The sequence below is a fragment of the Brevibacillus sp. AG genome (assembly GCF_028369215.1).
GTDB lineage: Bacteria > Bacillota > Bacilli > Brevibacillales > Brevibacillaceae > Brevibacillus > Brevibacillus porteri.
Genome location: NZ_JAQMYO010000011.1, coordinates 1 through 115,343 on the forward strand (window position 1 = coordinate 1; position 115,343 = coordinate 115,343).

Annotated in this window: 115 protein-coding genes, 1 pseudogene and 1 riboswitch (1 of these 117 running past the window's edge); of the genes and pseudogenes, 91 read left to right on the plus strand and 25 right to left on the minus strand. The window is 47.2% G+C overall.

The genetic code is table 11. The features are described from left to right. A pseudogene (locus tag POF51_RS24910) lies at positions 1 to 318 on the minus strand (collagen-like protein); the annotation flags it as partial. A gap of 196 nt (positions 319 to 514) precedes the next feature. On the opposite strand from POF51_RS24910, the gene POF51_RS24915 reads away from it, so the two are divergent. Then, complete coding sequence (locus POF51_RS24915) at positions 515 to 1,600, plus strand: DUF5050 domain-containing protein (protein ID WP_069851638.1); 1,086 nt, start codon at positions 515 to 517, stop codon at positions 1,598 to 1,600. Positions 1,601 to 1,642: 42 nt separating this feature from the next. Here POF51_RS24915 and POF51_RS24920 read toward each other — a convergent pair whose 3' ends face one another. Continuing rightward, on the minus strand, positions 1,643 to 2,566 hold the full coding sequence (locus POF51_RS24920) for a hypothetical protein (protein WP_069851640.1): 924 nt from the start codon (positions 2,564 to 2,566) through the stop codon (positions 1,643 to 1,645). 504 nt (positions 2,567 to 3,070) lie between these two features. On the opposite strand from POF51_RS24920, the gene POF51_RS24925 reads away from it, so the two are divergent. Both POF51_RS24925 and POF51_RS24930 read left to right on the plus strand, forming a co-directional pair. Continuing rightward, positions 3,071 to 3,901: a hypothetical protein gene (locus POF51_RS24925; RefSeq protein WP_017251723.1), complete on the plus strand. Its 831-nt coding sequence runs from the start codon at positions 3,071 to 3,073 to the stop codon at positions 3,899 to 3,901. 12 nt (positions 3,902 to 3,913) lie between these two features. Further along, the gene (locus POF51_RS24930) at positions 3,914 to 4,096 is read left to right on the plus strand and encodes a hypothetical protein (protein ID WP_007723975.1); all 183 of its coding nucleotides are present in this window, start codon (positions 3,914 to 3,916) and stop codon (positions 4,094 to 4,096) included. 75 nt (positions 4,097 to 4,171) lie between these two features. Here the strand turns inward: POF51_RS24930 and POF51_RS24935 are convergent, their stop codons facing one another. Together POF51_RS24935 and hisC are read right to left on the minus strand one after the other, a co-directional pair. Beyond that, entirely contained in the window at positions 4,172 to 5,467 is a 1,296-nt protein-coding gene (locus POF51_RS24935) for an MFS transporter (RefSeq protein WP_069851642.1), read from the minus strand. Between the two features lie 189 nt (positions 5,468 to 5,656). Further along, positions 5,657 to 6,772, minus strand: a complete 1,116-nt coding sequence (gene hisC, locus POF51_RS24940) for a histidinol-phosphate transaminase (RefSeq protein WP_069851644.1) — start codon at positions 6,770 to 6,772, stop codon at positions 5,657 to 5,659. 229 nt (positions 6,773 to 7,001) lie between these two features. Here hisC and POF51_RS24945 point away from each other — a divergent pair, with 229 nt between their 5' ends. Then, positions 7,002 to 8,459 carry an aminotransferase class I/II-fold pyridoxal phosphate-dependent enzyme gene (locus POF51_RS24945; protein WP_069851884.1) on the plus strand — a complete coding sequence of 486 codons (1,458 nt, stop codon included), beginning with the start codon at positions 7,002 to 7,004 and terminating at the stop codon, positions 8,457 to 8,459. Positions 8,460 to 8,489: 30 nt separating this feature from the next. Next, positions 8,490 to 9,407 carry a pseudouridine-5'-phosphate glycosidase gene (locus tag POF51_RS24950; protein ID WP_069851647.1) on the plus strand — a complete coding sequence of 306 codons (918 nt, stop codon included), beginning with the start codon at positions 8,490 to 8,492 and terminating at the stop codon, positions 9,405 to 9,407. A 40-nt stretch (positions 9,408 to 9,447) separates the two neighbouring features. Here the strand turns inward: POF51_RS24950 and POF51_RS24955 are convergent, their stop codons facing one another. From POF51_RS24955 to POF51_RS24965, 3 genes are read right to left on the minus strand one after another with little or no spacing between them, the layout of a single operon-like run. Next, positions 9,448 to 10,533 carry a GerAB/ArcD/ProY family transporter gene (locus POF51_RS24955; RefSeq protein WP_069851649.1) on the minus strand — a complete coding sequence of 362 codons (1,086 nt, stop codon included), beginning with the start codon at positions 10,531 to 10,533 and terminating at the stop codon, positions 9,448 to 9,450. 12 nt (positions 10,534 to 10,545) lie between these two features. Further along, positions 10,546 to 11,670, minus strand: coding sequence for a Ger(x)C family spore germination protein (locus POF51_RS24960; RefSeq protein ID WP_069851651.1), 1,125 nt, complete (start codon positions 11,668 to 11,670; stop codon positions 10,546 to 10,548). Positions 11,671 to 11,672: 2 nt separating this feature from the next. Then, a complete protein-coding gene (locus POF51_RS24965; RefSeq protein WP_069851653.1) occupies positions 11,673 to 13,193 on the minus strand; it encodes a spore germination protein in 1,521 nt (506 codons plus the stop codon). Between the two features lie 261 nt (positions 13,194 to 13,454). On the opposite strand from POF51_RS24965, the gene cyoA reads away from it, so the two are divergent. From cyoA to POF51_RS25005, 8 genes are all read left to right on the plus strand, one after another. Then, on the plus strand, positions 13,455 to 14,360 hold the full coding sequence (cyoA, locus tag POF51_RS24970) for a ubiquinol oxidase subunit II (protein ID WP_069851655.1): 906 nt from the start codon (positions 13,455 to 13,457) through the stop codon (positions 14,358 to 14,360). A 36-nt stretch (positions 14,361 to 14,396) separates the two neighbouring features. Continuing rightward, positions 14,397 to 16,370, plus strand: a complete 1,974-nt coding sequence (locus POF51_RS24975) for a cbb3-type cytochrome c oxidase subunit I (RefSeq protein ID WP_069851658.1) — start codon at positions 14,397 to 14,399, stop codon at positions 16,368 to 16,370. Continuing rightward, the gene (cyoC, locus tag POF51_RS24980; RefSeq protein WP_069851660.1) at positions 16,370 to 16,966 is read left to right on the plus strand and encodes a cytochrome o ubiquinol oxidase subunit III; all 597 of its coding nucleotides are present in this window, start codon (positions 16,370 to 16,372) and stop codon (positions 16,964 to 16,966) included. The genes POF51_RS24975 and cyoC overlap by 1 nt, the downstream gene beginning before the upstream one ends. Continuing rightward, entirely contained in the window at positions 16,967 to 17,299 is a 333-nt protein-coding gene (gene cyoD / locus POF51_RS24985; RefSeq protein ID WP_007723955.1) for a cytochrome o ubiquinol oxidase subunit IV, read from the plus strand. 28 nt (positions 17,300 to 17,327) lie between these two features. Beyond that, the gene (gene cyoE / locus POF51_RS24990; RefSeq protein ID WP_069851662.1) at positions 17,328 to 18,194 is read left to right on the plus strand and encodes a heme o synthase; all 867 of its coding nucleotides are present in this window, start codon (positions 17,328 to 17,330) and stop codon (positions 18,192 to 18,194) included. 36 nt (positions 18,195 to 18,230) lie between these two features. Beyond that, positions 18,231 to 18,557: a c-type cytochrome gene (locus POF51_RS24995; protein ID WP_069851665.1), complete on the plus strand. Its 327-nt coding sequence runs from the start codon at positions 18,231 to 18,233 to the stop codon at positions 18,555 to 18,557. Between the two features lie 15 nt (positions 18,558 to 18,572). After that, positions 18,573 to 19,145 carry an SCO family protein gene (locus POF51_RS25000; RefSeq protein WP_069851667.1) on the plus strand — a complete coding sequence of 191 codons (573 nt, stop codon included), beginning with the start codon at positions 18,573 to 18,575 and terminating at the stop codon, positions 19,143 to 19,145. 68 nt (positions 19,146 to 19,213) lie between these two features. Continuing rightward, entirely contained in the window at positions 19,214 to 20,170 is a 957-nt protein-coding gene (locus POF51_RS25005) for a carbon-nitrogen hydrolase family protein (protein ID WP_069851669.1), read from the plus strand. A 180-nt stretch (positions 20,171 to 20,350) separates the two neighbouring features. Here the strand turns inward: POF51_RS25005 and POF51_RS25010 are convergent, their stop codons facing one another. Both POF51_RS25010 and pdxR read right to left on the minus strand, forming a co-directional pair. Further along, entirely contained in the window at positions 20,351 to 20,512 is a 162-nt protein-coding gene (locus POF51_RS25010) for a hypothetical protein (RefSeq protein WP_271756275.1), read from the minus strand. A 165-nt stretch (positions 20,513 to 20,677) separates the two neighbouring features. Continuing rightward, a complete protein-coding gene (gene pdxR / locus POF51_RS25015) occupies positions 20,678 to 22,141 on the minus strand; it encodes a MocR-like pyridoxine biosynthesis transcription factor PdxR (protein ID WP_069851672.1) in 1,464 nt (487 codons plus the stop codon). Positions 22,142 to 22,411: 270 nt separating this feature from the next. On the opposite strand from pdxR, the gene POF51_RS25020 reads away from it, so the two are divergent. Beyond that, entirely contained in the window at positions 22,412 to 22,918 is a 507-nt protein-coding gene (locus POF51_RS25020; RefSeq protein ID WP_069851674.1) for a DUF2165 family protein, read from the plus strand. 74 nt (positions 22,919 to 22,992) lie between these two features. On the opposite strand, the gene POF51_RS25025 is transcribed toward POF51_RS25020, so the two are convergent. Further along, positions 22,993 to 23,850, minus strand: coding sequence for an SDR family NAD(P)-dependent oxidoreductase (locus tag POF51_RS25025; RefSeq protein ID WP_069851677.1), 858 nt, complete (start codon positions 23,848 to 23,850; stop codon positions 22,993 to 22,995). Between the two features lie 161 nt (positions 23,851 to 24,011). On the opposite strand from POF51_RS25025, the gene POF51_RS25030 reads away from it, so the two are divergent. Beyond that, the gene (locus POF51_RS25030; protein WP_069851679.1) at positions 24,012 to 24,794 is read left to right on the plus strand and encodes a hypothetical protein; all 783 of its coding nucleotides are present in this window, start codon (positions 24,012 to 24,014) and stop codon (positions 24,792 to 24,794) included. Between the two features lie 54 nt (positions 24,795 to 24,848). Here the strand turns inward: POF51_RS25030 and POF51_RS25035 are convergent, their stop codons facing one another. Both POF51_RS25035 and POF51_RS25040 read right to left on the minus strand, forming a co-directional pair. Further along, complete coding sequence (locus POF51_RS25035) at positions 24,849 to 25,493, minus strand: hypothetical protein (RefSeq protein WP_069851681.1); 645 nt, start codon at positions 25,491 to 25,493, stop codon at positions 24,849 to 24,851. Positions 25,494 to 25,694: 201 nt separating this feature from the next. Next, entirely contained in the window at positions 25,695 to 27,011 is a 1,317-nt protein-coding gene (locus POF51_RS25040; protein ID WP_069851686.1) for an MBL fold metallo-hydrolase, read from the minus strand. Positions 27,012 to 27,186: 175 nt separating this feature from the next. Between POF51_RS25040 and POF51_RS25045 the strand changes: the two genes are divergently transcribed. Beyond that, positions 27,187 to 28,383: a hypothetical protein gene (locus POF51_RS25045; RefSeq protein WP_271756276.1), complete on the plus strand. Its 1,197-nt coding sequence runs from the start codon at positions 27,187 to 27,189 to the stop codon at positions 28,381 to 28,383. A 98-nt stretch (positions 28,384 to 28,481) separates the two neighbouring features. Here POF51_RS25045 and POF51_RS25050 read toward each other — a convergent pair whose 3' ends face one another. Next, positions 28,482 to 28,919, minus strand: a complete 438-nt coding sequence (locus POF51_RS25050; protein WP_069851689.1) for a hypothetical protein — start codon at positions 28,917 to 28,919, stop codon at positions 28,482 to 28,484. A gap of 192 nt (positions 28,920 to 29,111) precedes the next feature. Next, entirely contained in the window at positions 29,112 to 29,774 is a 663-nt protein-coding gene (locus POF51_RS25055; protein ID WP_069851691.1) for an NAD(P)H-dependent oxidoreductase, read from the minus strand. 294 nt (positions 29,775 to 30,068) lie between these two features. On the opposite strand from POF51_RS25055, the gene POF51_RS25060 reads away from it, so the two are divergent. The 7 genes from POF51_RS25060 (at position 30,069) to POF51_RS25090 (ending at position 37,441) form a co-directional block, all read left to right on the plus strand. After that, entirely contained in the window at positions 30,069 to 30,431 is a 363-nt protein-coding gene (locus POF51_RS25060) for a winged helix-turn-helix transcriptional regulator (protein ID WP_069851693.1), read from the plus strand. Positions 30,432 to 30,540: 109 nt separating this feature from the next. Then, positions 30,541 to 32,067, plus strand: a complete 1,527-nt coding sequence (locus tag POF51_RS25065; protein ID WP_069851695.1) for a YcdB/YcdC domain-containing protein — start codon at positions 30,541 to 30,543, stop codon at positions 32,065 to 32,067. Positions 32,068 to 32,143: 76 nt separating this feature from the next. Continuing rightward, on the plus strand, positions 32,144 to 32,692 hold the full coding sequence (locus POF51_RS25070; RefSeq protein ID WP_083261720.1) for an RNA polymerase sigma factor: 549 nt from the start codon (positions 32,144 to 32,146) through the stop codon (positions 32,690 to 32,692). Further along, positions 32,679 to 34,367 (plus strand): YcdB/YcdC domain-containing protein, encoded by a 1,689-nt coding sequence (locus POF51_RS25075; protein WP_271756277.1) that lies wholly within the window; start codon positions 32,679 to 32,681, stop codon positions 34,365 to 34,367. Before POF51_RS25070 ends, POF51_RS25075 begins: the two co-directional genes overlap by 14 nt. A gap of 330 nt (positions 34,368 to 34,697) precedes the next feature. Next, positions 34,698 to 36,668 carry a M6 family metalloprotease domain-containing protein gene (locus POF51_RS25080; protein WP_271756278.1) on the plus strand — a complete coding sequence of 657 codons (1,971 nt, stop codon included), beginning with the start codon at positions 34,698 to 34,700 and terminating at the stop codon, positions 36,666 to 36,668. Positions 36,669 to 36,851: 183 nt separating this feature from the next. Continuing rightward, positions 36,852 to 37,154 carry a DUF2089 family protein gene (locus POF51_RS25085; protein WP_017251752.1) on the plus strand — a complete coding sequence of 101 codons (303 nt, stop codon included), beginning with the start codon at positions 36,852 to 36,854 and terminating at the stop codon, positions 37,152 to 37,154. Then, on the plus strand, positions 37,151 to 37,441 hold the full coding sequence (locus tag POF51_RS25090) for a hypothetical protein (protein ID WP_017251753.1): 291 nt from the start codon (positions 37,151 to 37,153) through the stop codon (positions 37,439 to 37,441). The genes POF51_RS25085 and POF51_RS25090 overlap by 4 nt, the downstream gene beginning before the upstream one ends. 56 nt (positions 37,442 to 37,497) lie before the next feature. Here POF51_RS25090 and POF51_RS25095 read toward each other — a convergent pair whose 3' ends face one another. Together POF51_RS25095 and POF51_RS25100 are read right to left on the minus strand one after the other, a co-directional pair. After that, positions 37,498 to 38,034 carry a hypothetical protein gene (locus POF51_RS25095; protein ID WP_069851702.1) on the minus strand — a complete coding sequence of 179 codons (537 nt, stop codon included), beginning with the start codon at positions 38,032 to 38,034 and terminating at the stop codon, positions 37,498 to 37,500. Positions 38,035 to 38,131: 97 nt separating this feature from the next. Further along, positions 38,132 to 39,220 (minus strand): suppressor of fused domain protein, encoded by a 1,089-nt coding sequence (locus POF51_RS25100; protein ID WP_069851704.1) that lies wholly within the window; start codon positions 39,218 to 39,220, stop codon positions 38,132 to 38,134. 145 nt (positions 39,221 to 39,365) lie between these two features. Here POF51_RS25100 and POF51_RS25105 point away from each other — a divergent pair, with 145 nt between their 5' ends. The 21 genes from POF51_RS25105 to POF51_RS25205 all read left to right on the plus strand — a co-directional run bounded on the left by POF51_RS25105 (position 39,366) and on the right by POF51_RS25205 (position 62,976). Next, the gene (locus POF51_RS25105) at positions 39,366 to 40,544 is read left to right on the plus strand and encodes a DUF4272 domain-containing protein (protein WP_271756279.1); all 1,179 of its coding nucleotides are present in this window, start codon (positions 39,366 to 39,368) and stop codon (positions 40,542 to 40,544) included. Continuing rightward, positions 40,525 to 41,253 (plus strand): alpha/beta fold hydrolase, encoded by a 729-nt coding sequence (locus POF51_RS25110; RefSeq protein ID WP_083261721.1) that lies wholly within the window; start codon positions 40,525 to 40,527, stop codon positions 41,251 to 41,253. The genes POF51_RS25105 and POF51_RS25110 overlap by 20 nt, the downstream gene beginning before the upstream one ends. Continuing rightward, on the plus strand, positions 41,250 to 42,095 hold the full coding sequence (locus POF51_RS25115) for a DUF2785 domain-containing protein (protein WP_069851709.1): 846 nt from the start codon (positions 41,250 to 41,252) through the stop codon (positions 42,093 to 42,095). Before POF51_RS25110 ends, POF51_RS25115 begins: the two co-directional genes overlap by 4 nt. A 333-nt stretch (positions 42,096 to 42,428) precedes the next feature. Then, positions 42,429 to 43,001 (plus strand): TetR/AcrR family transcriptional regulator, encoded by a 573-nt coding sequence (locus tag POF51_RS25120; RefSeq protein ID WP_069851712.1) that lies wholly within the window; start codon positions 42,429 to 42,431, stop codon positions 42,999 to 43,001. 59 nt (positions 43,002 to 43,060) lie between these two features. Next, positions 43,061 to 44,947 (plus strand): alpha/beta fold hydrolase, encoded by a 1,887-nt coding sequence (locus POF51_RS25125; RefSeq protein ID WP_069851714.1) that lies wholly within the window; start codon positions 43,061 to 43,063, stop codon positions 44,945 to 44,947. Positions 44,948 to 45,179: 232 nt separating this feature from the next. Next, positions 45,180 to 46,115: a nickel ABC transporter permease gene (nikB, locus tag POF51_RS25130; protein ID WP_069851717.1), complete on the plus strand. Its 936-nt coding sequence runs from the start codon at positions 45,180 to 45,182 to the stop codon at positions 46,113 to 46,115. A 1-nt stretch (position 46,116) separates the two neighbouring features. Continuing rightward, positions 46,117 to 46,971, plus strand: a complete 855-nt coding sequence (locus POF51_RS25135) for an ABC transporter permease (RefSeq protein ID WP_017251761.1) — start codon at positions 46,117 to 46,119, stop codon at positions 46,969 to 46,971. 37 nt (positions 46,972 to 47,008) lie between these two features. Continuing rightward, positions 47,009 to 47,998: an ABC transporter ATP-binding protein gene (locus POF51_RS25140; RefSeq protein WP_017251762.1), complete on the plus strand. Its 990-nt coding sequence runs from the start codon at positions 47,009 to 47,011 to the stop codon at positions 47,996 to 47,998. Next, positions 47,995 to 48,957 (plus strand): ABC transporter ATP-binding protein, encoded by a 963-nt coding sequence (locus POF51_RS25145; protein ID WP_069851891.1) that lies wholly within the window; start codon positions 47,995 to 47,997, stop codon positions 48,955 to 48,957. The genes POF51_RS25140 and POF51_RS25145 overlap by 4 nt, the downstream gene beginning before the upstream one ends. A gap of 21 nt (positions 48,958 to 48,978) precedes the next feature. Next, a complete protein-coding gene (locus POF51_RS25150; protein WP_271756280.1) occupies positions 48,979 to 50,088 on the plus strand; it encodes an aminopeptidase in 1,110 nt (369 codons plus the stop codon). A gap of 14 nt (positions 50,089 to 50,102) precedes the next feature. Further along, a complete protein-coding gene (locus POF51_RS25155) occupies positions 50,103 to 51,107 on the plus strand; it encodes a dipeptidase (RefSeq protein WP_069851721.1) in 1,005 nt (334 codons plus the stop codon). A 20-nt stretch (positions 51,108 to 51,127) separates the two neighbouring features. Then, the gene (locus POF51_RS25160; protein WP_271756281.1) at positions 51,128 to 52,441 is read left to right on the plus strand and encodes a transcriptional regulator; all 1,314 of its coding nucleotides are present in this window, start codon (positions 51,128 to 51,130) and stop codon (positions 52,439 to 52,441) included. Between the two features lie 326 nt (positions 52,442 to 52,767). Continuing rightward, positions 52,768 to 54,243, plus strand: coding sequence for an ABC transporter substrate-binding protein (locus POF51_RS25165; protein ID WP_271756282.1), 1,476 nt, complete (start codon positions 52,768 to 52,770; stop codon positions 54,241 to 54,243). Between the two features lie 36 nt (positions 54,244 to 54,279). Then, the gene (locus POF51_RS25170) at positions 54,280 to 55,746 is read left to right on the plus strand and encodes a serine hydrolase (protein ID WP_069851727.1); all 1,467 of its coding nucleotides are present in this window, start codon (positions 54,280 to 54,282) and stop codon (positions 55,744 to 55,746) included. Next, complete coding sequence (locus POF51_RS25175; RefSeq protein ID WP_069851729.1) at positions 55,743 to 56,873, plus strand: mandelate racemase/muconate lactonizing enzyme family protein; 1,131 nt, start codon at positions 55,743 to 55,745, stop codon at positions 56,871 to 56,873. Before POF51_RS25170 ends, POF51_RS25175 begins: the two co-directional genes overlap by 4 nt. Positions 56,874 to 56,885: 12 nt before the next feature. Next, complete coding sequence (locus tag POF51_RS25180) at positions 56,886 to 57,350, plus strand: GNAT family N-acetyltransferase (protein ID WP_069851732.1); 465 nt, start codon at positions 56,886 to 56,888, stop codon at positions 57,348 to 57,350. 16 nt (positions 57,351 to 57,366) lie between these two features. Further along, the gene (locus POF51_RS25185) at positions 57,367 to 58,455 is read left to right on the plus strand and encodes a C45 family autoproteolytic acyltransferase/hydolase (RefSeq protein WP_069851735.1); all 1,089 of its coding nucleotides are present in this window, start codon (positions 57,367 to 57,369) and stop codon (positions 58,453 to 58,455) included. Between the two features lie 215 nt (positions 58,456 to 58,670). Beyond that, on the plus strand, positions 58,671 to 59,030 hold the full coding sequence (locus tag POF51_RS25190; RefSeq protein ID WP_069851737.1) for a GIY-YIG nuclease family protein: 360 nt from the start codon (positions 58,671 to 58,673) through the stop codon (positions 59,028 to 59,030). A gap of 23 nt (positions 59,031 to 59,053) precedes the next feature. After that, a complete protein-coding gene (locus POF51_RS25195) occupies positions 59,054 to 59,533 on the plus strand; it encodes a DUF6530 family protein (protein ID WP_271756283.1) in 480 nt (159 codons plus the stop codon). Between the two features lies 1 nt (position 59,534). Beyond that, positions 59,535 to 60,743 (plus strand): MFS transporter, encoded by a 1,209-nt coding sequence (locus POF51_RS25200; RefSeq protein ID WP_069851743.1) that lies wholly within the window; start codon positions 59,535 to 59,537, stop codon positions 60,741 to 60,743. A gap of 16 nt (positions 60,744 to 60,759) precedes the next feature. Then, on the plus strand, positions 60,760 to 62,976 hold the full coding sequence (locus POF51_RS25205; RefSeq protein ID WP_271756284.1) for an AAA family ATPase: 2,217 nt from the start codon (positions 60,760 to 60,762) through the stop codon (positions 62,974 to 62,976). 57 nt (positions 62,977 to 63,033) lie between these two features. Here POF51_RS25205 and POF51_RS25210 read toward each other — a convergent pair whose 3' ends face one another. Continuing rightward, complete coding sequence (locus POF51_RS25210; RefSeq protein WP_069851756.1) at positions 63,034 to 64,665, minus strand: peptide ABC transporter substrate-binding protein; 1,632 nt, start codon at positions 64,663 to 64,665, stop codon at positions 63,034 to 63,036. Between the two features lie 234 nt (positions 64,666 to 64,899). Beyond that, positions 64,900 to 65,469 (minus strand): DoxX family protein, encoded by a 570-nt coding sequence (locus tag POF51_RS25215; RefSeq protein WP_017251778.1) that lies wholly within the window; start codon positions 65,467 to 65,469, stop codon positions 64,900 to 64,902. A 248-nt stretch (positions 65,470 to 65,717) separates the two neighbouring features. Here POF51_RS25215 and POF51_RS25220 point away from each other — a divergent pair, with 248 nt between their 5' ends. The 3 genes from POF51_RS25220 (at position 65,718) to POF51_RS25230 (ending at position 70,922) form a co-directional block, all read left to right on the plus strand. Then, the gene (locus POF51_RS25220) at positions 65,718 to 67,784 is read left to right on the plus strand and encodes a methyl-accepting chemotaxis protein (protein ID WP_069851758.1); all 2,067 of its coding nucleotides are present in this window, start codon (positions 65,718 to 65,720) and stop codon (positions 67,782 to 67,784) included. 109 nt (positions 67,785 to 67,893) lie between these two features. Beyond that, positions 67,894 to 68,466, plus strand: a complete 573-nt coding sequence (locus tag POF51_RS25225) for a histidine phosphatase family protein (protein ID WP_069851760.1) — start codon at positions 67,894 to 67,896, stop codon at positions 68,464 to 68,466. A 119-nt stretch (positions 68,467 to 68,585) separates the two neighbouring features. Next, positions 68,586 to 70,922 (plus strand): Ig-like domain-containing protein, encoded by a 2,337-nt coding sequence (locus tag POF51_RS25230; protein WP_271756285.1) that lies wholly within the window; start codon positions 68,586 to 68,588, stop codon positions 70,920 to 70,922. 60 nt (positions 70,923 to 70,982) lie between these two features. On the opposite strand, the gene POF51_RS25235 is transcribed toward POF51_RS25230, so the two are convergent. Together POF51_RS25235 and POF51_RS25240 are read right to left on the minus strand one after the other, a co-directional pair. Then, a complete protein-coding gene (locus POF51_RS25235) occupies positions 70,983 to 71,849 on the minus strand; it encodes an RNA polymerase sigma-70 factor (RefSeq protein WP_069851763.1) in 867 nt (288 codons plus the stop codon). Positions 71,850 to 71,894: 45 nt separating this feature from the next. Then, positions 71,895 to 73,067, minus strand: a complete 1,173-nt coding sequence (locus POF51_RS25240; RefSeq protein ID WP_271756286.1) for an NAD(P)/FAD-dependent oxidoreductase — start codon at positions 73,065 to 73,067, stop codon at positions 71,895 to 71,897. Positions 73,068 to 73,210: 143 nt separating this feature from the next. Between POF51_RS25240 and POF51_RS25245 the strand changes: the two genes are divergently transcribed. The 3 genes from POF51_RS25245 (at position 73,211) to POF51_RS25255 (ending at position 76,039) form a co-directional block, all read left to right on the plus strand. Beyond that, positions 73,211 to 73,951 carry a GNAT family N-acetyltransferase gene (locus POF51_RS25245; protein WP_069851766.1) on the plus strand — a complete coding sequence of 247 codons (741 nt, stop codon included), beginning with the start codon at positions 73,211 to 73,213 and terminating at the stop codon, positions 73,949 to 73,951. 154 nt (positions 73,952 to 74,105) lie between these two features. Beyond that, entirely contained in the window at positions 74,106 to 74,663 is a 558-nt protein-coding gene (locus POF51_RS25250; RefSeq protein ID WP_083261723.1) for a sigma-70 family RNA polymerase sigma factor, read from the plus strand. Further along, the gene (locus POF51_RS25255) at positions 74,660 to 76,039 is read left to right on the plus strand and encodes a hypothetical protein (protein ID WP_069851776.1); all 1,380 of its coding nucleotides are present in this window, start codon (positions 74,660 to 74,662) and stop codon (positions 76,037 to 76,039) included. The genes POF51_RS25250 and POF51_RS25255 overlap by 4 nt, the downstream gene beginning before the upstream one ends. 85 nt (positions 76,040 to 76,124) lie before the next feature. Here POF51_RS25255 and POF51_RS25260 read toward each other — a convergent pair whose 3' ends face one another. The 4 genes from POF51_RS25260 to POF51_RS25275 all read right to left on the minus strand — a co-directional run bounded on the left by POF51_RS25260 (position 76,125) and on the right by POF51_RS25275 (position 79,609). Then, the gene (locus POF51_RS25260) at positions 76,125 to 77,531 is read right to left on the minus strand and encodes a nucleoside recognition domain-containing protein (RefSeq protein ID WP_069851779.1); all 1,407 of its coding nucleotides are present in this window, start codon (positions 77,529 to 77,531) and stop codon (positions 76,125 to 76,127) included. Then, positions 77,509 to 78,240 (minus strand): FeoB small GTPase domain-containing protein, encoded by a 732-nt coding sequence (locus tag POF51_RS25265; protein WP_069851782.1) that lies wholly within the window; start codon positions 78,238 to 78,240, stop codon positions 77,509 to 77,511. Before POF51_RS25265 ends, POF51_RS25260 begins: the two co-directional genes overlap by 23 nt. Beyond that, entirely contained in the window at positions 78,237 to 78,491 is a 255-nt protein-coding gene (locus POF51_RS25270; RefSeq protein WP_017251790.1) for a FeoA family protein, read from the minus strand. The genes POF51_RS25265 and POF51_RS25270 overlap by 4 nt, the downstream gene beginning before the upstream one ends. A 242-nt stretch (positions 78,492 to 78,733) precedes the next feature. Further along, positions 78,734 to 79,609: a dimethylarginine dimethylaminohydrolase family protein gene (locus tag POF51_RS25275; protein ID WP_069851784.1), complete on the minus strand. Its 876-nt coding sequence runs from the start codon at positions 79,607 to 79,609 to the stop codon at positions 78,734 to 78,736. Between the two features lie 191 nt (positions 79,610 to 79,800). On the opposite strand from POF51_RS25275, the gene POF51_RS25280 reads away from it, so the two are divergent. From POF51_RS25280 to POF51_RS25310, 7 genes are all read left to right on the plus strand, one after another. Beyond that, positions 79,801 to 80,544 (plus strand): IclR family transcriptional regulator, encoded by a 744-nt coding sequence (locus POF51_RS25280; protein ID WP_334312680.1) that lies wholly within the window; start codon positions 79,801 to 79,803, stop codon positions 80,542 to 80,544. Positions 80,545 to 80,699: 155 nt separating this feature from the next. Further along, complete coding sequence (locus POF51_RS25285) at positions 80,700 to 81,056, plus strand: hypothetical protein (protein ID WP_271756288.1); 357 nt, start codon at positions 80,700 to 80,702, stop codon at positions 81,054 to 81,056. A gap of 35 nt (positions 81,057 to 81,091) precedes the next feature. After that, entirely contained in the window at positions 81,092 to 81,529 is a 438-nt protein-coding gene (locus tag POF51_RS25290; protein WP_069851789.1) for a hypothetical protein, read from the plus strand. Between the two features lie 4 nt (positions 81,530 to 81,533). Beyond that, complete coding sequence (locus POF51_RS25295; RefSeq protein WP_069851791.1) at positions 81,534 to 81,725, plus strand: hypothetical protein; 192 nt, start codon at positions 81,534 to 81,536, stop codon at positions 81,723 to 81,725. A gap of 219 nt (positions 81,726 to 81,944) precedes the next feature. Beyond that, positions 81,945 to 83,474 (plus strand): hypothetical protein, encoded by a 1,530-nt coding sequence (locus POF51_RS25300; protein ID WP_271756289.1) that lies wholly within the window; start codon positions 81,945 to 81,947, stop codon positions 83,472 to 83,474. A gap of 21 nt (positions 83,475 to 83,495) precedes the next feature. Next, the gene (locus POF51_RS25305; protein WP_069851796.1) at positions 83,496 to 84,041 is read left to right on the plus strand and encodes an RNA polymerase sigma factor; all 546 of its coding nucleotides are present in this window, start codon (positions 83,496 to 83,498) and stop codon (positions 84,039 to 84,041) included. Then, entirely contained in the window at positions 84,025 to 85,734 is a 1,710-nt protein-coding gene (locus tag POF51_RS25310) for a hypothetical protein (protein ID WP_271756290.1), read from the plus strand. Before POF51_RS25305 ends, POF51_RS25310 begins: the two co-directional genes overlap by 17 nt. 158 nt (positions 85,735 to 85,892) lie before the next feature. On the opposite strand, the gene POF51_RS25315 is transcribed toward POF51_RS25310, so the two are convergent. Further along, positions 85,893 to 87,146 carry an ATP-binding protein gene (locus tag POF51_RS25315; RefSeq protein WP_069851801.1) on the minus strand — a complete coding sequence of 418 codons (1,254 nt, stop codon included), beginning with the start codon at positions 87,144 to 87,146 and terminating at the stop codon, positions 85,893 to 85,895. A 202-nt stretch (positions 87,147 to 87,348) separates the two neighbouring features. After that, positions 87,349 to 87,468: riboswitch (SAM riboswitch) on the plus strand. 96 nt (positions 87,469 to 87,564) lie between these two features. On the opposite strand from POF51_RS25315, the gene POF51_RS25320 reads away from it, so the two are divergent. The 34 genes from POF51_RS25320 to POF51_RS25485 all read left to right on the plus strand — a co-directional run. Beyond that, the gene (locus POF51_RS25320; protein ID WP_069851895.1) at positions 87,565 to 88,584 is read left to right on the plus strand and encodes a sugar ABC transporter substrate-binding protein; all 1,020 of its coding nucleotides are present in this window, start codon (positions 87,565 to 87,567) and stop codon (positions 88,582 to 88,584) included. A 93-nt stretch (positions 88,585 to 88,677) separates the two neighbouring features. Next, a complete protein-coding gene (locus POF51_RS25325; RefSeq protein WP_069851804.1) occupies positions 88,678 to 90,168 on the plus strand; it encodes a sugar ABC transporter ATP-binding protein in 1,491 nt (496 codons plus the stop codon). Position 90,169: 1 nt separating this feature from the next. Next, complete coding sequence (locus POF51_RS25330; RefSeq protein ID WP_069851806.1) at positions 90,170 to 91,168, plus strand: ABC transporter permease; 999 nt, start codon at positions 90,170 to 90,172, stop codon at positions 91,166 to 91,168. A gap of 145 nt (positions 91,169 to 91,313) precedes the next feature. Then, a complete protein-coding gene (locus POF51_RS25335; RefSeq protein ID WP_069851809.1) occupies positions 91,314 to 92,498 on the plus strand; it encodes a glycerate kinase family protein in 1,185 nt (394 codons plus the stop codon). A gap of 56 nt (positions 92,499 to 92,554) precedes the next feature. Then, a complete protein-coding gene (locus POF51_RS25340) occupies positions 92,555 to 93,895 on the plus strand; it encodes an SLC13 family permease (RefSeq protein WP_318533235.1) in 1,341 nt (446 codons plus the stop codon). Between the two features lie 97 nt (positions 93,896 to 93,992). Beyond that, positions 93,993 to 94,679, plus strand: a complete 687-nt coding sequence (locus POF51_RS25345) for a response regulator transcription factor (RefSeq protein ID WP_069851814.1) — start codon at positions 93,993 to 93,995, stop codon at positions 94,677 to 94,679. Positions 94,680 to 94,682: 3 nt separating this feature from the next. Next, positions 94,683 to 96,047: a HAMP domain-containing sensor histidine kinase gene (locus POF51_RS25350; protein WP_069851816.1), complete on the plus strand. Its 1,365-nt coding sequence runs from the start codon at positions 94,683 to 94,685 to the stop codon at positions 96,045 to 96,047. A 12-nt stretch (positions 96,048 to 96,059) separates the two neighbouring features. Continuing rightward, positions 96,060 to 96,932, plus strand: coding sequence for a PepSY domain-containing protein (locus tag POF51_RS25355; RefSeq protein WP_069851819.1), 873 nt, complete (start codon positions 96,060 to 96,062; stop codon positions 96,930 to 96,932). A gap of 70 nt (positions 96,933 to 97,002) precedes the next feature. Then, a complete protein-coding gene (locus POF51_RS25360; RefSeq protein ID WP_069851821.1) occupies positions 97,003 to 98,541 on the plus strand; it encodes a YcdB/YcdC domain-containing protein in 1,539 nt (512 codons plus the stop codon). A 316-nt stretch (positions 98,542 to 98,857) separates the two neighbouring features. Continuing rightward, the gene (locus tag POF51_RS25365) at positions 98,858 to 99,187 is read left to right on the plus strand and encodes a DUF2085 domain-containing protein (RefSeq protein ID WP_069851824.1); all 330 of its coding nucleotides are present in this window, start codon (positions 98,858 to 98,860) and stop codon (positions 99,185 to 99,187) included. 72 nt (positions 99,188 to 99,259) lie between these two features. Next, entirely contained in the window at positions 99,260 to 100,075 is an 816-nt protein-coding gene (locus tag POF51_RS25370) for an alpha/beta fold hydrolase (RefSeq protein ID WP_017251808.1), read from the plus strand. A gap of 135 nt (positions 100,076 to 100,210) precedes the next feature. Then, positions 100,211 to 100,954 (plus strand): type I methionyl aminopeptidase, encoded by a 744-nt coding sequence (map, locus tag POF51_RS25375; RefSeq protein ID WP_069851830.1) that lies wholly within the window; start codon positions 100,211 to 100,213, stop codon positions 100,952 to 100,954. A 123-nt stretch (positions 100,955 to 101,077) separates the two neighbouring features. Then, positions 101,078 to 101,635 carry a DNA-3-methyladenine glycosylase I gene (locus POF51_RS25380; protein ID WP_069851832.1) on the plus strand — a complete coding sequence of 186 codons (558 nt, stop codon included), beginning with the start codon at positions 101,078 to 101,080 and terminating at the stop codon, positions 101,633 to 101,635. 28 nt (positions 101,636 to 101,663) lie between these two features. Beyond that, on the plus strand, positions 101,664 to 102,140 hold the full coding sequence (locus POF51_RS25385) for a DinB family protein (protein ID WP_069851834.1): 477 nt from the start codon (positions 101,664 to 101,666) through the stop codon (positions 102,138 to 102,140). A 390-nt stretch (positions 102,141 to 102,530) separates the two neighbouring features. Continuing rightward, entirely contained in the window at positions 102,531 to 102,869 is a 339-nt protein-coding gene (locus POF51_RS25390) for a sigma factor-like helix-turn-helix DNA-binding protein (protein WP_017251812.1), read from the plus strand. Continuing rightward, a complete protein-coding gene (locus tag POF51_RS25395) occupies positions 102,815 to 103,042 on the plus strand; it encodes a hypothetical protein (protein WP_017251813.1) in 228 nt (75 codons plus the stop codon). Before POF51_RS25390 ends, POF51_RS25395 begins: the two co-directional genes overlap by 55 nt. Continuing rightward, a complete protein-coding gene (locus POF51_RS25400) occupies positions 103,039 to 103,236 on the plus strand; it encodes a hypothetical protein (RefSeq protein WP_017251814.1) in 198 nt (65 codons plus the stop codon). Before POF51_RS25395 ends, POF51_RS25400 begins: the two co-directional genes overlap by 4 nt. Positions 103,237 to 103,486: 250 nt before the next feature. Then, positions 103,487 to 104,140, plus strand: coding sequence for a hypothetical protein (locus POF51_RS25405; RefSeq protein WP_069851837.1), 654 nt, complete (start codon positions 103,487 to 103,489; stop codon positions 104,138 to 104,140). 188 nt (positions 104,141 to 104,328) lie between these two features. Continuing rightward, complete coding sequence (locus tag POF51_RS25410) at positions 104,329 to 104,493, plus strand: hypothetical protein (protein ID WP_020477556.1); 165 nt, start codon at positions 104,329 to 104,331, stop codon at positions 104,491 to 104,493. 63 nt (positions 104,494 to 104,556) lie between these two features. Then, positions 104,557 to 105,006, plus strand: a complete 450-nt coding sequence (locus POF51_RS25415; RefSeq protein ID WP_069851839.1) for a hypothetical protein — start codon at positions 104,557 to 104,559, stop codon at positions 105,004 to 105,006. After that, positions 105,006 to 105,197, plus strand: coding sequence for a hypothetical protein (locus POF51_RS25420; RefSeq protein ID WP_016741308.1), 192 nt, complete (start codon positions 105,006 to 105,008; stop codon positions 105,195 to 105,197). The genes POF51_RS25415 and POF51_RS25420 overlap by 1 nt, the downstream gene beginning before the upstream one ends. A 2-nt stretch (positions 105,198 to 105,199) precedes the next feature. Beyond that, positions 105,200 to 106,537 carry a phage tail sheath subtilisin-like domain-containing protein gene (locus POF51_RS25425; protein WP_069851842.1) on the plus strand — a complete coding sequence of 446 codons (1,338 nt, stop codon included), beginning with the start codon at positions 105,200 to 105,202 and terminating at the stop codon, positions 106,535 to 106,537. Then, positions 106,538 to 106,990: a hypothetical protein gene (locus tag POF51_RS25430; protein WP_007723453.1), complete on the plus strand. Its 453-nt coding sequence runs from the start codon at positions 106,538 to 106,540 to the stop codon at positions 106,988 to 106,990. A gap of 14 nt (positions 106,991 to 107,004) precedes the next feature. Then, positions 107,005 to 107,391, plus strand: coding sequence for a phage tail assembly chaperone (locus POF51_RS25435; RefSeq protein ID WP_069851845.1), 387 nt, complete (start codon positions 107,005 to 107,007; stop codon positions 107,389 to 107,391). A 227-nt stretch (positions 107,392 to 107,618) separates the two neighbouring features. After that, positions 107,619 to 109,748 carry a hypothetical protein gene (locus POF51_RS25440; protein WP_069851847.1) on the plus strand — a complete coding sequence of 710 codons (2,130 nt, stop codon included), beginning with the start codon at positions 107,619 to 107,621 and terminating at the stop codon, positions 109,746 to 109,748. Then, a complete protein-coding gene (locus POF51_RS25445; protein ID WP_069851850.1) occupies positions 109,745 to 110,335 on the plus strand; it encodes a hypothetical protein in 591 nt (196 codons plus the stop codon). Before POF51_RS25440 ends, POF51_RS25445 begins: the two co-directional genes overlap by 4 nt. A gap of 13 nt (positions 110,336 to 110,348) precedes the next feature. After that, entirely contained in the window at positions 110,349 to 111,302 is a 954-nt protein-coding gene (locus POF51_RS25450; protein WP_069851852.1) for an XkdQ/YqbQ family protein, read from the plus strand. Positions 111,303 to 111,305: 3 nt separating this feature from the next. Further along, positions 111,306 to 111,554, plus strand: a complete 249-nt coding sequence (locus tag POF51_RS25455) for a hypothetical protein (RefSeq protein ID WP_069851855.1) — start codon at positions 111,306 to 111,308, stop codon at positions 111,552 to 111,554. Then, entirely contained in the window at positions 111,554 to 111,988 is a 435-nt protein-coding gene (locus POF51_RS25460; RefSeq protein WP_069851857.1) for a DUF2634 domain-containing protein, read from the plus strand. Before POF51_RS25455 ends, POF51_RS25460 begins: the two co-directional genes overlap by 1 nt. Beyond that, positions 111,976 to 112,791 (plus strand): baseplate J/gp47 family protein, encoded by an 816-nt coding sequence (locus POF51_RS25465; protein WP_069851860.1) that lies wholly within the window; start codon positions 111,976 to 111,978, stop codon positions 112,789 to 112,791. Before POF51_RS25460 ends, POF51_RS25465 begins: the two co-directional genes overlap by 13 nt. Next, a complete protein-coding gene (locus POF51_RS25470; protein WP_069851863.1) occupies positions 112,788 to 113,432 on the plus strand; it encodes a putative phage tail protein in 645 nt (214 codons plus the stop codon). The genes POF51_RS25465 and POF51_RS25470 overlap by 4 nt, the downstream gene beginning before the upstream one ends. 3 nt (positions 113,433 to 113,435) lie before the next feature. Next, positions 113,436 to 113,741 carry a hypothetical protein gene (locus POF51_RS25475; RefSeq protein WP_017251829.1) on the plus strand — a complete coding sequence of 102 codons (306 nt, stop codon included), beginning with the start codon at positions 113,436 to 113,438 and terminating at the stop codon, positions 113,739 to 113,741. Continuing rightward, positions 113,742 to 114,989, plus strand: coding sequence for a hypothetical protein (locus POF51_RS25480; protein WP_069851866.1), 1,248 nt, complete (start codon positions 113,742 to 113,744; stop codon positions 114,987 to 114,989). A 16-nt stretch (positions 114,990 to 115,005) separates the two neighbouring features. Beyond that, positions 115,006 to 115,343 carry the start of a hypothetical protein gene (locus POF51_RS25485; protein WP_069851868.1) on the plus strand. 697 nt of this gene lie beyond the right edge of the window, so only the first 338 of its 1,035 coding nucleotides appear in the window; it begins with the start codon at positions 115,006 to 115,008; its stop codon lies beyond the right edge, outside the window.

Sequence of the window (115,343 nt, forward strand, 5' to 3'; positions counted from 1 at the left end):
AGTGGCCCCTGTAGCGCCAGTGGCCCCTGTAGCGCCAGTGGCCCCTGTAGCGCCAGTGGCTCCAATTGTCCCAGTAGCTCCGGTAGTCCCAGTGGCTCCGGTTGCCCCAGTAGCTCCGGTTTCCCCAGTAGGTCCACCTGCTAGACCAGTAACCCCTGGAATCGTACGAAGAATAGATGGAAGCTTTTCCCCTTCCGCGTTAATGACATGTCCTAACGCCAGCTCTTCTATAGCAATAGAGGACAATAGCATATTAATCGCGTCATCACGTGTGAGTGTTATGGTTGGAGTAATATTCGGCAAATTTGCTTGTGACACGGTTCTCCCTCCTGGAAATCATAAATAAAACTCGTCCCAGTGTTCATATATGTTTGATATATAATTTTCCAAAAATTACTTATATATCTAGAAAAAGTGGGTTTGTTTTGGTATATATAAATCAGTGTTGTCGGATTGTATCGGAATGGGGGATATCTCCGCTGTGGTTATATTAGGCTATGAACGGGAGGCATGCATGGTGCAACATAAAGGAAAATGGATAATCACCATTGCGATGGCAGTGTGTCTGATTGTGGTCTTTGGTTTTGGCACTCAACAAACAATGGCGACTGCGCCAACCAAAAAATCAGTGATAAACGTTTTTGGCAGCGATCCTGTCAATATCAATTCACACCGAAGCTTTGTCGCCGTTCAAGGAGAGTGGATTTTTTATAACAACGATGGCTTATACAAAATCAAAAAGGATGGAAGCTCCCTTCAAAAGTTGAGCAGTGATTGGGCCGATAATCTGAATGTGGTAGGTGACTGGATTTACTATACGCGCAATAAGCCTTTTAAAGAAATCTATCAGATTGAGATGCCCGCTTACGATATCAATGGTACGTATGAAGATGTGATGGAGCTCATGAAAATTAAGACAGATGGCAGTTCGAAAACAGTTATCAAGAGCAGTAGTCTTACGGAAGGGGACCCCAATAACGTACAGAAATTGTATGTAGTGGGAGATATCATTTATTACGCGGATGATTCCGGTCGTTTGTACAGGATGGACATGAACGGCAAAAATCAAAAGAAGCTGCTTGATGAGTTTGAGGAAGTTTATTTCTATCAGGATTGGATTTTTTACACCAATAAGAGTGGTCAACTATACAAAATGAAGCGGAATGGAACGCAGAAAAAGGTAGTAAGCAAAGACAAAGAGCTGACCCTTATCGGTCTGTCTGGTGATTTCATTTACTACACAAAATGGGTAAACGATAAAGGCGTCGTCGATGTTTATAAAATCGGACTAAAGGATGGGAAAACCGCTCTCGTCAAGAAAGGGTTGCCTCCAGCAGAAAATCCGATCATTGTCGCTGGGAAGCATCTATACTACATCTCTGAAATAAAGGACGCACATACGGTAGGCAGAATGAATATGACGGACGGCAAGACAACCCCGCTGTATCCATTAGGTAGCATTTCCAGTCAAGCAATAAACATCGGGGGAGATTTCATCTTTTTTTACGACTATCAAGCTTCCGATCGTGATAAAAAAGAACTATTCAAAGTGAAGATGGGCGAAAACAAAGTGGAAAAGGTAACCCCAAAGGCGAAGTAAGGATAAGAGCCACCCCAAGACGGGTGGCTCTATTGTTATGGGCTAATTCCTCGGGGCATGAAGCTGACTTCTTTTTCTCTCCCAGTTCTTGTACAAAAGCACGGAGCCAAACAAGAATATGGAAGCAACGAGCGCACTGACGGGCAGCATGACTACAATTTCATCAGGGAAGACAAAAGGAAGCAGTGGAAAAGCGTATGCTGCCGGGACATGCATACCTAGGATACGTAACAAAATAAGCATCAAAATCATATCAAGCAAAGTGACTAACACCCACGAATCAATCGCGAAGGATAGCAGCGTTCCAACTGTAGCCGATATGGTTAAAACCAGGCCCAGCTTAAAGGCCATCTTGCCATTGAACATCGGCTTGTGAAGCGATTCATAGACAACGACGAGAATGGGCGGAATAACGGCCAGTTGTGGGTAACCAGCTATCCAACATAAACCGATCCACACGAATATCAAAATCAAGAACACGAGCATATACTGATACGGTATCTTCACTTTCTTCTCCAGTCCGTCATTCCATTTGAAGGCGAGAACGCCGAGCATGATGAGAAAGGAAAAAATGACGACGGAGATCATAAAAGACCATTCAACGGCATTCGTGACCAGAGGTAATAAGCCAGTGGCAAGGGATGGTCCAAAATTCGATTGGATGATTCGTAAAAAGAGCATCATGAGTACGAGTGTGATACTGACTTTTCCAAGGTATGGAAAATCTACTTGATTTATCGCAAATCCGATTGCAGCCGTAATCGACGGAGCCACAAAAATTCTAGAGGGCTGTCTGATCCATCCTGGTTCTCGGTATACCCATATGCCAATTGCCATCGCTGCTATTTCTGGTAGAATCACTTCGGGATCATCGAGTATGACGGAAGCGGCTACCATGAGCAAGATAAGCGCTATGGCAATGATATAGGAAAGAATGGTTTCATTCTTCGCTATCACTGAATTCATTCTGACTAACTCCTTTTCGTTCGGATTATCCTTTATTATGGCAAGGATTGAGGAAGTCAATTGTGCCAATGGGAGCAACATTGTCTGTAACAAAACCGTCACTAACAGTGGAAAAGCAGCACCCAGAAGAGGGTCTAAACAAAATCAGAACGGCATAAGGTATGGGGTATTAGCAAGATGGTTGGAAGGTCATGATGAGCATTTCGTGTTTGATAGCGGTGAAAAATGGGCAGACCAATAAGGGAGCATTACGTTACGAATTACACCCAGTATACCGATAGGGGGAACGTGCAATTGTTGAGTTCATTTAAACCACTGAAGAGAATTGAAGAGAACAGCAAGATTGTACAGCAGACGATACAGTACATAGGTAATCAAAAAGTAAGTACGATTACGATAGAAACGCCTAAAAAACTACCTAAATGTAGGTAGTTTTTTCCTATTTGTAGAATCTAAATAAAATGTTAAAATAATGTAAAACTTTACCAGAAGGAGAGGTTAGAGGTGCTAAAGAATCTCATGCAGAGCAATGTAAAAATTGTTTTTTCTGTTCTTGGCATCTTGTTCGTTCTGGTCTCATGGCTCGTATTTGAATTGTTAAAAGGTTTGCTGCCAGATTTGATAGCAGTCATACATAAGTGGATGTTTCAACCGATAGAATGGCTGTTTATCCTAGCACCGCCACATGAGGAAAACAAGCTAGCTTCATTAGGCTCTGTTCTAGGCCTGTCTATCTTGTATTCCGCCATTTTGGCAGGAATGGTATTCATCGTTTTGTTCATCTGCGATAAGCTTAGAGGGAACGAGATCGAGTTCCAGATGGAAGTGAAATATTGTGAGAAAGAATTGGCCAATGCGATTTACAGTTTGGATGGCAGCGGTCAATCAACAGCTATTATTAATGCGAATGCGATCACGTTCATGAAGGCATTTGAAATGGAAGTAAAGACGATTTATGGATTGAAACCGGACGAGCTATGCTGTTATTGGATCGTACCTACGAATAATGACAAGCAGTTTGAAGTGTTTTACTTAACCGAGTTGAAAGATTTTGACACAGTACGTACTCTATTACTGTCTTCGATGCTTCAAGAGGATTGCCGAATTGCCGATAAACAAGTAAAGGGACGTATTCAAAACACGGACATTGAACAATTTGCAATTGTAAAAAACTTCGGAAAATTCAGGCTTGGATTCGCGGTCGCTGTTTACAAGAATGACACATTTACTCCCGAAAATATGCAGGAGTTCGAGCGGTTGACTACGTATATGTTATTATTAGGATTTGTTACCAAGTTTGTGAATAAGGTCAAAACCTTAAAGAGAGCTAGTTAGGAGTGGGATACGATGAAATTAGCTGAGTTCTTCGCGAAAAGAGGCAACGAAACTGCTGTTTACTCGAAAAATCTCTCTTCCAAGAAGAAGATTCCCAACAGCAAATTTACTCCTGGCTTCGCTAGCTTAAAACAGATTGTAGATGAACATAGTCCGAATGAGCGACATGATAATAAAGTGGTTGGAGGAAAATGACACTGCCTGTGAGCAGTGTTATTTTTTGTTTAGGGGTACTTGGGATAGAGGAAAAGCCACCTGATGAAGGTGGCTTTAGTTTTGGGAGATCTCTACACTGTGCTTGCTTTTTCTGTGTGACCATACCAGGACAGGAACCAGTAACAGTGATATAGCGCCTCCGGCAAGTGAAAGTGTTGCGTAGCTGGCATTGGCGACGACCATACCAGACAGAGCTCCACCGGATGCACCAGCCAAGGCAATCAAGACATCGACCGTTCCCTGCGTTTTCGCACGAGTGGCGGGCTGCGTTGCATCCACAATGAGTGCTGTGCCACTAATTAATCCAAAATTCCAGCCCAGTCCGAGCAGCACAAGAGCCGTGATGAGTAGCGGCATCGAATCGGCTGGCGCAAAAGCAGCAGTCATGCTGGCTGTAAGCAGTATGACACCGGAAGCATAAGCCATTGTGGAGCGACCGATCTTGTCAACGAGTACCCCCGTCAAGAGCGAGGGGAGGTACATCGCACCGATATGAAAACCGATGACGATCCCTACTTCAGAGAGACCATGTCCGTGGTGCTTCATATGTACAGGTGTCATCGTCATAATGGCGACCATGACGATCTGCGTCAAAATCATGACGGTGGCTCCCACGATGATTCCCCGGTTGTTGCTTGCAAGCTGATTCTCATTCAGACAGGACGGGGAGCTCTGATTCATCTGTTGTGCTTCGGCGATTGCTTTCGAAACGATGAACGGGTCCGGGCGAAGCAATACCCAAAATACGAGACCAGCGAGGATAAAGGCTGCGGCACCTAAGATGAAAGGACCAGCCAGTGCGGGGACACCGATGGATGTAGCGAATCGTCCCATGACTTCCACCAGGTTTGGTCCTGCGACGGCCCCGAATGTAGTGGAGACCATTGCGATACTTACGGCAGTCGCTCGCTGTTTAGGCTTTGCCAAGTCTGTGCCTGCATAGCGGGCTTGCAAGTTAGTAGCGGTGCCAGCCCCATACAGAATTAAGGAAGCAAACAGAAGGACAATACTGTTTGCGACGGCTGCGATAACCACTCCAATTGCGCCGATACCTCCAGCTAAGAATCCGCTAGCGAGACCGAAACGGCGTCCAAAGCGTTGAGAGAGTCGACCCACCAGCAATGCAGCGACAGCAGAACCAAGCGTGAGCAATGCGGCAGGGATGCCCGCGAGACTTTCCGAACCGAGCATATCCTGAGCGAGGAGAGCACCTACGGTGACACCTGCCGCAAGTCCTGCACCGCCGAAAATTTGTGAGATGACTACAATCCAGAGCGTTCGTTTGTATAATCTTTGCTGTTTATCTGGGGAGTCGATGTAGCTTTGTAAATCTTCAGGTTTGAGTGACATCTGATCCACCTTTCTATGGAAGAAAGCTTTCGTGAAGTTATGAAATTTCAGTCATCCCTTCGGATGGAAATGACTGGGGAATTTTCATTCAGTATAGTATTGGTGACGGGTAAACACAAGAATAATCCAGCTTCATAAACACTTTGCAAAAGCAAAAACACCGGACATTTTCTATCCGGTGTTTTTTGTTTATTTTCCTACGATAAGCAATAGCTCACGGAGGTTTTGTATGAGAATTTGATTTTCTTCCAGCGTACCTACACTGATTCGAATATGCTCCGGTAACCCCCAAGTGTCTCCGTAACGCAAAATGATTCCTCTTTCCAGCAGCTCTTGATAAATCCTACCCGCATTTGGCCCCCATTTTACCAAGATAAAATTAGACATACTCACGGTATAGGGGATATTCATTTCATCGAATGCATCATACAGCTGCTTGCGGCCTTTGGTGTTTTCCGTAAGGGATTTTTCAAAATGCTCCACGTCCCCAAGGGCGGTAATTGCGGCTGTTTGTGCCAAAGAATTGACGTTAAACGGCTCTTTTACTTTCAGGATTTTTTGGATCACGGATGGGTGAGCGACACCAAATCCGACGCGAATACCGGCAAGCGCGTAAATTTTCGAGAAGGTTTGCAAGACGAGAACAGGATATCCTTGGCGGACAAATTCAATACCCGATGTGTAATCGTCAGTCGTCGCATAGTGACTGTAAGCAGCGTCGAGTACCACAAGCACCCCATCTGGCAATTGGTCTAGCAATGCCGTCAAGTCCTGACGAGACAAATAGGTGCCTGTCGGGTTGTTAGGGGAACAAAGGTAGATTAGCTTTGTTCGAGCCGTAATGGCTGCCAAAATAGCGGAAACATTGAAGGCATAATCGGCCTCAAGTGGAACCGTTTTGATGACAGCGCCCATGAGATGTGCGCCGAATTCATATTCACTAAAGGTCGGCGAAGGCACGACGATTTCGTCCTCGTGCTCCAAATAGGTTTCGGACATGAGCTTGATCAGTTCGTCACCGCCATTTGTGACGATTAAATGCTCCGGACTTAACTCAAGATGATCAGCCAAGTGCTCTTTCAGCGTCGTTGTATGGGCATCCGGGTAACGATGCAGCTCTGGGAGCGCACCGAGAATGGCGCGGATGATTTTAGGGGATGGGCCGAGTGGATTTTCATTTGAGGCTAATTTAATGATAGAAGAGAGTCCGTACATTTTTTTAATCTCCCAAATCGGCATTCCAGGTTGATAGGATTGTATCTTTTCTAGTGCTTTTCGCGATTGTGTCGTGGGCAGTTGTTTCATCTATATGGCCTCCAAAACTTCATGGTAGCAACACTGTAAGTGAAATATCCAACAGTGTAACCAGCCAATTCGTGAAAGATGAAACAGACCAATTACGAGGATGGACACAAATTGGATGGTTCATAAAAGTCAAGATTGGATCATGAAGGAAGGAGCCGCTTATTTTATAATCAGCCCAGAAACATCACTCATTCAAACAACACGGAAGGATAGTGAGGTGGGAAAAATGTTGATTCAAGGGCAAACGCCGCTCTTTAACGGGCTGAGAAAGCATGCCCAGAAGAATCCAATCCAATTCCATATACCAGGTCATAAGAAAGGGAAAGGGATGGATCCTGAATTTCGATGGTTCATGGGAAAAAATGCACTTTCCATCGATTTGATTAACATTGAACCATTAGACGATTTGCATCAACCAAAAGGAATTATCAAGCAAGCGCAGGAATTGGCTGCTGAAGCCTTTGGCGCTGATCACACCATATTTTCTGTTCAAGGCACGAGCGGAGTCATTATGACCATGATTATGGCGGTATGTAATCCCGGTGATAAGATCATCGTGCCACGGAATGTACACAAATCAATCATGAGCGGAATTGTTTTATCCGGTGCGACTCCTATCTTTTTACATCCAGAAATAGACCCTGTCTTCGGGATCTCGCATGGAATCACACCGCAAGCTGTGGAAAAAGCATTGGAACAGCATCCTGATGCAAAGGCAGTTCTAGTCATCAATCCAACCTATTTCGGAATTGCTGGTGACTTGAAGAGTATCGTTCAAATTGCGCATGCCAGAGGAGTGCCCGTACTCGTAGATGAAGCACATGGCTCACATGTTCACTTCCATCCCAAGCTTCCACTATCAGCGATGCAAGCTGGTGCAGATATGGCAGCAAGCAGTATGCATAAATTAGGAGGCTCTCTGACGCAGAGTTCGTTGTTGAACATTCAGGGAAATCTTGTTTCGATTCAGCGTGTACAAGCTATCTATAGCATGCTCACTACGACTTCGACCTCCTATTTACTGCTCGCTTCGCTCGATGTGGCGAGAAAGCGGTTGGTGACATCCGGGAAAGCGCTATTGGATCAAACGATTCAGCTGGCAAACGAAGCACGAGCACAAATCAATAAAATTAATTATTTGTACTGCATCGGAAGAGAAATTATCGGGACAAATGGAGCGTTTGCTCATGATCCGACCAAGCTGGTCATCTCGGTAAAAGACCTCGGCATTACGGGGTATGAAGCTGAAAAATGGCTTCGTGATCGCTATAACATTGAAGTAGAGCTATCTGACCTGTACAACATCGTTTGTATTATCACACCAAGTGATACGAAAGAAGATTTGCAAATCCTTGTCTATGCCTTGGAGGAGCTGGCTGCTGGGGCCGGGGATCAAGGAAACAGAAAAAGCCGCCCGAAAATGCAGCTTCCCAAAATACCGGTACTGGCTGTCACCCCGCGCGATGCATTTTACGCACCGACGGAGATGATTCCCGTCGAACAATCCGTGGGAAGAATCATCGCGGAGTTTGTTATGGTATATCCACCAGGTATTCCGATTTTTATCCCGGGTGAGATCATTTCGGAAGAGAACCTCATCTATACGAAGAAAAACATGGATGCAGGTTTACCTGTACAAGGCTTTGAAGACCCCACGCTACAAACCATACGTGTCATCAAGGAATAACCAAACAACCAGGCATTGGAGGAGAATTCTATGAAACAATATCTCAGCTTTTCGGAAGAGGTCAGACATGCACTTGATCATCAATTACCGATTGTTGCACTAGAAACGACGATTATCTCCCATGGAATGCCTTATCCGCAAAATGTAGAAATGGCGAATGACGTAGAGCAAATCATTCGCAATCATGGTGCTGTTCCGGCAACGATTGGTTTTATGGACGGGCAAATTAAGATTGGTTTGAGTGCGAGTGAGCTGGAAGAGTTCGCGACAAATAAAAATGTGGCCAAGGTTAGCCGCCGGGACATCCCGTATATTTTAGCCTCGAAAAAAATAGGAGCGGCAACCGTATCGGGGACGATGATCGGTGCTGAGTTGGCAGGCATTCGCATGTTTGCAACAGGTGGGATTGGCGGTGTTCACCGTGAAGGGGAAGTGACGTGGGATGTGTCTGCTGATTTGACGGAGCTGGCAGAGACAAATGTGGCAGTCGTATGTGCAGGTTGCAAATCCATTTTGGATATCGGAAGAACACTGGAGTACTTGGAAACGCTCGGAGTGCCCGTTGTTGGCTATCAAACAACCGAGTTCCCGGCTTTTTACTCCCGCCAAAGTGGATTCGATGTGTCTGTAAGCATGGATACGCCAGAAGAGGCAGCTGCGATGTTGGATGCTAAATGGAAACTCGGCTTGAAGGGCGGAGCGGTGATTGCCAATCCAATCCTCGAAGCGGATGCAATCCCTTACGATGAAATCGAAGCGATTATTCTCCAAGCGATGCATGATGCGAAAAGCCAAGGAATCACTGGCAAGCAAGTAACGCCATTCATGTTAGCGAATGTAAAAGAACGAACAGGCGGAAAAAGCCTAGAGGCGAACATTGCACTGGTGAAAAATAATGCAAAGCTCGCTGCACAAATTGCCGTTGCGTTAAACCGAAGCGAATCATAGGAGGAAGGCCGCCTTGGGGTGGCCTTTTTCTTTTGCTTACTCAAGGGTTCTCTATCGCCTTTCTCCCTTTGATCCGGAAGAGGATCAGCAAAAAAATCGGCAGCAGCAGGAGTACGTATCCATACTTAAAATAGACGTGATTAGTCTGCAAGAGTTGTTGATGATTGGAAAAGACGAGTAAAGACAGCAAAAGCGTAACCAAACAGACGGGCAAGCTCAGCTTTTTGTAAGTGGTGGAAAGGAGAAAGGCAAGACATTCACAGATGGCATATAAAAATACCGCTACCCGGATGAAACAGCCTGCTGTCATCGTATATAAACCATAAATGTCTCCCCGGCTTATAAAACCCATTTTTATTTGTCTGACTGTATTTTGTACCGGCCAGTCCAATTTTTCCGAGAGAGGCAGCCCAAATACAGCAATGGCACCCATTAGCATCGATGCGCCCAAAAAGACGTTAAATAACACAAGAAAGGAGAAGCCATTGAAGTCATGACGCACTCCGACCCATTTTGTCTGAAGCAGGAGGACTAAGATCAGTTCCCCCCACAAGGCAACATAGAAAAGCGAGCCCTCCAGAGCAGGTCCCCACCCATTGTCGAGGATCGGCAAAATGCGGGCATAATCTTTTTCTTGCATGAGTGTCAGTCCAACAAGCGGTCCCGTTATCATCGTCATCAAAAAAAAGATAACGGCCATTCTAGCGATGGATTCGATGTTTCTTTGCAGACTGAACCAAATGAGAAGGATGAAGCTCGTTCCGATTGCCCAGAGAGGCGTCTCTGGTAAAAAGGTTATTTTGACGAACTCCTCCAGACCACGCATCGTCGTAGCAGAAGCATACAGAAAATAGGCGAGTAAGATCACACACAAAATGACAGCTGGTGCTCTACCGGCTTTTTCTTCTGTTCCCGTCAGCAACGAGGTGTTTTGAAGTTTACTTCGCAGTATGCTCAACAGCAGGACGAATAGAATGCCACAAGGAATGCTGATCAAAGCAGATATCCAGCCGTCTTTGCCAGCGGTATGAATCAGTGGTTCGATTAGGAAGACGTGTCCCATTATGGGGAGACTTAATGCATGGATTGAGACCCACTGAAATCTTGAAATCGTGCGGACGTCCAACCATCCCACTCCTTACTTTTCACCAAGTTGCTCTGCCAAAAGTCCATTTAAGAGGAGCTTGCTCTGAACATTCACTTTTACGTCTAGCTCTGAAAAGTGAGCGGGCCATTGTTCTTCCCGGGTTTTCCACACTTGTGGATACGCGCGATGCACATATTCATGAAATCCAAAAATATCGGCCTTGTTTTTCTTTGCTACTGCTACAGCCTCATGGATTTCATCTCGAATGACATGATTGACTTTTGTCTGCAACCATTTATACGTCTCTGTGTCCATTGGAATGGGATGATTGAGACTTCCGATATATCCGTGTGGATGGACAGTCACCTGGATATGTAACTGATTATTTTCGAGAATGGGACGGATTTTTGTTTTGGAGCCTATAATCTCGATCGATGCGTATTGTCCCAGTTTCTTTAGTGGAACGATGACAATCGTGCTTTTTATTTTCCCCGTTGTCCACAGTAATCCGCGCACCTGTGTCTCATTGATCGAAGCGATAGCTTTTCCGCCTTTGATTATGACAGCTCCAGCTTCACGGCTTTCTTTCTTCGACTCGATTGGATGACTGATCGGCAGATAGCCTACTTTCTCTTTACTCGCCATCATGCGCATAAGGTCGAGAGAACGTACGGGTGGATATTTGCCATTGGCTCGACTGGCTATCATTTTTTCGTTGATTTGCAACGGCTGGATGTCGTTCGTATTTCCTTTTGTATGCAGGAGTGCTTCCGCTTTCCCTTCGACATAAATGACCCAGTGACGCCCAGATAATTCCTGATCGCGAAAAAATAAATCAAGGGGCCCGATGATATCCTTTTTGGCTGCGTCCGTGCCAATCGCTACGTATTGCATTTGATGATAGCTAAGCTTGTACCCCGAGTACTCGATCATATTTCGGGCCGCGTCAAACATGGTATAGCCTGTCGATTGGATAATCGCGCTTTTTTCCGCCGAGCCTCCATCCGTTTTTCCGCTGCTGGGCTTCATGACGTTCACAGTAAGGACATAACGACCTTCCTCGTTCAAGTCGATTCCAACTGCCGTGACAAATCTTGTCTCAGTGAGCTCGATGTTATTCCAGCAACCCCCTAAAATGACAGTCAGCAAGCTTATCACAGCGGTTAGCGTCTTCATGATCATTCTCCCTTTTGCTTCTTCAGTGGGAAAGGGGTAGCACCAGAGCTCTGTTTGATGAACCAAAGAGGAAAGCGAATAAAGAAGTCCTTCCAATCTTGTAGTTTCAAAGGAGCTAAAGGAGCAAGATAAGGTACCCCAAACGAACGGAGATCGCACAAGTAAATAGCAACCAAATAAAGGACGAGAAAATTGCCGTACAATCCAAGTGCCGAGGCGACAAATATCGAAACAAATCGCAGAATGACTACCACATCAGAAATGGCAGGGAAAATAAACGAAGTGATGGCCGATGCGGCAATGACAATAACCGTCGGTGCCCCAACTAATCCTGCACTAACGGCTGCCTCACCAATGACTAAAGCTCCTACGATGCTGACAGCTTGTCCGATGGGGCGAGGCATGCGAACCCCGGCCTCACGCAGCCATTCATACACGATCGCCATAAGAAGCAGCTCGATGGGCAAAGGGAACGGAACCCCTTCTCTGGCATTGATAAAGCTGAACAACAACGTAGGGGGGACTAAGTCCTTGTGGAAATTTTCGAAAGATATATAAATAGATGGGAGAAATGCTGAGACAAAAAATGCTGCATAGCGAAGCAAGCGCAAAAAGCTGGCATAGAAAGGGCGGGAATAGTAATCCTCCGGGTTTTGAAAAAACTCTTGAAACGTGGCTGGTACCATAAGGGCAACTGGACTGCCGTCCACTAAAATAGCGACACGTCCCTCCAAAATCTTGGCTACCAGGATGTCCGGCTTCTCACTGTTAAAGATGGTTGGGAAAATAGAAAATGGTTCGTCCTCGATCCATTGCTCGATATAGCCGGAGTCCAAGATGGCATCCATTTTTATGACAGATAGGCGCTTTCTCACCTCGTCGACCAATTCTTCCTTCACAATTCCTCGTATGTAGGCTATACAAACCCTTGTATTCGATTGGGTACCGATCCAATAGGTTTCAATTTGGAGATTCGGATTGTGATATCTTTTGCGAATGAGTGAGAGATTTGTGTCAATCGTTTCAATAAAGCCTTCGCGTGGCCCACGAATGACTGCTTCTTTGGAAGGCTCTTCCACACTTCTTTGTCCAAGCGATTTGGCTCCGATAATAATGCATTGTGCTTGGTTATGAATAAAAAGCACGATATATCCGCGGGCAAGCTGCTCGAGTGCTTTTTCAAGCGTGCTTTCCTTCCACGCCATCGAGACATGCAGAACAGCATTCATAATATGATCAACCATGTCCTCGTGGAGATCGCCAATGGTATTCATCAGCGGTCTAATGACATCCCGATCCATTACGTCTTGATTCGTCATACCTTTCAGGAACAGCAAAGATGCTTGTTGTGATTGATTTGTCCCAAGCGAAAAGGTTCGGACCGCCAGATCACTCGTGAACCCAAAATGACTGCGAACGGTGGTCACATTTGCTTGAAGATCCTCCTGTAGGGGAGTTTCTTGTGGTTCCTGGTTCTGTTTGATTTGATGGATGGATAGCTTTCTCCGAAACTTTTTGATCACGTAGCTTCACCTAATCAGTAATGAGATGGAAGTGATCTTAGGGTACCCATCGATTTCCAATTCCATTCGACTAGATAAGGACCTTCTTTTCGTGAGAAGGGTTTTTTTATGTCTAAAAAGTGTCGGAAATGTAGCGGAAGATTGAACATGGCTGGTTGATCCACTTTGTTATTGGCTGGTGACACTCCATTGGTCCGGCTTTAGAGTAAGACTTGTTTCAATAGTACCCCGTGCATGGTGATAGGAGATGAGGACAAGGACATGAAGACGTCCAAGACAGTACGCTGTATGTCATTTTTGTTCATGTTCATCCTGCTGTTCTTGACGACCGGTTGCGCTGATAACTATATCGTGCTCGATCCGAAAGGACCCATTGGTGAACAGCAAAAGGACTTAATGATTTTATCCACGCTTTTAACGTTAATTGTGATTGTTCCTGTACTAATTCTTACTTTTGTCATTGTATGGCGATACCGTGACAGAGAAGGAAGAAAGGCGAAGTACACGCCGAATTGGGAACACAGTACGAAACTGGAAATCATTTGGTGGGGCATTCCCATCATCATTATTACGTTAATTGGGATCGTGACAGTTCAGTACACGTATTCTTTGGAGCCATCTAAACCGTTGGAATCCGAGAAGAAACCGATCACGATTCAAGTGACGAATTTGGATTGGAAGTGGCTGTTCCAATATCCTGAACAAGGCATTGCCACTGTGAACTACGTACAATTCCCAGAGGATACGCCAGTACGCTTTGAAGTGACATCTGACGCCCCGATGAATTCATTCTGGATTCCACAGCTTGGCGGTCAGATTTATGCCATGTCCGGCATGTCTATGACTCTCTACCTGCAAGCAGATGAGCAGGGTGAGTACATGGGATCTGGTGCGAACTTTACCGGAAAAGAATTTGCGAGGATGTTCTTTACAGCGAATGCGACTTCCCAAGAAGACTTTGATCAATGGGTGAATCAGGTGAAAAATACTTCCCCTGGGCTGACGTTGGATGGCTACAAAGAGCTGACCAAACAAGGAACATCGGACGTACGCTATTTCTCCGCTTTCCCTGAAGGATTGTACGAGATGACTGTGACCAAGTATGCTGCTTCACACAATCACGGCTTATCTACGAGAGTGCAACCGCCAGCGCGGGTGAAAGAATAGTCGGTTGAAATTGAAAGAGGGAGGAGAGAGACAACGATGTGGGAGAGTGTGAAAGAATTCGCCTCTGAATTTTTCGTAACAGGCGATCCACTTATTTACGGTGCGGACGTCAGCATTGTGCTTAGTATCATCGCAATCGTATCGGTGCTGACTTACTTTAAAAAATGGGGATGGCTCTGGCGCGAATGGCTGACAACTGTCGATCACAAGAAGATCGGTATCATGTACATTCTCGCTTCCGTTCTCATGCTGTTTCGAGGAGGGGTAGATGCTCTCCTGATGCGGGCTCAGCTCGCTATGCCTGATATGCAGTTTTTGAGTGGGGATCACTACAACCAGATTTTTACGACGCATGGCGTCATTATGATTCTGTTTATGGCGATGCCCCTCATGTTTGGCTTGTTCAATGTCATCGTGCCGCTGCAACTCGGTGCACGTGACGTAGCCTTTCCGTTTTTGAATGCGCTCAGCTTCTGGCTGTTTTTCTCAGGGGCGATGCTGTTTAACTTGTCCTTCGTCATTGGGGGTTCCCCGGATGCAGGATGGCTGGCTTATCCGCCGTATTCGGAGTTAGCCTTTAACCCGGGACCAGGTCAGGATTTCTACATTTGGGGAATTCAGATCTCGGGTATAGGTAGTTTGATGACCGGGATTAACTTTATTGTGACGATTTTGAAAGTGCGTGCTCCTGGTATGACGTTGATGAAAATGCCGATGTTTTCCTGGTCAGTTTTGTCGAGTTGTATCGCAATCGTTTTCGCATTCCCAATCTTGACTGTTACATTGGCACTGCTGTTTATCGACCGCTATTTGGGTGGGCATTTCTTTACTTTGGATGGCGGCGGTAACCCGATGATGTACATCAACTTGATTTGGATGTGGGGTCACCCGGAAGTTTACATTATCGTTCTGCCAGCGTTCGGGATTTTCTCCGAGATCGTGGCGACGTTCTCTCGGAAAAAGCTGTTTGGTTACAAATCCATGGTGTTTGCCATGATCATCATTAGCGTTCTGTCGTTCCTCGTATGGGCGCACCATTTCTTCACAATGGGCTCCGGTGCGGACGTCAATGCGTTCTTCGCGGTCACGACGATGCTGATTGCGATTCCGACGGGTGTGAAAGTGTTTAACTGGTTGTTTACGATGTTCCGAGGAAAAATTACGTTTGAAACGCCGATGCTGTGGACGGTCGGGATTATCCCGAACTTTGTCATCGGTGGGATGACGGGTGTACTTCTATCCGTGGCACCTGCTGACTTCCAGTATCACAATAGCTACTTCCTCGTTGCCCACTTCCACCAGGTAATTATTGCGGGTGTCGTGTTTGGATTCTTCGCGGGCTTGTATTACTGGTGGCCGAAGATTTTCGGCTTCAAGCTGAATGAGCGTATTGGCCGTTGGGCTTTCTGGCTGTGGAACATCGGGTTCTATCTGTGTTTCATGCCGCAATACGCGCTGGGCTTGATGGGAATGACGCGTCGTCTTTATTCGTACGGCTGGGACAAAGGCTGGTTCGAAATGAACCTGGTATCGACGATCGGTGCCGTAATCATGGGTGCTGCCTTCCTTGTCCAAATTTGGGACATTGCACACAGCCTCAAGAACATGAAGAGAGATACAACAGGAGATCCATGGAATGCTCGCACATTGGAGTGGTCGATTCCTTCTCCAGCTCCGTTCTATAACTTTGCCGTAATGCCACAGGTAACGTCTCAAGATGATTGGCATGAAAGAAAGCTGCGCATCGAGCAAGGCTTGGAAAAGCCGGCGAAAGTAGAGCTGGAACCGATTCATATGCCGAAAAACTCCGGTATTCCAATCGTGATGTCCATGTTCTGGTTCTTTGTCGGATTCGGTTTGATTTTTGACTGGTTATGGATGGCTGTACCAGGGTTTATCGGGGTACTTGCGTGTATGGTTGTTCACTCGTTTAACTACGACACGGACTATTACGTTACGGTGGAAGAGATTAAACGTACAGAGGCTGAAGCAGGGAGGGTGATTACGTAATGGCTAATGTGAATGCTGGACATCATGATCATCATCCAGACCAAGAGGAGTTGCGCACGTTTGCCTTTTGGATCTACCTCATGACGGATGTTATCTTATTCGCTACCTTGTTTGCGACGTATATCGTACTGCAAGGAAATACGGATGGTGGACCAGGTCCAAAAGATTTGTTTCAAATGAATGGTATTTACGCGAGTACGTTTATTTTGCTGACCAGTAGCTTTACGAGCGGTCTTGCCATTCTCGCGATGAATAAAGGCAATCGTCTTGCATTGATGAACTGGCTGGGAGTTACCGTATTTTTGGGAGCATCCTTCTTGTTCCTGGAAATCAACGAGTTCATGCACCTCGTAAGCGAAGGGGCAACGATTAGCACGAGTGCTTTCTGGACCGCCTTTTACACATTGGTAGGAACGCATGGATTGCACGTGGCTCTCGGATTAGGATGGATGATCATCCTGATTATGCAAATCGCGAAGCGCGGTATTACACCAGTGACCAAGCGAAAAGTAAACATCATCAGCTTGTTCTGGCATTTCCTTGATGTTGTTTGGATTTTCGTCTTCACCATCGTGTATGTGATGGGGGTGAATTAATTGAGCAAGCAATCTGTGCATGGCACGACAGAACAACACGGCGGTCATGGTTCCCTGAAATCGTATGTGATCGGTTTCGTCTTGTCGCTTGTACTCACCATCATTCCCATTCTAGCCCTAGAGAACGGTTGGTTGGATAGTGATAAGAGACTCATCATCTATTTAGTAGCGGCTCTGTTCCAGTTTATTGTCCAGTTATTCTTCTTCATGCATCTGAAAGAAGAGGATAAACCACGCTACAACTTGATGTCGCTCTTACTCGGGCTGTTTATCGTATTCCTCATCGTGATCGGTTCGATTTGGATCATGATGTACAACATGGTCGCTCTATAATGACCAACATTTTGTCGGGGGGTAGGAGATGCTAGCAGATTGGATACAGCTCACCAAGCCCCGAATTCTTCAACTCAATCTGGTAGCGGCATTCGGTGGGTATTGGGTAGCGAGTAAGTGGGAGCCGGATTGGATGCTTTTGTTATGGCTGATGATTGGGACCACACTCACAATGGCTTCGTCCTGCGTGTTAAATAACATTTGGGACTGGCAGCTTGACCAAAAAATGACCCGTACGAAAGACCGGCCACTTGCTACTGGACGACTGAAACCTGGGGGCGTACTGCTGTACGCCCTGGTTCTCGGTCTTGTGGGAGAGCTGGTGCTATTTTATAAAGTCAATGCGCTAGTAGGTTGGCTCGGATTATTCGGGATGATCGTATACGTAGTCGTTTACACGATGTGGCTCAAAAGAACGTCCACTTGGAGCACGTCCATTGGTGGAGTGTCCGGGGCAATGCCGCCTGTGATGGGGTATTGTGCCTATACGAATGAGATTGACGCAGGAGCGTGGCTTTTGTTCGCTTTGCTCTTCTTGTGGCAGCCTGCTCATTTCTGGTCGCTTGCCATTAGACGTGTAGATGAGTATACAGCAGCTGGATTTCCTCTCCTCCCGGTAATGAAGGGGATCAAGCGGACCAAGCTGCAAATGATTCCGTACGTGGTTTTGCTATTGCCAACGGTAACGATTATGTATGTGTTGGGTTACGTAGGGATTATCTTTTTCGCTGTTTCCTTCCTATTCGGAATGGTATGGATGGGGCATACGATTATTGGGATTGTGTCGGAGAATACGGAAAAATGGGCGAAGACGAATTTTTTCATCTCGATTCATTATTTGATGATTGTGTTTGTGTGCATGGTAGTGGATACGACAGGCCGTCCCTTTTTGTAAGGGATAGTCATTCCCGTAGGAAGGGTAGGGAGTTCCATGAAAGCTATCAAGTATCTAATGATCGGTTCTATGTTCTTGCTGATAACTGCATGCGGCAGTGGTGCAACAGAAGAACAAGCAGAAGTTGCAGATGCAGATAAAAGTGCGATGAAGCTATACAAAAATAATTGCATGAGCTGCCACGGTAACGATTTATCCGGTAGGGTGGGTCCAGGCTTGCAGCAAGTTGGCTCGAAAATGACGGAGGAAAAACTCGTTGAAATAATTACGGTCGGCGCAAATGGCATGCCTGGTTATGAAAATGTACTCAGCGCCGAAGAAGTCGGCCAGTTAGCGAAGTGGCTCTCTGAGAAAAAGGAATAGGAGAGGAGCGGTATAATGAAAAAAACAGCTTGGTTGATCATGCTCAGTATCCTGATGGTTTTGGTAACTGCGTGTGGTCCAGCAAGATATGATTACAACTATCCGGTTAATGAATTTGCTTATACGGACCAGGAAGGGAAGCCTTTTTCATCGAAAGACCTGGAAAATAAGGTATGGGTTGCTAACTTTGTCTTTACGTATTGTGGAACCGTTTGTCCTACGATGACAGCAAACATGGCTGAATTGCAGAAAAAAGCAAAAGAAGCTGGCGTTGATGTGGAGTTTGTTTCCTTCTCGGTTGATCCAGAAAGAGATACGCCAGAGGCATTGAAGTCATATCTGGGTAAATTCAATGCTGACTTCTCCAATTGGCATGCATTGACTGGCTATGGATTTGATGAGATCAAAACGTTTATTCTCAAGTCATTTAAGACTCCAATAGAAAAGGACCCTAATTCCGATCAAATCATCCACGACACGTTTTTATACTTGGTCGATCAAAAGGGAACAGTGGTTAACCGTTATGAAGGAATGACGGACGTGCCTTACAATCAAATTATCGAGGATATGAAAGCGTTGCAGGAGTAGGGGAGCCAGTCGGGTACGCCGAATAATAGGAAAGTAAGACAGATTCTCTATTTGGGAGGGGATGTAACATGTCAATTCAGCAACATAACGTACGAGTAGCAGTTGTTCAAGCTGCTTCGGTCATAATGGATTGTGATGGAAGTACGGAAAAGGCGGTTTCACTGACATTGGAAGCAGGCGAAAAAGGAGCGAAAATCGTTGTTTTTCCCGAAGCTTTTATCCCTGCGTATCCGAGAGGCCTTACTTTTGGGACAAAAGTAGGCAGTCGTTCCCCTGAGGGGCGTAAAGACTGGTTTCGTTATTGGGACAATTCGATTGTCGTCCCGAGTGAAGAGACGGACAAGCTCGGGGAGGCAGCACGCAAAGCTGGCGTGTATCTCGTCATTGGTGTGATCGAAAGAGACAATGAAAATAGCGGCGGCACCTTATATTGTTCCGTCTTATTTTTTGGTCCTGATGGTGAGTTGCTCGGCGTGCATCGCAAGCTGAAGCCGACTGCATCCGAACGGTTGATTTGGGGCGAAGGGGACGGAAGTACTTTGCCGGTATTCGATACTCCTTACGGTAAGATCGGGGCCCTGATTTGTTGGGAGAATTATATGCCGTTAGCACGAGCGGCGATGTATGCAAAAGGCGTTCAAATCTATATCGCACCTACAGCTGATGCGAGGGATGCATGGCAAGCTACCATCCGCCATATCGCATTGGAAGGCAGATGCTTCGTCTTATCGAGCAATCAGTACGTAACAAAAGATATGTATCCAACTGATTTGGCCTGCTACGACGATCTTGCCTCTTCGCCAGACGAGATGAGCAGAGGTGGAAGTGCGATTGTGGGGCCCTTGGGTGACTATATCGTCGAGCCTGTTTTTGGGCGGGAGGAGATTCTCTACGCTGATCTGGACATTCGCGATATCGCTTATAGCCAATTCGATTTTGATGTCGTTGGACATTACTCGCGACCGGATGTTTTTACGTTGTTGGTGAATGAAGAGAAAAAAGAGAATGTGAAGTGGATGAAATAAGTCCGTTTTTAAAATGCAGAAGACCTCCAGTGCTTGATACAAGCGGTGGAGGTCTATTTTGTAGTTGCTGTAGTGGGGGGAAGAAGCGCATTTCCAGTCTACGCTTCGGCCTACGCCCCGCAAGGGGTCAAGACTGTCCGCTTCAGAATAAATGGCGGGAGCGCTTCAAACGTAGACGTTTCAAGGAAGCATTCCATAAGTGAAGCTGAAATTCCCCGCCATTTGTTCCGAAGCTGGGATGGGCTCCAGAGGCGCTTTACTGGAAATGCGCTTCTTCCTACGCAGCTTTAGCAATACTTGCAGATCAATGCAAGTAGTAAAATCGTGAACCGAAGCTTCCATGCTCTAACCTGCAAATTTGTTTTAAAGTTTGAAATAAACAAATACTGTACGAAAGTCCTGTCACATGTTTGGAAGGAGACCGCCCGAACGTAGAGAGGATACAGGCGACTGGAAAACATGTGGCAGGGCTTCCCCCGACCACAATCGTTGGCGGACCACCATCTTTTAGGTCAAAATAGCCTTCAAAGCAGCCGCAAATTTAGTGACACCAAGCGTAATTTCCTCTTCTTTTGGTCGTGCAAAGGTAAAGCGAATGTAGCCGGAGTCTGAACCATACACACTGCCTGGCACAAAAACGACGCCTCTGCGAAGGGCTTCTTCAAATAATTGGTTGTCGTTCACATCCGGGTTAATTTTACACCACAAATGTAATCCGCCTTGGGGAACGGTGAAAGACAGCTCATTGGGCAGCTCTTTTTGCAGTGCCTCCACAAGCAAATCTCTTCTGTACTGTAGATGCATACGTAATCGCTCTAAATGTGGCAGGAAGTTATCGGAATGCAAAAACTGGGCCGCGATTTTTTGTGGCACCACGCTCAGGCCAAAATCCATCTGTTGGCGGGCATCTGCCAAACGTTCGACAACGGAATGAGGTGCTACCATCCAACCGACTCGTAAACCGGATGCAGCAATTTTGGAAAAGGAACCAATGTAGACAACGGAGCCAAGCTGATCCAATGATTTGAGTGGCAGTGGAGGCTTGCCGTCATAGGAAGTCAAACTGAAAGGATCGTCCTCGACAATCGGAAGACCGAGTTCGCTTGCTACATCCAACAGCTGCGTGCGCCGAGTGGGATCAAGACAAACCCCTGTCGGGTTTTGAAAAGTAGGATTGATAAAGATCATCTTGATCCGATGTTTTTTATACAAGGCTCGAATATCTTCTGGATCGATACCGTTATTGCTGACAGGAAGGCGGAACAGACGAAGGCCAGCAGATTGAAACATAGGCAACGAGTAACAATAAGAGGGATCTTCGATGGCAACTGCATCGCCGGGTGCAAGCAGACATTGTGTGATCAAATACAGAGATTGTTGAGAACCCGACGTGATGAGAATGGAAGAGTCGGTTGTCTGCACATTCCGATATCGTGACAAATACGAGACCAGCTCTTCACGCAATGGCGTAAAGCCTTGTGGATTGTCGTATCCCAAATATTCGGTGAAGGGGTTTTCCTTCATTAGGGTACTGATTTCCGTGCCTGGTGAGAGCTGGGAAGACAATTCTCCACTCGCAAAATCGATGAGGCTGCTGTCTTTTTGCAAGGCCTCTCTGATCCGCCGCAGATAAGACAAATTCGGGAGGAATTGACCACCTTCTACATATCGATGCCAGTTCGGTGTATGCTTCGGAGTTGCCTCCCATTTATTTTTACTCACACGAGTACCGCTTCCTGTTCTGCTCTCGATGATGCCTAATGCCCGAAGTTCCTCGTACGCTAAAATAACAGTGCTTCGGTTTACCCCTAATTGCTCAGCCAATTTTCTCTCAGAAGGGAGCAGGCTCCCAGGGGGGAACTCTCCATATGAAATTCTGCGTTCAATCTCATCGGCTATTTGGTGGTATAGTGTTTGACTGCTCGACCGATCAGGCTTCCAAATGATAATCACAACCTTGCACATATTCATTGTTTGTTATATGGGGGGAATCCATTTCATCATAACATTGTTAAGAAAAATACATGTGACAAAACCGTTCCAAACTGTTGAACATGGATGGGTAAAAAAATGATGAATTGGATGGTTTCATTTCCGAATGAGTATGATTAGGTTTCCATCTGGTGGTGATGAATACTCGTGATGAAAATAGATAGATTTTTCTTGCAAAGAGAAAGGGTGTGTCTATCCAATCGAGAATGAGTAAAGACACAAAGCGAGGGAAAAGAGGCGTGATTAGCATTGAGTAATTTGACGTTACGGTATTTAAAGGCTTTAGTTGTAGCACTATCCGCAGCATTTGGGACGTCCATTTTCTTAGGGAATCTTATGGACTACCATTCCAATTATCAATTTGTTCAACATGTTCTGTCCATGGATACCACGTTTGAGGGTAACGCACTTATGTGGCGAGCGATTACTGATCCTACTGCTCACACCCTAGCTTATATCGGAATCATCATTGCGGAAGGATTGTTCTCAGTTTTTGGTTGGATCGCTACAGGAAATATGCTGCGGAATGTAAAGAAGGATGCAAAAACGTTCAATAACTCTAAAACATTCGCATACATCGCTTACATGGTTGCTTTTTGTATCTGGTTTTTCGGATTTGCAATTGTAGGCGCAGAGTGGTTCGCCATGTGGCAATCACAAGTATGGAATGGTCAGCAGGTAGCGTTTAACATTACAGAGGTGATGATTGGATTCTTGATTTTGGTTTCTTTACGAGATCGAGAATTAACAGAATAGGTAATAGGTAAAACAAAAGCCACGTTCCTTTGAGAGCGTGGCTTTTTGGTTTGAATCGCATTTTTCGTTGGGAGTTAAATATGCGAGGGAATCACGAATGTCGGGTTATGCTGGTTCAAAATATCTTCCATTCGCTGACGCACAGTCTCTTTATACGAGGGATCTGGCAAAATGTAAAAGCGATTGCTCTTGATCGCCAGGAAGGTGTGATCAGCTACTTCTTTCGGAGAAATTCCTTGCTCGACACCTGAACGAATGAACTGGTCGATGGCGGTGGTCATTGGTGAGGGCTCCACGATATCTCCTGGTTTGCTGTACTCGGCTGGACGATTGCGATGGGCGTCACATATTTGCGTCTGAACAAAGCCGGGGCATAAAACGGAAACACCGATTTTGGCTTGGATCATTTTCAATTCGTGGTAGAGGGTTTCCGACAGACTGACTAGCGCATGCTTACTTACACGATAAATGCTATTCCCTGGTCCGGACTCAAGGCCAGCGAGAGAGGCGGTGTTCACGATGTGGCATTCAGTCCCTTGTTTTAACATCATGGGTACGAAAATTTGTGTAGCGTGAATGGCTCCCCACAAGTTCACATTCATGACCCATTGCCAATCAGCGAGGGTGCTTTGCCAGATTGTCGAGCCTGCCCCAACCCCTGCATTGTTGAACAATAGATGGACAGCACCGAACGAGTCTAGCGTTTTCTGTGCAAGCTTCTGGATATCTTTTTCTTTGCTAACGTCCGTTACAACCGCGAGGACAGTTGCTCCTGTTGCCTTTAACTCCTGCTCGACTCGTTGGAGCGCCGCTACTTCTACATCGGCAAGAACTACCTTCATCTGCTCCTCAGCACAGCGCATTGCCAATGCGCGACCAATACCGCTGGCGGCTCCAGTAATAACGGCTACTTTGTTTTCAAACTGGTTCATGATAGGCCTCCTTTAAAATAAATACAAACATACGTAATTATTGTTTTGATTATAATAGACAATTAAATGAAATGTCTATTTTTATTTGTGAGCGAGTGCAATCGTGGATACTGAGAGCATGTGGTGAAAAAAGTAGCATATATTTTGATGAGACTGGAAAGATGGGTGAGACCAATATGAAGCGAATCGGAACGCAGCATTGGAGCATCATAAAGAGCTTGTTACCTCCTACGGCAGAACTAGTAGTCATGCCAAAGCCGCACGATCAACCAGCCGTTATCATCGCTGATCTCGATGGAGATAATCATCAGGAAATAGCCTGTGTTTATCGCAATCAAGGAGAAATGTACGTCATGATTGCCAAGCAGGATGAGAATCGCTGGCATCCAATCGGCAATTTCAAAGGACAAGGTTATACGGTTTCCGATTTATTGGCTGCTCCTATTGTCGATGCTCAAATGAATAGCTTATTGATTGGGTGGCAAATAGGCGGGGTATGGTCGAATATAGATATTTTGCAGTGGACGGCGAATGGATTTATGCACATGCTCCATCAGGAGACACGAGCAAGCAGGGTTGAGGTGGAAGACATGCCGGGGGTTAATGGAATGGATGGCAACGCTGAGCTTGCGCTGTGGCTACATGATAGCGGAAAAGCGTTTCAAGTAGAGGTGTATAGGTGGGACGCAGGAAATCTGGTAATCGCAGACGATGTCTATCCCTATTATTTTCAGAAGATGGTTACCTACTATGAGTGTGTTCTTGAAGAGAGCGATTCGGCGAGGTATTGGTACTACCTGGGTGACGCGCAAAGAAAAGCAGAGATGCATGCTCAAGCTTTTCAATCCATCGAGCGAGCATTGCAGTTTCCCAATCCGTATCCTTCCCGGGAGGCTTTGCTTCGTCGGAAGAAAGAGTTGGATGCAGCAAAAAGAAAAAGCTAAAAAAGCACCCATGGGAGGGTGCTTTTACTCTACGAGGGGGGAATCGTTGTTTCCTTATTGCACTTTATAAGACATCAAAATTTCTTGCGCAAGCGGCTTCCACTCTTCCATTTGTGCTTCGGTGCAATTGAAAGTGGTCATCAGCATTTTGCCATCGAGCTCTGTAAAGAAAATGAGGTTGTAAATTTTCGTATCAGCAGCAGGAGTCAGCATCTCGAACACACCGACGTTTTTCCCGTTGATTTGGATGACTTCATCGCGATACCAGGTCGCATCTTGGTACATGTTGGAGAACGCTTCTTTCATTGGGTCCTTCATGTCTTTGAGAAGGCTGTCCTGAATAGGTGTTTCTGTATGACTAAACGCAATGTTAATGGAACCTTTTTCATCGGTATAAATCAAGGAAGGACGATTTTCCGTTGGGTATTTTGCTTTTGCCATCTCTTCGGACATGACAGTAAAGCCTTTTGGAATCAAGATTTCCACTTTGTCGTTCAGAACCTTTTTCGCTTCCAGCTTGTCGTTTGTTGCAGCTGGCGCTGGTGTAGCCGAATCTGTTTTTGGAGCTTCAGTTGTTTTAGCGGCTTCTGTGGTTTGTGCTGCATTTTGCTCAGCTGGTTTTGTATCAGCTGGCTTGTTCGAACAAGCAGAGACAGCCAAAATGGAGAGCAACAAAGCTACGGATACTAGTTTTTTCATCTGAATAGATCCACCTTTTTATACATAATTGGAAAACTACGGAATTTCCTTTCCGATTCTATCATGGGGTGTATAATACTGGAAATAGGATAGGTTAATTGTGAATATTCCAACAAAAATTCCCCTCTCTTACATAATCAAGGGTACTAGGACTAAATACACCTATTCAAACGAAAATAAAATGGGTGTATTTTCCTATTTTCATATATTGTCTGTCGTAATATAGCGGTTGCGAATCTTCTCTCCCAAATATTGAACCGCAAAACGGACAAATGCCCAGTTCCATCCCATATAAATACCGAAATTGTTCAGTTGTGCAACATGCCCGAGCAAGACAAAGCGCTTAAAACGGGCATTCCGACCTTTCGGCGCTTGTAGTCTGCCATTGATGCGCAGCGTACTCCACCCCCATAAATGGGTGAAGCAATAATGCAGGGCCTCAGATGACAGTTCCACATCACAATCGACTGGATCGTATGGGGATTCGATCAACCCATCTGCTAGGGAAAAGCGAAAGGTCTTTTGATAGTCTGACAAATAAAAGGTAACGGGCCTAACGATAGAGAGAAACAGCGAATGATTATTTTTCCGAATCTGTTGCATGAAGTCCAAGCCAGCACGCGTGAGCTTGTCCCATTCGATTTTGACAGAAGGAAGAAGAGTAGGAGAGGAAGCCATCTTCTCATAGTCGCGTGCGTAGAGGGCGAGCGCCTTCGCAGGATCATGAGCTTCATGTGGCGTCCACGTATCGCCGGGATACAAAATAATGGGTTCGGCATCCGTTTCTTCTTGCAGGAGGCGGTACACAGTGTCTACTTTATTGATTGCATCATTCATGTAATAGTTTTCCTCGTGACAAAACCAGGCGAAGCTGGCGAAGGGAATCACGTAGAGAGGTTGAAGGACTTCCACCTGTTTTCTCACCCGGGCGAGCTTTTCCATGGCTCGTTTTTTGCGGAGTAGGAAGTCTTCCTTGTTCCCCGCCCAGCCTGCATACGAGAATTGCGTCCATAATAGATCGATGTCACCGACATGGTTTAGGATATCCTTGGCTTCTTGTGTGGTGCTGACCTCGCAATCGTTCAGGTTCAAGATCGTCATGTCAGCCGTCTTGATGCACAGCCACGAATCGCCGACAGGAAACGGCCGACACAAGACAGAGACATCGTCGGACAAAGAGTACCATTCGTCCGGGGAGAGCTCAATGACTTGCTGAAAGCCAAAAGCACGGCACCATTCGATTACTTTTTTATCGGCTGACTGCTGGTAGAGGATTGTGATTCGCTTGCGATACTCCTCGGGTATGGTTCGCAGGCTCTGTGGATGAAAATGATCCGGATGCTCATGAGAAAACCATATATGCGTAATCTCGGCAAAATCCTCAGAGGTGAAGCGGGTCTTGGCTAACAAGCCCCAGCCGTTATCAAAGGCAGTTCCCGTAAGCCAAGGATCGGTCAATAATTTGATGGAATCGTGTTCCCATAGAAATGAAGCGTGGTTGACCATTTGAAATTTCATGTGAATTGTTCTCCCTATGTATACTAGCGATTTGCTAAAAGGGATGATCCTGCCGGGGAGAAAAACGTGACAGAAATTTGAAAAACATATTTTTTAGGGGTTTGTGTCACAAGCTGTGCATGACGAGGATCGTAACAAGTGAACAGCAATCAACGAGTCGAAAGGATGAACCGACATGAAAAAGCAAGCACTTGTTACCGTTAGCATGGCAGCACTCCTTCTCTCAGCGGTATCCCCATTGGGGAGCGCACAAGCGCAAACGAACATGGTAGTCGCTGCGAATAAAGTGCAAGCGATCACTTTTGATCAGCTCGTCAAAGAAATGGACAAAAAACAGCCTATCTCCATGTTCATCGAATCCACGCACACATCGAAAGGGAAGCAGGGCACCGAGACCCAAAAGGCAAAAATATGGGATAACACGATCAAAGGAGAATGGAGAGAGGAAATCTCAGACGGGAAAAGGGTTCAGCATGCCGTAGGGAAGGCAGGGCAGGTGGCGGCGTATCAAGAAGGCGGCAGCGGGTTTGTCCACTCCGCAACGATAGGCACATACGATAATGAAATCAACAAGACGAAGCGAGAGCTACAGCGTTTGAAAGTGGCGTTGCCAGATTCGAAGGTGGCGATCACCGTGAAGGAAGCACAACTGTTGAATCGAGCCGTGTATCACGTCGCCAAAAAAGAAGAGGCGAAAATCGATGGCAAGCTTCATCATTACCAGGATGACCTGTGGATCGATAAAGAAACAGGGCTGCTGCTCAAACGCAGCTTCTCCCACAATCAAGCGCTAGCGTTTTCGTACACCGTAGACAAGGTGGATTTCCAACCCGTTTTCGATGAGAAAACATTCGAAGTAAGCATTCCAGCGGGTGTGGAGCAGCGCAAGTTTTCCCCTGAGGTGGAAAAGGTAGTAGCCGAGGTGACGAAGCTTTTCCCATATACTGCACAGTTTTCCGATTATGATGATTACGGCATCGAAGGTAACTGGCAACTCATGAAAATGTTTGAAGCGCAAAAACGGGTGTACAGTCCGACCCCTCGTGCAGAAGCTTTTGTTATCATGGATACCCGTACAAACGAATTGAGTAAAGTAATGATCCAAAAACCAGATTGGGTGTCGAAAAAGCTCCCTGCCGAGAAGATGGCAAAAGAGAAAGCAGCCGTTTTCCTGAAACAGCTGGTGGGTGATCAAGCGAGCCAGTATAAAGTAGAGGCAAAGGTCGAGCAGGGCGGTGGCGGTGCCAATTTTGAAGACTACGATTATGGCTTTGTGACAGCAGATGTGACGTTCCGTCCAGCCGATGGCAAGGGGATCACCATTTCTGTGGATGAAGCCGGTCGTATCGTAGGCTTTCAGTACGGGGATTAAGGTTTAGTATCAACCTGACAGCTGTCGTTTTGTGCGATGGCTGTTTTCATGTTTTCTATGCAACAAAGTCGCCATTGCTGGCGACTTTGTCATGTTTTTTAGTTTGGCAACACGTAGGTATATACGGAATAGTTGAAGTTGTTGTTGTCCAAATCATAAGATACGCCTTCAACTCTTATGTTGTATTCTCTTCCAGCTACCAAATCAACATCGAAATAGTCCTTTGTTCGAGTTGTTGCGTACTTGTAGTTACTGTTTAACACTAGCGTGAATTCTTGCGAATTAGCTTTGGAGTAAGCGATTTGAAAACGCACTTTTTGATTTACTGTAGGAGTAAACTTGAAATAATCTTGCCCGTCCCCGTTATTTCTATCCAGTTTTCCGTTGATTTGATTTCCATCAGCTACATGAAAAATATTTGCGTCGTCTCTTCTGTTGTTAGGTTCATTATCAGGGTATACGGCAGCAAATGCGGATGCAGATACACTTAGTACGAGTGTTAGGGCAAGTAGACCAGTAGTAGCAAACTTTTTCATGTAAATTCCTCCTGAGTATGTAAAATTTGGGACAAATACAACATATCAATTATTTGGATAATTGTAAATATATGCTAGTTTTGTTCACTAATCTTTCACATTTAGTGATAAGGAAGACTCACTGAAATGTATATAAAACGACAAAAAGCATTCGCAATACGAATGCTTTTTACGTGAAGCTAATCATTGGTTTTACCCGATAAAACGAATAATCTCTTCCTTCGCTTGTCTGTTTTTCGCACGGGGTTCATTTTTCCGGTAGCCAAAAGCCACCATACAAGCGACGCCGAAGCGTTCTCTGTCGAGGAGTCCCTCCGCTGCTAGGATATCCTCGACCTTTTCTTTTGCAAAGCCTTCAATGGGGCAAGAATCAATGCCGATCATGGCAGCAGACGTCATCATATTGCCAAGTGCGATGTAGGTCTGTCTGGATGCCCATTGGAACATGACTCGCTCGTCGTCAAACAGGGCGAAATCGGTTTTTAGGAAGTGATCGTAGGCGGCACCTTTTTGTTGTACGACGTTTTCCGGCAACTCCTGCGTGTCTTTCATCATATGTTGGATATATTCGGAATCAGCGGTCATTTCTTGTTTAGTCCGCGCCAGTACGATGACGAAATGGCTTGCAGTCGGCAGTTGTTTTTGCGCACCCCATGTGACGGGTAACAGCTTTTCTCTAAGAACCGGATCTTGCAGCACGAGGAAGTTCCATGGTTCAAAGCCAAAGGAGCTAGGCGACAGGCGAGCAGTCTCCATAATAAAATCAAAGTCTTCATTCGCAATTTTTTTAGCTGCATCAAACTCCTTGCAGGCATGTCTGAATTGATAGGCTTCTATGATTTGATCTTTACGCATGATGTCATCCTACTTTCGAATAAATTTATGAAACCGTTGATAGAAAATGGGAGATTTCCTCGATGAGGGTCTTTCCTTGTTCCCACGGACTGTGAATCAATAACAGAGCGGGACCGTTTCCCTTCGCTGCGTAAGCTACGTCCACTGACCTACCCGAACTTGCTTTTCCATGAGCTCCTCCTTTAAAAGTGTTTTACAAAACTGAGCATACCGAATACACTAAAGAAAAGTAAGTACGCACTTTTTCGGTTAATACTTACGAAAAGGGAAGTGAGTGGGATGAAGAGGCCATCGATGATGTATCTATTAAATGGCAAGGAATATCCTTGCCCGATCGAGCTTGCCGTCTCGGTTTTTGCGGGAAGGTGGAAGATATCGATCATTTGTCAGTTGCTCCGAGGGAAAAAAAGGTACGGTGAGTTAAAGAAAAATATAATCGGTGTGAATCATAAAATGCTGGCAGAACAATTGCGGGAGTTGGAGGAAGCAGGAATCGTCAAGCGTGAAGTGTATCCTGTCGTTCCACCAAAAGTAGAGTACGAACTGACCGAGCTAGGGAAAGGCTTGGGACCTGTCATTGATTATTTGCGAGAGTGGGGAGCTTATTTTCAAACAGATGCTACAGAAGAGTCTCTATCTACTGCACACGGGTCATGAAAACCGCCACCTGAAAGGGTGGTTTTTTTATTTTGTAACCTCCCTGTGGTTTTTCCGACTATTACATAGGACAAAAAACAAACACAAAATTCCTTGGGAGGGAACAACTGTGAAACATACAAAGAAATTGGCAAGTACGTTACTCATGGCAAGTCTGTTGGCGACAACTCCGCTATGGCTGCAACATCCAATAATGACCGTACAAGCTGCGACCAATCAAGGGCAGGGAGTGAAGCTCTCACCAGCAGCAGAAAAAACACTCCAGACGCTCTATGCCATCCAGCCTGAATTAAAAAGCATGGACAAAAAGATTAACGGACCGAAAAACGATGTGTACGAGCTGCGCTTTGACAAAGGAATTGCCCCAGGCAAGATGGAGCTGTATGCCATGGTCGGCCTGGATGCAACGACAGGTGCTTTGCATAGCTACGAAAACGAACAGGAAATGCAGAAGCAAAACAATCAGCCATCGGAAGCGGTTGCCAAACAAAAATCTGCGGCATTTTTGCAAAAGCTCTTGGGCGATGATTTCAAAAAGTACAAAGCCACCCAAACAACCAAGGGCGAATGGGATGCTGTCACCTACACGCGCCACGAGCATGGTGTACCTGTTTTCACCGATCGTTATGTCGTTGGCGTCAACAGTTCGAGTGTCATGTACGTGAACACGTTTGAAGGTGCCCCGCTCCGAGCAGCCTCCTCCTTGTTTGCCAAGCCAGGAAAGGTATTGTCCAAAGAAGAAGTGACGGGGAAAGTCGCTGCGCTCATGGAGCTCACTTATTCCGCTCATAAAAAGGAGACAGGAAAGCCGACTTTGAAATACTCGATGGAGTCGACCGGATACTTGGATGCTGTGACAGGAGAAGAAATCGAGAGTGCCTCTTCCCTTAAAAGCCGTTACTCGGATGTCATAGGGGTCAAGCCAGGCGGTAAGAAGTTCACAGTCAGCAATGCCGATGAAGCTACGAAGGTGCTGACAGAAGAATTTCAAATGAAAATGGATGGAATCACGTTAGAGACGGATACACATACCCCAGAGGAAATGAAAGGGGAAGGGGAAACGATTTACAAGTCCAAGGGAAGAGACGGCAGTATCACGGTCTATACGAACAACAACGAAGTGACCGGCTTCCAGGTCCGTGGAAAAGTCGAGATGGCCCATACCATACAGCATGGCAACAATCCGGCGAATGCCCAGCTTTCATACGAGCAAGCCAAGGAAAAAGCGGTTCAGTTTTTGCAACCGTACCTCGACGCTAGTGTGAAAGAGCTGAAGATCGATCAGACCAAGATCATGATGCCTTCTGCAACGGCATACAGTTTCAGCTTCTACGCCTTGCATGACGGTGTGGTCGTGACAGACCAGCAATACCTCGTCAACGTAGACGGACAGACCGGGGAAATCGTGAATTTCATGGACTACTTTACGAAGCCTGCTGCTCCTTTCCCGGACAAAAAGACCGCCATTTCCAAAGAGGCAGCCGCCAAACAGTTTTTGAAAGACCGACCTGCTGTGCTCGGGTACATGTTCCCTGTTCAGAACGTGAAGGTGCAAGCAAAGCCAAGTCTGGTTTATTCTATCGACACGGTCTCTTACTTCTTGCTTGACGCGGTAACAGGAAAATCATTCAAATAATCGTATTCGATCCCGCTTCCCATTATGAGAAGCGGGATTCCATCATGTCCTGTCGCGAGAAGAGGAGGAAGAAGCCTTGGATGCTCGAGAAGATCGAGGTCAGCAAGACATATCAGGGATATACAGGATGTATTCCAAAGAAGTCTATCAGTATCTCTATCATTTTATCGGAAGTCGGGAAACCGCAGAGGATTTGACCCAAGAAGTGTTTGTGCGCGTCATTAAATCCTTGCATAGATTTGAGGAGCGCTCGAGTATGCGCACTTGGATTTTGCATATTGCCAAGCATGTCGCCATCGATGAATACAGAAAGAAACGGCTGCAAACGATTTTTGCCGGGACCTTGCTAAAGCTGTTGCCCAGCACAGAGGGTTTGCCGGAAAAAGAGTTGCAGGATAAAGAGGAACGTACTCATTTTGAAAAAGCGCTGCTAAAACTGAAGCCCAAGTACCGAAACGTCATCGTATTGCGGGGAATCAGAGAGTATACGGTGAAGGAAACAGCAGAAATTCTCGGGTGTACAGAGGCGAAGGTCAAGGTAGACTTTCACCGCGCGATGAAGATGGTAAAAGAAACGGCGTTACACATTTATGAAAAGGGGGCTGGTGTGCATGAAATTTCCTAGCGATGAAGAAGTGTTACAGGAATTTCGGAACAGACCGGATGCAGTCCCCCGCAGCGAGTTTTTGCACAAATTAGAAAGGAAACTGGTCGAGGTCGATCAACAGCATCGCAGCAGAAGCAAAACGCGACGCACGACAATTCGACTAGGATTATCCGCAGCGGTGCTGCTCGCAGTCTTTTTGCTGGCGCCGATTTTTACCAGGCTGATTACCAATCCGGAATCTATCATGACGACGCAGCCAGAAGCTCCGCTCGTGTTGAAAGGTCAGCAGCTGAAGCTGGCGGAAGTATCCCCTGCCGCGAAGCAAACCTTGGAAAAGCTGTTCAATCTCGTTCCGGAACTAAAGACGATGGAACCCAAAGTCATCGGAAAAGAAGATGGGATCTATGAAATTGTCTTCTATCAAAAGGAGCAAGGAAGAGAACAGCGGTATGCATTTGTCGAGATGATGGCAGCTACGGGGAAAATTAGCAGCTACGAAAATGAGAAAGCGATGAACGAGGAAGCTCCTTCGCCTACAGAAGCACAAGCGAGGCAAATGTCTGCTGCCTTTTTACAAGTGCTGTTGGGAGACGAATTCAAGCAATACCAAGTGAGTCAGACCAGCGGCAATGATTGGGATGCGGTGACCTATACGCGCTATGCAAATGGGCTGCCCGTTTTCACGGACCGATACGTCGTTGGCGTCAACAGCAATGGCGTCAAATATATCAATACGTTTGAAGCTACTCCACTGCAAATATCGTCGGAGTCGTTTGCCGAACCGGACTCCGTATTGTCCGAAGAAGAGCTCTCAGAGAAAGTGACGTCGTTCATGGAGCTTACTTATTTTGCGAGTTCGAGAAATACGGGGAAGCCGTCATTGACATATTCTCTTCAGACGACTGGATATGTGAATGCGGTGACAGGAGAAGAGGTATGGGGAGAAGCGTCGCATAAAAGCCGGTACTCCGATCCAATCCCGGTAACACCTGGAGGCAAGAAGGTTACTGTGCAAACGGAGGAAGAAGTGGCGAAGGCTGTGGCGGAACAGTTTCAGGTGAAGCTGGATGAATTTATCCTCACTGGTGGCGATAAGAAGATGAAGGGTGAGCAGATGACGACCTACAAGGCCAAGGACGGGCTAGGCAGAGTCACTGTCTACTCAAACGACGGGGTAATCACAGGCTTTCAGGTGCGCCGCAGTAAAGAGACGGCCAGCTCCACACAGCATCAGAAACATCCAGTAAATGCCCAGCTTAGCTATGAGGAGGCCAAGGAAAAAGCTGTTCAGTTTTTGCAGCCTTATCTGGACAGCAGTGTGAAGGAACTGAAAATCGATGAGACCCAGATGTCGATGCCTTCTGCAACGGCTTACAGCTTCACTTTTTACGCCCTTCATAATGGCGTGATCGTTGCTGACCAGCATTACCTCGTCAATGTGGATGGGCAGAACGGGGAGATTGTCAATTTCATGGACTATTTCACGAGTCCGACTGAATCCTTCCCGGAATTGGATACAGTCCTATCGAGGGAAGAAGCAGCCAAGCGATTTTTGCAGAGTCATCCGGTTGAATTGGGGTATGTGCTTCCAGTAGCAGATGGGAAGCTGCAACAAAAGTCACTTCTGGTTTATACGGTGGACACGATTTCTGGCTTTAGGCTGGATGCAGTAACAGGAAAGGCATTCAAATAATGATAGGTGATCCCGCTTCTCATCATGAGGGGCGGGATTTTTTCTATATGGGGTGCCGCAAGCATGCTCCATCAATTCCGTTTTATTGGCTAATTATAAAAAAATCCCCGATTTATAGAAAAAGTTAACATGTTGACAAAATTTACCAATATTGTAGGTAAGGGTATTCTGGTTGTTCTGTATAGATGATCTGTCCATTCATCCTATGTATGAATCTGGTGCAGTTATCAACAGAATTTTCCGCCTGCCATAGAAAGGGGGTGTTCTTCATGAATCTATAGAGGGGACCATTCCCACAGGAGAACAACTTCTAAAACAGGAGGAATGGCTATGCAAAAAAGTTTTAAATACCTGATCACGTCTGTTTTTTCTTTGATTTGTGTTTTGTACTTTCAAACCGACGTTTTCGCCGCACCCGCATACGATGGAGTTGTCAAAATGAAGCAACCGTCAGGTGAATCGTTTCAAGCGGTGATGCATGGAGATGAATGGTTCCATTGGGCAAGCACAAAGGATGGCGATGTACTTTTACAAGATCAGGAGGGGTATTGGAAGTACGCTGAACTTACATCAGATGATCTGAAATCGACGGGGAAAAAATATAAAATTGACAAAAAGCCTTCAAAAGCGGTAAATGAGAACAAATTGATGAAATGGATAAATAAGTACGACCCTCAAGCAAATAAAAAACAGGAGTTCATGAATGAGCTGCAAAATGAATTTTCGGGATTGCCAGAGAATATTGACGGAAGTGTCACGCCAGTTTCAGGAACCCCAAAATTGCTTGTTTTGTTAATTGGGTTTACAGATGTTGATATCGCATATAGCGCCAACGATTGGAGCAACAAATTCTTTTCTGCAAATCAAAAGTCAGTAAAGCATTACTATAATGAAGTGAGTAATGGAAAAGCACAGATCATTCCAGCATCCGAAATATATGGTACGCAAAATGATGGAGTTGTGAAAGTAAGATTAGATTACGCTCATCCGGATACATCGGGAAAAGACATTAGGACGGTTATAACAGATGCACTGGATAAAGCAGATCCTCAGGTGAACTTTGCTAGTTTTGATACCAATAATGATCAAGTCATCGACTCCAAAGATGGCTTCTACATTGTAACTGTTCTGGCTGGTAATGAAGAGGCTAGTGGTGGTGCAGTGCCAAATATTTGGGCACATCAGTGGTATGCTCCCAACACAAATCATGATGGTGTTACAGTATCAGGTATGTATACGACGCAGGGTGAAAAACAATTTGGTCATATGGCAACGATGGGTATCACTGCTCATGAATTGGGTCATTCCTTGGGCCTTCCAGATCTCTATGGTGCTAATAATCATGTGGGTGGTCTAAGTTTAATGGCAAATGGAACCTGGAATAATCTCCAAGGGGAAGAACCTGGAACTACACCCAATCATATGGATGCCTGGTCAAAAGTAAAAGTAGGATTTGTAACACCAACTGTAGTAAATGCCACTAACAATTTTACGCTACAAGCCATCCCGAATAATTATAATGTTTTAAAGGTTCCTTTAAAGGATAATACGTATTTTTTAGTTGAGAATCGCGAAAAAGTTGGATATGATGCTAGCTTGCAAACAGATTCTGGTGGCATCGCGGTTTGGCACATTGATGAATCCATGAATAATAACACGAATGATCCTCATCCTTTCATTGACATAGAGCAATCCGTGAGCGAATACCAAGACCCATTCTATTACACGAATAATAATCATGCTGCTTCCTTTAGTCCAGACACCAATCCGAACAGTAATACCTACACTGGAGAAAAATCGGGAGTAACGATTACGACGACAAGCACAAGTAATTCTGCCATGAATGTGAATGTGGCAGTCACAGCAGGAGAAGCTAGTCTGATTCCGCAAACGAATTGGACGCTAAAATATGTAGACAGCGATGAATTGTACAATGAAGCCCCGAAAGCCTTTGATGGAAACAACAGCACGTTTTGGCACACGAAATGGAGTCCCGTAGCTCCAATGCCGCACGAGATTCAAATTGACTTGGGTGCAACGTATAGCATTTCCAAATTTAGTTACCTGCCCAGACAAGATGGTCAAGTGAACGGAACGATCAAGAACTATGAGTTCTACGTCAGTAGTGATGGAGTGAATTGGGGAACAGCTGTAGCCACAGGTACCCTTGCAAATGATACCACGTTGAAAGAAGTCAGCTTTGCAGCCAAGACAGGTCGCTATATGAAACTGCGTGCCTTAAGCGAGGTAAACAATAACCCATGGACAAGTGCGGCCGAACTCAATGTATTTGGGCAATAATGAGAGTTGGGCACATTGGATGGATATTCGATTAACGAAGGTTGAATAGAAGGATGAGGACACGAGCGGGAGCATCAGGTGAAGATGCTCCTTTTTCATGGTTATTTTTCATTTTATTAAAAAATACTTGAATAAAATTAAGGTTTTCATTAATATAATGAAAGGAAGGAGGCGAGGCGATTCATGGAACGCGACGAAATTCCATCTTGGGTGTTAGCTCTGGACAAGGAGACCCTCGAATTTATCAGGAAGTTTATTATCAGTTCGGGCTCTCTCAAGGGGATGGCTGATGAGTACGGTGTATCGTACCCAACAGTTCGGGCCAAGCTCGACCGAATCATTAAAAAGATCGAATTACATAGCAAGGAAGCGGAAGTAGAGTTCGTGCAAATGATCAAAAACCTGGTCATTGACGAACGGATGAGTTTGGAGGTAGCCAAGCTCGTTATTGAAAAATACAAACAAGAAAGAGATGAAAACAGATGAGTACGGGGATGATTCAATTTTTGGTTGGGCTCGGTATTGTGGGGATGCAAAATTTACTCGGCAGACTGAATCACGCTTATTGGGGGGCTATTTTCCCAGGCTTCTTTTTGGCGTACCTGGTCTACGGTTATGTTACTGGTTTATTTAAAGAAGGCAGTGAACTGACGTTGATCTTGGTAGCAATTGGAGGGATCGCGATTCTATCGTTGGCTTGGTCGGAAGGCAGAAGAGCGATGAAGGCGAAGAGGAAAAAAGAGATGGAGAGAATGGAGTTGCTTGATTTGTAGTGGGGCTAGGGCCTAAGGCCTGCAGAAGAGGAGGACCGTCGACTGCAGGCAAGGAATTATCTATCGCCTTGCATACTACTTAGTTTCCATTCGTTATTTTCCTCTGTAAAGCCTAATTCTAGTGTTCCTGAGTAAGTCTCATCGTTTAACCATACTTCATAATTTGTAATAAATCGTCCATCTTTATATATACCGAAAGACCTCTGACGAAAAGTGCTTCCCTCCATAACAAATGGCGTGGTTATGATTTCGTTCTCCACCTTATAAACAAAATTCTTTCCTTCCACAGCAGCTTGCTTGGAAATATACTGTTTAACTTTTTCAGTATCAGCCTTCATCATAGCTCGAAAAATCTCTCTTGCCTGTAGATCAACGATATCTCGTATTTCGTAGATTTTAGTATTCATATCATTCTTTTGTTTTTCCTCAACTAAAGAGGCCTCAAGTTCTTTGTTTTTGTTTTTCAATTGAGTGATTTCAGCCTGTAGCCTTTCTATCTCGGCTTGATTTATTTGTAAGGTTTTCTCGTTAGAACAGGCTGTCATTGTGAAAGCAATAAGGATAAACATGATTGGAAATAAGCTGAATTTCATCGGCGACCTCCCGGCTTTTTTGCAAACGGTGTGAATACGTGAAGCAGCCCATAGTTGACAGGGCTGCTTCACAAATTCGATCTAACGAGGAGCACATTTATTTCATAAATTTTGATTCCCCATTAAAAATCCATTCCGCACCATCTCCCGCGGAGCGCTGAAACAATTGCTCAGAACCGTTCATTTCTGCATACTGCTGTTCCTCTGCGGTTGTCGGAATCATCCATAACAGATTCACGGGATCGCCCGCCATGAGCGGAAGTGGAATGGTCGGTGCATCCTCAGGCTTTGCGAGCAGCATGGAGGAGAAGCGGCTGTTGATTTGACTGATTTCCTGGCACGGAATGGTGTGACCTTGTGCGAGGAAGGTCATATACGACCACGGCAGAGAGGTTTGGCCACTGATGTAGGCCAGCAATTGCTGTTCGTTTTGGGCAAGCCATTTGGTTTCGCAGGCAAAGGCTAGCTCGAATCGGCGTAATTGCTCTGGCTCTTCTGTATACTGCTCGACTTTTGGCTGGCGCAATATGGACACGCCGAGGGTCATCGCATAGGTAACTTCACCTTTTTCGATGGTTACCAATGCTTTCGGGGGCCAGTGACCGCCGTCGATGCCGTAATACTGTTTAACTGGGCCGAGAGTCGAGGTAATCGCGTCCATGAACTGCTGCTGGATGTCAGGCCAAGGGTTGCCATCCCAGACCGCCCAAAAATGCTGGGCAGCCTCGATGCGGGCAAACATGGCGTTCGTTTCTGATGTTCCCAGCGGAAAGCATAAATGAGATTCTCCGGTGCAATCTCGCGCATACGAAGGATAGTGCGAGCCGTCCGGGGAAGGGCCAGCCCAGCTGGGAATCACACACAGCACCTCATCCTCATACAAAAGTGCTGCTGCATCGCCTTCCTCCAGCCAGACGATCGAGAGCTGCTCCGGGTCCAGCCTGTCCGCTCCATCTGGATGAGCGCAGCAATCGCGTGGAAGCATGGGAGCTTGACCATCCTGCATGGCATCGAAATCGATCGAATCCGGTGCGGGTCCGTAATTTCTTACCCAACAAGAGCGAATGCTAGCATGCTCCTCACCGGGATAATCCCACAAATAAAAAAAGACGCCGTTCTCATCCTCTTCGACAAAAGCTTGAATCGGACAAATCGGAGAGAACTCCTCTAATAGGATGTTTTTCATAGGTTTCACCTTCAATCATCGTGATAGATTCGCCGATAACTATAAAGATTTGGGCTTGATTAAACAGGGTTAGAATACCATAATTGACTATTGATTACAAAATTCAGTGCTTTGAAAATGTTTGCTCAGCAAAGGAGGTTGCCAGATGAATCAATGCACCATCTATGTCTCCATCCAACAATGCGAGAAAGTCGTCGCTGCCATTGTCGAGGCTTTTCGTGATCAATTGGTAGAGGTATCCGCAGACGAGCGAGCGGTGACCGTGACAGATAAAAAATGGTTTAGCAAGAGCAAGATCACCTTCAATCTTATGCGTGAGGACGATGACCAAGAAGCCTTTCTTCAAATGAAAAAAGGGATGTACGGCTACTTCGCACAGATTGAAACGGCCAACGAGAAAGTCCAGCAAAAGCTGTTGTACCAAATTACAGCGCTCAATGTGGCGGTAGGAATCGTGGCGAGCAAGGAAATCGATCAGAAGACGTTTGCGTCCATTATGGCGATTGCTGAAGAAGTACACGGGATTGTCTTTCTCCCTACCGGAGACATGCTCGATAAACAAGGAAGGCTGATTCTCAATACGGCAGGAGAATCGGAAGTGGACGATTTTCTAGTGACGGTCAGCGTAGACCTGATCGATGGACATATTCAGCCCTCCCAGTCAGGAGAAACGCGCAAGGAGCGGAGCATCAAGCTATTGCAGGAGCAAGGCATTCCGTACATCCCGCATCTTCCTGTCATCGTAGGGGACGAGGACGCTGTTATCAGGAGCAAGGACGAGATGGTTCAGCGAGCGATTGCCCTGTGCTTGATTGCGGTATATGCCGGAGGGATCGCCGAAAACGGGCAAATCAGGGAAGAGCGGGAGTTCATCGAAGGAATTATTGAGCAGTTTGGCGCTGCTGAATTTTTTACGGAAAAAGAGAGAGATTTCTTGAATGATCCACAGCCAGACCGAACCGATATGATTCAGATGGCTTGGATGTACGAATGCTACTGGGTACTGCTGTGGGCACTCGGGTATGTAGAAGAGCTCGAATTCCCGGATGAGATTTGTGATGTGAGCACTGCGATTGATGCTCTCAGAAGCGCAGGTGACTATGACACCTTCTATAGCAATGCAGTTGTGAGAAGCAAACAAGAGATTCTCGACCAAGCAGATTTAATCTACCGCTATGATTGGGCATGCGTGGATGCCCGCATCAACAATCGCACGGTTGCAGGCGGTTTGAATGACGAAGTAGTTGTTGAAAGACACAGAGCATTGAATTGGCTGGTTCGTTACATGGAGGATGACTGGGATCATGTGTCGACGGATACATAGGCTGTATTCGCGAAAAAGTGGGACACCGTGCGTCATCTTCTTAGCAGGAATGGGCGATAGCGGTGAGACATGGAAGATCGTTCAAGATCGAATCTCGCAGGAAGCGTCGACTTTTTCCTATGATCGTGCGGGGATTGGCAGGAGCCCAGCGGCAGCAGTCGTACCGCGGACTTGTCGTGATCTGGTAGAGGAGCTATATGATTTGCTGCAGGAGATAGGGGTGGAGCCGCCATACATTTTGGTCGGACATTCTTTTGGCGGTCTGGTCGCTAGACTGTTTGCTAGTCTATATCCGCAGCTTGTTTCGGGGATGGTTTTGGTTGACGCTGCTCCCGAATATAAGGAGCTCGCCTATGAAAAGGTTTTGCCTGATAACCTGATCGCAGCCAATCGAGAATATTACCAGAATCCGATGCGAAACAGCGAGAAGATCGATAAGATACGGAGCTACCAAGAAATCGTTGACCATTTTCTGCAAAGCGACATACCTGTCTCAATTATTACGAGAGGCTTACCGGACATATGGGACGAGAAATGGCCGAACGAGGAAATTTTGAAAATCGAACAAAATCTGCAAACCGATTTCAGGCGGCTATCTACATCAAGCAAGCAAAGAATTGCCGGTCGCAGCGGGCATTATATTCATCATGATGAACCGGATATCGTGGTCGAGGAAATTTTGATGATGTTGAGGCGGATGAAAACGTGAGGGATACGAGAACAAAACTCATACTGGACCTGCAAAGATTGGAGCAGGAACAATACCTGATTCGTGAAGGGGAGCAACTACAGGATTTCGTCGGGCTATTGCTGCAATACATAGGGGACCCTGACCCGGAGCTGCGTGATAATCTCATTTACCCGGCATTTTATTACTGGATTCTTGATGAGAAACATCTGACGGAGGCGCAATTGCGCAGCCTTCTCCGAGAACTGACGGACGATACGCATTTGTTCTATCAGATCGGCAGCGAGGGTGATCAATCTGTATTTACGAGGACATTCTCTGCATTACCGATTGCCTTGATCATGCGACGTCACAGGCAGAAGCCTTTTTTGGAGCTCGCTGATTTCCAGCATGTGAAGAACGCCATGCTCCGCTATTTTCAAGAAGAAAAAGATTTGCGCGGCTATTTGTCAGAAGGAGGCTGGGCGCACAGTACGGCACACGGGGCAGACGTATTCCTAGAGCTAGTGCAGTGCCCAGAGAGCGACGAAGCCGTACAGCGAGACATCCTTCGTGCGATCCAGGGCGTGTTGGATAACAGAAAGCATATTTTCAATGACGAAGAAGATGAACGTCTGGCAAGCATTGTCGACACGATGATAGTTAAAGATTTGCTCCCAGAGCAGGAGCTCGCTGACTGGATCAATGGCTTGGCAAGCTGTGCAGAACTGCCGAAAAGTCGTACCCAGGTCATCGCTCGAGTGAACAGTAAAAACTTTTTGCGCAGCCTTTATCTAAGAAGGGCACAAGATAGCCAGGAAAATGAACTGGCGGCTGCCATGCTTGCTGCTGTAACGAAATTAAACAGATTTGCGATCAGTTAAAGGGTGAAGGTTGATGCCGTGACAGACGGCATCAACCTTTTCTTTTTTATACGAAGTTTTAAAAGGCAAAGCTGGTAAGAAGAAAAAGCGCAGGGCTCGCAGACCTTGACAACGCCTACCCAGTCGGAACTTCAAAAAGGGGACCACGCTTGTCGAACACTTCTTCTTTGAGATACTTCCGCCCGTAGGGTGGCTTTGGCTCGACGGTCCCTTTTTTGAAGTGGAGACGGACAGTAAATCCCCCTTGCGGGCGTGTCAGAGTCGAAGAGAACTGCGCTTTTTCTTCTCCTCCACTGATTGACAATCACCCACTAGTACTATATAGTTCTAATCATGAAACGAACCTCAAACCGTGACCATGTCATCGTCACTGCATCCAATTTGTTTTTGCAAAAAGGACTCATGAATACCAGCATGGATGACGTCGTAGCACATAGCAGAGTCTCCAAGTCCAACATTTACTACCATTTCAAAAGCAAGGAGGAGCTCGTCGTAGCAGTGCTCAGCTACAGAATGAACGTACTGAGAGGAGCACTGGAAGCCATCCTGCAACGAACAGATCTGTCTGTTTCCGCACGGGTGGGGCTGATTTTTACCACCATCGCAGAGGAACTGGAGGGGCGCTCCTGCGTAGGAGGCTGTCCCATCCTTTCCTTACTGTCGGCACAAATACCAGAAGTCAAAGCGCGAATCAACGAGTTCCTGATCGAATGGCAGAACCTAGCGGAAAAGCTGCTCGTGGAGGGAATCGCCCGTGGAGAATTCAAGGAAAATATCTCGATTCAACAAACGGCAGTCTTGCTCGTAACCATTGTGGAAGGAGCGATGCTCATGGCTGAATCGCAGGGGCATACACAGGTACTCGTAAACGCTGGTCAGACACTTCTACACTTGATTCAAGTGTAGGATTTTTTTGAAGTCAATTAGTACTAATTAGTACTACAAATATAAAGGAGGCAGAAATAATGGCTGTCGTTTTTGTAACCGGCGCGACTGGATTTATCGGCAAGGAGGTAACAAAGCAGTTGGCGCAGGCTGGTCATACCGTACTGGCGCTGGTTCGCTCGCTTGAGAAGTGGGATGAATTGCTGATGCAGATGACACCAAAAGAAAGGTCTTTTTGCAAGGCCGTGCGGGGGGACTTGCGAAAGGAGGGCTTGGGATTATCGGCGAACGATTACGAACAGGTATTGCACGCTACTGTCATCATCCATGCAGGTGTCCCTATGGATATTTCGATGGATGAAACAGTGGGGAGGGACGTGATTTTACAAGGAGCAAGTCACCTTGCAGCAGTAGCGAACGAATTGCATAAACAACAGCGTCTGCAAAAGCTGATTCATATCGTTGGCTACATGAGTCCGTTTGACGATGAGAGTGGAAAGTTGGCGACAGATGTTTTTGCGACAAACGATTTTTTACGAGAGGCAGGGGGCTACGAGAAATACAAGTTTCTGGCAGATCTATACCTCAGACAAGAGGCGTATCAAAAAGGAATGCCGCTGGTCGTGGTAAATCCGTGTACGATCATAGGCCCGCGAAGCACCGGGAACACAGAACAAACAGATGGATTGGGGCTCGTGATCAGCTCCATGCGGCGTGGTAAGATCCCTGTTCTTCCCGGTGGTAAGGAGTGGTGGCTACCCTTGCTTGCCGTCGACGATTTGGCCGAGGTCATTGTGGGGATTGTAGAGACAAATCACATCGAGCATCAAACGTATTACGCCTTAAATGAGCGGAGTGCCACGCCAGCTTTTTCAGAGCTGATTTCGTTGATGGCTAAAGAATTACGGATGAAGCCACCAGCCATTCCTTTCCCGGTATCGGTCTTGAAAAAAATCTTGCATAACGGCGGCAGCGGCTTGCTCGGGGTACCTGCCAATTCGATGGATTTTGTCGTAAAGAAAGACTTCCCGCTCGCTCCCTTTCAGCAAATGAAAGCGAAAAAAAGCATCGATGCATACGACGTAGCGGCGTATCTTCCCAGTGTGATTGCCGATCTCGACTACCGTTTGTCGGTCAAGGATCAGAAAGTACCTCCTTGCTTTCACCGAGAGCAAATCGCAGGCATGGCTGCATACAAGAAAGAAGGCTCGGGTACTCCGTGGCTGCTCGTGCACGGGCTTTTCAGTGAGATGAGCGATTTACTCCCGCTCGCTGAACAGCTGGGTGAACAGGCAGTATGGTTACTGGATTTGCCCGGGTTTGGCAGATCGCCCTATCACCATCACGAAAAACCGATCGAGGGCTTTATCGAGGCAGTGGCCGAGGCATTGCGACAGCTGCCGTCTCCGGTTCATCTTGCAGGACATTCATTTGGCGGGTTTTTGGCATGGGAGGCAGCAAAGCGAGTACCGGAAAAAATCGAAAAGCTATACCTTTTGCAGCCGCCCCTGCATGCGCCGAAGTATTCTTTGCTGCTGGCGGGATTGGGAAAAAGTCCAGCCCTTCTACAGCGTTTTTTGCAAAAGCAGGTAACGCCAGCCCAAATGGAAAAAGCAATGCTTGAGCAAGGGGTATTTCAGTCCACGGAGGAAATGCCAAAAGGCTATGTAGAAAAGGCAGGGAAGCTCCTGCAATCCCCGCGGATCAGCAAGACGCATACAGACGTGCTGCGCTATTTTATGAATGAATTCCAGCAAATGGCGGTAACAACACAGTCGTTCCCTTTTCCAGCCCAGATCGTATGGGGAACACAGGATCAAACGTATCAGCTGACAAAAGGAACAGAGGATGCTTTCATGAAAGCAAGTGTAGAGATCGAAAGGCTCTCCGTTGCTCATCATTTTCCGCTCAGTCATCCACAGCTAACGGCAAACATATTGCTACAGATGAGGCAGGGCAAGGAATGACGACGGAGCGATTCTTCAGAAGGGGCATGGTAGAAAGGGACCATGCTCTTTTTGAATGAGGCAAGAAAAAACGAGTTGAATTTTCTGTGAATTTGGAATAGACTATTTTTAACTAATAACGACACTATAACGACAAGTGTCGTTAGTGAAGCGAAAGGGAGGAGAGTAAAGTGCAGGAACGCAACAGGAAGAGGCTAGTTTATACCGTTTCTCACATCTGGGTGAAGACTTCATGAAGCAATATATAGTGAAGCGCTTATTGTCGGGCATCGTTGTCCTGTTTGGGCTCTCCGTTTTTACGTTTCTGCTCATTCATCTCATCCCTGGAGACCCTGTGCGGATCATGCTAGGGCAGCGGGCGACTGTGGAACAAATCGAATCGCTTCGCGGAGAGCTGGGCTTGAACAAACCGTTGGTCGTCCAGTATCTCGACTATGCTTCTGGCGTTTTGAAAGGGGATCTCGGCACTTCCCTGAAAACGGGCCGGCCTGTCAGCACAGAAATTGCTGATCGTTTTCCCGCGACAGCAAAAATGGCAGTAGCCAGCCTCGTGGTGGCAGTTGTGATCGGTATCGGGCTAGGTGTCCTAGCGGCGAAATACAAGGATACACCTATCGACGGAGCGATCATGACCTTTTCCACCTTTGGGATGTCCATACCCGGCTTTTGGTTAGGCTTGCTCGTCATCCTTGTGTTCTCCGTTCATTTGGGCTGGTTTCCGATTGCGGGAGGAACGGGGCTAAAAGACATGGTTCTTCCAGCGTTTACCTTGGGTACATTGATGGCGACCGCACTCAGCCGACTCACTCGTGCTGGCATGGTGGAGGTTTTGTCCAATGACTATATTCGAACAGCACGTGCGAAAGGGATGAATGAACGAATTGTGCTGCTGCGGCACGCTTTTCGCAATGTGATGATTCCGATTGTGGCTGTCATTGGCCTGGAGCTGGCTGGCTTGCTGGGTGGGGCTGTGATTGTCGAGCAGGTTTTTGGCTGGCCGGGAGTGGGTACTTTGGCGATTCAAGCGATTAGCTCGCGGGATTTTCCGATGATTCAAGGAACGACGTTGTTTATTGGAGCTGTATATGTCCTCGTTGTCATTTTGATTGATGTCTTGTACGCGATTCTCGATCCTCGCATTGACTACGCCGCGAAGGAGGGGGTGTAGCGTGTTCTGGAGCAAGCAATGGTCCATGCCTCGTTTGGAATTATGGGAGAAGATCATGCAGCAAAAGAAAGCGAAATACAGCTTCCTGATGATGCTCTGCATCGTTTTGCTAGGAATCATCGGGCCGTGGATAGCTCCACATGATCCTACGAAAACGTACTACGAAGCATTTATGCAAGGGCCTTCGAAAGACTTTTGGCTAGGGACAGATGCGATTGGCCGCGATATTTTATCCCGGATGCTGTACGGAACACGAGTGACACTGACCGTAGCCGTGCTAGCGTCTGTCATGACGTTTGTAGCAGGAACGCTGATAGGTGTGACATGCGCTTACCTCGGAGGAATTGTCGACAATCTGATCATGAGAATCATGGACATCATGCTGGCGTTGCCCGGTATTGTGCTTGCTCTAGCAATTGTAGCTGTGCTTGGACCGAGTCAGGAAAATGCGATGATCGCGATCGGAATATCATCGATTCCGGCCTTTTCGATTCTGATTCGTGGTGCGGCACTCTCCATCAAGCAATCCGGCTATGTGGAAGCAAGTCGCTCCATCGGCAGCTCGAATTGGTGGATCATTACGCGCCAGTTCATTCCGAACATCTCGAACGTGCTGATCGTCTATACGACCATGTTTATTGGCAGTGCCATTTTGGGGACCTCGGCACTGGGCTTTATCGGTTTGGGTGCCCAGCCTCCTACACCGGAGTGGGGAACGATGCTGAATGAAGGGAAAAATTACTTGCGAGAAGCTTGGTGGCTCGCTACGTTTCCCGGTCTTGCGATTACGGCAGTCGTTTTTACGGTGTATCTGCTCGGGGATGCATTGCGCGATATCTTTGATCCCAAATCATAGTTGGCGAGCTTCCGTTCCCGAAAAAGGAGTGAGTAACGTGACGAATGTGTTGGAAGTGACAGGATTGACTACCACGTTTTCAAAAAATGAAAGGGCTTTCAAGGTGGTGGACAATCTTTGCTTACAGGTCAAAAGAGGTGAATCGGTCGGGATCGTCGGAGAATCAGGATGTGGAAAAAGCGTTGCCTCTCTATCCATGATGCGCTTGCTCAGTAAAAACGGAAGCATTGCAGGCCGTATTCAACTGAACGGAGCCGATCTCTTGCGCTATAGCGAAAAAGAGATGCAGAAGATCAGAGGAAAAGAGATCGCTATGATCTTTCAGGAGCCGATGACTTCGCTAAACCCGGTACTGACCATCGGAAAGCAATTGAGTGAAGGACTGGAAAAGCATGAGGGCATGAACCGAGTTCAATCGAGACAAAGAGTGCTCGAGCTGTTGACGCAGGTGGGTATTTCACGTGCCAATGAAATCTATCATGAGTACCCGCATCGTCTGTCAGGGGGGATGCGACAGCGCGTGATGATCGCGATGGCGATTGCTTGTCATCCAAAGCTGCTGATAGCGGACGAACCGACGACTGCCCTAGACGTAACAATCCAGGCGCAAATATTGGATGTCATGAAAAAAATCCAAAGAGAACTGGGCATGTCGCTCATCATGATCACGCATGATTTGGGCGTCGTCGCCGAGACATGTGACCGGGTACTGGTGATGTATGCCGGGCAGGTCATTGAAGCGGCGGACGTTCGCACACTGCTCCGAAGCCCCAAGCATCCGTACACCATGGGCTTGATCAAGTCAACGCCACATAATGCCAAAGGCCAGAAGCGATTGCACAGTATCGCGGGAAGTGTGCCGGCCCCCGATCATTATCCGAAGGGATGCCGTTTTGCACCGCGATGCGAGAAGGTGATGCCTGTCTGTTTGGAGCAAAATCCCCCGTTGCTGGATGTGGATCAACAGTCGGAGTGCCGGTGTTGGCTGTATCGAGAGAACAGGGAAAGCACGGCGGTGAATGGATGAAGACGCCTCTTTTGCAAGTGAAGAACCTGAATAAGAAGTTCCTAGTCGGCAAAGGGTGGTTCCAGCAGCCGAGTTACGTGCATGCCGTCCATGGGGTGAACGTGACTGTCAACGCAGGTGAAACGTTGGGAATCGTGGGAGAGTCAGGCTGTGGCAAGTCAACACTGGGCAGATGCATTTTGCGCTTGATCGAGCCTACAGACGGCGAGATCGTGTTCGAGGGTCAAAATATCCGCAGCTTACAGAAGGCAGACATGCAAAAGCTGCGGCGTGATATGCAAATGGTGTTTCAAAATCCATTTGATACCCTCAATCCAAAGCTGACGATCCAGCACATTTTGTCAGAGCCATTGATTGCCCATGGTATCCCAAAGCGCGAGCGAGCAGCCATGATCGAAGAGACGCTGGAGATCGTCGGTTTGAACAAAAGTCATTTGTCGCGATACGCCCATGAGTTTTCCGGAGGACAAAGGCAAAGAATCGGGATCGCTCGCGCCTTGATGCTCAGGCCAAAGCTCATCATAGCTGACGAGCCTGTGTCCGCCCTGGATGTATCGATCCAATCGCAAATTCTCAATTTGCTTCAGGATTTGCAGGAGCAGTTTTCGCTCACGTATCTTTTTATCTCGCATGACTTGAGTGTCGTCGAGCATATCGCCGATCGAGTAGCGGTGATGTACTTGGGAGAAGTGATTGAGCTGGCGAAAAAAGAAGAGCTGTTTCAGCGCCCGATGCATCCCTACACTCAGTCGCTTCTCTCCGCCATTCCGATCACTGATCCTGACGAGAAAAAAGAACGGATCATTTTAACGGGGGATCTGCCGTCTCCATCCAATCCGCCGCAGGGCTGCAAGTTTCACCCGCGCTGTTGGGCGTGCATGGACGTGTGCAAGACAGAAACCCCTCCATTCACAGAAGCAGACGGCAGACTGGTTGCGTGTCATCTCTATACAAAATAAGGGAGCAGGAGTGATAGATAGATGTTGGACCCACGTCTTACGAAGCTGGCGAATGTGCTGGTGAATTACTCGACGAATGTGCAGCCGGGAGATAACGTGCTGATCGATGCGATGGAGGTGGACGCCGCTCTGATTAAGGAGCTCGTCAAAGCTGTTTCGCGAGCAGGTGGACATTCTTTTGTGAACCTGCGTGAATCCTCGATTAGCCGTCAGTTATTGCTAGCGGGAACAGAGGAGCAATTCCATTTAGAAACAGAGATGGACAAAGAGCGAATGGAAAAAATGCAAGCGTGCATCATTATCGAGGGTGGGCTGAACATCAATGAAGTGTCTGATGTCCCTGATGAGCAGATGAAGCTGGCTACGTCCTTTTTCAAAGAAGTAAGTATCGTGCGTCTCAAAAAGAAATGGGTCTATCTCCGTTATCCGACGCCTTCCATGGCGCAGCTAGCGAATAAGAGTACAGAAGCGTTCGAACAGTTCTACTTCGATGTCTGCACAATGGATTATGCCAAAATGGCAAAAGCCATGCAGCCGCTCAAGGAGCTGATGGAGCGAACGGACCGTGTGAAAATCACGGGACCTGGCACAGAGCTGACCTTCTCAATCAAAGGTATTCCAGCGATTCCATGTCCAGGTCATTACAACATACCAGACGGTGAAGTATTTACGGCTCCTGTTCGCGATTCGGTGAACGGTGTCATATCGTTTAACACGCCTTCGCCTTATCAAGGCTTTACCTTTGAAAAGGTACGGCTGGAGTTTGTGGACGGGAGAATCGTTAACGCCACAGCCAATGACACGGAGCGCTTGAACAACATTTTGGATACGGATGAAGGTGCCCGGTACATTGGGGAGTTTGCTTTGGGGGTCCACCCGTTCATTCGGGAGCCCATGCAGGATATTTTGTTCGATGAAAAAATCGACGGCAGCTTCCATTTTACCCCGGGACGATGCTACGACGAGGCATCCAACGGTAACAAATCAAACATCCACTGGGACATGGTCATGATTCAACGCCCAGAGTACGGTGGCGGTGAGATTTGGTTCGATGACCATTTGATTCGCAGAGACGGACGCTTTCTCTTGCCAGAGCTTGCACCACTTAATCCGGAAAACTTGAAAGAGTAGGAGGAGCATGAGACATGACACATGGAATCGACGCGCATTTTGACCTTTTGCTAGATGTCGCTATTCAACGCGAGCACGGCAGGCGAAAAGTAATAGAATCGGAATACTTACCTGATTTCGTGGCGGGCGGGGTGCAGACGGTTGTCGCAGCGATTTATATCGACAACAAATTCCTGCCGGAGATGGGCTTGAGAAAAGCACTACAACAAATCAGCGCGTTGCACGCGGAGGCAGATGAATCGCCTGAGAAGATCATGGTTTGCAAAAGTGTGGAAGACATCGAGACCGCGAAGCGAATGGGGAAAATTGGTTTTGTGCTCTCTCTGGAGGGCGCGGAGCCGTTATATAATGATCTAAGTATGCTCCGTGTTTTTTACGAGCTGGGCGTGCGCCTTATGGGACTTGTGTGGAGCAGGAGGAACTTCGTTGGAGACGGCAGTCATTTTAGTCCGGTACGAGAAGGGCGCAAGGGCGGGCTCACCGAGTTCGGCATCCGCGTCGTCGAAGAGGCAGAAGCAATGGGAATCATCATTGATGTCAGTCATCTGAATGACGAAGGCTTCTGGGATCTGATCGAGGTAGCACGAAAGCCCATCATCGCTTCGCATTCCAATTGCCGGACATTAGCGAGCTCCATGCGCAATCTGACGGATGAGCAAATCAGGGCGATCGCATTCACCAACGGTGTAATCGGCATTAATGGCGTCAATCTGTTTGTAGCGGACACAGACGACCAGGCTGATATCGAGCACATGATCAACCACGTCGATCACATCGTGAAGCTGGTTGGCATTGAACACGTCGGACTGGGTCTGGACATCATCGAGCCATTTATGAAATACGATTCTCCCGATGCGTTTATCCAAGCAGGACGCAAAGATTTTGATGTCGTAAAAGGACATACCAAGGTTCCGGAGCTTGCGCGTGCCCTTGCCAAAAGAGGGTACAAGGATGAAGCGATTGAGCGTATTTTGGGCAAAAACTTCATTCGCGTGTTCAAGGACGTGTGGAAATCATAGAGAGATGAGGGAGTGGAACATTGACCATTACGATAGCGGTAATCTCTTCGGAAGAATTTTTGCCAAGGATCTTGAAGCATACCCAATCCATCGATTACATTCAACTGACCTCGTATACATACCAGAACCCCAAAGAGAGTGCTGCGTTGCTTGATCAAATCCATGACTGCGACGTGCTGCTTTTTGCTGGCCCACTTCCTTATTTTTTTGCCAAGGAAAAGGTAGAGCAAAAGAAGCTGCCTGCGGTGTACATTCCGCTCGATGAATATACCATTTCCCTCTCGTTGTTTCATACCTTGCTGAACGTTCCAGGAGGACTGGACCGCATCTCGATAGATTTGCCAAAAGCGGAGTATATTGAGAAGGTTGCTGAAGAATTGGGCATTACTTCTACGCCTTGGTATGTAAAAGACTACAGTGAGATTATTGAAGAAGGCGGGACGAGATTTGACGTCGAGGGGATTATTCAATTCCACAAGGAGCGCTGGGAACAGAAAAAGAGCCATTTTGCTTTGACTGGCGTTGACTACGTATACAGTCGATTACGTGAGATGAATATCCCTTCCGCTTCTCTCGTTAGTCCCGATAAAAATATTCGCGATGCCGTCAATCAAGCTATTGCTTACGGCCGATTGAAAATTAGCAAAAATTCGCAGATAGCTGTGGGGATTGCAGCGATCCAGCAAAATGATGGTCCGCCAGTAGAAACACAATGGCAAGATGCGACGATTATTTTGTTGCAAGAGCTGCTGGAGCTTGTCAAAGAGACGGACGCTTCCATTCAAAAATTGGGACTGGATCAATTCATCATCTATGGCACGAGAGGCAGCATCGAGCAAATGATTGAATACGGGAAGATCATGCAAGTAGTGGGCAATGTCGATCTGCTTGCCAAAGTGACGGTTGCCATTGGGTTTGGTTTTGGCCTAACAGCGAAAGAGGCCGAAGCGAACGCACGCATTGCGATCTATCATGCCCAGAAAACAAAAGAAAGCAGTGCGTATTTGGTGACGGATGAAAAAGAAGTGATCGGTCCGTTGAATACAGAAGCGAAGACGTTCCAATTAAAAAGCGAGAACAAGGAAGTGCTGGAGATCGCGGAGAAGACTGGCGTAAGTGTCGCTACCATCACGAAAATCATGCAGTATGTCAAACTTCGCCGCGATAACCGCTTCACCGCTTCCGATTTAGCCGAGTACCTCCAGATCAGTCGCCGCAGTTCAGAAAGAACCTTGAAAAAACTGATCGAGCATCAGGTCGTAGAGGTCGTCGGAGAAGAACAGCCTTATCAGCAAGGACGCCCGCGGGCTGTGTATCGCCTTAATTATTCATGACTCTCCTCATGTAACATCAACCTGTCCCGGTTTTTCCAATTTACGATGGAAATCCGGGACCCCCACATCTCTCATCTAAGAAACAATCCGATCTATTTAGCGACTATATACCGACGAAATCGTGCTTCGAATGGAAATGACTCGAAAAAGGAGGTCGCGACATGTTATCAGAACGGTCAAAAGGCCAAATACGCAGCGTTTTACTCATATGTATACTCGTTTTTTCCATAGTTGGCTGCAGCTCTGCTCCCACTCCGACTACAAACGAGAAGCAAGCAAGTCAACCAGCAAAAAACTCCCAGCCCAAAAAGGGAGGGACGATCACCATGGGCTACAAGATGGAGCCTGATACGCTGGACCCGCAAAAAACGTCAATGCCAGCCGGAAATTTTGTTGGGGTCCTTTTAGGGGGAGCCTTGCTGATCCTCGATCCCTTTACGTTTGAGTTGAAGCCGCATCTTGCTGAATCGTACACGATCTCGGACGACGGCAAGACCATGACGTTCAAGATACGCCCTGGCGTGAAGTTCCATGATGGAACACCGCTCACAGCGGAAGTTTTTAAGCAAAGCTATGAACGCGCACTCGATCCGAAAACAGCCTCACCGGTTACGGGACCGGATGTATCTGCGATCAAATCCATTTCAGCTCCTGATGATTCCACATTGATCTTTCATTTGGATGAGCCCTCCGCTTCCTTACTTTCTAACTTATCATATGGCGGCTACCAGCAGCCCATTTCCATAGAGGCACGAAACAAATACGGAAATGAGCTGGGACGCAATCCTGTCGGGGTAGGTCCGTGGAAATTCGAGAGCTGGAAAACAGGCGAATCGATCACACTTGTACGAAACGACGATTATAAGTGGGCAGCTCCTTTTGCTCTGAATCAAGGACCTGTAAGACCCGACAAGTTCGTTCTGAAATTTATTCAAGACGACCAGACCATGATGGCTGCTCTCGACAGTGGAACGATTGATATTGCAACTGTACCGCCAAAAGACGCGAAGAAATACAAGGATCACAAAGATTTTACGGTGTTGGAAGGGATGCAGCCTGCAGAGTACTTTATTGGGATGAATCTGGAAAATGAAATCTTGCAGGATGTCCGCGTGAGAAAGGCACTGAACCTGGCGATCAACAAAGATGCATTGATCATAGCGGATTTGCAAGGAGAGGGGGTGCCTGTCTACGGACCGATCCCGCCTACGATGATCGGATATGATGCGGCAGTAGAGCAGTACGGCTACAAGTACAATGCGGAGCAAGCCAGACAATTGCTGGATGAAGCAGGATGGAATCCAAACGCGCAAGGGATCAGAGAAATGGATGGGAAAACGCTCAGCCTGACGATGCTCGTCGAAGATACAAATCCCGGGCATCAGTTGGTGCAAAGCATGTTCAAAGAGATTGGTGTCGAACTGCATATCCAAAAGTATGAATCGGCTACAGCTCATGAACAGGCACTAAAGGGCGAGTTCGATTTGTTCTCAACGGGTCATGGCAGCGTCGATCCAGATATTTTGAACTTGTTACTGCATTCGAGTCAGATCGGGGGCTTGAATTTCTTGCGCCTCAGTGATCAACAGCTCGATAACCTGCTAGACAAAGGACGAACGACAACAGACCAAGCGCAGCGACAGCAGGTTTTTGCAGACATTCAAAAAAGAGTCGTGGAACAGGCCTATTGGATTCCGCTCTATTCCGCAAAAACATTCGTGGTCGTCAGTAACCGGATTCAAGGCGTCAAGCCAAATCCATTAGCATCCTTGATTATTCAGGACATGTGGGTGAACGAGTAGGGCATGGTATGACAACATTCGAAAGAGGTGGAAGAAATGAGACAGCAAGGCTGGTTAGTAGAGTGGGAAGAGCTGGTTGAAAAAGAAATGAGGGAAGGCAGAGTTCCGGGGTTCGTCATGGGTGTGAATCTGGATGGGCAGAGCTTGTTTCGCAAAAGCTTTGGCTACCGGGATCGTGAAAAGGAACTCGAAATCACTCCTGATACGGTGATGGGTTTGGCCTCCGTTACGAAGTCCTTTACATGCATGGCGATCATGCAGCTACAGGAAGCGAAGAAGCTCTCTGTTCATGATCCAGTGATCAAATACCTCCCTGAGTTTCGTACCCCGGATCGTCAAAAAACGGAGCAGATGACGATTCATCATTTTATGACGCACACGACGGGCATTCCGCCCTTGCCGATTGATCACCTGGCGATCCGCAACTCCATGCTCGAAGACATGGCTGAAGAGGATAACCCGATTCACCGTTACTTGAAAAAGGAGTACCAGAAACCGATCTATACGTTCGAAGAGCTGATGGAAGCTCTCGCTCTGGCGGAATATGAGCTGGTGGGCTCTCCAGGACAATTGTTCAGCTATTCGAATGATTGCTATTCTCTCCTGGGAGCGGTCATAGCCAGAGTGAGTGGGAAGTCGTATGACGTTTATGTCAAAGAGCATATTTTGGAACCAGCAGACATGAAGAGCAGCACCTTTCTTCTGAGCGATCTGCCTCACTTGCCGGATGTCACCACCATCTACCATTTGAAAGAGAATAATGGAGTGTCTGAGATTTACCCTGATCCACTGTGGGAGGACGGATTATTAGTAGCCGCCTCGGGGCATTTGAATTCAACTGTACGAGACATGTTAAACTACGCTGAAATATTCCGTACGGGCGGATGCGTGGGTAAGGAACGAATTTTATCCGAGGAGAGCGTCAAACAAATGATCTATCCGCATGTCCAGAACAGCTACAGCAGGTACTACGGGTATGGCTTATCCATTCAACCCGACTACTATGGGGGTACCTTGATCAAGCACGGTGGAGCGATCAAAGGTGTCGCCGCCCATTTAGCGATTGTTCCGGAGCGGGGAATTACATCCATGGCCTTGGCCAATTTAACCGGAAGTCCCGTCGAAAAAGCCACACTGACAGCACTCCATGCCGTAGAAGGACGTCCATTGAATACGCCACAGTACCAATTCGAGATATACAGCGTCTCTCTTTCCCAATTAGAAGAGTATGTCGGTCGATACGCTAGTGGGGAAGGAATGGATATCATCGTATATGTGGTAGAGGATGTCCTGATGATGATAGATAAGACGTCGGATGCGTTTGGTGGAAAACAACTGAACTATCTATTGCGACCAATTGGAGAGCATCAATTTATCACCGAAAGGGAGGGAAGCGAGATGACAGTTGGCTTTGTAACAGGCGAAGACGGCTCTGTCACTGCCATGTCTCTTTATTATCGAATCATTCCACGAGTAGCAGCCGGGGAGGGTAGTCGAGTATGAAAATAACGTCTGTTTGTGTTCATGCCATTAAGCTGCCGCTAAAACGCCCATTTATTATCGCGTACGCCTCTTATGAGGATATGCCGTCTATTATTGTAAAAGTGGAGACAGACAATGGCTTGGTCGGACTAGGCGAAGCGGTACCGGATCAAAATGTCACCGGAGAGACGTGGGAGTCTACCTATACGATGCTCGTTCATAACCTGGCGCCTGTTGTGATCGGTGAGAATCCGTTTGATATCGAGAGAATCCATGAGAAGATCAACCAGGCTGTTTGGGGAGTCCCAGCAGCAAAAGCCGCCATTGATATTGCCTGCTATGATTTGATGGGAAAGGCGGCTGGCCAACCTGTTTATCATTTCTTGGGCGGAAAATATCACACGACTCTTTCCTTCCCATATGTGTTAAGTATTTTAGAGCCAGAGGTCATGGCAGCTGAAGCTAGGCAAGCAGTGGCAGCTGGGTATGGCTCGATCAAAATAAAGGTGGGAGCTGATCTTCAGACAGATATCCAGCGAATCCGGGCTGTTCGGCAGGCAGTTGGTCCTAGCGTAGGGTTGCGGGTGGACGCCAACCAAGGTTGGGAGAACCGTGCGAACTCCTTGCTTGTTTTGCAACAGATCGAGGATTGTCACATTGATTGGATGGAGCAGCCTGTCTTGGCTGATGATCTCGATGCTCTCGCGGAAATTCGCAGGCAAACAACGATTCCAATCATGGTAGACGAGGGACTGCACGGGACGAAGGAAATGCGAGAAGTCATCGCGAAGAAAGCTGCAGATAAAGTAAACATCAAATTGATGAAAAGTGGAGGGATATATCCTGCTCTTAAATTGGTGAACCAGGCGGAGATGGCCGGGATGGAGTGTCAGATTGGTTCGATGCTGGAGTCTTCAATTGGCAGTGCAGCTGGTGCACATTTGTCGCTTGCGAAAAAGAACATCATTTCTAACGAATTGGCAGGACCAGCGATCATTTCGCGGGACGTAGCCCAACTTATGGTTCACGGGAGTCAAATTGTCGTGTCAGATCAGCCAGGGTTAGGTGTAGAGCTAGACGAAGCGGTGCTTGCCGACATAACGGAGAGGTCAGAGAAGGTCATCGGAGCGAAGCGGCAACCCGTATAGGGAGAGGACTGAATGCAAAATACGCGCGTAGAAATCGTCGAGGCATTGACAGAAGACCAGCTTCAGATGATCAAGGCAATGGAGCAGGAGGCTTTTGGCGTACATGGAGCAATTGATGAATGGGTGCTCGTACCGCTTGTGCGACATGGCTGCGTCGCTCTTTTCATGGAAGCAGAGGAGGAGCGTCCTGTAGGGGTATGTCAGCTCCTGAGGGATTTTCGTCAGCCGGACAAGTGCTACATGTATGGGTATTACATCCGAGCAGATCGTAAAGGGATGGGGTATGGGTTCTCTTTCTTGAACCGATTGCTAGAGCAGCTGCGTGAGGATGGGTTTCGTCAGATTTGCTTGACCGTAAGCCCTGATAATACTGGAGCAGTCGGACTCTATCAAAAAGCAGGCTTTGCGGTTATCGAGACACGGATTGCGGAATATGGTAGTGGAAACGATCGCTATTATATGGTGAAAACGCTATAGAGGGGAGTCGCTTACGATGGAACGGTTTCCTGTCTATCGGATCAGGGGGACAGCGCGAGAACGGGGACAACAAATGGGCCAACTCACCAAAGAGCAAATATGGATCAATCTCGAAGCGTACGAAAGAACCTTTCGGGATGGAGCAGGTCTTCACTGGAAGGACGCAACCGAATATGCTACTCAGTTCATCCCCTGGATCGAGAGGTATGACCAGGAGATTATGGAGGAAATCAGAGGAATTAGCGAAGGGGCGGAGCGGGATCTGCTTGATATTGTGACGCTCAATGTTCGTAGTGAAATCATGACCAACTTAGGCGATCCATTTGGAAAAACAGATGGGTGCACGAGTGTGGCGGCTGTCCCTCCTGTGACGAAAAACCAAGAGACCATCATCGGGCAAAACTGGGATTGGATACACCTCATGGAAAAGGGGCTTGTTGTACTGGAGATCGAGCAACAGCCACGTCCGAACATTTTGATGATTACCGAAGCGGGGATCGTAGGTAAGATCGGAATGAACGACAAAGGCATGGGTGTTTGTCTGAATTTTTTGCGAATATTGGAGCGAACCGTTGGGGTTCCTATTCATATCGTATTGCGGGGAATCTTGAATAGTGGGACGCTCTCACAAGCCATCCGGCAAATAACCCGTCTACCACGTGGCACGTCAGCCAATTATTTGCTTGCGCATCGGGAAGGAGAGACGGTGGATGTGGAAGCGACTTCAAGAGCGCACGATGTCCTCTATCCAATGGAAGGGTATATCGCGCATGCCAATCATTTTGTCGGGTCCCGTATAGCTGTAGATGATCAAGCGAAAATGGGGGAAGCCGATACGCATCTGCGAATGGGGCGGGCCATGAAGCTGTTGGCGGCAGCGCAAGGACAGATCGAAGCTGACCATATCAAGGCGATCTTTCGTGACCATATGAGCTTTCCCGAAGCCATATGCCGACATGGAGACGTGGAGTCGACTGGAGCAGAAGAGCTGGTCGGTCGCACGTTATTTTCCATCGTGATGAATCTGACAGAAGGACAGTTTGAATTGTCCAAGGGTCAACCTTGCAATACGCCGTACCATACGTACCGATTTTCATCCAGTTAACAAGCATAAGCGTAGACATTTCTCTCTATTGTTTATTGGAGATTCATTGGCCCTGTACTCGTTGTTACCCGACCCAAATTAGGCACCGGACATGTTCCGGTGCTTTTTTTGTTTACTTGACAATTACAAGACGATGAATCATTATGTTTATTAAATAGCAAACGAAAATGAATTTTGTTTATTGATTTAGTCAGTGGAAAAGTGAGGGAGAAACCATGAATCGAGAAGAACTGAAACAACTGTATAAAGAATCGAAAACGCAGGCAGGGGTGTATCAGATCAAAAACATCCAAAACCAAAAAATCTGGATCAGCGCCACCCGCAACCTCAAGACGATGAACGGAAAGCTGTTCAGTCTCAAAATGGGTTCTCATATAAACAAGCAGCTTCAACAGGAATGGAATGAGTACGGAGAAGAGGCATTCGTCTTTGAAGTGTTGGAGATTTTAAAAAAGAAGGAAGACGGATACTTTGATGAAAAGGATGCCCTGAAGAAACTGGAACAAAAATGGCTCGACCAGCTCCAGCCGTACGGAGAGCGCGGATACAACCAGGAAAAACAGAAAGAGCAATAATCAAACGAAAAGAGGGAAAGAAAATGAAAATACCTACGAACTTGAACCATAAGCCTGTTGTCGTGTCGGATAACTATGAGCGCGTTGATGGCCGATTAGCCAGGAACACAGATGCGAAAGCACTTTCTCTGGGAGTGGCAGAGGGCAACTCCAGAAGAAAGGTCGATATATCTGCCAAGGTATGGAGATACACGGGAGAAGAATGGTCAAAACAATCGGAGGAACTGCCTCTCCATCGTGTTCTTGATATGTCCATACTGATTTGTCGGTCGTTGGCCCATTTTCGCGACGCATACAGATATGAGCATTATTATGACCCGCAGGAGCCCGTCATCGACCGGGTTGCCCTGCAAGGAGATGCAATGACCGTGGCGATATGCACGGACAATGAGAGTCTTCATGAAGAGATTAAGCTGTTTAGCCAAGGGCTGAGCAACGATGATGAGATGATCGGCGAACGTCTGCGCACATTATCAAAACTATTAAAGGATATGGGGTATTGAAATGTTTTCCAATCGTTATGTTCGTACGATTATCCTCTCCCGCGTGCTGTTGCATTTGGGGATTTGGATCCGGAATTATGCCGTTCTTCTTTTCGTTAGCGAATTGACGAATAATAATCCGGTTTATGTATCACTGATTTCGGTTGCGGAATTCGCTCCGATCTTTCTATTTGGCCTTATTGGCGGGACCTTTGCCGACCGATGGCTGCCGAAGCGGACAATGGTTTGGAGCGATCTGCTGTCTGCCGTGTCCGTCGGGGCTGTGCTGCTTACACTTATGAATGGTGGATGGATGGCACTTCTCATTGGAACATTTATTTCCGCCAGCCTGTCTCAATTTTCCCAACCCTCAGCCATGAAACTGTACAAGAGGCATGTACCAGCTGAACAACTACAAGGCGTGATGGCAATGTCCCAAACGCTGGTCGCTGTCTTTACGGTTTTAGGTCCGGTCATCGGTACGTTTATTTTCATCCAGTTTGGAATTACAGCCTCTCTGATTTTGACTGCTGTTCTGTTCTTAGGGTCTTCCCTTGTATTGGCGACGCTTCCCCGTGACGCGGAGGAAACGAAGTCTGACTATGCAGGCGGTTTCATAAAGGAGCTGAAGGCGGGGCTGCGCTATATTGGGACCAATCAATCCTTACGCACACTCTGTTTGACTTTCGCTGCTGTCGGATTGGCGTCAGGTCTGACACAACCGCTTCAGATTTTTCTTGTCATCGAGAATTTGGGGCAGGACAAACAATTTTTGCAGTGGTTGGTAATGACCAATGGGTTAGCCATGTTGGCAGGAGGAGCAATCATAATCGGGATAGCCAAAAAGGTACGTCCACAGATGCTGCTCATAGTAGGCTTGCTTGTCTCTGCCGTATGTACGATGGTAGTAGGCGCTACCACAACGATTTGGTTGATGATTGTTCTATTAGTGATCAGCGGTTTCTTCTTCCCTTTTATTCAAGGCGGAATCCAGACGCTGATTGTACGTAACACGGAAGGGGCATTTATTGGCCGGGTATCTGGTGCGATCACGCCAGTTTTTATGGGGATGATGGTGATTGGTATGTTTCTATCCGGCTATCTGAAGGAGACGCTCTCGTTGGTTGGGATATATGTGGTGAGCGGTGTGTTGATTATGATCGGTGCGTCTTTGCTGCTTCCTCTTCTTGGTGAGAAAAGGAACAAAGATCAAAGTGGACCAGCATTATGAGGGGAGTAGAAATGGGATGATTGAAAATGAAAAATATGATTTGTCACCCGAAAGACAGCTGACGGATGCAGAAAAAAAGCTTGTTTGGAAAAAGCCTTCCACTCATAAGGTCAGTGAAGAAGAACAGCGCATTCGTAAAGAAATAAGACGCAACTGGAATCGCGGGGAAATGAAAATCGCCAATATATTATTAGAAGGTGACGCCGGTTCTGGTAAAACACAACTAGCCAAAGCATTATCTGCTGATTTCGGGTTGCCGTATACGAAAGTGACTTGTTTTGCTGATATGGATAAATCGGATATTATTGGCGCTATTTTGCCCGTAATTTCTTCTGAACGTTTAGAGAAAATGGAGCCTGCCGAGCAAGCGGTATGGAAAGCTTTATATGAAAGCGATGGGTTTCAAAGCATAGCTGAAATTTTAATGGATGCACTGGGGATTACACAGGAACAGGCAGCTTTAAAAATGAAGCAATTACTGAAGCTTGCAGCAGCGGAAAACACCGATGGTGAAGCGATTGAGTATCGATTTTACCCTTCGGAGATCGTCAGAGCCTATCAAAAGGGTTATCTTCTGGAAATCCAAGAACCAAACGTGATTCGTGATGCTGCGGTGTTAATGGCATTAAACTCTGCCTTGGAGCTGGATGGCAGCATCAATCTTCCCACCGAGATCATACGCAGGCACCCAGACTTCATCGCGGTTATCACAACAAACCGCAGTTATGCGGGAACCAGACCGTTAAACGAAGCGCTGCGCGACAGGGTTCAGCATACGGAAAAGATGGACCTGCCGACCAAAGAAATCATGATCGAACGTGTAATAGCCAAAACTGGTTTTCAAGATGGAAAGATGTTGGGTATTTTAGCGGACATGATTATGGTTTTAGACAGAACAGCGCGGGCCAATGCGATCAAGGGCGTGGCTGGAATGCGTTCCTTTTTCTACTGGGCAGATGCGATTGGCGGAGGAGCTTCCGCAAAAGAATCCCTTTATTATAAGGTCATCTACAAGATCACAACCGATTCGGAAGAAATAAAGCTTTTGGAAGAAGCACTAAAAAGTCAAGGTTTGTTTGCCAGCTTGGAAGAAGCCGAGATTGAGCTAAAAAAAAAACGAAAATCTGACGATGCCATAGAGATCAGGACATGGGGAGATATAGACGACACTGATTTTGGCAAAGACAATCATCGAGAGGAAAAGGGAATCGCATTGAAAAAATCTGCCGATAGTGACGAAAGCTCTTCCCGTGTCTCTGATGATTCTACCCATATGGAAAGTTCAGGTTTGGGGGAAGATGGCTCTCCTAACTATCATCAGGCAAATCCTGAATCCATGTCAGAGGAAGCGAAACAAAAGGAACGCGATTTCCGTAAAAAGCTGAATCGAGATGCAAGAGAGGTCATTTCCGATTCGATTCATAAAAAAGTAAAGCTCATTGTTCACCGTCCCGACTACGATGAAGAAAACCAACAAGAATATGTTCGTCTTTGCCAAGGACTCATGCCTATCGTGCAAGAGATTGCCAGAAAGACACTTCCGTACCTGGAGCATGAGATCTCTTCCGACTTTGCGAGGAATCGTTACTATGGCAGCAAATTTCAAGCAGACAGCGTTGCTTACAGGGATTACAAGTATTTTGCCAAGAAACGTCCTCCAACGGAATCCCCTACTCTTGTGGTTGGCCTAAGGGTTGATGAATCTGCATCTATGTCAGCTTACGGGAGATTAGAAGCAGCAAAACGAGCAGTGATCGCCGTATATGAATATTGTCAGCTTTGTCATATCCCCATTTTGATCTACGGCGATACGGCGGATGTTTCCAGATTGGAGCAAATGTCGATCTTTGCCTATGTCGACTTCGATAAAGCGGATGCCAATGATCGCTTCAGGTTAATGAGAATTCATGCGAGAAGTAATAATCGCGATGGAATGGCTCTTAGAATGATGGCGGAACGATTAGCCGCGTCCCCCCAAAAAACAAAACTGTTGATTAGCATAAGTGACGGACAACCGAAAGCAATGGATGACTATACCGGAAGTTACGCTGTTACAGATATGAAACAGACCATACAGGAATATGAACGAAAAGGAGTTACTTTTCTAGCAGCGGCAATCGGTCAAGACAAGGATGTGATAAGTGAAATCTATGGGAATGAAAGATTTTTGGATATTACCAATTTGCATGAGTTCCCTGCAAAGTTAGTTCGGATGATCGCTCGGTATTTATGATGGAAGCGCGGGCATCTCTCTCTATCTATTTCGCATAGAGAGGATGCCCGCGCTTTGTTATTTTTCAATATACGCGTATTTAAAGTAGGAACCGCCGAGAGGGAAGATCACGAAGTCCTTCACCTTGTCGTTTTTTATATAAGCATTGCCGCGGAAGTGCAGCGGTGCCAGCGGCATTTCTTCCATGAGAATTCTTTCAGAGTAAAACAACAGCTGCTTGCGCTTTTGCTCGTCGGTCTCATAGTAGCTTTTATTCAGCAGATCGCGGTACTCCTTGTTATTGAAGCGAACGACGTTGTTGCCACCCAAGTCCTTGTACATTTCGAGGAAATTGATCGGGTCGTTGAAATCGGCTCCCCATAGCCAGATGCCGAAGTCGTACTTGCCATTTTGGACATCCTCGTTGAACACTTTCCATTCTGAGGTGCGAATGTCAATGTCGACTCCCAGTGTCTTCTTCCACTCGTCCTGGAGTGCTTGAGCCAACTTCTTGTCTGTTTCTCCGGTGTCATAGTAGTACGTGACTTTAGGGAATTGAGACAGCCCGAGCTCTTCCATGCCTTCTGCCAAGAGCTGCTTGGCCTTCGCCACATCCTCCTTAAAGTAGCCGTCCGGATTCAACCCCATGGAGACGGGAACCCAGCCATAAGCGGGCGGGACACCGGTCTGCAGGATGTTATCCACCAATTGCTGTCGGTTGATAGAATACGAAAACGCCTGGCGAATTTTTTTGTTGGTAAAAGGGGGCCTCTCTGTATTGAAGATGACGGCTTTGGTGCCGGGGTTATCTGCGACGAGCAGCTTGCCTTCTTCCTTGATCTGTCCGACCGCATCCGGCGACAAGCCAAAGGAAGGGTAACCTCCCCAATCCAGGTCGCCATTTTCAAACATGGACAGGGCGGTGTTGTTATCCTCGATGATGACAATTTGGATCTGATCTAGCTTGACGTTGGCGTTGTCCCAATAAGTAGGGCTTTTGCTGAAGGTGAGCTTGGACTTGTGCTCCCACTTATCCATCACAAACGGGCCATTGCCGACAATCGTTTTGGCTTCTGTTGCCCACTGGGGGTTGCTCTCGATGTTCTTTTTATGAAGCGGGTAGTAGGTAGTGAATGAGGTCAATTCGCGGAAGAACGGTGTTGGTGAGCGCAAGGTGAAATCTAGTGTGTAGTCGTCCTTTGCTTTTACCCCGACGTCCTCTTGCTTGCCTTTTCCGGTGTAAAAGTCCTCGCCCCCTTTGATATAGAAGAGCTGATACGCGTAGCCGGAAGCGGTTTTGGGGTCGAGATTGCGCTTGATGGCGTACTCAAAATCGTGAGCGGTCACAGGATCGCCATTGCTCCATTTGGCGTCCTTTCGAATGATAAAAGTAAAATGAGTGAAGTCAGGAGTATGCGTGTAGCTCTCCGCGATGGCGTTGATCATCTGGCCTTGACGGTCGACGCTGGTCAGTCCTTCGAAGGTGAGATTGATCATGTCCATTGAGGTTGAATCTGTTGCAATGCCAGCATCCATCGTAGACGGCTCCCCGGTGATGCTCCATTGCAAGACCATTGGCTCTGAGGTAGTAGGCTTTGCTGTCGCTTGCGGTGGAGGGGATTGGATATTGTCGGCGGGTTTCGAGCTACAGCCGACTGAGAGACTAAACAACAAAACAGCAGTAGAAATGCCTAGTAGCCACTTGTTCATACAGTCCTCCTGTTGAATTATTTGAAAAATAAGAAAATTTATAGTTCCTCAAAAGAATAATGCACAGCAATCAGACAGTCATTCAACACAATGTATAAACATTCATCGGAAATCACGGTTACCTGTCGGAATAAATTCATACAATTTGTCCGTTACTTAAATAACTATCGATCTGTAGGAACAACAAAAGCCACCCGCAAAAGGTGGCTTTGTCATTAGAGAGGAAAGACAGGATTACTTGTTCATCGGCAAAACACCATCGCGCGCTTTTCTCGTCCAAGGTGTTCCGAGATACGAAAGCGCCCAGCGATCAAGACCATACCAGCCCGCAACCTTCCAAGCCAGAACGAGCCAAGTGGCAAAAACAAAAAGAAGTGGGTTGGTGCTGACCGTTCCTGCGAACAGAAAGCTGACGTTCATCAAGCCGCCGAAAAACGCTGCGATCCCTGTCAGGCAACCGAGGATCAAGCCGAGTCCGACGAGTACCTCACCCCAAGCAACGAGGAAGCCGAACACCTTGGCATTTGGCAATACCATATTTTCCAGGAACCAGGCGTACCACCCTGTTACGTCCTTTCCTTCGGCTGCTTTTGCCAAGGAGCCTTTTACGAACCCTTGAATCGCGCCGCCAGCTGCATCTCCAGTCCAGCTATCGGACTGGACTTTTTTCCATCCGGCAGTAATCCATGCATAGCCGACATACAGTCTGATGATCAACCAGATCGCAGCCGATTTCGTGCTGGTGAACAGGAAGTGTGAAACAGGATTTTCAGGAATAATAATTTCGTTTTGACGATTTTGCATGTGGGTGTCCTCCTACATACGTTTTGAACATCTTCGTTCGAGCCGATTTTAACATATCAAATGGCGGCGCAGTGCGGTTTTGGGCATAAGTTCATACGGTGTTCATTGACACTATAAGCACGGTGTTAATGGTAAATCCTAGTGTATATATTGCCAAAATACAGTAAATTCATGGAAAGATTGACAAGTTAAAGTGTGGTAAATTATGTTAAGTTATGTTTAAAAATAAAACTTCTTGGAGCAGACTTATGAAACGAATGTGGATGTCTTTTCGTACTAAGCTTACCTTGATGATTTCACTATTTACGATGCTGGTAGCCATTGTGTTGTCTATTATTGACTATGTTCAGTTCAAGGCAAATATTATTTCTGACCAAGCGATACAGTACCAGCTGGTAGAGGATCATGTCACGAATGCAGTGAAGAATGTGGATATGGCATACGGCGTTTTTGAGAACGACATGGAAACCCGCATGCAGCAAACACTGCAAGTATTAACGAACAACTATCGGCAAAATCCAGCGGTGGAGGCGTGGGACTATGCAGTCCTGCGTGAGCAGTATGGGATGGATATTTTCATCATTGACCGAAATATCAAGGTCGTTCATTCCAGCATCAAAACCGATATTGGGCTTGATTTCAGCAATGCTGGGGCATTTACGGAGCTGTTGAAAAAGCGAATCAATGGAAATGAGTTTTCTGCTGATGGCATGGAGGTTGCGGTCAATACAGGTCAAATTAAAAAATTCGCTTATCTCCCTACGTTTGACCAGAAGTACCTGTTTGAAGTCAGTGTGAATTTGCAGGACAGCTCTCTTTTCCAGACCTTTAATTTCTTGGCTGTGTCGCAGGCGATCACGGAGAAATACGACATGGTAAAAGACATTCTGGTCTTTTCTCATGATGGTTACGCTTTGGGGAGAACAGGGAGCGACGGGAAAGCCTTGCGGGTGATCGATCATCACTTGCCGATTTTTACGGAAGCATACCAATCACAAGAAATCAGAGAGTTTCATGAAAAAACAGAGGAGAAAGATCTCACTTATCGCCTCGTACCGTACAAGCTGGGCAAAGATCCCAATGATCTCAGCCGATCACGTGTCATCAAGATTGTGTATGACAATACGGAGCTGAACCAGAAGCTGGCGGACAATCTGGAGTCCGTTGTCTGGAAGCTGGTATGTTCCGTGGCAGGAGCGTTGCTGCTATCCTTCCTGCTGAGTCGCTGGATTACCCGCCCGATTGATCAAATGAGGGAGATCATTACGCAGACGGCTCAATTTGATTTGCGGGAAAAAATGGCGGTGAACGAGCAGGGCATGCAGGATGAGATAGGATTGACGGCACAGTCGATCATTGTTATGCGTGAGCAATTGTGCGAGGTTGTGAGCAAGCTGACAGCCGTGTCTCGCTCGGTCGCTGAAAATGCGCAAAGCGCGAAGCAGTCTACTGACAAAGTAAGCGAGCAGTCCAGCGGAACCGCGGAGGCTACGGGAATCTTGCTCGCCCATATGCAGGAGACGATGGCGGCCACAGAAGAGATGAATGCGACCTTGAACGACATGGAGACCGTCATTCACTCGATTACGAAAAGAACGGAAGAAGCGGCTGCGACCGCGCAGGATGTCAGCTCACGGGCAACTGCTTTGCGGGAGCATGCATTGGCTGCGGATAAAATGACGACAGAGCTCTATATGAATGTGAAGGCCCAAACAGAAATTGCGATCACCGACTCGAAGGAATCGATGGGAAAGATCAACCTGTTGGCAGAGGCGATACTCACGATCTCTGAGCAGACGAATCTGTTGGCATTGAATGCGGCGATTGAAGCTGCACGTGCGGGAGACAGCGGTAGAGGGTTTTCTGTCGTAGCGGATGAGATACGCAGATTGGCGACGCAATCGTCTGAGGTCGTGATCGATATTCAACGCATTATTCAGGTCGCGCGCGAATCCGTAGACAATCTGGCGACTCATTCGTCGAGCGTATTGGACTTCATCGAAACGCGGGTCAGTCCTGACTACGATAGCATGATGGAAGCATCAGAGAAGTACAATATGGATGCACACCGTTTCCATACGTTGCTGGCGGAATTCAGTGCTTCTTTTGAAGAGTTGAATTCAACGATTAGCAATGTGGTTACTGTGGTGGAGCAAGTAACGAACTCCATGGAGAAAAGTGCACATAGTGTGGAGGCGATTACGGAGCAATCTCGCATAATCGCGGACAATAATCAACAGATTACGTCTATTTCCGAACGGAATGTCGGCTTGACGCAGACGATGGAAGAGATCGTGCATCGATTCAAAATGTAAAAGGGTCCCCCTTTCTGGTGAAAACGGAGAGGGGGATTTTTCGTAATACATGTACAGGGATGAAAGTATCAGAAAGAAATGATTGGAAATACTTCACGGGAGGGTACTCATGAAAACCTTTATTTACATGGTCAGGCATGGAGAATCACCAAAAACCGAAGGTGACGAGAGAACACGAGGGCTGACTGATAAGGGGAGGTCTGATGCCCATCTCATTTCTCAATTGTTGAAAAGCGAGAGAATAGATGCGTTCATTTCAAGTCCGTATAAAAGGGCAATGGCAACTATAGAAGAACTAGCCCAGTCCGTAGGGAAAGAGATCGTCGTTTTTGAAGAGCTGAGAGAACTCGTTTTTATAGGAAATGATCAAATCATGGCCGATAACGAAGTATACCCACTAGTAAAGCAGATGTTTGCTGAGCCAGACTTTTCGTTGCCTGGGGGAGAATCCATCCGAATTTGCCAGAATCGTGCGGTAAGAACGTTGCGAAAGATTTTAGAGCAATATAGAGAGCAGAAAGTTGTAATAGGAACGCATGGCGCCGTTATGACACTGATGATGGGGTACTTTGACAATCAGTACGACTTGGCCTTTTTATTAAAGACGTCCAAGCCTGATATTTACAAAATGGAATTTGAGGATGAGGTACTCGTGGAAACTACGCGATTATGGAAGGACTGACTAGATATAAGAGACAAGAAATGAAGGTAGCTGATTTCGATGGAGGTTTGTGAGATTTTTGTGAGAATCGTTTGATACGCTAGGTGCCGACTACAAGTACAAGACTAGGAGGCATGAAAATGACTAGCGAAAAAGACAGAGAATCGAAGCGAAAGGAAGAACCTCTCCATTTTCGAAAAGGATTAGCTACCTTCCTTTGTCTCGTTCTCCTGACGTTGGGGATCGAGAGTCCTGCTTTTGCGGCTTTTGGAGCAGAGAATTTGGCTTCTGGGAAAACCGTTACATCCGGCGGGCACTATCAAACCTATTCACCAGACAAAGCTGTAGATGGTCAGGTGGGGATTGAGAGTAGTTGGATAAGTGATACAGGTCGTACGGGATGGTTCCAGGTAGACTTGGGGGAAGAGACTGAGTTTCGTTTATGGGAAGTAGAAGCAGCGATTGATCGTAACAAGGATTATTCGTTACAAATAAGCAGTGACGGAATCAATTTTTCTGATATTCCAGATGTAAATGCGAAAGTAACAGGAAATCAGTCATACAATACATCTCTATTATTGTCTGCTCCTGTTAAGAGTCGTTATGTCAGAGTCAATTTTACAGATACGAATGATGGTTTCAATCCAAATATTATGGAATTTGGCTTATTCAACATCAAAGAGCCTGAGGCCCCATTAGATGTGGAGGCAACGCTCGAAAAAAACAGTGCCATTGTAAGTTTCCAGTCTGGTAATCCAAATGGAAAACGAATCACGAGCTACACGGTTACCTCCCATCCTGGAAACTTGACGGCTACCGGGACAAACAGCCCGATTACCGTTGAAGGATTGAACGATGGCACGGAGTACACATTTACAGTCACCGCAACAAATGAAATAGGGGAATCCGTTCCTTCTGCACCTTCCAACGCCATTACGCCTGTCGAAGCTACTCCATCCAAGCCAGTCATGACCCTTAGCCATAACGACTGGACGAATCAGGATGTGGAAGTAACCATGGTGGGTGAGCTGGGAAATACCATTCAGTACAAGCTGAACAATGGCTCCTGGCAAACATACACTGACAAAATAAAAGTGTCGACCGAAGGAATCACAGAGGTTGTCGCTGTTCAGGTTAACGGTTCGCAAAAGATGAGTGAAGAGGAAAAAGTGGAGGTCCGCATCGACAAGACAGCACCGGTCATTACCTTAAAGGGCGATGCGACGATGACGCTGTACAAAGGAACCCTATTCACTGATCCTGGCGTAACCATCACAGACCGAGAAAGTGGCTTGGAGGCTGAGGTCCAAGGTCACATCGTTCCTATCCAAACAGGGACGTACACACTGAAGTATCACGCAAAAGATTCGGCTGGGAACAAAGCTGACGTTGTCACACGCATCGTGAACGTCGTGAATAAGCCGACGCCACCACCGCAGCCTTCATACTATCCGGTTTCCGAAGTAACACTGGCGGAAGAGGCATTCACTATGACACTCGGGGATGAGCCTGTCCAGCTGCATGCTACGATCCAGCCAACGTACGCTTCCTACAAAGCTGTAGAGTGGACCAGTAGCAACCCTGAAGTAGCAGAGGTAGACAAGGAAGGCAACGTAACAGCAAAAAGCGCAGGGAAGACATCGATTACCGTAAGAGCCCTCGACGGGAACATGACAGCAACTACAGAAGTGACCGTGAAGCGAAAAGTAACCTTTACCCTGGAAGCGTCCCCTGAGGAACTGACGATAAAGCCAAATCAGTCTAAAAACCTCAAGGTGTATGTGGTAGACGGCAAAAAGCGCAAGGATATTTCGAAAGACAAAGAAACTACGTACAACATCGACAATGATCTGATCTCTTTGAAAAAAGGACGCATTACTGCTGGGAAAACAGAAGGCGAGTCTATCATTACCGTCCAGTATCAAGGGGAGGAGCTTACGATTCCGGTGAGCATTTCGGGATTGACTGTCAAGTCTATCGAATTGTCCGAGCAAACGCTTGTGTTGGAATCAGAACAGGAGAAGCAGTTGACCCTAACAGCTTTCTTCCGGGACAAGAGCAGTAGGGATGTAACAGAAAAAGCTACTTGGACTTCGAGCAATCCAGATGTACTAGAAGTGTTTGGTAACGGTGAGGTCAAAGCAGGAAAGAACGGAAAAGCTTATGTGACTGCCAAGTACGACAATAAGTACATGCGAGCAAAAGTTTTGGTGGTCGATGAAAAAGAGACGAAACAGTTAAAGCTGAATCGTTATATACTAGGTCTTTCTCCAGAAGAGACCTTTACCCTCCGAGTTCATGCCGAATATGAGAGAGGGTATACAGAATTGGTTTCCGAAGGGGTAGAATGGGTATCGGAAAATCCTGAGGTTGCAACTGTAGACAATGGTGAAGTGACGGCAGTTTCCACTGGTAACACAACACTGACAGCCAGCTACGACGGAAAAGAAGTGACGATTGAGGTAACCGTCGAATAAGACCGATCGAAACACATACAAAAAAAGCCACCTGATCATGGTGGCTTTTCGTTTTGATGACTACGACACGATGAATCTTAGCTTATCAGGATTTCTGACAAAGTAGAGGTTACGAATAACTCCGTGTTCGATATGCAAAAACACCACGGTGTCGATCTTGCCGTCTTGTCTGATCACAAACCCGGTCTCGTTGTTCAAAGGTGCGAGCTCTACAGAGAAATCTGGACGCTTCGAGAAGCTGCGCATCAAGCCGAGTAAGAAGGAAGCCACGCGTTTGCCAGACAAGATCGGATGCAGGGCTGCGGTGACCTTACCGCCGCCGTCGGAGAGCAATACGGCATCTGTGGCAAGCAGAGTGAGCAATGTCTCGACATTTCCGTGCTCCAGCGCAGACAGAAAACGGCCGATCCATTCTTCGCCGAGCTCTTTTTCTGGGGTGAAATGAGGTGCCTCAGGGTCCATCCCCATTTTCTTTTTCGCCCGACTAACGATCTTGCGGCAATTCGCTTCGCTTTTTCCAACCAGCTCGGCAATCTCGTCATATTGGAAATCAAAGGCCTCTCGCAGGACGAACACCGCTCGTTCTGGGGGAGATAGCCGCTCCAACAGGACGAGCATTGCGTAGGATAGCAACTCTTTGGTAATGACAGAATCATAGCCGTCTGCATCAGGGGTAGAGATGGGCTCTGGTAGCCATGGTCCAGTATACAGCTCCCGTTTTTTGCGGGCCGATTTTAACAAATCGAGGCAGCGGTTTGTGGTCATTTTGCACAGGTAAGCCTTCGGTTCGGGCATCTGTTCCAGAGAGACAGCATGGGCCTTCACGAATACGTCCTGCACGATATCCTCCGCATCCGTGGCCGAGCCGAGCATCTGATAGGCGAGGTGGAACATGAGCCCCTTATATTGTTTGTACAGAGCCTCCATCGCTGTGTCACTTCCTCTTGTGTCTTCGTACGTCCCTATTTTTTCCTATTTTATCATGCTGGCAACATTCCAGGTGAACTGGCGAAGCTTCCACCCCAATTTTCCTGTCAAAATGATATCGAGTCCCCATTTTCTCGTCCAAACCATTCCGCGTTCAGGGCCGAGTCCGACGCAGTAAATGTCCATGTAGCTTTTGTGTGCGGGGGCAGGGGTGCCATCCAAGTCGGCCAGCACAATTTTGCCCAAACGCATCGCCTGTCCGGAGGCTTCCTTGCATGTCATCGTATCTGCTTGCCCGCTGGCTGGATCTACGATGCGTGCACAATCGCCAATACTGTACACCCCCGGCGTTCCCGCTACACGATAGGATTCATCGACGACCACCTGGCCGTGTGTGGTCAGTGGCACGCCCATGCTGCGCAATGCGGGATTGGGTTGCAATCCGAGCGACCAGACGCATAGTCCGACAGCAAGCGTGCGGCCTCCAGATAGTGTTACGAGTCCATTCTGCTCATGAAGTGCCTTTTGACCATGCAAAATGGTTACACCGCCATCCGTGAGTGCACTCTCCAGCTTGCGCCCCATTTTGGGAGGGCCTTCGGTAAACAAACGATCTTGTGCGTTGATGAGATAGACTTTGACTTCATCAGGATGGATGCCGAGGTTCTTCGCTTCCTCGTGCATAGCGAAAGCCAGCTCCGCGGAGGTTTCCATCCCGCTGATGCCTGCTCCTGCAACGGCGATGGTCAACAATCGCTCGCGTTCGGACGGCTGCTTCTCATGGACGGCTTGGCGCATGTTGGCAAGCCACTTTTCCCGAACCGCCTCGGCCGTCTCGACGCCCGTCAAAGCGATGCCGCCTTGTTCTGGCTCCGGTTGGCGAATGACGCTTCCTACTGCCAGGATGAGCATGTCGTAGGGCAATGCGTGCTCTTGACCATTTTTGTTCCGAAGTAAGAGGATTTTCTCTTGCCCTTTGATCGATGTGACTGTACCTTGTACGAATTCGACGCCCTCTGGAAACAGGCTTTTTAGCGGAATCGAGATATCCGTTTTGGCAGCAGCTGGTTTGAACAACAGGACTTTGCGAAGGTGATGAGGCTCTTTATCTATTAAGATGAAGCGGATCGGGCGTCCTTTGCACGTATCGCGAACGGCTTTTAGCGCGTTGATACCTGCGTACCCGCCTCCGACAATCACACATGTTCGTTCTTTCATGCCAATCAGCTCCTCGTTTGGTTTGACCATATAACGAGAGATGGAGCGATTGTGTGACACACCACAAGAGGAAAATGTAGAAGAAAATCGAATAGGGAATAGATGGGAAGCTAGACATCTGAGGTCGTAGGAGGATTCCAAGCATGTCATACAACATCTACACTTTCGCACAAAGATCGGATTTAAACGATCAAGCTGATGCACTAATCGAAGCAAGCTGGTCTGCCTTCATGCTGAATGACGAAGTGGCTAACGAATATTACGGTCATCTGTATGACTGGTTCTCTCCTTATCAATTCATGCTGACGGACGAGGCTGACAAGCTGATGGCTGTAGGAAATGCGATTCCATTTTACTGGGATGGCACTGCGGAAGGGCTGCCAAAAGGCTGGGATGATGTCTTTCTGCAAGGGATTGAAGACTACCGCCAAGAAAAACAGCCAAACGCGTTATCGGCACTCTCTATCTCCATCGATCCCCACTATCGCGGCCTCGGTCTCAGCAAGCAGATGGTTATGGCGATGAAGGATATCGCCAAGGAAAATGGTTTGGCGTACTTGGTGGCGCCTGTACGTCCATCACTCAAGCACAAGTACCCACTCACGCCAATGGACAAGTATGTTCAGTGGAAAACGACCGATGACGCTCCGTTTGATCCGTGGGTGCGCACACATTGGAAACTGGGAGCGACGATCATGCAGGTGGCGCCGGAATCCATGCTGATCAGAGGAAGCTTGACGCAATGGGAAGGCTGGACAGGGATGAAATTCCCGGAGTCCGGTTCGTACATCATTCCAGACGCATTAGTTCCCGTGCAGGTTGACGTAGAAAAGAAAGAAGTCGTATATATCGAGCCGAATATTTGGATGCAGCATTTTTTATAGAGCGATCCAAAAGGTCTGGTTTTTGGAAAAGGAAGAACAAACAGCGAAGTAGCCGTTGTGGAAACCACTGCGGTTTCTTTTTCATTTCTGTCACCTTTTTGCCGTGAGACGGATCATACCTAATAGCAAGCAATCAACGGATGAGGTGAACGGGTTGAACGAAGCAGAAATAATGCCAGCGAGTCTGGAGGTTACACGGGAAGCCAGACTAAAATGGCTGATGCAGCAATACGGGGAGAAGATTTTTCATCTGGTGAGTCTCACGGTAAAGAATCATGCCTTGGCGGACGATATTACCCAAAACGTGTTTATCAAAGCGTATCGGCATCTCGATCAGTTCCGCGGGGACGGACAGATCAAGCATTGGCTCTACAAGATTGCGATGAATGAAAGCAAAAAGCATTTTCGGTCGTGGTCGTTTCGCAACATTTTTCCGACGATGGATGATCATTTGGGCGACCTGATGGATCGGCAGGCAAACAATCAGGTAGAGGAAGAGATTATTAACCGGGTGAAGCGGGAAGAAGTCGTCACGTACATTCAATCCCTCGCACCGAAGTACAGGCAGGTTATCCTCCTGCATTATTACGAAGACCTGTCGATTGCGGAAGTGGCGGATATTCTCGTGGTTTCGCAGGAGGTCGTCCGTACGCGTTTGCATCGAGCCAGGAAGCAATTGAAGGAGACCATGTCGAAGGAGGTAAAAGGATGAGCGACGATCGCATGTGGAAAGAATGGAGCCAATCAGCAAAGCAATCCGTTCGTGAAAAATATCCGTTTCATTTGGAAAAATTCGAGCAGGAAGTACTCACAAAAATTCAGCGTGAGAAGCGTCGCCGTCGCTGGCAGGTAACCTCTTGGGCAGCTGGAGTAGCTGTTGCTGCTACTTTGTTCTTCCAGATTGTTCAGCCCTTTGAGGGAAGCTCGTGGGGACTGACGGGGGCAGAGAGAGGACAGGAATCCTTTGAATGGATCACACCAGATGAAGGTTTCATGCATGCTTTGAAAAATGGCTATCCGATTCTGCCCGAGGTGAAATTGGAGAAGGACGGTTTTGTTTATCAGATCAGGGATGCCATGGTCGATCACAGACGGATTACGTTTACGCTGTTAATCTCCGGTGAAAAAATGGAGGAGATCGCGCGAATTCCGGATGAATCGACAAGAAGCGATATGCTTTATGGGAGTCTTCGTGTAGAGTTGGGGAAGCTGTCAGAAAGAGGTCATGGATCAAGGGATTTTCAAATGATCGATGGTGTGCATTATCTCATAATCAAGTCGGATTATCGAATTGACGAAAAAGAAATGCAGGCGCTGATGGGTCAGAGCAAGTCTGTCCTGCCAGTGCAAATCGTTGATATGCGAAAATCAGGAGATGATGTAGTGGTCGCTGAGCTGTTGCTGCCCCTGCCACAGTCTGTCACTGCAGCCGAAAAAGTAATCCAACCGGATTCAGATGTAGATGCTGTGCTTAAAACAGATGGTCTGGTGACGAGCTTGCAAGTGAACCGAATGATAGCTTCGCCTACTGTGACAGAGATAGAGCTTGAGGCTAAGTTCGAGGATGGGTTTGTTCTACATCGATTAGAAAATATGAAATTGGTGGATAGAAGCGGGAAAGAGTATCAGGCGATAGACGACAAGGTGAATAAAAACGTGGAGCATGTGCAGGGGACAGATACCTATAGGGCGCAATTTATTCCGTCGCTGTTCTATGGGGCTCTCCCGGAAAAACTGGAGCTGCGATTTGATGAAGTGACGATGAAGCGATCCCTAAAGGATAACTTCGTGCTTGATATGAATGCCAAATATCCGCAAACGATTCCGTTTGGAGAAAAGAAACAGCTGAACATTGAAAAGGTAAATTACGACAAAGGCAAGCTGTCCATTGTCGTTCCAAACAAGGGACCAGAAGAAATTAACTTACGTGTAGAGGGTCAGGCTTACAAGGATATGATTGTGGCAGAGAATTTGGAAACCGTTTCCATTGTTTTCAGGGTACCGAAACAGGATACGTATACGGTAGAGATGGGCGGGCTAGAGTTTGAGAGAGTCAGATTGGATGGTGTGATACCTATTACAAAATAAAGTAAGATTCCAATGGGAAAGTCACGAAAAAGCCTTTGCACGAACCAGGAGGTCTGGTATTGTGCAAAGGCTTTTTGCTGTTTTTTTACACCCAACCGAGTGCTCTTGCCACTTGGGCAGTCAAGAACGTTACTCCGATCGCAATGGCGAGCGGAATGAGTGCAGAAAGCACTGTCCATTTCACACTTTTCGTTTCCTTATAAATATTGAACAAGGTTGTGCCACAAGGGTAATGAAGCAGAGAGAACAGCATCATGTTGAGTGCTGTCAACCAAGTCCACCCGTGCTGCAAGAAGACATCCTTGATATTGTCGATCCCTTCCACATCCACCATGGCACCGGAGGACATATACCCCATCAGAAGAATCGGCAGCACGATTTCATTAGCGGGCAAGCCGAGAATGAAGGCCATGAGAATATAGCCATCGAGACCAATAATTTGCGCAAACGGCTCAAAAAAGGCAGCCATATGGGCGAGGATGCTGTCTCCACCGACATAGATATTGCCTAAAATCCAAGTGAGGATACCGGCAGGGGCGGCTACAATGACGGCCCTTTTCAGTACGCTCCACGATTTATCTTTACTTGCGATGAGGATCGTTTTCCAAATCTGCGGACGGCGGTAAGGGGGCAGCTCCAACGTATAGTGCGTCGGTACTCCGCGCAAAGCTGTTTTGGATAGCGTCCAGGAAACGGTAAGAGTGATAACGATTCCAAAAAGTACCATACCCATGACGATAAGAGCAGTAATCAGAGATTGCCATCCGCTGGTCGTGCTGGTCGCCATAAATAGAGATGCCAATAAGATCAAGGTAGGCCAGCGACCGTTACACGGGACGAAATTATTGGTCAGAATCGCCAGCATTCGCTCCCGAGGAGATTCGATAATCCGGGTGGAAAGGATGGCAGCTGCGTTACAGCCAAACCCCATCGACATGGTTAATGCCTGTTTTCCGTGTCCGCCTGCATTTTTAAACAGACGATCCATGTTGAACGCGACACGCGGCAGATATCCGAAGTTCTCGAGCAGGGCAAAGACTGGGAAAAAGATAGCCATCGGAGGGAGCATGACGCTGACAACCCATGAGGTACCGCGAAAGAATCCAAGAACCAGAATCCCGTGCAACCAATCAGGTGCATGTACAGCTTGAAAGCCAGCAGTTAGATAACCCTCGACAACACCGAACATGTCCGCAAGCATTCTGGATGGAACATTGGCACCTGCGATCGTGATCCAGAATACCGCGCCTAAAATCGCCAGCATGATGGGGTAGCCCCATATTTTGGACGTCACAATTTTATCCAGCTTATAGGCACTAGAAAGTTTTTGCTTGTCTTCGTATGTCACAGCTTCCTTACAAATACTGCGACTGGTGCGGTAAATGTCACTCACAATCGTGTCCCGAATTGCACTTCCTTCAACCGAGCTCCGGGCCGTGGAAAGAAGCGCATCCAAGGGATCAGTCGAATTAGTGGCAAATGGTTCGGCCATGGGTCAAAGGCTCCTTTCTTGCAGTTGTAGCCGGATCTTGCATGCGCTCTCTCAAGGTTCGCAACAAGCTTTCATCTCCATCTAACAATCGCAGAGCGATCCATCTTGTCGGAAAACGACTACCCAAGGTTTTCTCGATGAGCGGCTCCAACTGTGCCAGCTTGGATTCAATCTGATCACTATAGGTTATCTGTACAGGATTGGGCACGATGGTTCCATTCGCTACTTTCTCCACCTGATCGAGCAAATTCTCGATCCCGATATGATTTCTGGCGGAAATAGAGACACAGGGAACGCTTAATCTTTGCGAGATTTTTTCCAGATCAATACGAATGCCAAGCCTTTTCGCCTCATCGATCAAATTGATGCATACGACAACACGAGGGGTCATTTCCAATACCTGCAAGGCCAAATTGAGATTCCGTTCCAATGAAGTTGCATCCAGTACCACAATGGTGACGTCAGGTTGCTCGAAGATAATGTAATCTCTCGCCACTTCTTCATCCGCCGAGTTGGAATACAAGGAATACGTACCTGGCAAATCGATGATCCGAAAAGTCGTATTTCTCCGAGAGAATTCTCCCTCAGCCATTACGACTGTCTTTCCTGCCCAGTTTCCCGTATGTTGGCGAAGCCCCGTCAATGTATTGAACAACGTACTTTTACCAGTATTAGGATTTCCTGCTAAGGCAATCGTGTAAGAATTCATTTTTCGTCACTTCCCACGTACTCCCCGAATATGAGGGAGCTTTCTTCTTTGCGCAGGGCGATGATCGTGTTATTTACCCGAAAGGCAATGGGATCGCCTAGCGGACTTTTTTGCATGACTTCCACGATGTTGCCGGGGACGAAGCCGAGATCCAGCAATCGTCTGCGCAGTATACCCTGAACGTCAATACGATCCAGACAGATGTGGCTACCCATCAAGGCATCAGACAAAGGAATGCTGATAGATGGCATGATGTTCACTCTCCTTTTTCGTTAAGGACAAACTGTTGGCTTAGGGCAAAATGAAGGTAAAAAAAAGTGCACGTAGTCGTAATCTTCATGATTTTAGTTTAAGGTAAGATTCTTTCCCAGGCAACAAAGTTTTTGCTTAAGGAAACTTTTTCGTCATAAAAAACTGCACCTCCAATCGTTAATGCTCTAACAATGGGGGTACAGTTTGACCTTAGTGATCTACTATCAAGTATATCTACCCGCTAAATGCGTTCCACCGGGCTTGTCAGGCAAGTAGGTCCACCTGTTCCCTTATATGAAATCTCCTCGCCCTCATAGTCGTACACAGTCGCACCTGCATCGAGAAGGCGTTGTTTGGTAATCGGGTTGCCTGCCACGACCATGCACACTCGTGGAGCGAGGGCGAGAACATTGCTGCCCAGATTATCGTACTCATCATCCGGTACTTCAATTAACTGAATGCCTCTGTCGATGAGCAGTTGGCGGAAAAATACTGGCATCAGCTTGGAGTAGACGACTGCCAAATCATGATCGACCATGCTGATAATCGACATCAGATGCAGACATTCCGCAGGACCGCGATCATACGGGAGCTGTACCACGATGATTTCATCTGTAAAATCCTTGACCATTTCTGTAATTTGAGCAATAGCCGCTTCGTTCGTACGGAAGCCAAGGCCAATCGCGAGCGTTTTGTCATCCAACCAGACGAGATCGCCGCCATCTGACAACGCGTCGCCTGTGAGCTGCCCCAGAATTGGGATGTTGTTTTCTTCTAAAAAGGCTTTGTATACTTCGGCTTCTCCCTGACGAAGTTCCTTGCCAGATTTGAGGATGATTGCCCCTTTGGAAGTAAATTTCACCGGGTCATGGGCGTAAATGGAATCCAGTCCAGTTTTATCGGATTGTGGCAAGTGCAGGACGTTTTCCACATGCTCGCGCAAAATCGATTCGAATTTGGCGTATTCATGCAGAGTGCGGTCCCAGTCAGGGCGGTCTGTATAGTTGAAGGTTTTCCACGATTGATCGAGATGTTCTTGACTGATAAATGCTTGATGGGGATGCTTGATGATGACGGTTTTCATCTTTTTGACCATGGATTGGCTGCCTTGGAACATAGTTGCCTCCCTTTTTCCACATTGCAGAATATTATTCATATTTCGAAATGTTCACCATTAGTTTACACATCCTGATTTCTGACTGTCAATCTGTGATTCCACAATAGAGTTTTTTTGCGATTCACAAAATTAGAGCAAATGGTTTAACATAGTTTCATATGAGAAGATAGATAGAAAAGGGGGGGATGACCGTGATTCAATCGTTTGATCGAGCGATGGCGATTGCAACGGCACTTTCGTCGGAAGAACATAGAAAATGGTGGACGATCAATGATTTAGCGAAGGAATGCCAGCTCCCGGTCAGTACCATTTATCGACTGTTGTACACGTTGATGAAGCATGGACTGGTAGAGCAGGATGCTGCGACCAAGCAATATACATTGGGGATTAAATGGATGGAGTTCGGCTTACGCGTGCTCGATCGGATCGATTATCGGAAGGTGATCAAGCCGATGATCGAGGAGCTCGCCAGAGAAGTAAACGAAAGTGTTTATTTCAGTCAGCCTAGCGGACTTGAATCCATTGTTGTCGATCGCGTAGACAGTCAGCACAATATCCGCATATACGATCAGTTGGGCTTGCGGATTCCGATGCATATCGGTGCGGCCAATAAAGTTGTGCTGGCACATATGCCTGTGGAAGAAGCACGACAAACCGTAATCCAGCTCGTGGATGAAGAGCAGGTGCCTGCTTTTATGGAGAAGCTCCAGGAGATCAGAGCAGCTGGTCATGCGGTCAGCTTTGCGGAGCGGACGGAAAATACGGCGTCTGTCGCAGCACCGGTGATTGATTACACCCAAAAGGTAATCGGGGCGTTAAGCATTGGAATTGTTACGTATGATTTGAAGGAGGAACGACTCCAGTATTTGATTGAACGGGTAAAGGATGTCGCTCACAAAACCTCGCAACGGCTAGGCTGCCTGTCAAAGGCTTGACTGGCCTTTTTTTATGCTCTTTTTACCTTGTGCATTTTGTTAATAACACTAAATAAAATAACTGAAAAATTAATAAAAATTAAAATTATATTGACATCATTTATACATATAATGTAAAAATGTATTTGCATCAAATTTTGGGAGGTTTTTACATCGTGGGATTTTCATTTGAACGAGTGCGCGAAAGTGTATCTAGAGTTAAAGAGAGAGCAGAACGAACAGTTAGGGAAGCGACGGAGAAAGTAAAGGAGAAGGCAATCGAAAAAGGGAAAGAGGTGTTCCCTAACGATCCAAAAGCTGTTGGTAAAATAGTTGCCGAAAAAACTGCGCAAGGAATGGCAATGGGCGCTGTATTTGGCTCAACAGTCGGGGGAATGGGACAGGTAAATGAAGCTAAGTATAAAGGCACAGCAGGTGCTGTAGTTGGTGGACACTTGGGCGCTATTAGAGGATCAATAGAAGGCAATGTCCGATACGAAATTGGAAAAGCACTGTGGGGTAAAGGTGACTAATATTCAAGAAAAGAGGCAAGAAGGTAAGAAGTTATATGATAAAATCAATTGTGGTTTGTGAGGATACGACAAATAGTTATGAGCCCATTAATGCACAACGCCGCTTTTTTCCAGGGGTTCATGGCACTGTCCAAATTTTAGTTCGACTCTCTAAAATCGAGCAAGATTCCAATGTTACTTTTCAGTGGTATATATCAGGAGAGCCTGAGACACCACTTGCAACATACGTGGTAACAATGATACGAAATAGCAGTGCTGACAGATTTGCAGTTGGAGTATTAGATTTAGAGGCTTTACTAGTGTTGAACTCATTTGATATTTATCAAAAGTGGTTTGTTATAGTGAGTTATGAGGGTGAAACCTATCGTGAAGATTTCGAGTTGAGGAAATTTATTAACTATCTATCAAATGGATCGTATCCTGCTACCCAAAGAAATACGGTGAGTGCAACAAGAATTAACTGGAGGGGCTAGAAAAATGGCTTGGATTATTGCAACAGAGCTAATCAGAATTTTTTTTGCTTATGTAGGCGGCTATATAATTCTACTAGGATTGCAGACTTCCTATAAATGGGCAAATGGTAAAGAAGCCAAGCTTAGCTTTTCTCAAAAAATGATGGTTCTCACAATAGGTGTGGCTATCGATATCATTTTCAGATATGTTTTTTAATCATCAATCGAAATAAAGAAAAACTCGATCTTCCCAACAGTCTGGGGAAATCGAGTTTTTCTAGCTTCCGGGCCAATCACTAAGCCCCACCTTCCTACATTCAACTCAGAAAAATCCATTTGTTCCCTATGGAATTTTGGTTCACCTGTAACATTTCCCTTTTGCTTCCGACTATTGGGCTAAGAACGTAAAAAAGAGGAAGCCAGGAGGAAATTCAAAATGAAACCATACGCAACTAAAAAGCTGATGATCACAGTAGGAGCTGCTGCTTTGCTCTTCTCAAGCCCATTGTGGATTACGCAACCACAAGTATCTGTACAAGCCGCGGCAGTCAAATCGACACAACCCCAATTGAGCAAATTAGCCCAAAAAACCGTAGACAGGCTGAACAAACACTACCCGGAATTAAAAAATGCGGAAAAAACCATTTCGCGTAACAATCAGGAGCGAGATGTTTTCCACATCCAATTCCGCATCTTCAGCAACAAGGAGCGGACGGAAGTATCCCTGTATGCGGATGCCAAAATCGATGCAAACAACGGTATGCTGTTATTCTTCTCTGCACACGACATTCCCAAAAAGAAACCGACTGCACGTCCTACGGAAGCGATGGGAAAAGAAAAAGCGCCGAGTATTTTGAAGGATTTCATCGGTGACGCCATCAAGCAATACCAAATAGACGAGGTAACAGTTGATGGTGAGGGTGCAGAGGCCGTGGCAAATGTGCGTTTCGTTCGGGTTGTGAATCAGATTCCGGTAGAAGACGATCTTTACGTAGTAGGGATCAATGGAGTAGGCGAGCTAGACTATATAAACGCAGGAAACACAACAGGATTGCAGATGGACGCAAGTAAATTCGCCGCTCCGTCAGGGGTTAGGAATCCAGACGAATTCAGCAAACAATTAGAAGACATGCTCCACCTTCGCTATGAGCAAAAAGCAAGAGACATAAGCGCTGGCTTCCGCCCAGTCTACAGCCTGAATTTTTCCGGATATCTGGATGCACGATCAGGAGCCGAGGTAGAGTCCGGATGGACCAAGAAAAATAAGTACGGGAAACCAATTCCGATAACGCCTGGCAACCAGCGGGTCTTCGCCAAAACAAATGAGGAGATAGCCACCGCACTCTCCACTTTTATTCCATTGCCTGAAGGAATTGAGTTTAAAATAACCAAAGGTGCGCCAGTTCTCGAAGGGGAAAAGGAGTATGATGCCGTGGTTGGAAACAAAAAGTTCTCAGTGAGGATAGTGAATGATCAGATTGCGTACTTCCATGTAGTTGAAAACCCACCAAAGCAGAAAGTGATTACAGAGGCAGCTGCCGAGGAAAAAGCAGTGGTGTTTCTGCAACCGTTTGTAGAAGCAGAGGTAACGGAGCTAGTACCACAAATGGAGCTGGTACCACAAATGAATAACAGAGAAGCAGGCAAGCAAACGTTTCTATTTTCCCCTGTACACCAAGGGATTATGGTTGAGGGACAGGGCTATTCAGTAAAAGTTGACATGCATACGGGAGACATTGTATCCGCCAGTTTACCAATAACTACTGGTAAATTATCCTATGATGATGCCTCAAATGTCGTAGGGCCCGAGCAAGCCGTACAAGCATTGTTGAAAGCTAATCCGCTTACACTGCGCTACGTGTTTCCTTCCCTTAACGGACGGTACCAGGGAACACCTGTCCTTGTTTATGAGCCGAAAGAAAGAAACGGAAAGGTTGACGCGGTTACAGGTCAATTTATCAAGTAGGGAGCAGGGAGAGGAAATCCAGTGCAGGACACAGTCGATTACGAAGCGCGGATTAAAGCGATCTATCGCGAGCATTACCGTGATGTCTATCAATATCTCTACTACTTTACGGGGAAGCGTGAGCATGCGGAGGATTTGACACAGGAAGTGTTTATCCGGGTCTTGGACGCTTTGGCCAGATATGAAGAGCGTTCCAGTGTGAAGACATGGATTTTGCATATTGCCAAGCATGTCGCCATCGATGATTACCGGAAGAGACGGGTGCAAACGCTTTTTGGCATGGATTTGTTAAAAGGGCTGCCTTCTCTTCTGGGAAGGCCGGAAGCGGAGCTGGCTTCCAAGGAAGAACAGCTGGAAATTGAGCAGGCGATGCAGAAAATGAAGACGCATCATCGGAATGTACTGATTTTGCGTGGCATCAAGGCCTACAGTATTCGGGAAACGGCAGAAATCCTCGGGACAAGCGAAGCCAAGGTCCGCGTAGATTTTCATCGGGCAACAAAAGAACTCAAAAAAGTTTTGCATGTCGATTGGATAGGAGGGTTGGCCAATGAATACTCCAAATGACGAGCAATTCTTCGCGGCTCTTCCTCGGTCAAAGGATGCGGAACCAAGGAGCGAATTCGTAGAAGCGCTGGAAGCAAAGCTGGTGCAACGGGCACGCACCAAAACGAATCGTCCGAAAAGAATCGTCCTCAAGCTGGCAACATGGACAGTTTCCGCTGCGACGGTGGCAGCAGCAGTATGGATGATGGGGGTAACCCCGGAGATATTCAAGCAATCTCGGTTTGAATCACAAGCGCATCTGGTACCCCGCTCCTTCTCATCGACAGAAATAACAGAAAGCGAGCTAAGCCAAGCGGCGATTAGAACGTTGGAAAAGCTGTACGAGAAATATCCTCCTTTTCGGGAAGCGGAAAAGAGGGTCTACGTAACCAAAGCTCCTCGCGAGGTGTACAACATAGATTTTCGCACGTTCAGCAACAAAGATCGAACAGAAGTGTCGCTATATGCCAGAGCGAAATTGGACGCCAAAAGCGGACTCTTGCTCGGGTTCGACCTGGAAAAGATTCCAGGGCAAGAGAAAGTCGAAGGAGTGCCTTCCAAGGAGAGAATAGAGCGACAGGCGAAGGCATTTATGGAACCGTTTCTGGGCAAAAATCTGGAACAGTATCGGATCGAACAAGTAGATGGGCAAGAGGGAGCAGATACCGTTTCGCATGAAGCCGTCCGATTGCAACGCTACGTGAATGACGTGCAGGTAGAGGGAGATAACTATGGGATCGGCATGAGCGATGCCGGGCATATTCGCTATGTCAATTCAGGGGATTCAACGGGAATGAATTTGGACACCGGGCAGTTTCCTTCAATTGCTGAGCGGCCTTCTCGTAAGAAAACGGAGAGCGGACTTGCAGAAGTCATGCAACTGACGTATCAGCGAGGCGGGAAGAAGGACGTGGACTACGTTCTTCGTTATACGGAAAACTTCTCCGGGTATCTCGACGCTCGTACTGGCAAGGAAGTGAAAACGACCTTGTGGCGCGGGGATTCGTTTCGCGACAGTATTGCCGTCAATCCCGGAGGCAAGAAGACAATGGTTGCATCGGCAAAAGAGGCTGCGGCCGCCATGGAGTTCTTCGGTCAGAAGGTGGAGGGCTTCACATTTACCGGGAGTAATGTGCCCGATTATATGATGGGAGACAACGAACGGGAATACCAGGCCAAAAAAGGAGAGCGATTCATGAAGCTGACTACTGTCAACAATCGGGCAGCAGCGTTCAAGATATCTTATCCGGAGCTGCGAGAAGGTGATCAGACACTTGCCGTCGCAGAATTGCAGGAGCGAGCGATCTTGTTTTTGGAGCCGTATCTGGATTCACGGGTGAAGACTGTTCGGATGCAGGAGCAAATTTATGTGATGGGCAGACAGGTTGAATTGAAATTTGTCCGAGAAGTAAACGGCGTAATGGTGCCGGATCAGTATTATAAGGTCACGATCGACGGGCAGACAGGAGAAATTATCGGGGTGAATTTAACATTCCCGCATAAGCAGGAGACCTTCCCAGATGCGTCCAAGGTGATTTCAGCAGAAGAGGCGGCGCGGGTTTATCTCCAACATAAATCACTCAGTCCCCGTTATCTATTCCCGCTTGAAAACAATAGGATTCAAGAGCAACCGGTCTTGGTCTATTCGGCGGAGATACTGAAAAGCAACGGGGATGTGGATGCCATTACGGGAGAATGGCTACCATTCCAATAAAGAGAGACACCAGGGGGAAACTCCTGGTGTTTTGTTTTGCGTAATGTCTTCCCGGAAATTGCATAGTAAAGCGTGAGGGGAAGGGCAACCGACCGTCATTTGCATCATTATCGATCGAATGGAAAAAGGCACAGTTCCTCTGCAAAACCTGCATGCAGCTACTGTGCCTTATACGGAAGCATAATGGTGAACTTGGTTCCTACTCGTGGCTTGCTTGATACATTGACCGTTCCGCCAATTGCATGAATGACATGATAGGAATACGTCAAACCAAGACCAGTTCCAGTTGTTTTCGTAGAAAAGTAAATCGTTCCGAGACGGCTGATCTGTCCTGCATCCATGCCGACACCGTTATCCTTGATGACCAACAGTGCTTTGTTTCGCTCGATGAGCAAGTCCAGGGAGACTTTTCCGTCCGAAATATCCGAGCACGCCTCGATGGCATTTTTGATGAAATTCACCAACACTTGCTTGAACTCGTCTGGATTGGCCTTGATCGTCACAGGTCTCTCAAAGTCTTGCAGCGTAAGCTCTACGTTGTGCATATTGGCAAAAGGGAGCATCACTTCGCGGATGGCATGCAGATGCTCGCTAACATTAATGATCTCATGTCGTTCCTTGAGCGGCTTGGAAATCGCAAGGTATTCGGTCAAAATGGCTTCTGTCCGTTGGATCTCGTCGAGACTGATGCGAATGTATTGATCGATTTTCACCAAATTTTCCGGGGATTCCTGTATTAATTTCAAAAAGCCTTTGACAGCTGTCAGCGGATTGCGAACCTCGTGTGCGAGCGATGCAGCAACATGGCTCATCGTTTGGATTTTTTCGTTTTGCGCGTGGCGAATAAACAGCTCCTTATCCGAAACACATTTGCTGAAAAGCGACATTAACAACCAGAGGCCGAAAAAGTTCTGAATAGGAATCACTATGGTGTAGTAAACGAGGTGTTGAGTTACATACGTGGGAAAAAAGTAATAAGTAGTCCCTAAAGCAACCGTAGAAAAAATCGCACTCGTCATAAAAAGATACAGTGTTTTCCGATAACTGGCTTTGTAGTGTCGATACAAAAAGAGTGACAAGACAAAATTGACTGTAAGAATCAGCAGCGCAACCCATGTTCCTTCTCCACCTAGGTAGTACCGATAAACCAAGGCTTCAATCAGAAGGAGCAAGGCAATCTCGATTCCGCCATAAACCAGTCCGAAAAGAATGATGACATGTCGGATATCAAAAAACATGCCATTGGTGACACTAGGGGCGAAGGTCATCGCGAGAAACATGCAGGCTGAGCTGGTGATGACAATAAAGGAACGGCTGTAGTTCCTCATTTTGTCACGGTAATAGATGTTGAAAAACACAAACGGGATAATGGCGAAAAACCATTGAAGAATAACTTCTTTTAATAGACTCATGTAGCATCCCCATCGCAAATATTTGCTAGGCTTGTATCAATCTACGATAATTCGACAAGACACAACAAAATCCCTCTTGTTGTTACAGAAGAAACTGGAATATTTATCAAGAAAATTCTTTCGGTAAACCTAGTTGACAGATAGGTAATTGCCAGATTATATTCTGTATATACTTATACAAACGTTTCGAAAATAGAAACTACTCTTATCAAGAGATGGCTGAGGGAATGGCCCTATGAAGCCCGGCAACCTAGCACGAGAGATTGTGTTCTTTCGAGCCAAGGTGCTAACTCCAACAGGTAGAATACCTGACAGATAAGAGGCGAGAATCTTGTCGATTTTTGTCCTCTTTCTCTGTGAAAGAGGATTTTTTGCTTTTATCATCTGTTTTCAAAGAGAAAAAGGGGGAACATTTGCGATGAAAAAGAAACTGGGATTACTGACTTCACTTATTGTGGCTGCGTCCGTTCTCGTTACGGCATGCGGCGGAGGAACAAGCACCGGAACCGGTAGCACGAACCAGTCAGGTGGGGAGAACGCGAAGAGAATCGCATTAATCATGCGTCAAAACGTAGGAACGTTCTCCGCACAATACATCAATGGTGTGAAGACAGAGGTGGAGAAAAACGGCGGTGAGTTGACCGTATTCAACGCGGATACCGATCTGGCAAAAATGGCGTCCAACCTCGATGCGGCTGTGAATCAAAAGTTTGATGGCATTCTGATCGACCATGGTACGGCAGAAGCGTTGCAGCAGGGTACGCAAAAGGCCGTGGATAAAAAAATTCCGGTTGTCCTGTTTGATACAGACATCAACATTCCGGGTGTGCCAGTTGTGGCGCAGGATGACAACAAGTTGGCAGAGCTGAGCCTGGAGAAGCTGGCTGCAGATACAAATGGCAAAGGCAGCATCGTAAAAATTTGGGTAGCTGGCTTTGCGCCTATGGAAAAACGCCAAGTGACGTATGAAGCTTTCCAGAAGAAATACCCGGACATCAAAGAGATTGCTGCATTCGGTTCTGCTACCAATAATACGGCACTCGATACACAAACCCAGATGGAAGCGATCTTGAAAAAGTATCCCAACAAAGGCGACATCACAGCAGTATGGGCGGCTTGGGATGAATTTGCCAAAGGGGCGACACGTGCCATCCAGCAAGCAGGCCGTACGGAAATCAAAGTATACTCCATCGATTTGAGCGATGAGGATCTGCAAATGATTCAGACGGAAAACTCTCCGTGGACAGCGACGGCAGCGGTAGACCCATCCAATATCGGGCGCATCCATGCCCAAACCGTGTTCCAAAAAATCAAAGGCGAGCAAGTGCCAGACAACGTGAAGCTGAATCCAGTGCTGGTGAAACAGGAAGACCTGCCGAAGGATAAGAAAGTAACGATGGGCGACCTGTCCCAATACGTACAAGAGTGGGGCAAGTAAGAACCAAATTGGCTTTTCCCGTTGATCTGTATCCGTCAACGGGATTTTTCCTTATAGAGGTTGGAACACGCAGGTAAACAGGAGGTGTGAAAAATGTCCACATTGCAGATGAAAGGGATGGCGAAGCAGTTTTCTGGGGTTCCTGCCCTGCGATCCGTCGATTTTGAGGTGCGCGCTGGAGAGGTTCATGCACTTCTCGGTGCTAATGGTGCGGGAAAGAGTACCCTGATCAAAATTCTCACGGGAGCGTATCAGGCAGATGGAGGTACGATCACCATCGATGGACAGGCCGTGTCGATTCAATCCCCGCAGGACGCCAAAGCACAGGGCATTCAATGTGTATATCAGGAAGTGGACACCGCCTTGATCCCGTATTTGAGCGTTGCCGAAAACATATTGGCGGGCCAGCTCGTCCAGGCGAAAACCAAGGGACTAATCAACTGGCAGAGCTTGTACAACGAATCGGAGCGGATTTTAAAAAACTTCGGCTTCTCTATTCCGGTGAGGATGCTCGTCGAAGAATGTACGCTGTCGGAAAAGCAATTGATTTTGATTGCACGGGCTACCGTTCAAAAGGCGAAGTACGTCATTTTCGATGAACCGACAGCGCCGTTGAGCACAAAGGAGAGCGAACGGCTGTTTCAAATCATTGCACAGTTGAAAAATGCTGGAGTCGGGATCATTTATATCTCCCACAGGTTGCCAGAAATCTTTGAAATCTGTGATCGGATCACCATCATGCGCGATGGACAGCATGTCGTGACCACAGACACGGCGAAGACCAATATGGACGAAGTGATCGCGAACATGCTGGGCAAAAGCTTTGACGAGGAGTTCCCGAAGATGGAAGTGCCGATTGGCGAAACGATTTTTGAGGCGGCAGGTGTGGCTGGTGGCAAAGTACGCGGAGTCGACCTGCGAGTTCACGAGGGAGAGATCGTGGGTGTCGTCGGTCTGGTTGGGGCAGGGAAGACTGAGCTCGCCCGATTGCTCTTCGGTGCGGATGGGGCAAAGGCCGGTGCCATTCGATTGCATGGAACACGTATCCAACTGCGCTCGCCAAAAGACGCCGTCGATGCAGGGATCGTACTCGTCCCGGAGGAAAGGCGCAAAGAAGGAATTTTCGTAGAGGAGTCGGTACAGAACAACCTGTCTGTCGCCTCGTTGAAAAAGAAGTCCTGGCTCGGTTTTATCAAAAGAGGGACGGAAGCGGCTAACGCAAGAGAGCTGGTGCAGCGCCTTGGTGTAAAAACAGCCGATATCAAGCAGCTGGTCGGTTTTCTCAGCGGCGGAAACCAGCAAAAAGTCGCTATCGGCAAATGGCTGGATACAAACGCTCACCTCTTTATGTTTGACGAGCCGACAAAAGGGGTGGATATCGGCGCGAAAAGCGATATTTACCGTCTGATCGGAAATCTCGCTGAGCAGAAAAAGGGCGTTCTGTATTTCTCCTGTGAGTTTCAGGAAGTCATCGGGATCGCAGACCGGATTCTCGTCATGTTCGAGGGCAAAATCGTGAAGGAATTGAGTCGCGAGGAAGCAACACAAGAGCTGATTATGTACTACGCAAGCGGAGGTGAATAACGTGGCAGATAAAAAGTTTAGCTTATTTGATTTTGTTTATAAATACGGAACGGTTGCCGTCATTGTCATTGTCATGTTGTTATTCAGTTTGACCAACCCGTATTTCTTCACGTACGACAACTTGACGGACATTCTTCGCTCCATCTCGATTGTGACATTTGTCGCGATTGGCGTTACGTTCTCGCTGATTGTCGGAGGCTTTGACTTGTCTGTAGGATCGACGGTTTCATTGACCACAGTCGTTTCTGCTTCGATGATGGTTTGGTATGAACAAGGAGTCTTTACGACACTGGTGGTTCCGATTGTACTCAGCTTGCTCGTCGGGCTGGTCAACGCCTTCCTGGTCGTGAAAATCCGCATTCCTGATTTGCTGGCTACGCTGGCGATGCTCTACATCGTCAACGGTATTCATATGACGTATTCCCAAGGCTACTCGATCTACGCAAACATGCCGATGCAGGACGGCTCACAGGCTCCGGGAAAATTCCAGGAATGGTTCCTCTGGCTGGGCCAAGGAGAAATTCTCTCTGTACCGGTTCCCGTTATCCTGACCTTTTTACTTGTCGCGATCACGCATGTGTACTTGACCTATACGAGACAGGGACGGATGCTGTACATGACAGGCGGCAATTTGGAAGCAGCTCGTCTGTCGGGGATTCCTGTGAATCGCTATCGTACCTTGGCTTATGTGTTCTCCGCTCTTTTTGCAGGCTTGGGTGGGATGCTCTTGGCAGCGCGGATCGGTACCGGGCAGGTGAGTAGTGGCGGCTCCATGCTGATGGATGCAGTAGCGGCTGCTTTCGTAGGATTCTCCGTATTCGGTGCAGGAAAGCCAAACGTATTCGGTACATTTGTGGGAGCCATCCTGATCGGGGTGCTGCTCAACGGCATGACGATGCTCAATCTGCCGTATTACGCTTACGATATTATTAAGGGGACGGTTTTGGCGCTCGCCTTGGCTGTGACCTATTATCAACTGCGCAGAAAACGAAACGCTTAGAATCGTAAGGTTTCTTCTTGCTTTTCTCTCATCATTTTCTCATCTTCCTATTATTCCCTTCTCTTTTTTGAAGCTTAGTATTGGTCTTACTCAAGTGAGACCAATGCGAAAGCAAATTCAAATAAAGAGAAGGGATGTTGTTTTTATGCGTATACTCGTTGTGCCTTCGGGCTTTAAGGAAAGTTTAGATGCCGAGCAAGCAGCGGAGTGCATGAAAGAAGGAATTCTGCGCGTACTCCCGCTCTCCCAAGTACAGACACTGCCGATGGTGGACGGAGGAGAAGGCTTTACAAAAGCGATTGTGAAAATTTCGAATGGCTCGATTATCGAGAGGGAAGTAACTGGCCCCGTAGGAGAAAAGGTTCCTTCCCATTTCGGGATATTCGGATCAAAGACGACAGGTCAAACGGCTGTGATTGAGATGGCGGCAGGAGCGGGACTGCGACTGGTTCCAAGAAGCTTGCGTGATCCGCGCAAAACGACGACACATGGCGTCGGTGAATTGATCAAAGCGGCGCTGGACATGGGGGCAGATCGTATTTTGCTAGGCTGCGGCGATTCCGGTACTTCCGATGGCGGGGCAGGCATGGCGCAAGCACTTGGCGCGAAATTTTTGGATGCAAGTGGTCAAGAAATCCGTATTGAAGGCGGAATCTCGCTGGCAAAAGTAACGAAAATCGATGTTTCCGGCATGGACAAAAGACTCAAGCAGGTGCAAATCGATGTGGCTTGCAATTGGTTTAACAAGCTGTGTGGGGAAAACGGAGTCGCTCGCGTGTTTGGCCCGCAAAAGGGAGCAACACCGGAGCAAGTGGTTGAGCTGGAAGAAGCACTTGAACAATTCGCGGCTATCATCGAGCGAGACTTCGGTATCGACGTCAGAGAGATGCCGGGCAGTGGTGCATCGGGTGGCTTGGGTGCCGGACTGCATGCGCTGACGGGTGCGAATCTGTATCCACGCTACGATATCATCATGAAGTACATTGATTTGGATCGGATGCTTCAAGAGACAGACCTTGTATTTACGGCGGAAGGCAGCATTGATTTTCAAACACCGCGAGGAAAAATTCCCGTGGAAGTGGCAAAGCGAGCGAAAAAGCATGCCCTGCCGGTAGTGGCTTTAGTTGGGACTGTTGGCAAAGGTGCCCGACTCAATTATGAGCACGGAATTGATGCGTACACGAGTATTTTGCCGATGCCGTCTACGCTGGAGGAAGCGTTCATGCATGCGCAGAAATGGCTGACTGATTGCTCGGAAAGCTCCATGAGAACCATCATGGTGGGCCTGCAGCTCGCAAATCGTTTAATGGCGAAGGAGCAAGTATCGTGATTGCACAGACTGTTGCAAAGGAAAGACCTGCCTGGGTCCTTCCAATTGTCCTAATTATGTTCGTTGAATTATTGCTCATGCTGCCGTCTTCCCTGACATTTGAAGCCAAATGGAGCTTGTTCTGTTTCTGTGTCGCTGTGATCCTGTGGACGACAACCTCGCTGAACTCTGCCTATGTAGCGATAGGCTCCGTATTACTCCTCGTCGTGACAGGAACGGCTGACCAGGAAATTTTGTTCGACTCGCTCGCCTCCGATGTCATTTGGTTAATGATTGGCTCGTTCATTCTCGGCGGTGCTCTTCAAGTGACAGGCTTGGCAGGCAAACTCACAGATCTCGTCGTGAGCAAGGCAAAGAACGTCAAAAGCTTGTTTTGGCTCTTGACGATCGTCGTTCAATTTCTCGCTTTCTTTATCCCATCTACTTCTGGACGCGCAGCGGTGCTACTGCCTGTTTTCCACTCGCTGACCTCAGAAATCGGGAACAAGCAAATCACGAAAGCCATGGCGATCCTGATTCCGACGATTATTTTAGTATCGACGAGCTCCACTATGATCGGAGCGGGCTCCCATTTTATCGCACTCGATATGCTGAAGGAGTTCAATGGGGAAGGGATTAGCTTCGCGGAGTGGCTGCTGTGGGGACTGCCGTTCGGGGTAGTGGCCAGCATCGTTACTTGCCGGATTGTTCTGGCTCTATTTCTCACCAAAGAAGAGATGCAGCGCCCACTCGCGAGCAAAAAGCTTTCCCTCACCTTGTCCCGCAATGAAAAATATACGGTTGCTGTGATTGGGGCGATGGTCATTTTCTGGCTGACAGAGCGTTTTCACGGAATCGAGATTGCTACCACGACAGTCGTCGGCGCCTTTCTTTTGACACTCCCCAATGTGGGCGTCATGAAGTGGAAGGATGGCGTTCAGTCTGTCTCATGGAACCTGATTCTGTTTGTAGGGGCAGCCATTGCACTCGGAAAGTCGTTATTGGAGAGCGGCGCAGCAGAGTGGATCATGAAGAAGCTGTTCACGATTACCGAGCAGCTGGAAGGGGAATCGTCGCTGTTGATCATTGTGGTCATTACTTTGCTGACACTGACCTCCCATCTGTACATTACATCGCATACAACGAGAGCCGTCATTCTTGTTCCGCCGCTTCTCTACTTTGCGAGTAGCCTCGATTTAAATGAAGTGACCGTGTTGTTCGTAGGAATCGTCGGCATGAACTACTGCCTGACCTTCCCTGTCAGCTCCAAAGCATTGCTCATGTTCCAGGAAAGCGGCAAGGAGACCTTTTTGCCTAAGGATTTGCTGCGATTGAGCTTGTACGCAGGTGCGGCCCACGCGATCCTGATGGTCGTCTTTTATTACGCGTACTGGCAGTGGGTGGGGTTATCGATATAAGTAAAAAATTATATCTTTCGTACGGATTGCTCTTTGATCCACAGCCAATATTTGCTAAACTCAACTGGATAATGGATGCAAGGCTTAGGAGGATTACATGTCGGAGCGAATATTAATTGTGGAAGATGAAGAGAAAATTGCTCGTGTGATTCAATTAGAGCTGGAATACGAAGGATACGAAAGCGAGATCGCCAAAACAGGGCTCGAGGCGCTGGAACAATACAATCAAGGCGAATGGAACTTGATTTTGCTCGATGTACTGCTGCCAGGTTTGTCAGGTATAGAAGTGCTTCGTCGGATTCGGGTAAAGGACTCCGCGACGCCAGTCATTTTGTTGACGGCCCGAAATGCTGTCGTGGACAAAGTAAATGGACTCGATCAAGGCGCGAACGACTACATCACGAAACCTTTTGAAATCGAGGAACTGCTGGCTCGCATCCGTTCCTGCCTCCGCTTGTCCCAAATGACGAGGAAAGTAGAAGCCAGCTCCAAAGTAGAAGTAGCGGATTTAAGCCTAGATGAAAAATCCCGGGAAGTGACGAGAGGTTCCAGTCAGATCGAGCTGACGCCGCGTGAATTCGATTTGTTGCTTTATCTGATGCAGAATAAAAACCAAGTTCTGAATCGTGAACAGATTCTAACACACGTATGGGGATTTGATTATTTCGGAGATACAAATGTCGTTGACGTGTATATCCGATACTTGCGTAAAAAGGTGGACCAAGGGTATGAAACCCCGCTTTTGCATACAGTACGAGGCGTTGGTTATATGCTGAAGGGGTAGATTATGAAAATCAAAAATAAAATTCATTTGTTCTCCACGGTCGCACTCTTGCTCCTGTTGCTCATGGTCAACAGCTTCATTTACTTCATGTTCTACAAAGTGACAACAGACGGAGAGCTGGACCGTTTGCAGCGAGAAGTTCTGCATATCCAGAGTGGACTCAATCAGATCGGTGTAGAAAGTTTCGACCCTGCCACGCTGCTGCAGCCGTATTTGCCGTCGAACGGGATGATCCGGATTATCGACCAGCAATCGCGGGCCATCGTCACGCAGGAAGTAGACAGCACGCAGCCAATCCCGGCACCGCAGCCCATCTTTGATAGAAAAGCGAGTGACGGTGTCTTCGATGTCAACGGAGCGAAATACGCGTACGTCAAGGTCCCGATCATTTGGACGAATGGAAAAATTGTCACGTTAGAAGTCATTGAAAGTATTGCGGGTTTGCAAGAAAATTTGAGCCTGCTGCAAAACGTTCTGCTATTTGCTTCGCTGTTTGTGCTGATTCCTGCTTTTTTTGCCGGACGCATGTTGAGCAATCTGATTTTGCGACCAGTCAACTCGATGATTCAAACGATGGAAGACATTCAAGCGCGCAGTATTTTTAAGAAAATACCTCTTGAGCACACATCCAAAGATGAATTGCACGCGTTAGGAAGTACCTTTAACAAGATGATGGATTTATTACAGCAAAACTTCGAGAAGCAGCAGCAGTTCGTCTCAGATGCTTCCCATGAATTGAAAACGCCGCTGACTGTAGTAGAAAGCTATGCGAAGCTATTGAAGCGTTGGGGAACGAAAAAGCCGGAGGTTCTGGCAGAGTCGGTGGAAGCGATCTATTCGGAAGCCGTGCGAATGAAGGATATGACCAATCAAATGCTTCTTCTCGCCAACAATAGCGCCGAATGGAATCTGGATGTCAAAGAAATCGACTTGATCCCAATGTGCCAAACGACCATTGCACAATTGACCAATGCGTATGGCAGGTCCTTTCAACTGAGCGCAAACCATGAATCGGTTCCTGTAATGGCCGATGAACAAAAACTAAAACAAGTGCTCGTCGTTTTACTCGACAATGCGATGAAATACAGCTCGAATGAAATGGAAGTGGATGTAGGGATTCAAGGAGATCGTCCATTTTTCTCAGTGAAGGATTACGGAATGGGGATTCCCGAGGAAGATTTGCAGCATGTTTTTGATCGTTTCTTCCGTGTAGACAAAGCCCGCAGCCGCGAAACAGGGGGCGTAGGACTCGGTCTTTCCATTGCCAAACAGATCGTCGATGCCCATCAAGGCGATATTGCACTCGATAGTGAAGAAGGGAAATGGACGCTCGTGACCGTTTTTCTGCCGGGGCAGGCTAAGAAATAGCAGGAGGTACGTATGAATAAAAAATGGAAAATAGGGCTGCTGGCGAGTTTTCTGTTGGTCACTACGGCATTTGGCATGCAACGGATCTTCGCGAGTATGGATTTGCAGTCCTTGTCAGAGGAGGAAGTCAAACAGATCGTGACGACCCGCTACCCGGGAAAGATTGAATCGATCTCCATGACGGATGTAGGGGAAAACAGTATTTACAATCTCCAACTCCTTAATGAGCGCGGAACATATAGTGTGATGGTACATGCATATACGGGCGAAATTATTGATTTGAAGGAGCTCTCCTTGGTCGCAGCCACTGCGCAGCCGAAGGCAAACGAAACGGCGACGAAACCAACGCAGCCGGGTTCAAATCCGACAGCTAGCACAGCGCCGCAACCGAATAACGGCGGGAAGGATGCTTCAGGCAGCGCGACCAAGCCAGCAGGGACGGGGACGGTGGGGACTGTTGCGTCAGGTAAACAACAGCCAGCTACAACCCAAACCCAAACACAGCAGCCGAAACCGAATCAAAGCGTGAAACCACCAGCACAGCCACAGACCAAAATTACCGAACAGCAAGCGAAACAGATTGCGACGGAAAGAACAAGTGGCGGCAAGATCGATGATGTTGATCTAATCGAGACAAAGAGTGGAGCAGTCTATCGGGTAATCACGAAAAAAGACTCCAAAACGGTAGATGTACGTATACATGCCATTACCGGAAAAGTGCTTTCGACGACCACCATTGATAATAGCTCTACCGATGATGATGACGATGATGATCCGACACCAGCCGATAAAAATGGTAGTGCTCCGGCGGATACCTCTTCAAGTGATGACACGAGCACCTTCGATACCGACGACGATGAACTGGATGATGGTGATGATGATTAAGATATAGCATTCAAACAGAGAAAGTCGTCAGTGTCTGCATTGACGGTTTTTTCGTTCGGGAGGAAAAGAGATGGTGACATATCCGACAGAAGCGGTTCGCCTGACGATGGAGAAATGGTTTGCTATGTTTCCCGGTATGCGTGAATTGTCTCAGCAGCGAATCAAAACGCGCGATAACTGGAGAACTTGGGAGATAAAATTAGGTCATGAGCGTACAAAGCTGGAAATCGACAAAAAAACGGGTTATATAACGGAGTTTCGTTTGGAGGATGAAATTCATCAAGATTCGGTTGCTTCTGGAGTGCCAATCGATGCCGAGACAGCAACGCAGCGTATCATAGAAGTTGCAGAAGCACTGTATGGCGACCATCTGAGTGGGATGGTGAGAGATGGTATGGCGAGCTTGTCGGAGTATCGTGAAGAAAAGAATTGGAAACTTTCTTATCGTTATTGTTTTCACGACAATCCGCTTGCCAGCGTGTATCTGTTTATTACGTTAGACGAGTGGGGGAACTTGACTGACATCTACTACCGAGGATTTCATGATTTTGATCCGAAAAACAAGCCCTCCAAGCCAGAAGTAATAACGAAAGAGGAGGCGAAACAAGTATATTTTGCTCTCTATCAGGAAAATTTGATGCTCGCCTGCGACGAACAGGAAGAAGGGATACTCCAGTATCTCCCTGATGAGCCACCGATGGCCTATGCGGTTGTTCATGCCGAGACAGGGCAAATCACCAAGACCGTGATAGGAGGTAGACACCCTAAGGAAAAACACTCAGAGGTCATTCCAGTAGTAACCCAAGGAAAATCTCTAATTTTTTCAAACGTGCAAGAGATTGAGTTGTGGGTGAAGGAATCTTTTCAAATTGATGTAATCGAAGCGGATATCAAAAGAGAAACGCTTGTGACACCGAACGAGGATGGGGTCACTTATAATCCTAGGAGCGGTTATTTCAAACATATTGATGCTGCGAAAAAGCCGGACTGGCCTTCTACGATCCATTACTTCTGGTCGCTGCCAGAAGCAGAAGACGCGGAAACTGTCTACGATCCTGATTTTGTATGCGTGACTCTCAATCGCCAGACCAACGAGCTACTTGCCTTTACGTTTAATCAAAAAATGAAGTATATAGCGCCGCGGATGTCTGACCGCGATGCTCTGCGAATAGCCACACGCTATTTGGAAACATACATCGAGCAGGGAATTACCGAGTTGCACTATTATGAATTATGTTATTTACGTGGCACGGGAAATACGTATTACTTCTATGAGCGACGAAATGGTATCGTTTTAACAAATCGGATGTACTCCGTGAAAGTTAATCCTTGGACGGGCCAAGTAACGGGTTTTTACAAGCATGATGTACGTAAAAATAAAATAATTCCCGATCCGGGCTCGTGTGTGTCTCTTAGGGAAGCTGCGGAGAGCTTCATGAGCTTGTATGACGTGGAGCTGGAATATGTGCAAGTGGAGGACAGAAATACAAGTAGAAGGGAAAAGTCTCCTGTTCCGTTCCCGGTCTATCAGCTCAAATACGCACGCACAGAGCGATATCAATATTTAGATGCCGTAACCAATCAATTTAAGCCCCGGACCCGGACGTAATGCAAAGTGAAACGGCTGATACTCTTTCACGTAGAAAGAAAAGAAGGGAGAGGATGTATCTGTTTTTTCTTGGATTAACGGTTTGCATGATCGCATGGATAGCGGGAGGCGTATTTCTATACCAAGGTGATTATGTAATGGGCGCAGTCTTGATCGGAATCGGTCTTCTTCTTTTTATTTGCATGATCATCTTCTATCGTAAGAAACGTAAGAGTTGTTCGTTAGATTGCAACTATATTCCAGCTGATTGTCCTGTTCCAGATTGCGGTATACCTGATTGTGATTGCAAGCCAGATTGCTCACATTGAGGTGGCTAATGAAGATCAATACGCAGTGGATTCCATGTCATCGGCGCGCAGATCGATCCTTCTATATAGCGGGTAAAAAAATGCCGCTATGTGCCAGATGTGTTTCGACATTGGCTGGATACTTGATCGCGCCAGTTTTTGCAGGGATGCATCTCGTGACCTCTTACTATTTGATTGGATTGCTTTTACTGCCAATGCTCATTGACGGCTTTACCCAACAATGGAAGTGGCGGACAAGCAATAACAAGCTCCGATTTTTAACAGGGTTTAGTTTTGGTGTCGGACAGTCGTTACTCATTTCCAATCTCGTTTGGTTTTTGGTTGAGAGACTCAGGTGATTAAATTTCAATATTATGGTAATCCTTTCACCTGGGACATCCCTCCTATATAATACTGGTGGGGGGATATTAGTGATCCATTATAAGACATACATACGTGGTGAAGATTGCGAATGGGTGACTTTTGTCCATGGGGCAGGGGGCAGCTCATCGATTTGGTATAAACAACTGAAGGCATACAAAGAGAATTTCAATGTTCTTCTAGTAGATATGCGTGGTCACGGAAAATCTAAAAACATCCCAGGCAAGCTGTTCAAAACATACACCTTTGATGATGTCAGCAGAGATATCATTGAGGTTTTGGATCATGTAAAAATCACTTCCACCCATTTTGTGGGGATTTCCTTGGGGACGATCATTGTGCAGATTATTTCGGAGCAGGCCCCAGAGAGAATGCGCTCGATGGTTTTGGCAGGAGCTGTGACGCACATGAACGTGCGGTCGCGGGTGCTAATCACACTGGGGAATATGGTCAAACATTTCATCCCGTACATGTGGCTGTATCGACTGTTTGCATGGGTGATTATGCCGAGCAAGCGTCATAAAGAATCGCGCTCGTTGTTTATCCGCGAAGCCAAAAAGCTTTGTCAAAAAGAATTCAAGAGATGGTTCAAGCTGACAAAAGGCATTAATCGATTCCTAGGAACCCTCTTTGATAAAGAGCCTCCCATCCCTACCTTGTTCATTATGGGTGACGAAGACCATATGTTTTTGCCGTTCGTCCAGATGCGTGTGAAAAAAAGACAATTTGCACAGTTGAGTCTAGTCGCTGACTGCGGTCATGTCGTCAATGTCGATCAGCCGGAAGAATTTAACCGAATCTCCATCGGGTTTATTCAAAAGCAGTCGACAATAGCGCAAGGAATGTATGTATGGAATCCAGCATAGCTTCGTAAGATAAGAGCCGCAGAGGATGCTTCTGGGGTTCTTTGTTTTTTCTTCGGTTGCGATTGGCGAAGAAAAATGTTCCAATGTGAGTATGAATATGGGAAATAATTATATTTGTAGACAGGAGGGAGACACATGTCGATTCAAAATGAACATGATTTGCTGTGCTTGAAACGGATCGGTAATATTGTGGCAGAGGCAAGAGAGACGATGATTAGGGCCGTGCGAGCAGGTGTGACTACAAAAGAACTCGACCAGATTGGCGGAGAGATCTTGGCAAAGTACGGAGCACGGTCTGCACCGAATATCACCTATGATTTTCCAGGGCATACATGCATCAGCGTCAATCACATTGTTGCGCATGGCATCCCTGATGATACCGTCCTGCAAAATGGCGATATCATCAATATTGATGTCTCGGCAGAGCTGGATGGATACTTTGCCGATACAGGTGCTTCTATCGTGGTAGGAGAAGGCGAGCCTGAAAAGCAATCCTTATGCCAATGCGCCGAGGAGTCGTTGTATAAGGCATTGGATGCGGTAAAGGCGGGATCGAAGCTAAGCCAGATTGGTCGCGTTGTTCACCAGGAGGCCAGGAAAAAAGGCTTTACAGTCGTCAAAAACCTTACGGGTCATGGCATCGGCAAAAGCTTGCATGAAGAGCCTGCTTACATTTTGAATTACTATGACAAAAAGGATAGACGCTTGCTCACAGAAGGTCTCGTGTTGGCGGTTGAAACATTTATTTCAACGGGGACGGAATATGTGGAGGATGGCAGGGACGGTTGGGCGATCATTACGCCTGATAAGAGTTATGTAGCTCAATACGAGCACACCATCGTTATAACGAAGGGGAAGCCAATTATTTTAACAGCTTGATTGCAGGGAGACCTCAGATTGATGAGGTCTTTTTTTGTGAAGAAAAACTTGCAGAATAGCCAATGATTGTATATTCTTTATATAGGAATGTATGTTCGTATTATGTAAAGGAGGTTTCTTTCCATGAATCGGTGCGGCTGGGTGAATCAAGACCCTATCTATATGGATTATCACGATCACGAGTGGGGAGTTCCTGTCTATGAAGATCGTTTGCTCTTTGAATATTTGAATTTGGAAGGCGCTCAAGCCGGACTGAGCTGGTACACGATCTTGAAGAAGCGGGAAAATTATCGAAGAGCGTTTGATAATTTTGAAGCGGAGAAAATCGTTCAATACGATGAAGCCAAGATCGAGCAATTGCTGACAGATGAAGGCATCGTTCGAAACAGGCTGAAGATTCGCGGCGTCGTGAAGAACGCCCACGCGTATTTGCGGGTTGTGGAGGAGTTTGGGTCCTTTAGCAGCTATATTTGGTCGTTTGTAGGCGGGAAGCCGATTCATAATCATTTTCAGGAAATGAAGGATGTGCCTGCTTCTACCGAAATCAGCGACAAGATGAGCAAGGACTTGAAGAAGCGGGGTTTTACGTTTGTCGGTTCAACCATTTGCTACGCCTTTATGCAAGCAGTCGGCATGGTCAATGATCACGTAGCGACATGTGATCTCTATCAAAAAAACTAGGACGAGCTTATGGAGAGGGGAGAATGGCATGAACGAAAATGATCTCTTACTCTTAAACTTTGAGGAAGTAAGACGTAGAAGCATCAAAGTTTGGAAGGCAATTCCTAAAGAAATGCTGAACTGGAAGCCTGACGATAAAGCGTTCACGTGCGGGGAAATGATTCGCCATGTCATCGAGGGTGAGTTTTTGTATCACCAGATTTTGATCCAGCGGGGAAGCGCCGCTTTGTCTACTATCCCCAATCCGTATGAAACCAAAGAGTTTTCGACCGTAGAAGAAGATTTGGCCTTTGCGAAGCCGTATCGAGAAGAATTTCTCCGCTTCGTCAGAGGGTTGTCCAAGCGCGATCTGGAGAGTGTCCGCATCGATCGATCCGATGTAGGCTATGTCCGCACGCTTGGAGACATGTTGCTGCGAATCGCCTATCATGAGTCTGTACATACCGGTCAACTGTTAGATTATATGCGAACGATGGGTGTTGAACGTCCGAATATATGGGATTAAATGAGTGCGAAAGATAGAAAAGCAGGCAAGCTCTTCTGTTGTGAATGCGAGAGGGGCTTGCTTTTTTATTTAAAAAAAAGTCCTTCTTCATTTAAGCTGTTTCTTGCGTGATGGGCAGATAAAACTCAAAAGTATGAGAATTATGTACTTTTAAAGAGTAGGGACATCAGTTGTGTAAGGATAATTTCATACTTCTACACAGGCACGATCTCCACTTGAGATCGTGTTTTTTGATGTCTTTTTTGAAGTTTTTGCAAAGAATCGACCAAAAAATTATCTCCAAAAATCTGGTGGAAAGAACTTGAACTTATTACCATAGTATGAGATACTTGTACTACAAAGAGAACGAACGTTCCTATTTCCGGATGAAAAAGACAGAAGGTGAAGCATGTGACAGATGAGCAGTTGAAAGAGCATTGCAGAAAAGTGCTCAAGAGGATTGCTTGGCGATTGCAGTACGCTGCCAAGAAGCGTTTGTACAGGGAGACGGTGATCAAAGAGGGGATGCGGGGAACGGAAGCGATCGAGGACAACCTGTCGCACCTGTATGTTCAGGAGGTGTTGATGCAACTCCCAGAAAAAGCCCGAATCATTATCAAGCATGTCGTCCTTCAAGGAATGACAGAAGAACAGGTAGCCAAAAAACTGAATATGACCAGACAAGGAGTGAGTAAATGCAAAAACAAATATTTGCGCCAATTGGCCGAGAAGCTGACTCGTTCAGCCTGACCCTCCAAAAAGCACAGTCAGGGGATAATCGGGCTGTACTGACGATCCTCGACTTTCTGCTTCCCGACATGGAGTACCTTGCTTCCTTTATCAAACTACCTCGCGAAGAGAGCATGCAAGAAATGAAAACCGCGATGCTCGAAGCGATCCGCAGTGGAGAAGTGATGCTATGATGACGATTGATTACGTTCAGGTTCTCGCGGTTGTCGTGTGCTTCCTTGCTTTAATCGTCACGTTTAAGCAGGTAGATTTGCAGATTCGGATTAATAATCTGTTCAACCTGCAATTAAAGGCAAACAAAGAGAAAAAGAAAGAGCAACTGGAACAAAAAAAGGAGACTCCGACTGACGATCGGAATCCCCATTAAAGGCTTGGGGCAAAGAATACAACTGGTGAGTATCCTCTTTGCCCTCTTTCATTATACAAGAAAATGTCTATGCAAAGGAGATACGTACGAAATGATAGAAGCAGCATTAATCGGAGCAGCTGTCTTATTGATCGGAGTCATTATCGGACAGATCGGTTTGTCTCAAAGATTAAGAAAAGGCGCAAGAGTCAACGAAAACCGTTAAGCAATCATTTGGACTTCATATATATGACCGAGGGGGAATAGTGCCTTGATCAGCAAAGATGTTTTCATGGAAGCAGTATGCGAGGTGTGTCCGGCGACGTGCTGGGGAAAGAAATCACATTGCCAGGTTCATGATAAGCACGTAGGAAAAATCGATTCTTGCCCGGAGTGGGACAAGTACATGCGGGATCAAGAGGCAAAGGGGCAGAAAAAGACAGTATCCGCTAGAAAAGAAGGCTTCGTCCGGCTGAGTGAGCAAGCACCCATCGTAGATTTTCTACAAAAGGCCGAAGAAGAAATTCGCGACTACAATTATATGCAAATCGAGATCGTGCGCATCCAGCGGTTTTTGCGTGAAGCAGGGGAAGGAATGGTCGCACAGTACGGACTGGATGCAGGGATGCCGAAAGGAAAAGGCAGCAATGGAGATAAGACGCACGCAGAGGTTGCACGCCGGGAGCGGAAATGGAAGAGGCTGCAAAATCTGCAGGATAAAATCGAGCGGATCAACCAAGCGGTCGAGACGATTCCGGGGGAGCAGGAACGCTTGATAGTCGAAGCTTTGCTGGATGGCGATAAGAACAATCTGATTGCTAAAGAAATCGGCGTGTCCCGACAGCGGTATTATGAAATCAAGCGCAGTGCCGTGATGAAGATGGCATGGGCGATGTATGGCGATCAGGCTCTGCAGACTGGATAATGAAAACAGAACCCGGCTTACTAAACGAGAAGCTGTCTGATAAAGACAGCTTCTTTTCATTTTCACAAGCATGTTGAATCTGACAAAGGTTGACACTTCCTGACACATCGGGTCATTTTCCCAGTTTTTCCTCCAGTTCGGTTATACTTGAGTCAAGCGAAACAAGTAAGAGAGATACGAGCCATCCGATGAAGCTGTCGGGTGGCTTTTTATGTACGCCGACGACTCAAATGTTCGGCGAGCGGGGAAAACGGCGATTGGCGCCACACGATGGCGAGTTCAAAGCTATAGGCTACTCGCTCCCTGCTCGGCGGGCATTTGCCGTGAATGCCTTGCCAAATGAAGTGAAATAGTGGGGGGAAGAGTCATGTGACGAAGACAGAAGAGAATACCGCAAGTATGGGAGGTGAAGCTGGATGGATCGTGAGCTAGCCGTTCTCATTGAACTGGTGAATGAAGCGTATCCAAAGCTCGCTACAGTTGTAAACGTGGACGATTGGATGGCGCAGAGATTCCAACCGCCAATCGCGTTTCTGTTGACGCAAGGGGTCCGTGAAGAAGGAAGAAGCCTCACTTCCTATCAGGTGGTCTCAGAAGCAGCCATTGTCCTCCACTATCCAAAGGTAGCAGGTGCCTACCAGCCGCTTTCAGCAGAACCGCTGCGTGAGCTCCTTCGCCAAAATCAATTTAGCTATCAAGGCAAGACGTCTGGATTGTCCATCGAGATCGACAGCTCCACCTTGCGTATTTGGCGGGATAAAAAGGACCGGACGGAAATCGCGTTTCAGTTCACCTACAACGTGGCGGTGCAGAGAGCAGTCACAGACAAAATCAACGAATTTGATGTAGAGGGGGTCCGATCATAGTGGCACGAAAAGAACAACAAGCACAGGCCCCAGAGCTTGTGCAAACCAAACAAGAGTGGATCAAGAGCGCCGCTTACCTTGGAGCCGAACGGTTCGAGGTAGCAGGTGCTCTTTTTTCTGAAGCAGATGATCAACTACTGGCAGAAGGACAAGTGAAGAGCCGACTGACCAAATACAAAGGCGGGGTGTAAGCATGACCATTCAACGTGAACGTCCGGGTGTAACGGTCGAATTGATCGCAAAAGCAAAAGAACGTGTAGTACCGAAGAGCGGAGTCGTACTGGTGCCGTATCAAGCAGAGTGGGGCGCGCCAGATGAGCTCGTCAAGCTGGGGAGCTTTGAGGAGCGACTTTCTCAGACATTTGGCAAGGTCGATACCGTGGAGCTGGCAGCAGAAGGCGGCGCGACGATTCTCGCGTACCGCATGACGAATGGCGCAGCCACAAAAGCAGCGTATGAGCAGGCCGATGCGATCAGAGTCGAGGCTCTGTATCCAGGGTTGGTGGGTAACGAGCTGAAGGTTGCCATCACTTCCTCAACGTCCGAGCCAGGCAAAAAAGAACTCCAAGTAACAGGCCCTCTGCAAACCGAGAAGTTTTCGTTTGCGGATGCGAATGAGCTGGCAGCGAAAACGAGTCAATCCTATTATGTGCGTGTAAAAAAGCTGGGCGAGACTGCCGTTGCAATTGTGCCAGAAACAGCTCTGACAGGAGCGACAAGTGGCACAGTAGCGCTGACACCAGCTGACTCGACTAAGCTGTTCATGGCGGTTTCCGGTGCTGATTTTGACACGATGTATCTACCTTTTGAAGATGCGGCTGTACAAGCGGCAGCGAAACAATTCATGAGCGATCGTCGCACACAAAATAAGAAGCTCAGCACGCTGGTGATCGGCGGCAAGGTGGCGGATGACGAGAACATGGCGAAGCACATCGAGCGTTCTATGGCGCAAAATGCCCGTTTTGTCGTGAATAGTGCCATTGCTGGTCAACACAACAACGGAAAAGTATACGGCAGCCTGGTGTGGGCCGCATGGGTAGCGGGTATGATTGCCGCGACACCTGCGCATGAATCGCTGACGGCCGTCGTCGTTCCATTGAAAAAAGCGCTCAAGGATTGGGGCCACACCGATATTTTGAGCGCACTCGGCTCTGGTACGCTGATCGCAACTCGCGACGGAGACGTGTATATCATCGAGAGCGCCGTGAATACGCTGGCGGTGCTAGGCACGCATGAGCGCGAGGACTATGGAAAAATCCGTGTCAGCATGACGTTGGATCAGATCGTCAACGACATCAGCCAAGTCGGCAAGAAATACAAAGGCAAGCTCGGCAACAACGATTTGGGCGGCGCGGTGTTTGTTTCTGCTGTCAACGCGTACCTGACCGTCCGCGAGCAGCAGGGCGCGATTGATACAGGATGGACATTTACGGATCAAAAGAACGGCATCGGGGATCGCCGTGGTTTCCTCTTGTCTGCGAAGCCGCTTGATGCCATCGAATACTTTGACATTGACTGGGAGGTGCTGTAATTGGCTATTGCACGCGATATTAAACTGAAGAACTGCCAAATTTACGATGAAAACGGAGACCCGATCTTCGGTACCCTGGAAGGCAAAATGGTCCTCAAGGTAGAGTACGGTGACACGAACCGTCTGCAAAAAGGAAAAATCCAGACCGTCAACGACTGGCATGTAGAAGTGACGTTGAAAATTACCGCAACCAACGCTGCGTTGAAATACTACTGCGTCGATCAATTGACGCAAGGCAAGACCCCAGTCCTCCCATTCCTGATCGGCGAGACACTGGACAAGGAAGCGGGCAACTCCGAACGCGTCCGCATTTCCAATATCGTGCTGAACCCAGACGAAATTACGCTGTGGGAAGCCAAAGCAGACGGCAACGATCACGCGACCTACGACCTGAAAGGGATGTCCATCGAAAAGCCGGACTACCTGGATGAATTGCCAACCTACACGGAATAGGAGAGTGCTTGCATATGAACAAAAACAAACTCGAGAAATTTTTGGCCAAAGCCAATGAACAAGCATCGCGAAAAGAAATCACCGTAACTATCGACGGTGACGAATGGAAGGTTCGCCAACTGAATTTGTCCGAGCTGCGCGATTGCGAACGCATGGCTGACAAAGGCGAGAAAACGGATTGGTTCCTGTACAACGATGCACGTCTGGTGAAAGCCACCGAGCACGATTTTCCTTGGAATCAGGAAGAGCTGAAGAAAGCGTACAAGGTCGGCACCAAGTACGAGCTCGTCGAGAAAATTTTCCGCGACAATCCAGAGGGATACACTAAGCTGCTCAATGCGGTCCGTGAAGTCAATGCAAACCAGACGGAAGAAGAAGCTATTGAAGAAGCAAAAAACTAATCCGATCTGACGGCGAGGCCTGGCATATTTGCCGTGCCTTTTTAAAAGGCAGAGGCCGCCCGTCGGATCTACTCGAGTACGAAGTCGATTTGTACAAGCAGAAGCTGTTTATTTTTGCTTGTCAGATGATTGAGGCGGAGGACGAGGAAAGAGCTGGGGGGTAGGTCTCCCGGCTTTTTTCGGGTTTTGCTGAGTGTAGACATCTGGGAGGACAAGGAGGTGAAAGAATGGCAGGAACAATGATGGAAACGTTTGATGCTTATAGTGGAGTAGTAGGTAAATATGACGATTTCGCAAAAGGACTCCTGGGCTCACTAACTCCCATGATCGAAAAGGCTGTTGGGACAACGCTGAGTTCGGTTGCCCAAGAAGCTCAGGCGACAGAAAGAGAAAAGACACTTTTTGAAGTTGGTGGCAAAGGTAAGGAGCAACTCCTGAAGATAGAAGAGACTTCCATAACCATACGTGAGCTCAACCCTGATATAAAGAAAGATCAAGCATACAGTCTCATCGCCAAAGCCGAACTTGTGCATGCATCCAATGGTTTAAAGTACGCAGAAAAAGCAGGCATGCTGAAAAATACGACGAGGTTTACGGAAGATGAAATCATGAAAATGATGAGCTCCATTGAGATTTCTACTGGTGATGAAAGTACCGTTAGGCAGTCAAATGCCGTTCAGTATTTAAGCAACAAGGGAGGGGGAGCCGCGACTGGAAAATTTGTGGAGTCTATGGCTCACTTCAACCTTCAGAATGGCAATTTGCTGAATACGCCTGAAAAAATGTCCGCTACCTTTGTCTCAATCGGGAACCTTTTGAATGATTTTAAAACGTATGGTGCGTTGTATGAGAATGCGATGAAGATGTCGGATAATGGTGATCTCGCCGCAATCCTTGAGAAACATTACAAGGCTCAAAATAAGAAGGATGCAAAGGCCAAGGCTGCCCAAGATATAGCAACGCTGAATCGAAGTCTCGCAACGGGGGAGAAAGAAACAATAAATATCGCCCTTGGAAAACTCCTGATGACTTTTTCTAGCATCCAGGATAAGACGTTACAACAAAGTGCATTCGATACTTTGACAGGCGATGCCGGAGTTGACGTGGCGAAGGGTCTGCGAGAAGTAAAAGATATAACTACAGGGGCTTTTGTGCCGGAAATGGGGAAAGAGAGCCCATATAAAGTCGGGAATGAAGCGGTGAATGCGCATCAACTGTCCGCACAGAATGATGTTTATTTTAAACCTGGGCAGGCACAAGCGATGGCGAGAAACGAGGCCATCGAGATCGCGACTCAGTACGCAGAACAAATGTCTGGGATAAATACAGGGATTTCGAAAGCAGCTGAAGGAGTAATGGGCTCGTTTAACTCTTTGGACGAGTCGATAAAAAGTACTGCGATTTTTACCGGAGGATTACTAATCCTTGGCAGTGCTCTGTACCATATAATATCTCAACTGAGAAAAATCAAAGATCTTCGGACAACCAAAGAAAAGTTTCCTCAAGAAGCGACTGGTGGAAAAGACTGCTGCTGTTGTTGCGATGGCACACAAAGCCCTTCTTCTAAAAAGAAATCAAAGAAAAAAAGTTCTCCGGATCACCGCCCTCCAACAGGAGAAAAATCTGCTTCGAATAGTGACGGTCCTCAAGGACAAGCGGGGAAAATTGACGGCAAAAACAAAAACCAAAACAGTGCGCCAACTACCTCTTCTGCAGGAAATCAGCCCGGACCAGATAGTGGCGGCAATCATGCTGAGGCTGGTAAAGCTGCCAGCAAAGGTGGCTGGAAACAATTGCTGAAAGGAGGACTCAGAAGGGTTCCTCTTCTGGGAACTTTATTAGGCGTCACAGCTATTGCAGGCTCAGCGAACAAGCTGGATACTGCAGCACAAGTAGGGGCAGAAGCACTTGGTGGCTGGGGAGGGGCAGCAGCGGGAGCGGCTACAGGAGCAGTTATTGGTTCGGTGTTACCTGGGATTGGTACAGCAATCGGGGGGATAGTTGGTGGTCTTATTGGTGGCATGGGTGGATCAGCGGCGGGTGGAGCCCTATACGATGGGATCAAGTCATGGTGGCAGGACAAGACTCCTGCGCAGTCTGCAACTATGCAACCACCAATTCAAGCAGGTCCTCCTGTTCCGAATCACTCGCCTGTTGGCAACTCAACCGGAAATCCGCAGCCTGTCTCCATTGCTATTCCGCAAGTATCGATTCCACTGCACGTACAAGGTGTATTGCAAGATATCCCAACCATGTTAAAAATGCTCAGTGATCCATCTGTCGCGCAGAGAATCAAGGACATCATCGAGCGCTCCCTGCTGGATGCAATAGAGACGAGGGGAGGGGTAACGACATGATCGGTCTACAGGGAAAATATAGGCTGACGTTTCCGGTAACTCCTGCGGAAATCCAGTTTCGTGGCTACGGCAACGACATCGAAAGCACGACATCGATTACGTTATTGTCCGGCAATCGCATCTCTTCCAGACGTCCAAAGTCCATCTCTTTTGACTTCATCTTACCCGGAGACAGTACGGCTCCCTATGTCGAGGTGCAGGGCTATCAAGGACCGAGACAGTGGCTTGCTGGATTGGATCGTTTAACGGGTTCAGAAGCACTTTTGACTATAGACGAGCTTGATTTGGCTTGGAATGTGCTCATTGGGCCTTGCGATGGCAAATTTCTTGGAAAAAACGTCGATTTTCACGGCTCGATTGATTTGCCGCTGTATGTCAAAGATGAATTCATTACGTGGAGCAATCAGACGCAGCTTTTATCCCCGGGTGCGGTCATCACGCGACAGCAGCCAGCTCGTCCAAATACGAGCGGGAAGGTAGCCAAAAAGACGAAGAAACAACAATCAGTCCCCAAAATAGACAGCAGAAAATCCGAGGACAGGCGAATGATGATTCACGAAAAGCTGGAAAGAGAAAACAGAATGTAACGGAGGGGATGGAATGAGAGTCATTTACGGAAAAGAACAAACCCGCTATGACCTGACCCCGGCCGTTATCGAGCTTTCCTGGTCCTCGGCCAGGGGACAAATCGCCCAAAATTGTGATGTGAAAATCAAGGAAGGCCCGCCGTTGCAATCGGCGGGTTTTTTGATGCTCTTTACGGGTGCAGAGCTCAAGGAATCCCAGCAGCTTTTCCATGGTCCACTCGTTCGTTTTGACCGAGACGATCGGACAGGCGATTTATCCGCCACAGCATACGAATTGGGCTGGTATTTGCAAAAAAACGAAGTTTCCAGACTCAAGCTGGACGGGGACGCAGGGACAGAGCTTGCACGAATCATCAAGTCGGCAGGTATCCAATTTAGCTGCCCGTCGTTCGGTTTTACGGTCAAGGAGAGAATCTCGTCCCAATCATATACATCCCTCTTTACATCACTGACAGAGCAAGCGTACGAAAAGACAGGTATCCGCTATTTCGTGCAATACCAGCGCGACAAGCTGACGGTACTCCCCGAGGGCAAAAACAGCATCATACCGATGTTCAAGGCGAGCTTGCTCGCAAGCAGTTCGACGGGTGAAAGTATCGAGGATGTTTACACAGTCGTGACAGTAGAGCACTACCGAGATGATCGGGTCGTGAGCAGTGCAACGAAATCAAACGATAACCTGGTCAAACAAATCGGGCGCATGCAAAAAGTCATCGACGCAGGCGAGGACAAAAACGTAGCTGGATTGGCAGCCAAGCAGCTTGCGGAGTTGTCCAAAATCCCCAAGACACGCTCGATATCGGTCAGGCACGAGGATGAAAATGCAGCTAGGCTTCGTGCGGGCTGGCTCATCAAGATTATGGAAAAAGACAATAAAACGATCACAGATTGGATCGTCATTAGCTGCCAAGCGCGTTGGCAGGGCGGTCAATACACAATGGATCTCCAATTGGAAAGGAGGACGTAAGAGATGCATTCGGTTATCGCAAAACTGCGAGGGCACGCACAGGACGGCATCGAGAATACGCAAGGGGAATTCGGCAAACTTTTGTCGTTCTCGCCCTTGTCTGTAAAGCTGGACGAGGACCCGACACCCTTGGAGCCGTATGAGCTGTCGGCATTGCGTTCTGCCCAATTAAAGCCAGAAGATGTGGGCAAAAAAGTAGCTTTGTTGCGATGCACCAACGAGCAATACCTCCTGCTTGGGGTGGTGGAATGATGTTTCCGCAGTTGCAAGGGAGAGAAGAGATATTGGCGCAAGGAACCGAGCTGCCGATTCCGTGGACATATCGGTTCGAGTGGGAAACGAAGCAGTTGAAGCAGGGACCAGACGGCAGATATTTGCGCACTACGACTTACGTAGAGTACTTGGAGGAGACGTTGAAAAAGATCCTCCATACGAGGCGGTTCCGTTATGCGATCTACTCGGAGCGGTATGGCGTGGATTTTTTGTCCGACAAAGGGAGGATGAGGTCTGCGCTGTCCTTGTCTGTGATTAAGGCACAGGTGCAAGAAGCGCTGGAAGCGCACAGTGAGATTGAACGCGCGGAGGTGCTCGATATCCGCTTTGAGGGAAATCGGGTTATTTTGCATGTGGAGATTGCTGGGACGCGTGGTTCGACGAGAATGGAGGTGGATGCATGGCAACGTTAGAGAAGCCGGAGATGCCGATACTTCGGGAGACGGCTGACCAGATTTATCAACGGATGGCGAACCGGATGGCAAAATTGGCTGAGCAGCGCGGAGATACGCCGCCTGCTACGGAGGAAGGGGAAATTTACTATGATCTGGGCTACCCGATTGCGGAGGAAATCAGCGATCAGCAGCAGCTTTTGGAATATGGATTTCTACAGAGATTCCTTCCTTGGGCGGACGGAGAGTTTTTGGATGCAATCGGCGTATTCTTTGGACTGCAAAGGAATGTGGCAGAAGAGGACGATGTCTACAGACAAAGGCTGATCGACAGGGCTCGAACAGAAGAAGGGGACGGACGCAGGCAAGACTATGAACGCTGGACCCGAAATGTTGAGGGCGTAGGGGGAGCAGTCGCCGTCGAGAAAGCACGACACGATTTGTCTATTGATGTGTACATTACGGACTTGGCTGGTCAGCCAGCTACACCTGAGCTGGCACAACAAGTACGGACGAAGCTGGAAGACAAGCGACGTGCGCTGCACGATCTCCAAATCCATCCTGCAAAAGTGTTTCCGGTAGCTGTTAATGTCAAAGTGATTACGCGTCCAGATGCAGATTTGGCAAAGATTCAAGAACAGATCATCAAGCAAATCCAAACCTATTTAAAAGGGCGTTCGCAGATCGTATACCAGCAGATCGGTGCGCTCTTTTTCGTGGATGGTGTGACGGATTTTACAGGCTACACCTTAAATGACGGGGAAGTGAACTTGACGGTGCCTGCTGATTCTGTGGCGACGTTAACCGTGGTGGTGAAGACATGATTCCAGAGCGCTATCGGCGGATGCTTCCTCCTCAATGGTATGAGAATGAAGTGGCGGAATACCACTTGGAAGGTGCGGGTACAGCGTTAGATACTTTCCATTCTCAGCGCGAGGACCTCCTGCAACAGTTTAGCCCTTGGTCAGCAACCTGGGGAATGGATGTTTGGGATTGGATCTACTTTGGCAGTAAACAATTGCAGTCCATTGAAGAGCGACGTAAAAACATTCAAAGAAAGCATTGGGCTAGGTCGCCATTTACTTTACCTGTACTAGAAGCAATGGGGCAAGCTGCTGGAGAGCTAGAGAAAGTAACAGAGGATTTCCCGAATAAGGAGATTGTTTTCGAATTCTCAGCGGAACAACCAATTAATGCTGTTGGATTGTCCAAGGATTTTGAGTGGATACGGCCTTTGCATGTCAATAGTAGCAGGGTGGCAGTTAACAGCAGAGGTGAAGATATCCTTATTTCGGCTCCAACTCGGTTTATTGAGGTTGAATATCCAATCTGTGGAATGGTCTACCCTGAAGACGACATGGAAGGACGCATTTTCCGAGAAACGGTGCAGGTTGCTGAGGCTACCCGTTTTCATGCGGTGAACTATCCGCTAACAAACATGATGTATCCAGAAGGGGAGGTGTAAGGCTTGGCTATCATTCAAAATCGGTTACTAGAATTGTTGCGAGATGATTTAAGTAATCAGATTAAAGGAGCATTGATTAACGTAGACGGTACGCTACGATCCTATCCGATCTACAAAACAATTAAAAATGGCTTCAAAGTAACCAAATATATTTACTTAGACGATGTACAGGCTCAAGGGCGCATTCAGTCCGCGGTATTAGTGGATAGTGAGGGCAACGCTCTAGCCATTAAAAACATGCAGGTGGTAAAGGGTGACAGCGGGCTGTTGGTTGCTTTTGAATTTTCTCTGGAAGTGAAGGTGGTATAAGTGGCTTATCAAAAGACGACCTGGGTTGACCATATTGTTGACCCCGTAACGGGGGATGTAGTACAGCAAGGAACAAAGGTAACGGCAACACGGATGAATAAAATGGAGCAAGGGATTGCTGACGCGCAAGTACTTACTGAGGCCTTGGCGCAGACAGTAATTGGTAGTCCGGTGATTTCAGGATTAGAGTTTTCAGCAAGTGGATTAACAGCTCAATGGACAGCAGGGGTGGCTTATGTAAATGGTGTGCGTTTTGAAGTAAATGCAGGGAGTATTAAGTTAAGTGCCACGCAAGGTCAGTATATTTACTTGGATTCAGATGGGGTTTTGAAAAACACTCCTTCTCAGGCAATCGCCGATACTAAATGCAAACTGTGGTACTTTGCCACCGATGCGAATTCTATCATTACTTCGGTTGATAGTAGAAACATCGTGTCGAAGGATATGTTTGTTAAGCAAACGGAAGTTGCTGCGAATGGGGCAAATAAGATTCCTCGGTTGGATGTTCAAGGGAAAGGAGCTTTCAGCGTTACTGGTGAGGCTACAGGTACTCAAGCGAAATTGGATGCTCATACTGCAGCTGCCGACCCGCACACGCAATATGCGCTAGAAAGTGGAGCGAATTTCACAGGGTCGATCAAAAGCACTAGCTTTCTCCCGTTCATCGTCAAGGCAGCAGGACGAAAGAGTTGGGTGATACACAAAACAGAAAACAGTAATGATTTCGTTATCGCTCCGTCTGGTACAGTTGATGGAGAAGATTGGGACTGGACGAGAAGTTTTACTTTTACCGAAACAGCCCTACACGTTGCTGGGAGATCAATCGACGCCATCAAAGAATTCGCGTTATTGAACGGGACTAAAATTTCTGAAACAATCGGACAGAGAACGGCGATAAATGCCGAATCAGATCGTCTGGATGTAGTTTCGGAAAATGGACAAAGATTCATCCTTCGCGCCGAAGAAGGAATAGCGGCGATACAATTCATGAACTTTGATATGTTAGGAATCAACAAGACTATCCGTAGCCTTAAAGACGCAAACGGGAAGTTTCGTCAGGTGGATCATTACAGAATCGACGGAACAACACTTTTCATGAGAACGACCCTAAACGGAACACCGGACGCAAACGGGAATTACCCATCTATGACGATCAAACGATACAAGAATGACGGAGTAACAGAGGCTATTTCGGTAGTAATGCCACTCGCTTATGACAGTGACGGGGATTACACATCATTTGGATAAGAAAGGGGGTTAAACGATGAACATTTCGAACTTGATGGCTGCACATGGTGTAGGTGTGGGAGGAAGAAAATTTGATTTTAAAAAAGAAATGTTAGTTTCCGCAACAAGGATGCGGCGGACTACTCATGGACAAACGACAGATACAGACCCCGTGGTCGCTGTAGGAAAAACGAAAGTCGCCCAAAGGCGCAGCGAGTCTTTTTCGGTGGTTGATGTTTATGACCACAGAACAAAACAACTTATTTGCAGCATTAACCTTTCAAGTCAATTCGGCGTAGGGTTTTACCCGGATACCACATCAGCCATAATTTCAGGCGCTTTCATTGGTGATTATCTAGTCATGAGTATTTTCAA

Bases quoted from the DNA above. Each gene is read 5' to 3' on its own strand.
- POF51_RS24915 (WP_069851638.1), top strand. From the start codon at position 515: ATGGTGCAACATAAAGGAAAATGGATAATCACCATTGCGATGGCAGTG.
- POF51_RS24920 (WP_069851640.1), bottom strand. From the start codon at position 2,566: ATGAATTCAGTGATAGCGAAGAATGAAACCATTCTTTCCTATATCATT.
- POF51_RS24930 (WP_007723975.1), top strand. From the start codon at position 3,914: ATGAAATTAGCTGAGTTCTTCGCGAAAAGAGGCAACGAAACTGCTGTT.
- POF51_RS24935 (WP_069851642.1), bottom strand. From the start codon at position 5,467: ATGTCACTCAAACCTGAAGATTTACAAAGCTACATCGACTCCCCAGAT.
- hisC (WP_069851644.1), bottom strand. From the start codon at position 6,772: ATGAAACAACTGCCCACGACACAATCGCGAAAAGCACTAGAAAAGATA.
- POF51_RS24950 (WP_069851647.1), top strand. From the start codon at position 8,490: ATGAAACAATATCTCAGCTTTTCGGAAGAGGTCAGACATGCACTTGAT.
- POF51_RS24960 (WP_069851651.1), bottom strand. From the start codon at position 11,670: ATGAAGACGCTAACCGCTGTGATAAGCTTGCTGACTGTCATTTTAGGG.
- cyoA (WP_069851655.1), top strand. From the start codon at position 13,455: ATGAAGACGTCCAAGACAGTACGCTGTATGTCATTTTTGTTCATGTTC.
- POF51_RS24975 (WP_069851658.1), top strand. From the start codon at position 14,397: ATGTGGGAGAGTGTGAAAGAATTCGCCTCTGAATTTTTCGTAACAGGC.
- cyoC (WP_069851660.1), top strand. From the start codon at position 16,370: ATGGCTAATGTGAATGCTGGACATCATGATCATCATCCAGACCAAGAG.
- cyoE (WP_069851662.1), top strand. From the start codon at position 17,328: ATGCTAGCAGATTGGATACAGCTCACCAAGCCCCGAATTCTTCAACTC.
- POF51_RS24995 (WP_069851665.1), top strand. From the start codon at position 18,231: ATGAAAGCTATCAAGTATCTAATGATCGGTTCTATGTTCTTGCTGATA.
- POF51_RS25000 (WP_069851667.1), top strand. From the start codon at position 18,573: ATGAAAAAAACAGCTTGGTTGATCATGCTCAGTATCCTGATGGTTTTG.
- POF51_RS25005 (WP_069851669.1), top strand. From the start codon at position 19,214: ATGTCAATTCAGCAACATAACGTACGAGTAGCAGTTGTTCAAGCTGCT.
- POF51_RS25010 (WP_271756275.1), bottom strand. From the start codon at position 20,512: ATGGAAGCTTCGGTTCACGATTTTACTACTTGCATTGATCTGCAAGTA.
- pdxR (WP_069851672.1), bottom strand. From the start codon at position 22,141: ATGAATATGTGCAAGGTTGTGATTATCATTTGGAAGCCTGATCGGTCG.
- POF51_RS25025 (WP_069851677.1), bottom strand. From the start codon at position 23,850: ATGAACCAGTTTGAAAACAAAGTAGCCGTTATTACTGGAGCCGCCAGC.
- POF51_RS25030 (WP_069851679.1), top strand. From the start codon at position 24,012: ATGGGTGAGACCAATATGAAGCGAATCGGAACGCAGCATTGGAGCATC.
- POF51_RS25035 (WP_069851681.1), bottom strand. From the start codon at position 25,493: ATGAAAAAACTAGTATCCGTAGCTTTGTTGCTCTCCATTTTGGCTGTC.
- POF51_RS25040 (WP_069851686.1), bottom strand. From the start codon at position 27,011: ATGAAATTTCAAATGGTCAACCACGCTTCATTTCTATGGGAACACGAT.
- POF51_RS25045 (WP_271756276.1), top strand. From the start codon at position 27,187: ATGAAAAAGCAAGCACTTGTTACCGTTAGCATGGCAGCACTCCTTCTC.
- POF51_RS25050 (WP_069851689.1), bottom strand. From the start codon at position 28,919: ATGAAAAAGTTTGCTACTACTGGTCTACTTGCCCTAACACTCGTACTA.
- POF51_RS25055 (WP_069851691.1), bottom strand. From the start codon at position 29,774: ATGCGTAAAGATCAAATCATAGAAGCCTATCAATTCAGACATGCCTGC.
- POF51_RS25060 (WP_069851693.1), top strand. From the start codon at position 30,069: ATGATGTATCTATTAAATGGCAAGGAATATCCTTGCCCGATCGAGCTT.
- POF51_RS25075 (WP_271756277.1), top strand. From the start codon at position 32,679: ATGAAATTTCCTAGCGATGAAGAAGTGTTACAGGAATTTCGGAACAGA.
- POF51_RS25080 (WP_271756278.1), top strand. From the start codon at position 34,698: ATGCAAAAAAGTTTTAAATACCTGATCACGTCTGTTTTTTCTTTGATT.
- POF51_RS25085 (WP_017251752.1), top strand. From the start codon at position 36,852: ATGGAACGCGACGAAATTCCATCTTGGGTGTTAGCTCTGGACAAGGAG.
- POF51_RS25090 (WP_017251753.1), top strand. From the start codon at position 37,151: ATGAGTACGGGGATGATTCAATTTTTGGTTGGGCTCGGTATTGTGGGG.
- POF51_RS25095 (WP_069851702.1), bottom strand. From the start codon at position 38,034: ATGAAATTCAGCTTATTTCCAATCATGTTTATCCTTATTGCTTTCACA.
- POF51_RS25100 (WP_069851704.1), bottom strand. From the start codon at position 39,220: ATGAAAAACATCCTATTAGAGGAGTTCTCTCCGATTTGTCCGATTCAA.
- POF51_RS25105 (WP_271756279.1), top strand. From the start codon at position 39,366: ATGAATCAATGCACCATCTATGTCTCCATCCAACAATGCGAGAAAGTC.
- POF51_RS25110 (WP_083261721.1), top strand. From the start codon at position 40,525: ATGTGTCGACGGATACATAGGCTGTATTCGCGAAAAAGTGGGACACCG.
- POF51_RS25120 (WP_069851712.1), top strand. From the start codon at position 42,429: ATGAAACGAACCTCAAACCGTGACCATGTCATCGTCACTGCATCCAAT.
- POF51_RS25125 (WP_069851714.1), top strand. From the start codon at position 43,061: ATGGCTGTCGTTTTTGTAACCGGCGCGACTGGATTTATCGGCAAGGAG.
- nikB (WP_069851717.1), top strand. From the start codon at position 45,180: ATGAAGCAATATATAGTGAAGCGCTTATTGTCGGGCATCGTTGTCCTG.
- POF51_RS25145 (WP_069851891.1), top strand. From the start codon at position 47,995: ATGAAGACGCCTCTTTTGCAAGTGAAGAACCTGAATAAGAAGTTCCTA.
- POF51_RS25150 (WP_271756280.1), top strand. From the start codon at position 48,979: ATGTTGGACCCACGTCTTACGAAGCTGGCGAATGTGCTGGTGAATTAC.
- POF51_RS25155 (WP_069851721.1), top strand. From the start codon at position 50,103: ATGACACATGGAATCGACGCGCATTTTGACCTTTTGCTAGATGTCGCT.
- POF51_RS25165 (WP_271756282.1), top strand. From the start codon at position 52,768: ATGGGCTACAAGATGGAGCCTGATACGCTGGACCCGCAAAAAACGTCA.
- POF51_RS25170 (WP_069851727.1), top strand. From the start codon at position 54,280: ATGAGACAGCAAGGCTGGTTAGTAGAGTGGGAAGAGCTGGTTGAAAAA.
- POF51_RS25175 (WP_069851729.1), top strand. From the start codon at position 55,743: ATGAAAATAACGTCTGTTTGTGTTCATGCCATTAAGCTGCCGCTAAAA.
- POF51_RS25180 (WP_069851732.1), top strand. From the start codon at position 56,886: ATGCAAAATACGCGCGTAGAAATCGTCGAGGCATTGACAGAAGACCAG.
- POF51_RS25185 (WP_069851735.1), top strand. From the start codon at position 57,367: ATGGAACGGTTTCCTGTCTATCGGATCAGGGGGACAGCGCGAGAACGG.
- POF51_RS25190 (WP_069851737.1), top strand. From the start codon at position 58,671: ATGAATCGAGAAGAACTGAAACAACTGTATAAAGAATCGAAAACGCAG.
- POF51_RS25195 (WP_271756283.1), top strand. From the start codon at position 59,054: ATGAAAATACCTACGAACTTGAACCATAAGCCTGTTGTCGTGTCGGAT.
- POF51_RS25200 (WP_069851743.1), top strand. From the start codon at position 59,535: ATGTTTTCCAATCGTTATGTTCGTACGATTATCCTCTCCCGCGTGCTG.
- POF51_RS25205 (WP_271756284.1), top strand. From the start codon at position 60,760: ATGATTGAAAATGAAAAATATGATTTGTCACCCGAAAGACAGCTGACG.
- POF51_RS25210 (WP_069851756.1), bottom strand. From the start codon at position 64,665: ATGAACAAGTGGCTACTAGGCATTTCTACTGCTGTTTTGTTGTTTAGT.
- POF51_RS25215 (WP_017251778.1), bottom strand. From the start codon at position 65,469: ATGCAAAATCGTCAAAACGAAATTATTATTCCTGAAAATCCTGTTTCA.
- POF51_RS25220 (WP_069851758.1), top strand. From the start codon at position 65,718: ATGAAACGAATGTGGATGTCTTTTCGTACTAAGCTTACCTTGATGATT.
- POF51_RS25225 (WP_069851760.1), top strand. From the start codon at position 67,894: ATGAAAACCTTTATTTACATGGTCAGGCATGGAGAATCACCAAAAACC.
- POF51_RS25230 (WP_271756285.1), top strand. From the start codon at position 68,586: ATGACTAGCGAAAAAGACAGAGAATCGAAGCGAAAGGAAGAACCTCTC.
- POF51_RS25235 (WP_069851763.1), bottom strand. From the start codon at position 71,849: ATGGAGGCTCTGTACAAACAATATAAGGGGCTCATGTTCCACCTCGCC.
- POF51_RS25240 (WP_271756286.1), bottom strand. From the start codon at position 73,067: ATGAAAGAACGAACATGTGTGATTGTCGGAGGCGGGTACGCAGGTATC.
- POF51_RS25245 (WP_069851766.1), top strand. From the start codon at position 73,211: ATGTCATACAACATCTACACTTTCGCACAAAGATCGGATTTAAACGAT.
- POF51_RS25255 (WP_069851776.1), top strand. From the start codon at position 74,660: ATGAGCGACGATCGCATGTGGAAAGAATGGAGCCAATCAGCAAAGCAA.
- POF51_RS25260 (WP_069851779.1), bottom strand. From the start codon at position 77,531: ATGGCCGAACCATTTGCCACTAATTCGACTGATCCCTTGGATGCGCTT.
- POF51_RS25265 (WP_069851782.1), bottom strand. From the start codon at position 78,240: ATGAATTCTTACACGATTGCCTTAGCAGGAAATCCTAATACTGGTAAA.
- POF51_RS25270 (WP_017251790.1), bottom strand. From the start codon at position 78,491: ATGCCATCTATCAGCATTCCTTTGTCTGATGCCTTGATGGGTAGCCAC.
- POF51_RS25275 (WP_069851784.1), bottom strand. From the start codon at position 79,609: ATGTTCCAAGGCAGCCAATCCATGGTCAAAAAGATGAAAACCGTCATC.
- POF51_RS25290 (WP_069851789.1), top strand. From the start codon at position 81,092: ATGATAAAATCAATTGTGGTTTGTGAGGATACGACAAATAGTTATGAG.
- POF51_RS25295 (WP_069851791.1), top strand. From the start codon at position 81,534: ATGGCTTGGATTATTGCAACAGAGCTAATCAGAATTTTTTTTGCTTAT.
- POF51_RS25300 (WP_271756289.1), top strand. From the start codon at position 81,945: ATGAAACCATACGCAACTAAAAAGCTGATGATCACAGTAGGAGCTGCT.
- POF51_RS25310 (WP_271756290.1), top strand. From the start codon at position 84,025: ATGAATACTCCAAATGACGAGCAATTCTTCGCGGCTCTTCCTCGGTCA.
- POF51_RS25315 (WP_069851801.1), bottom strand. From the start codon at position 87,146: ATGAGTCTATTAAAAGAAGTTATTCTTCAATGGTTTTTCGCCATTATC.
- POF51_RS25320 (WP_069851895.1), top strand. From the start codon at position 87,565: ATGAAAAAGAAACTGGGATTACTGACTTCACTTATTGTGGCTGCGTCC.
- POF51_RS25325 (WP_069851804.1), top strand. From the start codon at position 88,678: ATGTCCACATTGCAGATGAAAGGGATGGCGAAGCAGTTTTCTGGGGTT.
- POF51_RS25335 (WP_069851809.1), top strand. From the start codon at position 91,314: ATGCGTATACTCGTTGTGCCTTCGGGCTTTAAGGAAAGTTTAGATGCC.
- POF51_RS25340 (WP_318533235.1), top strand. From the start codon at position 92,555: ATGTTCGTTGAATTATTGCTCATGCTGCCGTCTTCCCTGACATTTGAA.
- POF51_RS25345 (WP_069851814.1), top strand. From the start codon at position 93,993: ATGTCGGAGCGAATATTAATTGTGGAAGATGAAGAGAAAATTGCTCGT.
- POF51_RS25350 (WP_069851816.1), top strand. From the start codon at position 94,683: ATGAAAATCAAAAATAAAATTCATTTGTTCTCCACGGTCGCACTCTTG.
- POF51_RS25355 (WP_069851819.1), top strand. From the start codon at position 96,060: ATGAATAAAAAATGGAAAATAGGGCTGCTGGCGAGTTTTCTGTTGGTC.
- POF51_RS25360 (WP_069851821.1), top strand. From the start codon at position 97,003: ATGGTGACATATCCGACAGAAGCGGTTCGCCTGACGATGGAGAAATGG.
- POF51_RS25365 (WP_069851824.1), top strand. From the start codon at position 98,858: ATGAAGATCAATACGCAGTGGATTCCATGTCATCGGCGCGCAGATCGA.
- map (WP_069851830.1), top strand. From the start codon at position 100,211: ATGTCGATTCAAAATGAACATGATTTGCTGTGCTTGAAACGGATCGGT.
- POF51_RS25380 (WP_069851832.1), top strand. From the start codon at position 101,078: ATGAATCGGTGCGGCTGGGTGAATCAAGACCCTATCTATATGGATTAT.
- POF51_RS25385 (WP_069851834.1), top strand. From the start codon at position 101,664: ATGAACGAAAATGATCTCTTACTCTTAAACTTTGAGGAAGTAAGACGT.
- POF51_RS25395 (WP_017251813.1), top strand. From the start codon at position 102,815: ATGCAAAAACAAATATTTGCGCCAATTGGCCGAGAAGCTGACTCGTTC.
- POF51_RS25400 (WP_017251814.1), top strand. From the start codon at position 103,039: ATGATGACGATTGATTACGTTCAGGTTCTCGCGGTTGTCGTGTGCTTC.
- POF51_RS25410 (WP_020477556.1), top strand. From the start codon at position 104,329: ATGAAGCTGTCGGGTGGCTTTTTATGTACGCCGACGACTCAAATGTTC.
- POF51_RS25415 (WP_069851839.1), top strand. From the start codon at position 104,557: ATGGATCGTGAGCTAGCCGTTCTCATTGAACTGGTGAATGAAGCGTAT.
- POF51_RS25425 (WP_069851842.1), top strand. From the start codon at position 105,200: ATGACCATTCAACGTGAACGTCCGGGTGTAACGGTCGAATTGATCGCA.
- POF51_RS25435 (WP_069851845.1), top strand. From the start codon at position 107,005: ATGAACAAAAACAAACTCGAGAAATTTTTGGCCAAAGCCAATGAACAA.
- POF51_RS25440 (WP_069851847.1), top strand. From the start codon at position 107,619: ATGGCAGGAACAATGATGGAAACGTTTGATGCTTATAGTGGAGTAGTA.
- POF51_RS25445 (WP_069851850.1), top strand. From the start codon at position 109,745: ATGATCGGTCTACAGGGAAAATATAGGCTGACGTTTCCGGTAACTCCT.
- POF51_RS25450 (WP_069851852.1), top strand. From the start codon at position 110,349: ATGAGAGTCATTTACGGAAAAGAACAAACCCGCTATGACCTGACCCCG.
- POF51_RS25455 (WP_069851855.1), top strand. From the start codon at position 111,306: ATGCATTCGGTTATCGCAAAACTGCGAGGGCACGCACAGGACGGCATC.
- POF51_RS25460 (WP_069851857.1), top strand. From the start codon at position 111,554: ATGTTTCCGCAGTTGCAAGGGAGAGAAGAGATATTGGCGCAAGGAACC.
- POF51_RS25465 (WP_069851860.1), top strand. From the start codon at position 111,976: ATGGCAACGTTAGAGAAGCCGGAGATGCCGATACTTCGGGAGACGGCT.
- POF51_RS25470 (WP_069851863.1), top strand. From the start codon at position 112,788: ATGATTCCAGAGCGCTATCGGCGGATGCTTCCTCCTCAATGGTATGAG.